A 115100-nucleotide genomic window follows, 5' to 3' on the forward strand; every position below is an offset into this window, starting at 1 on the left:
TTCCCGTTGCAGCGCCAGCGAATCGATGCGCGTCTGCGCCAGCGCGCGGCGCGCATCCAGCTTGCCGCCGCGTTCCAGCACGCCGGCCAGAGTCAGGCTTATTTCGGCTTGCCTGAAACCGCTGGCGTCGCCGGTGCCGAGCGCATTTTCGATCTGCAGGCCGGCGACCCAGGCTGGTTTCAACGCGGCGCGCTCGGCTTCGGCCGACAGCACGCCACGCTGGCCTTCCAGCAAGCGCAAATCGGGGTGGGATTGGGCGACGCGCGCGAACGCATCGTCCAGAGTCAATGTTTCAGGCGGCTGCGCCCATGCCGGCAAGCACGACGCGGCCGCGAAGACGGCGAGCGCCGTCGAACGCAACCACATGGGAATTCTCCAGAAGGATCTGATGACGAAGGACCGGCCCGATTGCCGGAAAACGTCAGATCGCTATCGGAGGCCGGAAATGATCGGTACGCGGAGGCGAATGCGGCGTTGCGAATGCCGGTACCGGCGCCTCATCGGAAAACAGCGGCGCCTGCGCTACGAAAGGAGTCGACAGGATCGCGGTGAGATGGCCGCAGCAATGCGCCGCGTGCATCAGGGCGTGCAGCAGGTCCGTGCCTTCTTGTTGCGTGCCCGCCTCGTCGGCATGGTCGTGCGAGTCGGACGCTTGCGCATGGTCGGTACCGCCGCGACTGAATTCATGCAGATCGCCTACCGCGGCGAATACGGGGTTCACCAGCACCGCAAGCACAAGCAATGCCAACGCGGGAAGGCGCAGCAACCTGGCAATACGGTGGCGGAGGATGCGGATCATCGAGTCCGCATGCTACGGGACGCCCAGCCTGTTAAGCAATTACAGCCAAGGCACGAGCGGGCCAAGAGGCAGCCGATGAGGGTGGGAGCGGCGTCCCGCCGCGAGCTTTTATGCTTGCGGATAAAAGGAAGTGGATCGAGAGCTCGCGGCGGGACGCCGCTCCCACCGATCCTGCACGCATGAAAAACAGGATGGCCGCGAAGCCATCCCGCTCATCCAAACCAAGCTACGTGCGCCCCGCCCCCATCCGCCCTTCGGGCACCTTCCCCCGTAAACGGAGGAAGGGATCTTGCCATGCTTCTTTCTTCGCTTACTTCAAGCCGCGATTCTCCAGCAGCGGTTCCACGCTGGGATCCTTGCCGCGGAAATCGCGGTACAGGGTGGCCAGGTCGACCGTGTTGCCGCGCGAGAGGATCTTGTCGCGGAAGATCTGGCCGTTCTCGGCGGTCATGCCGCCGTGCTCCTTGAACCATTCGAACGCATCGTCGTCCAGCACTTCCGACCAGAAATAGGCGTAGTAGCCGGCCGAGTAGCCGCCGCCCCAGATGTGGTCGAAATAGCTGGTGCGGTAACGCGGCGGCACTTCGGCCAGATCCACCTTGAACTTCTTCAGCGCGTCGGCTTCGAACTTGTCCACGTCCTGCAACGGCGCGTCGGCCGGCAGCGTGTGCCAGGCCAGATCGAGCAGCGCGGCCGACAGGTACTCGGTGGTGGCGTAGCCGCTGTTGAACTTGCCGGCTTTCTTGATCTTGTCGACCAGCGCCTGCGGCATCGGCTCGCCGGTCTTGTAGTGCTTGGCGTAGTTGGCGAACACCTTCGGATCCGAGGCCCAGTGCTCGTTGAACTGCGACGGGAACTCGACGAAATCGCGCGAGGTGCTGGTGCCGGCGATGGAGGGGTACTTCACCTTCGAGAACATGCCGTGCAACGCATGGCCGAACTCGTGGAACATGGTGGTGACGTCGTCGAAGCTGAGCAGCGCCGGCTGGCCGGCGGCGGGCTTGGTGAAGTTGCACACGTTGTAGACCACCGGCTTGGCGCCGGTCAGGCCGTCCTGCTCGACGAACACGTCCATCCACGCACCGCCGGACTTGCTGTCGCGCTTGAAGTAGTCGGTGTAGAACAGCGCCAGCGAGCTGCCGTCCTTGTCGAAGACTTCGTACACCTTCATGTCGGGGTTGTAGACGGGGATGTCCTTGCGTTCCTTGAAGGTGATGCCGTACATCTGCGTGGCGGCGTAGAACACGCCGTTGTGCAGCACGTTGTCCATTTCGAAGTACGGCTTGATCTGCGATTCGTCCAGATCGAATTCGGCCTTGCGCACCTGTTCGGCGTAGAAGTCCCAATCCGAAGCGGCCAGCTTGAAGCCGCCCTGCTGCTGGTCGATTACCGCCTGCATCTTGGCGATCTCGCTACGCGCTTTGGCGGTGGCGGCGGGCACGGTATCGGTCAGCAGCTTGAGCGCCTTGTCCGGCGTGATGGCCATCTGGTCGGCCAGGCTGTAAGCGGCATAGGTGTCGAAGCCGAGCAGCTTGGCTTTCTGCGCGCGCAGCTGGGCCAGACGCTGGATGATCTTGCGGGTGTCGTTGGCGTCGCCATGCTCGGTGCGCGTTTCCGACGCCTCCAGCACCTTGGCGCGCAATTCGCGATCCTTCAGCGAAGCCAGCACGGGCTGCTGGGTGGTGTTCTGCAGGGCCAGCAGCCACTTGCCGTTGAGCTTGCGCGCGGCCGCATCCTGCGCGGCCGAGGCGATGTCGCCTTCGGACAGGCCGTCCAGCTTGGCCTTGTCGTCGACCTGCACCGCACCGGCGGCCGCGGCGGCGACCAGCTTGTTGTGGAACTCGGTGGACAGGGTGGTCTCTTCCACGTTGAGCTTGCGCATGGTGGCCTTGTCGGCGTCGGACAGCTGTGCGCCTGCGCGGACCATTTCCTGGTAGTCGCGTTCGACCAGGCGAAGTTGTTCCGGGTCCAGCTTGAGCGTGGCGCGCGCGTCGTAGACCGCCTTCACGCGGGCGAAGAGTTTGGGATCCAGCGCGATCTCGTCCTGGTGCGCGGCCAGCTTGGGCGCGACTTCTTCCTGGATCTTCTGCCGCGCTTCGTTGGTATCGGCCTGGACCAGGCCGAAGAAAATGCGGCTGACGCGGTTCAAGGTCTCGCCAGTGCGTTCCATCGCCTCGATGGTGTTTTCGAAAGTGGCCGGCTCGGCGTTGTCGGCGATCTTGCGCATCTCGGCCAGGTGCTGCTTCATGCCCTCCTCGAAGGCGGGCAGGTAGTCGGCGTCCTCGATCTTGTCGAACATCGGCGCGCCGAACGGCAGCGTGCTGGCGGTCAGCAGCGGGTTTTCGGTAGCGGCGGGGGTAGCGGCGGGGGTGGTTTCGGTCACGGTTTCGGGCGATTTTCCGGTGCAGGCCGCAAGGGCCAGGCTGATGGCGGCGGCGAGGACTACGGTACGCGACATGGAGCGCTTCCAGGGTCAGGGAACAAGCCGGCTACCCTAGCGCGCCGGCGGCGCCGGCGCATGTGTCGAAGGTGCGGCGCAAAGCCCCGGTTCAGTGGAAACGGCGACGTGAAACAACGGCGTGGGAGCGGCGTCCCGCCGCGAGCTTTTGCTTTTCCAGGCTGTGAAGCGAAGAGCTCGCGGCGGGACGCCGCTCCCACGGCCATATAACGTCAGACGGTGCCGCGATTCTTGCCCTGCCAGGGTCGGTAGTACTCGCGGATACGCGCCATGTCCTGCTGCAGGTTGTCGGTGGGCTGGAAGACCCGGTCGATGCCGATGATCTTCTCCGGGTAGTGGAAGTACGCCATGACGATGGGAACATCCGCCGCGCGCGCGATTTTCCAGAAGCCCGTCTTCCATTTCTCCACGCGCTTGCGCGTGCCTTCCGGGGTCAGGGTGAACCAGATGCGGTCGAAGTCGCGGATGATCGCGATCGCCTGCTCGATGGTTCCCTGCGGCGAGCTGCGGTTCACCGGTATGGCCCCCAGCCGCCGCAGCAGCGGGCCCAGCGGCCACCAGAACAGTTGCGTCTTGCCCAGCACGCGCACCTCCAGGCCCAGCGCTATTTTCGCCGCCATTCCCCAGTACCCGTCCCAATTTGACGAGTGCGGGGCCACGATCAGCACCGCCTTGGCCAGATCGGGAATCGGGCCGACGATGCGCCAGCCCCCCAGCCTCAAGGCGGTACGGCCCAGCCAGCGGGTGAACCGGTTGGGCTTCACCTGCGGCATCAGCGGCGGAATGGGGGGAATCAGATCCGTCGCATCGCTCAATCGATCACTCCCTTGTTCGAACGCCCGCGCTTGATTTCGCCGCGGCCGCGTTTGGCATCCAGGCGCCGCGCCTTGGCGGCGCGCGAGGGCTTGGTGGCGATGCGCTTCTTCGGCGCGGTCAGGCCGGTGGCGATGAACGCCGCCAGGCGCTCGCGCGCATCCTGGCGGTTGCGGTCCTGGGTGCGGAAGCGCTGCGCATCGATCACCAGCACGCCCTCATCGGTGATGCGGCGGTCGCGCTTGGCCAGCAGGCGCTCGCGCACCGGTTCGGGCAGCGACGGCGAGCCGGCCAGGTCGAAGCGCAGTTCCACCGCAGTGGAAACCTTGTTGACGTTCTGCCCGCCCGCGCCGCTGGCGCGCACGAAGCGTTCGACCAGTTCGGTCTCGGGTATCGCCAAGGCAGGCGTGATTTCGAGTGCGTCGCTCCCCATGCGCCAATTGTAGGCGTGATGCGGCGCCGCTGGAATCCGACGGATACGGTTTAACCGGCCGTTTACTTTGCGCTGGGCACTATGCGTCTCCCTTCATCCGCTCCAGGAACCTTCGGCATGCCGATTCCACGCCTGTTTCCGCGCCTGCTGGCTGCCGCCTGTCTTGCCTTGTGCGCCGCCACGGCGCTGGCCGCTCCGCCGACCGATGCCGATATCGAGCGCCTGCTCAAGGCTTCGCGCGCCGAAAGCATGCTCAATGCGATCCTGCCGCAGATGGAGGAGATGCAGCGCCAGCAGTTCGAGCAGATCACCAGCGGCAAGGACCTGAGCGCCGAACAGAAGGCGGAAGTCGAACGCATCCAGGCGCGCACCAACCAGATCGTGCGCAAGGCCCTGGCCTGGGACGAGATGCGCCCCCTGTACATCGACGTTTACAAGCAGACCTTCAGCAGCGAGGACGTCCGGGCCATGGCCAAGTTCTACGAAAGTCCGGCCGGCAAGAATCTGCTGGACAAGACTCCGGCGCTGATGCAGAACCTGATGGGCGCGATCCAGAAGAAGATCATCCCGATGATGGAAGAGCTGCAGACCGAGCTGAAGGAATCGACCAAGGAAACGCCGGCGCCCGAAGTCACTCCGCCGGCGAAGAAGAAAAAGAAAAGATAACCGAGGCGACTGTAGGAGCGGGCCCTGCCCGCGACGCTTTGGGATATCGCCCGAAGGCCGCAAAAAGCGTCGCGGGCAGGGCCCGCTCCTACAGTTTCAGCTCCGACTTGGGCGGCAGCCGCCAATCGATCGGCGTTTTGCCTTTTTGCGCCAGGAACTGGTTGGTCGAGGAGAAGTGCTTGCAGCCCAGGAAGCCGCGATGCGCCGACAGCGGCGAGGGGTGCGGCGCGCGCAGCACGCGGTGGCGGCGCGCGTCGATCACCTTGCCCTTGGCCTGCGCATAGCTTCCCCACAGCAGGAACACGATGTCCTCGCGTTCGCGGGCCAAGGTTTCGATGGCGTGGTCGGTGAATCCCTCCCAACCCTTTCCCTGGTGCGCGCCGGCGCGGCCTTCTTCGACGGTCAGCACCGCGTTCAACAGCAGCACGCCCTGCCGCGCCCAGGGCAACAGGCAGCCGTGATCCGGCCGCGGGATGCCCAGGTCGTTGTTCAGTTCTTTGAAGATGTTGTCCAGCGACGGCGGCACCGGAACGCCCGGCAGCACCGAAAAGCACAAACCATGCGCCTGCCCGGCGCCGTGGTACGGGTCCTGGCCCAGGATCACCACTTTCACTTCCTCGAAAGGCGTGGCGTCGAAGGCGGCGAAGATCTGCGGACCCGGCGGAAAGATGCGCGCGCCGGCCTGCTTGCGCTGGCGCAGGAACGCCGACAGCTCGCGCATCTCGGGGCGTTGCAGCCAGTCGCCGACTTTCGCCTTCCAGGAGGGTTCCAGTTTGATGTTGTCGTTGTCGGGCATGAGGGGAGAATGAAATTCGGGCGCGATGATTGATTGGAATCGTCATCCCAGCGAAAGCTGGGATGACGTCAAGAAAATTGACGCCGCCAGAGAGCATCACGCATGTTCACACCAGCGCGCGAGCCTCGCCCATACTCGACACCCGCAGCTGGAACAGCACCTTGGTGATCAGCAGGCGTTCCTCGATGGGCTTGAGCACCAGATCGTTGGCGCCGGCCTGCAGCAGTTCGGACTGGTTGTTGCGGTTGTCGTCGCCGGTCATCACCAGGATCGGCAGGCGGCGCTTGCCGTAGGCGAAATCGATGCGGACGCGCTGCACCACGTCGCGGCCGCTGAGTTCGCCCTTGAGGGTCACGTCGGTCAGCACCAGGTCGAAACGGTGGGTGGAATGGCCCAGCGATTCGGCGGTGAGCAGGGCGAAGGCGTCTTCGGCCTTGAGCACATGGACAACCTTGAGGTCGTGGCGTTCCAGCATGCGCTTGGTGGTTTCGGCCACCACGCGGCTGTCTTCCACGTACAGCACGGTGGCGCCGGCGACCGGTTCGGGCTGCACGTAGCCACGGATGAAGGCCGCCAGCGCCTCGTGGCCCAGCGACTTGTCGAAATAGTCGGTGACGTATTCGGTGAAACGGCGTTCGACCAGATGTTGCTGCGCGTCGCCCGATACCACGATCACCGGCACATAGGCCTGCCCGGCGGATTCGCGCACCGCACGCGCGATCTCGAGTCCGTCGCCGTCCTTCAGCGCCAGCGAGGTGGTGACCAGGTGTACCGCACCGTCCTCCAGCGCCTTGCGCGCGTCGGCGACGCTGGCGCAGCCGATGACCTCGACGCCCGGCAGTTCGCGGGTAAGCACGTCGGCGATCATCTTGCGCACCATCTTCGAACCGTCGACCACCATCACCCGCGGGGTGTCGCTGATCAGATGTCGAAGTTCCTGCGAATGCATATAGGACTTGTCCTAGGTTTCCGTCGGTCTGGTTTGACGCAGGAAATGCCCGGTGACCAGCCACGCGCCCAGCCAACCGATCGCCGTGGCGGCCAGCAGGAAACCTGCGGCACGCAAGGGGTCCAGTCCGCTGAGCGCGAAACCGCTACCGTAGCTTTGCGCCAATGCATGCAGCGGCGCGCGCAGAGCATACGCTGCCGCGGCCAGCAGACCCAAGGCCAGCGCGCCGGCGGCCAGGCCGTACCAGGCACCGAGATAGATGAAGGGGCGGCGGATGAAGCCGTCGGTGGCGCCCAGCAGCTGCAGCACGCCGATTTCCTCCCGCCGCGACTGGATGTCCAAGCGCACGGTATTGCCTACGACCAGCAGCGCCCCCAGGCCGAACAGCGCCGCCAGCACCCAGGCCAGGCGTTCGCCGAAACCCAGCCAGCCCTGCAGGCGCTGGCGCCAGGCCGCGTCGTGCTGCAGCAGGCCGGTTTCCGGCAGGCGCTCCAGCGCCGCCACCAGGCTGGCGTCGTCTTCACCGGGTGTCACTATCAGCAGACTGGGCAGCGGGTTTTCTTCCAGCGCGCCGATCGCATCGCCCAGGCCGCTGCGCGCGCGGAACTCGGCCAGTCCCTGCTCCGGCGTGCGCACTTCCACCCTGGCCACGTCGCCACGCCCACGAAGTTCCGTCGCCAGCGCCTGCGCGCGCGCGACCTCGATCTCGGGCTTGAGGAACACGTCGATTTCGCGCGACTGCTCCACGCTGCCGGCGAAATGCTGCAGGTTCTCCAGCGCCAGCCCCAGGCCCAGCGGCAAGGCCAACGCCACTCCCATCACGCCGATGGTCAGCAGCGTGGCCCATGGCCGGCGCAGCACGCGGCCCAGGCTGGCGACGAAACTGTAGAGGTGCTGGTCGAGCCAGATGCCCACGCCCGAACGCGGGCCGGCGGCGACTTTGGCGTTCTCGCTGGCTCCGCTCATTCGGCCAGATCCGCCGGAGAGATATCGTCCATCAGCTTGCCGTGGTCCAGGATCAACACGCGTTTCTTCATGCGCTTGATCAGGGTCAGGTCGTGGCTGACCACCAGCACGCTGGTGCCGCGTTCGGGCATGGAAGCGAACAGCGACATGATTTCGGCCGCCAGCGTGGGGTCGAGGTTGCCGGTGGGTTCGTCGGCCACCAGCAGTCGCGGTTCGGCGACGATGGCCCGGGCGATGCCCACGCGTTGCTGCTCGCCCGCCGAAAGCTGCGAAGGCAACGCCTTCTCGCGATGGCCCAGGCCCATGCGCGCCAGTACTTCGCGCACGCGCTTGCCGATGTCGGTGCGGCGGTCGCCGCGCAGGATCAGCGGCAGGGCGACGTTCTCGGCCACGGGGCGCTCGGCCAGCAGCCGATGGTCCTGGTGGACGGCGCCTACTTCGCGGCGATGCAGCGGAATACGGCCGCCGCGGACTTTCAACAGATTGCGTCCGCCGAACACCACCGCGCCGCGGGTGGGCCGCTCGCTCAGATGGATGAGTTTGAGCAGGGTGCTCTTGCCCGCCCCGGAATGTCCGGTGACGAAGAGCATCTCGCCTTGCGCGACTTCGAAGCTGACGTCGGCCAACGCCTCATGGCCGCCGGGGTATTGCTTGCTGACGTTTTCGAATCGCAGAACGCTCATGCCGCGATTATGCCCTGTTCCCTTTCCACTCGTAGGTCGGGGTTACATCCCCGACGCGCGCGATGCCGGGCGCAATGGGTCGGGGGCGTAACCCCGACCTGCTAGCTGCCGGACACCAACGACTTGAGCTTGCGGCCAAGCTTGGTCAGGAACGAAGAATTGTCGGCGGGCGCGACGGGCTTGGGTGCAGTGGCGGTCTGCGTCTGCGCCGGAACCGAGTTCGCCACGGCGCCATCGACCGGCACGCCATGACGACGACGGCGGCGTTTGCGCGGCGGACGCGTCGGGTCGGCGGAAGGCGCGGATGCGCCGCTTGCTGCGGCTGCAACAGGGTTGGCGCCGACTACAGGCCTGGCGGGTGCGGCCTCGGCGCTGCGCGGCGGACGCGGCGCGCGCGGCTTGCCATCGCCGGAAGGGGCGCCGGAACGCGGCCGCGATGGACCACCGCGGCCGGAGCCGCTGCCACTGCGGCCACCGCCACGACGCTGCTCGTCGGCGATGCGCTGTTCGCGCGCTTCCTTGAAGATCGTGCCGATGCTTTCGCCTGCATCCTCGTCCACTTCGTCGCCCGGCTGCGGGGCTGCGCGCGGCGGACGCGGGATGGCGGTCAGCAGTTCGGTGGTCACCGATTCCACCGGCAGCTTCTGGTCGATGTAGGCCTCGATGTCCGGCAGGCTTTGCGCATAGATCTCGCAGGCGAAGCTGATCGCATCGCCCTCGGCGCCCAGGCGCGCGGTGCGGCCGATGCGGTGCACGTAGTCTTCCGCGTCGAACGGCAGGTCGTAGTTGTACACATGCGACACGCCGTCGATATGCAGGCCGCGCGCGGCCACGTCGGTGGCCACCAGTATTTCGAGCTGGCCTTTCTGGAAGCGGTTGAGCAGCGACTCGCGCTTCTTCTGCGGCACGTCGCCCGACAGCACGCCGACGCGGTAGCCGGCCCGTTCCAGCGAACGCGCCACGCGCTCCACCCATACCTTGGTATTGACGAAGATCATGGTGCGCGCGCCTTCGCTGCGCGACAGCAGGCCGATCAGCAGCGGGATCTTTTCTTCGTTGGCCGGGAAGTAGACCTTCTGGCGCACCTTGGCGGCGGTGATGAACTCGGTTTCCACCACCAGCTTCTGCGGCTCGTTCATGTGCTCGTAGGCCAGCTCCAGCACGCGATGGCTGAGCGTGGCGCTGAACAGCAGCGTCTGGCGGGTGGTGCGCTCGGGCATCTTGCGCAGCAGGAAGCGGATGTCCTTGATGAAGCCCAGGTCGAACATGCGGTCGGCTTCGTCCAGCACGCAGATTTCGCAGGCATGCAGCGACACCACCCTGCTCTGCTTCACGTAGTCGATCAGGCGACCCGGCGTGGCGATGATCACGTCCACGCCCTGGGTCAGCAGCTCGCGCTGCTTGTCGTAGTCCACGCCGCCGTAGATCAAGGCGAAACGCAGGCCCAGGTCGGCGCCGAACTTCACCGCATCCTTGTGGATCTGGATGGCCAGTTCGCGGGTCGGCGCGAGGATCAGCGCGCGCGGATCCTCCGGCTTGCGGTCGGCCAGCGCCGGCCGGGTCAGCAAACGGTTCATGACCGCGACCAGGAAGGCCAGGGTCTTGCCGGTGCCGGTCTGCGCCTGGCCGGCGACGTCGCCGCCCGGCAACGCCACGGGCAGCGTCATCGCCTGGATCGGCGTGGTCCGCGAAAACCCGGCCGCCTCCAGCCCGGCGAGCAAGGCCGGATGCAGGTCGAACGAGGAAAAAGTGATATCGGTTAACGGCTTGTCGCTCATGCTTTCTTCTTTGGGGTGTTTCACGCGCATTGCGCGGGTCGATGCGCTTGCATCGTCGTCACCGGCGTCGCACACTGCGTTCCATGCCGGTGTACGCGAATCCAGGGGCAAACCCTTGAACGGAATCGCGGAACGCCCCAGTTTACAGCAATGCGGAGGCCGGCATTTCGGCCCACAACCGGGCCCCGCCCTCCGCGGACCCCGCAGGAGACCCCAAAGTGAGCGATAAGGTGACACACGTCGGCGATGCCGATTTCGAGACCGCCGTGCTGCAGTCCGAAGAACCGGTATTGGTGGATTTCTGGGCCGAATGGTGCGGTCCCTGCAAGATGATCGCCCCGGTCCTGGACGAGCTGGCCCAGACCTACGAGGGCAAGCTGAAGGTGGTCAAGCTCAACGTGGACGAGAACCGCGCCACCGCCATCAAGTACCACGTGCGCAACATCCCGCTGCTGCTGCTGTTCAAGGACGGCCAGGTCCAGGCCACCCAGGTCGGCGCCGTGGGCAAGGGCCAGCTGACCCAGATGATCGAAAAGGGCATCGGCTCGACCGCTTCGGCGGCCTGAACACCCTGGTCTGTAGGAGCGGGCCGTGCCCGCGACGCTCTTCTTCCAACCTGACTCAAGAGCGTCGCGGGCAGGGCCCGCTCCTACAGATAGACGCCTTCCTGAACGGGTTTGCGGCACGGCGCTTGCCGCCGCCGCTTCCCGGTGCTAGTTTCAACACTATCCGGCGCGGGGTCTGCGCCGCACCCATCTGACCGCACTCATTACGAGAGCCCACCCTTTCACCGTCCCGCCCGCATTCCGCTGGCGCTCGCAACCGTAGCGAGGAATCGCAACTTTGTCCGATAACACCCCTGAAGCCGGCGACGCCGGCGCTCCTGCCGAGAAGCGTGCGCGCAAGCCGCGCGTCGCCAAGGCCGCTCCCGCCTCCGAAGCACCCGCCGTCCCGGCGCCTGCTCCCAGCACGCCTCCACCGGCTCCCGCCGCGCCTCCGGCGCCGCGACCGGAATCTTCCGCGCCCTCCGCGCAGCCTGCCGCCGTGCAGGCGCAGCCCGCGCTTTTCCAACCGCAATCCCAGGGCGGCAACCAGGAAAGCAGCGGCCAACCCTCCCAGAATCCGCAAGGCCAGGGGCAAGGGGGCCAGCAGCAGGACGGCGAGCCGCGCGAACAGAACCAGAACCAGAACCGCTTCCAGAACGGCGGTGGCGGCAACAACCGTCGCGACCGTTTCCGCAACCGCCGCGATCGCGACCAGCGTCCGCGCAACGATGGGCTGCCCAGCGACAACGGCGCCAACGAACCCTTCGTGCCGCGCGGCCCGGCCCCGGGCGTTCCCGAGGGCTTTCCGCAATATTCGCTGAGCGATCTCAAGCGCATGCCGGCGCAGAAGCTGCTGGACATCGCCGAACAGCTGAGCATCCACGAAGGCGTGGCCCGCGCGCGCAAGCAGGACGTGATCTTCGCCCTGCTGAAAGTGCTGACCCGCCACGGCGAAGGCGTCGCCGCCGACGGCGTGCTGGAAATCCTGCCGGACGGCTTCGGCTTCCTGCGCGCCGCCGAGGCCAGCTACCTGGCCGGCCCGGACGACACCTACATCTCGCCCAGCCAGATCCGCCGCTTCAATCTGCGCACCGGCGACCATCTGAGCGGCCGCATCCGTTTCCCGAAGGATGGCGAACGCTACTTCGCGCTGTCGGTGGTGGACACCATCAACGGCGAGCCGATCGAAGCCAGCAAGGGCAAGGTGCTGTTCGAGAACCTGACCGCGCTGTTCCCGCGCCGCCGCTTCACGCTGGAACGCGGCAACGGCTCCAGCGAAGACATCTCCGGCCGCATCATGGATCTGATGGCGCCGCAGGGCAAAGGCCAGCGCGCGCTGATCGTATCCCCGCCCAAGGCCGGCAAGACCATCCTGATGCAGCAGATCGCCACCGCGATCACCACCAACCACCCCGACGTGCACATGATCGTGCTGCTGATCGACGAGCGTCCGGAAGAAGTCACCGAAATGCAGCGCACCGTGCGCGGCGAAGTCATCAGCTCCACCTTCGACGAACCGGCCGCGCGCCACGTGCAGGTCGCCGAAATGGTGATCGAGCGCGCCAAGCGTCTGGTCGAGCACAAGAAGGACGTGGTGATCCTGCTCGACTCCATCACCCGCCTGGCCCGCGCCTACAACAACGTGGTGCCCAGCTCGGGCAAGGTGCTCAGCGGCGGCGTCGACGCCAATGCGCTGCACCGCCCGAAGCGCTTCTTCGGCGCGGCGCGCAACGTGGAGGAAGGCGGTTCGCTCACCATCATCGCCACGGCTCTGGTCGAAACCGGCAGCAAGATGGACGAGGTGATCTACGAAGAGTTCAAGGGCACCGGCAACAGCGAAGTGCATCTGAACCGCCGTATCGCCGAGAAGCGCGTGTACCCGGCCATCGACATCAACCGCTCCGGCACCCGCCGCGAGGATCTGCTGATCGAACCGGAGCTGCTGCAGAAGATCTGGATCCTGCGCAAGCTGCTGCACCCAATGGACGAGATCACGGCGATGGAGTTCCTGCTGGACAAGATGAAGAACACCAAGTCCAACGACGAGTTCTTCAGTTCCATGAAGCGCTGAGCCAGCGCGTTATGCAGAAAAGTAAAAAGCCCCGCATTGCGGGGCTTTTTTGTGCGGCGCATCTGTCGTCCTATCAGGTCCCGTCCAAGGGCGTCAGCAGCTTCGGGCCATCATTCTTGCCGAGCATGTAAACGCCGCCATCGGCCAGCCCATCCGGCGAGAATCCCGGACGGTCCTCGTCCGACCACGGAATGGTCTGGCGAACGCCGGGAATGTACAACTCCCATTTGCCGTATGCGGCGTCGAAGCGCTTGTCCATATGGAAGGCGACCGGAACCCGCGCCGACCAGAACTCATCGTCGGCCAGCTCGCCTTTGGTCGGCGTGGCGAAAGTCCATTTGCGCGTCGCCTGCAATGCCGCATTGGACAGGGACTTGCGCCATGCAGCCATTTCGCTCTCAAGTCCGACGGTCTTGAGGTTCACCTGTTCGATGATCGCATCTGCCACATGCCCGTCCTTGCCCACCTTCACCACGACGTAGACGACGCCGGAGGCCCCGCTCATCGCCACGCTTTGCGGATAGGACGGCGGCGTCAGCTTCATGCCGGTCAGGGTTTCGCCTTCCCTGGGCGCAGTACCTTCGAAGTTGGCGTTGCGTATGCCGATCGAATAATTCTTGTCGTCGAGCCGCTTGGCGACCAGGCGGACGCTCATCGGGCTCCGCGTCGGGCGGGCCTTGCCATCGATGACCACCGGTTCGAACTTCCACGTGGCCACCTGCTTCTGGACGAAGTCGACGACGCCTCCGGGCAATTTCTCCGGTTTGTCGATGGTGGTCGAGCTGACGGTGCCGTCTGCGCGGGTCTCGATGGTCCCCGTCACCAGCATGCTGGATTCGACCTGTTTGAGTATTTCCGAACGTTTCGCGGCGCCGGCCACGGCCGGGCACAGGAGCAGGGCCGCTACGATCCATGCGAACTTCATGCGCGCTTCCTTTCCCAAGTGGATACGAGTGCAGTCTATGCCTGCCAGGGACGAAAGCAATCGCCTGCCTCGTCTTTGCACTGTCTGGTTCCTGTCGATGCAGCATCCCACTGGGCGCGCCGTCGGGAGCGCAACCCCGCCTACCCTGCAGGTGGTTCGAGCGATGTCTCCATACGCGGCCCCATACCCAGCACCTGCGGAACGCCTGCCTCGCCGGCGCCGAGCGCCATGCCATCCTCTTGCTGCACCCACGGCACCGCGCGACGCGGGCCGGGCACGTAATACTCCCACTCCGCATAGCCCGGCCATTTGGTGACGTATACCATCGGCACGCGCACTACCAGATAGGGTTGGCCGGCGAGGGGCCCGACTTTCGGAAACCGGAACTTCCATTGCCGCACTGCGGCCGCTGTATGGGCAGCAAAGTCAGCCCGCGCCTTGGCGACCTCCGCAGGCGAACCGACGAAGTTCAGGTTGACCTGTTCGGTCACAAGATCCTCCACTTCGCCATCGCGTCCCACTTTCGCCACCACATACACGGTACCGCTTACCCCGATGTGCCCCAGTGAGCGAGGATATTGAGGCCTTCTCAGGCGACCGTCGGCGACCACGGCTTCCTCCGGACGCTGCTTCTCCATGATCGAAGCGCCGACCAGAGACAACGCGAAATAGCCATCTCCGCGCGGAGTGGCCATGACACGTACGCTGAAACGTTTGTTGCCTGCGCCACCATCTTTTTTCACCACTCGCCAGCGCGGCACGTAACGCGCCACGTGCCGCAACACTTCCGGCGGCACCTTTTCGGAATGGTCGATCGCATAGCCAGTAATCTTGCCATCGGCGCCGATCGCGAGAGTCCCGGTCAATCGCATGCTGCCCACCACCTGGTTGCGCAGATCGCCCGTCTCGACAACGCCAACCGACTCCTGCGCGGATGCAAGACCCGTCACAACGAACATCCCTATTGCCAGCACCAAACCCCACCAGCTTCCTCGCTTCATGCCCGTTCCTTCATCCATGGATTCCCGGCCGGTCCGGCCCTATCCGCCGCATACTATCTATCATCATGAGATGGCGCATGCACAGTAGCGATCTGGCACTGGCATTGGTTTTCTTGCCATCCGCAGATGATCCATCGGCAGTTGCGAGCAGCTATGACTGCTCAGGGCGGAAGCGAGATCACACAGAAAGGTGCCGATGCGTCTCCGCGATTACCGGCACCGTTTCGCGTCAATCCTGGATCATGCCCGTGGACTGGCCGCCCGTCTCCTGTGCCGCATCGGCGACCGTCGAAACCGCCGAAGACCGTCCAACGGGACTGAAGGAGATCATCAGGCCGATGCTGGAATTGGCCTGCTGGTCCGAGGCGTGTTCGCGCCGGAACAACAGCGACAGCCTCCAGCTTGGGGCGATAGTCATATCCAGGCCGGCGCCGTAGGTAAACGCACTGTCGCCATAGCTGCGCAGGCCCAGGGTGTAGTCGGTCGACACCGGCATCACCACGTAGTTGAGCGAGACGTCGCTGTGGTTCTCGAACGCGTCGCGGTATTCGACCATCCAATACGGTCGCAACTGATCGGTGGACTCGGCGAACAGATAACTGCCTTCCACACCGACCGCCACGCTGCTGTTCTGGATGGTCTGCTTGCCGTAGCTCAGGTCGTAAATGCCCAAGCCGAATTCCCGATAGGCATCCAGGCGCGTCCGGCTGGTATCCAGGCGACCGTAACCGGTCAGGCTCATGCCGCCGCTGTTGTGGTCGTAGCCCAGGGTCAACGAACCGAACGCCTGGTTGCCGTCGCGTTGCGCGGTGGCCGTTGCGCCGGCTATCGCGCTCCAACGCGTGATGTCGAAGTCGAGGCGACCCCAACCGACGATGCCGTCGATGAAGAAGTGTTCGCCCTGGCGCCACAGGCCGTAGGCGGCCAACGACCGCTGGCCTGCATCCAATCCCGAGCGCGCTTCGTCGAACTTGGTGTCGTTCCAACCGAAGCCGCCGGCCACGCCGAAAAGGAAGCTGTCGTTGACGCGCCAGTCGGCGCCGACGGTGACGCCATCGCTGCGGAAATCGAAACCTTCGCTGCCCAAGCGACCGTCGCGATCGCCGAACGTCATCACGCCGGCGCTCCAGAGTCCCCAGCCTTTGGGCAAGTGGACCGCACTGTTCGGAGTCACCTCAGCGGCCGCCAGCGACATGCCGGCGCCCGAACCATTGGTCAGGTTGAGGCTTAGGCCATTGCTGGAAACGTTGTCGCGGTTGTAGCGCTGCTGGCGCAGACGGTCGCGGATGTTCGACTGCTGCGCCAAGGCGAAGCGGACGCTGGCGTCGACCTGCGCCTGCAAACCGCCGACCACGCTCGCGTCGGTAGTCGGATCGGGCCGATCGGTGACCGTCAGAGTCGTGCTCACGCTGGCCTGGGTGTAATTGCCTGTCGCTGCCTGCGTGGCCACTAGCGTGGCTACGCCATCGCCGACGATCGTGACCGTGCGGCCGGCCACTGTCGCCACCGCAGCATTGCTGCTGGTGAAAGTGAAGGCGCCGCTGCTGTCGCTGGTGGGTACCGGCAGGTCGAAATCGGGTTCGCCGACACTCTTCTGCAAGTCGTCGATCCAGGTCAACGCCGGCGTAGCGGCGCCTATCGCCACCGACAAAGCGACTTGCGGCGCGGCGCTGTAGTTGGCATCGGCCGCCTGGTCGGCGGTGAGCGCGCACGCGCCCGCCGACAGCATGGTCACCGTGCTGCCGCTGATCGTGCACACCGCAGGCGAGGTGCTGGCGAACACCAACGGACTGGTGGAGGCGCCCGGCGTGGCCGAGACGGTGAAGGTGCCATTGGGTGCGTACACCGGTGCGGCCGGATTGGCGGCGAAGCTGGTGATCGCCTGGCTCGCCATGCCGATGGTTACGTTGAGCGCGGCTTGCGGAGCGGCGCTGTAGTTGGTGTCGCCGGCCTGGTCGGCCGCCAGCACGCACGCGCCCGCGGACAGCATGGTCACCGTGCTGCCGCTTACCGTACACACGGTCGAAGAATTGCTGGAGAACACCACCGGACTAGTGGAAGGTCTGCCAGAGGCCGAAATCACGAACGTTCCGTTCGGCGCGAATACCGGCGCGGAAGGATTGGCGACGAAATTCGTGATCGTCTGGTTAGCGGCGCCAATGGCCACATCGAGCGTCACCTGCGAGGCGGCGCTGTAGCCGCCGTCGCCGGCCTGGTTGGCGGTGAGCGCGCACGTGCCCGCCGTCACTATCGTCACTGTGCTGCCGCTGACCGTGCACACCGCAGGCGACGTGCTGGCGAATACCACCGGACTGGTCGAAGGACCGGGCGTAGCCGACACGGTGAAGGTGCCGCCCGGCGTGAATACCGGCGCGGAAGGTGCCGCAGCAAAATTGGTGATCGCTTGGCTTGCCGCACCAATCACCACATTGAGCGAAACCTGTGGAGCTGCCGTGTAGTTGGCATTGCCCGCCTGGTTGGCGGTAAGCGCGCACGTACCGGATGACAGCATGGTCGCCACGTTGCCGGCGACCGTGCAGACGGCGGGAGAAGTACTGGCGAATACCACCGGATTGCCCGAATCGCCGCCAGTGGCGGACAACGCGAAAGTACCGCCCGGCGCGAACACCGGCATCGCCGGATTGGCGGTGAAGCTGGTGATCGCCTGGGCAATGGCCCCTATCGCCAGGGTATAGGCCCGCGACCCGCTGAAGCCATTGCTTGAAAGCGCAGTGACGGTGAAGTTGAACGAACCGGCCACTGTCGGCGTACCCGACAGCGTGCCTGCGGCCGACAAGGCGAGACCGGCCGGCAATGCGCCGGCGCTGATCGAAAACGTATAGGGCGCGCTGCCACCATTGGCGCTGCTTGCGCTTAAGGTTTGCGAATAGGCCGTACCGAACGCGCCGTCGGGCAGCGTCGCCGGGTTGATGGTCGTCGTTACCGTCGCGCAGCTGAGCGCGGCGCTGGAGACATCGGCACCGATGGCAATACCGTTGGCCGGGCTGACCGTACATATCTGCCCGGGAGGCGAAGCCAGCACGCTGACGTTCCAATTGGCGCCCTGCGGCAAGCGCGTGGGGAAGACATAGCTGCTCGCGCCCTGGGCCACGACGACCTGTTGCGTGCTGACCGGGTTGGTGGCGGCCAGTTGCAGCGTGACCGGCCCGGTCTGACCGTTGGCGCTGCCGCCCACCGCGAACTCCGTCTGCGAAAAACAGATCAGCGCCGCGCCATTGCCGGCCTGCACGCCATTGTTGATGGTGACCGCGGTCAGGCCGCTCGCGCCCGAGCTGCCGCCCGAACCGCCACCACCACCGCCGTTCCAGTTCTGCTGGCATGCGATCGTGCCCACGCCCGCGCCGCCACCGCCTGCGCCGATCGTGGCGCCGCCGCCACCGCCGCCGCCGTAGCCGGCACCGGAGAACGAGCCGGAGAAGTTGAAGGAGTCGCCGCCCGCGCCCGTGGCCGCATTGCCCGCCGTAGCCGGAAAGCTGCCGCAGCCGCCACCGCCCGCACCGCCGGTGCCTACCGCACCGCCGCCGCCGCCGTACGGGCCGGGCCCTCCCGGCACATCGGCGCCCACGCTGCCCGTACCGCCGCCGCCCACCCCGCCTGCACCGCCGGCGATCACGTTGTTCGTACTCCAGCCTGCATTGCCGCCGCCGCCGCCGCCGCCGGCGATGCCGACCCGGTTGCCGATGCCGTTGCCACCCACGCGCAAATCGGTGGCGCCGCCGCCGATGCCGTCGACGCCCTGCCCCACGCCACCGGGATTGACCGCCTGCGAGCCCTGGCCACCCACCCAGATCGACAGCGTCGCGCCAGGCGTGACCGCCATCGTGCCGCGCACTCGTCCACCCAGGCCGCCAGCACCACCTGGCGAATTGGGACTGCCAGCGAGGGTGCCGGCACCGCTACGACCGGCACCGCCCTGGGCGCCACTGAGGTAGACGGTGATCGAATGCACGCCGGCCGGCACAGTGGCCGTCTGTTCGCCACCGGTGAACCCGAAGGCCGCCGGCGTTTCGCCGACACCGCAGCTCTGCGCGAACGCCGGAGCGGTCAGCGCCATGGCCGGCAGCAGCACCAGCCATCCCAGCATCCGCGCACGACGCTTGTCGGAACCCGCATGCGCTTGTGCCGATGCGCCAACGCGCACCGCGGTATCGGTGGATAGATTCATCGGTATTCCCCAAGACGGATCGCATGCGCTGCGTCCGGAAACTCGCCCAGTTCGATCGCGCTACGCCCGCGCCCCCGCACGCAACGCTTTCCCCAACCAAAGCTAACCACGTCAAATAATCCATGGCAACCCCAGTATCAGGTACTCGATCCATCCAAGGTTCCCTCGTTGGATGCCAGAGAAGGGCAGGTCGAGCCGCAGGCACTTCGGTGTCGAGTGACCTGAGGGGGCCGCCATGCTCATGTCATGCATTCCTTGGCACCGGAACCGAATGCTCTGCGACGCAGGAATCCGTGCATCGACTCCGTTCGTCGCTGTCCGGATGGGCGCATTTCTTCGCGTGCGCCAAGGGCAAGCGCCTACCAATAATCACCTGATACGGGTAAGCGCCGCATAATGCAGCCACGGAGGTGCGCGCATGCACGGTAGCGGTCTGGAACTTGCCCTGGTCTTCCTGCTGGCCGCAACGCTGGCGGTGCCGCTGTTCAAGAAATTCGGACTGGGCGCGGTGCTGGCCTACCTGGTGGCCGGTGCGGTGCTGGGGCCGTACGGCCTGAGCCTGGTGAGCGACGCCGACCGCATCCTCAACGCCGCCGAGATCGGCGTGGTGATGATGCTGTTCGTGATCGGCCTGGAGCTTTCGCCGCAGCGTTTGAAGGTGATGCGCAAACCGGTGTTCGGCGCGGGCGGCCTGCAGGTGCTGTTGACCGCGGCGGCGCTGGGCGGCCTGACCCTGACCGTGATGGACATGCATTGGAAGACCGCGCTGGTGGTGGGGTTGGGCCTGGCGCTGTCGTCCACGGCGGTGAGCCTGCAGCTGCTGTCCGAGCGCAAGGAACTCACCACCGACTACGGCCGCCTCGGCTTCGCGATCCTGTTGTTCCAGGATCTGGCGGCGATTCCGCTATTGGCCGCGATTCCGCTGCTGGCCGGCGCCAAGAACGAAACCCTGAGCTGGACCATGGTGTTCCAGGCCGTGGGCGCGATCGCCATCGTGGTGTTCGGCGGACGCCTGCTGCTGCGGCAGGTATTCCGCGTGGTCGCGCGCACGCGCATGCCCGAGGTGTTCACCGCCAGCGCCCTGCTGGTGGTGCTGGGCACGGCCTGGTTCATGCAGCTGGCGGGCTTGAGTGCGGGACTGGGCGCTTTCCTGGCCGGCGTGATCCTGTCGGATTCGGAATTCCGGCACGAACTGGAATCGCAGATAGAACCGTTCAAGGGCCTGCTGCTGGGTCTGTTCTTCATCGCCGTGGGCATGGACATAGACCTTCACCGCGTGGCCGCCGAACCGCAGATCATCGCCGCGGGCGTGGCGGTGCTGTTGGCGGTGAAGTTCTCGATCCTGTACCTGCTCGGCCTGCGTCCCGGCAAGCTGGCGCCGCGCGCCGCGCTGATGCTGGCCGGCGTACTGTGGCTGGGCGGCGAATTCGCCTTCGTGGTGTTCAGCGAGGCGGTGCGCGTGGGCCTGCTGGACGATCCCACCCGCGACCGGCTGGTGGCGATGGTGGGCGTGTCGATGGCGATGACGCCGCTGTTGCTGATCGCCATGTCCAAGCTGCTGGCGCGGGTGAAGAATCCGGTGGTCAAGCCCGAGTTCGACAGGATCGACGAGATCGATTCGCAGCAGCCGCAGGTGCTGATCGCGGGCATGGGGCGTTTCGGCCAGATCGTGGCGCGCCTGCTGACCGCGCAACGCATTCCGTTCGTGGCGCTGGAACACAGCCCGGAACAGGTGGAGGACATGCGCCGTTTCGGCAGCCGCATCTACTACGGCGACCCCACCCGTCCCGAACTGCTGCGCGCTGCCGGCGCGCAGCACGTCAAGGCGTTCGTGATCGCCGTCGACGATACCGAAACCAATATCAAGGCCACGCGCCTGATCCGGCGCATGTACCCCAAGGCGCTGATCTTCGCGCGCGCGCGCAACCGCCGGCACGCGTGGCGGTTGATGGATCTGGGAGCTGAAGCTTTCAGGGAGACCTTCGGCACCAGCCTGGAGATGGGAGAAAAAGTGCTGGTCGCGTTGGGCTTGCCGCCCGAAACGGCGGCCGACCACACCAGGCGTTTCCGCACCCACGACGAGAAACTGCTGCGCGCGCAGCACCTGATCTACGACGACGATGTCGCCGTGGTGCAGACCGCGCGCGATGCGCGCGCGGACCTGGAGAAGCTGTTCGAGGCCGATGTCAGCGACAGCGATACGGTGGAGCAACCCAAGGCCCCCGGGCAGGCTTGATGCGGGGAATGCAGGGCGGGCATTGCCCGCCATTGCCATCCACCCACGCGCGGCGGCGATTATCGAAACCATGACCGCATCGAACCGGTTTCGATACGGGCCGATGCAAATTGATCCTCCGCGATGGCGGGCAATGCCCGCCCTACGGTGGTCCTCGTTTCTTCTATCGCGGTTCGCGCAGGAACCTGGCCATCGATGCGCCGGAAACCGCGGGCGAGAACTCCGCGGCCACATCGACGAAACCGCGCATCACCGCGATCTCGCGCGGCGTGCGGTTGAGCGCATCGCGCAGGTCCGGATCGGCGCCGGTGCGCAACAGGCGTTGGACCACGCGCAGCAATCCATGCAGCGCCGCCAGATGCAGCGGACCGAAACCGCGCGGATCCTGCACGTCCAGCGAAACTTCTTCGTCCAGCAGGCGCTCCAGCGCGGCCAGCACTACTTCCTCATCGCAGGCGGTGCCCGGTTCGGCGCGCGCGCCCAGCAACAGCAGCAGCGGCGTGACCGCACCGGCGGCAATCTGCTCTGGTTCGGCGCCGGCCAGCAGCAAGGTATCGAACAATGCGACCAGGCGCGGCTTGTCGCGGGCGATGAATCCGAACAGCGCGGCGCAGTGCAGCGGCGTCAGTCCCTGCGCGTCGCTGGCATGGACGTTGGCGCCGGCGGTGAGCAGGCGCGCGGCGATATCCGGCAAGCCCAGCGCCGAAGCCAGCATCAATACGGTGACGCCGCCCGGCAGGCGGTGTTCGATCTGGGCGCCGGCGGCGAGCAGATCGTTGACGATATCGGCCTGGCGCATGCTGACCGCTGCCGACAGCGGCGTGGCGCCGGTGTTGGCCGCGTGCTGCGGATCGGCACCGTGACCGATCAGCAGATCGACGGTGACGCGGTGGCCGCCGCCCGCCGCGCGCAGCAACGCGGTGCAGCCCTGCGCGTCGGGCGAGTCGACCGCGAAACCCAGATCCAGCAGGCGGCGTACCGCGTCGGCGTCGCCGGCCATCGCCGCAGCGGGCAAGTCGGCGGCGCGCAGGGCGCGCTTGGGCAGGGGCCAGCCGCGCCAATCCAGCCAATCGGCAAGATCGCGGCGGCCACTGGCCAGCGCCACGCCGAGCGGCGTCTGCCCATCGGCCGCGCGCGCCTCCGGCGAAGCGCCCTTGGCGATCAACTGCTTCAACAATCCTTCGCGGCCCAGCGCGGTGGCCAGGTGCAGGGCGGACATGCCATGCCCATCGCGCGCTTCGCGATTGAGGCCCAGATCCAGCAGGCGATCGAGCAGGCGGCTCCACCCCAGACGGACCGTCAGCGACAGCGGCGGATCGCCGTTGCGCGAAGGAGCGAAGGGATCGGCGCCGCGCTCCAGCAATTCCAGCGCGAACGCTTCGGCGCCGCGCATCGAAGGATTGCCTTGCAGGCAGGCCGACAGGAAGCGGGACAAGCCGCCGGCGCCGGCGGGCGACAGGCCACGCTGCAGCAGCAACCGCAGCAGCGGCAGCGCTTCGGGCCCGCGCGCCAGCAGTGCGAATACCGCCACATCGCCCTGGCTGTCGCGCGCTTCGCCATCGGCGCCTTGCCGCAACAGCCACTCCACGCGCGCGGGCGAAGCGACGATGTCCGGGTCGTGCAGCAGCGTGCCCAGCTCCTGCGCCGAACAGAGCCTGGCCAGGGCTTCAAGGCCTTCGCGCCGGTCGGCCTGCAGGCCGTCGCGGACCAGGCCCAGCGGCGCGCGATCGGGCGGCGCCTGGTCTTCTTCGCTCTCGGCTACCGCCGAGGGCAGGGCATAGGCGGGATCCAGTGCGGACACGATGGCCCAGCGACCGGCCTCGGCCGCCAGATCGACTGCGCGCCTGCCATGGCGATCGGCGTGGTCCGGGTCAACGCCCAGTTCCAGCAGGCGGCGCACCAGCGCCGCGGGCACCGACTCGCCAGCGCAGGCCAGGTTCAGAGCGTTGCGGCCGTCGCTGTCTTCGTCGCTGGGAAGCGAACCCGCTTCGGCCAGCACGTCCAGAACGGAGACATGGCCGCCACGCGCCGCTTCCAGCCAGGGGGTGCGGCCGGCCTGGTCGCGGCCCTGCACGTCGGCGCCGGCATCGAGCAGTGCGGCGGTGATGTCGGCGTGGCCGGCGAAGGCCGCTTCATGCAGCGCAGTGCGGCCACGGCTGTCGCGCGTGTCGACCTTGGCCTTGTGCTTGAGCAGCAACGACACGCCGGCCGAATCGTCCTCTTCGGTAGCCGCGGCGGCCAGCAGCACCGGCTGTCCCCCGGTCGGTTCGGGTTTGGCACCACGCTCGAGCAGAAACTTGGCCAGACGCCAGTTGCCGGCAACGCAAGCCACCGCCAGCGGGGTCATGCCCTCTCCGTTCAACGCGTCGATTTCCGCTGCGGCGTCGCGCAGCAACGCGGCCACGCCGGGATCGGAGCTGCGCGCGGCATGGTGCAGGGGGGTGTTGCCTTCGCTGTCGGCGGCGCGCGGATCGGCCCCGTTGGCCAGCAGGGTAGTCACCGCATCGGGCCTTCCATGCCAGCTGTCGCGGGTGGCGGCCAGCAAAGGCGTCATGCCCGCCTGCGCCTGGTTCAGGTCGATGCCGCGGCCGATCAGGGCGCGCAGCAGGCGCAGATCGGGCAGCACCGCCGCCAGCGTGGCCAGGCTGCGCTGGTCGCGGGTGTCGGTAGACGCGGCGCGCGGGTTGGCTCCGGCCTCCAGCAGCTCCAGCGCGCGCTCCACCCTTCCTGCGCGCGCCGCGGCGAACAGCGCTGTATCCAGATCCTCTTCGGCAGCGGGCAGTGCGGCGACGGAAGCGGAACTTGCATCGGCCGTGGCCGGTGTCATCACCAGCACCGGCAGGGTGCGGGCCGCGGCGGCGCGCTGCAGCGCCCAATGCAGCACCGGCAGCAGCAGCGTGTAGGCCAGCGCAAAAAAAATCCGCAGGTGCGCAGGCACCAATCCGGGCCAGGCCAGCACGCCGCCAAAACCGATGGCCACCGCCACCAGGGCCGCCACGCCCAGTCCATGCCAGGCATGGATGTCGCGCTCGGACAGGCCGCGCCAGTGTTCGGCGAGCGAACCGCCCTCGCGTTCCAGCAGATGCCACAGCGGCCAGGTCCGCCACAATCCGATCAGCAATGCGCCCACCACCGCGCTCAGGCCCAGCGCCGCAGGCAGGCTGCCGCTCTGGCGCAGCGCGCTCAGCGGCCATGCCACCAGCAATGCGGAGGCGAGGAAACCCACCGCCCACAGCGACAGCAACGCCAGCGCTTCGCCGCGCCAGGCCATGCCGGAGGGGCGCGCACAGGTCCGGCGCTGCCACGAAACCGCCAGCGCCAGCGCCGGTTGCGCCAGCAGCGCGCCCGCTGCGGCGGCGACGCCGCCGATGCCGGTGAGCGCGGCCAGCAGCAGGCCCAGCGCCAGGGCGACCCAGGGCGCGGCACGGGACAGGGACGCTTTCCTAGCCATCCGAGCGGCCGGCATCGCCGTCCTGCAGGTCGAATATCCGCGGCGGAAACTGCAGATGGAAGCCGCGCGCGGCCAGATTCTGGCGAACCGTCTCGGTGTTTTCCCGCGCCAGTTTGCGCTCGGGCGTCAGCGCCACCTCCAGCACGAAGGCCAGCTCGCCCAGCGGCGCGCGCAGGGACTCGGGAATGCGTTCGAAATCGTCGCGTGCGGCGAGGTAGACGAAAGTGTCGGCCTTGCGCTGGCTCTTGTAGACGTAGGCTTGCATCCGCGCGTGACGCGTCCTGCGTTTGGGGGTGGGAGGATTGTGGAGGAAACGCGGGCATAGCGAAACCCGCGGCGGCGCGCGCGAACGTGCGGGAGGGCTCGAAACAGCGGTATTTGCGAGGGGAGAATGAACGCCTGGCGCGGTTTGTCTCACAAGGCTGAATCCGGCGCTTCGCCGCCGCGCGCGCCATTAAGCCGGCGCGAATTTTCCCGCTGTCGCCACTGGCTATACTTCGGGCACGTTAGTTCACGGAATACCGCGTGCAGTCATCGCCGTTGTCACCCATGCCTGCCCTGGCGATCACCGCCTATACCGCCACTACCGCCCTGGGCCGCGGCCGCGGCGCGCTGACCGAAGCGCTGCATGGCCGCCGCAGCGGACTGCGCCGCAACGATTTCGGCGGCGAGGGACGCCTCGACTGCTGGATCGGGCGCGTGGACGGACTGGAAGACGCGCCGCTGCCGTCCGCGCTGTCGGGCTGGGAATGCCGCAACAACCGGCTGGCATGGCTGTCGCTGCAGCAGGACGGGCTGCCCGAAGCGGTGGCCGAAGCGGTCGCACGCCATGGCGCCGACCGTGTGGCGGTGGTGGTGGGAACCTCCACTTCCAGCATCGGCGCCACCGAAGAGGCCTACACGCGGCTATCGGGCGGATCGCCGGGCGAAGGCGGCCATTTCCCGGCCGACCTGGACCGGCCGATGCTGCACACGCCGCATTCGCTCGGCGACTTCGTGCGCCACGCCACCGGCTTGCGCGGTCCGTGCATCACCGTGGCCACCGCCTGCTCCTCCAGCGCCAAGGTATTCGCCCAGGCCGCGCGCCTGATCCAGGCGGGCCTGGCCGATGCGGCCCTGGTCGGCGGTGTGGATACCTTGTGCGGCAGCGTGCTGTTCGGCTTCAACGCCTTGCAGCTGGTTTCGCCGGAACCGTGCAGGCCCTTCGATGCGAACCGGACCGGCCTTTCGCTCGGCGAAGCCGGCGGTTTCGCAGTGCTGGAGCGCCCGGCGAAAGGCGAAACCGAAGGCCTGCGATTGCGCGGCTACGGCGAATCCAGCGATGCCCACCACATGTCCGCACCGCATCCCGAAGGACTGGGCGCGCGCCTGGCCATGCGCGATGCGCTGGCGCGCGCCGGCATCGGCGCAGGCGAAGTGGATTACCTCAACCTGCACGGCACCGCTACGCCCGCGAACGACTCGGTCGAGGCCCGCGCGGTCGCCGGCATGTTCCCCGAGCGCCTGCATGCCAGTTCCACCAAGGGCTGGACCGGACACACGCTGGGCGCGGCGGGCATCGTCGAATCGGCGATCGCGCTGCTGGCGCTGGAAAGCGGACTGCTGCCCGGCACGCTCAACAGCGCCACCCCCGACCCGGCCTGCGGTCCGCAGATCCGCTTCGACAACGCACAGCGCAGTATCGGTTTGGCCATGAACAATTCGTTCGGTTTCGGCGGCAACAACGCGTCCCTGGTCTTCGGACGCGTATGACTTCGCCGGTTCTTTCGGCCGGCATCGCCGGTATCGGTTTCTGGACCCGCGGCCTGCCCTCGTGGGCGGCGGCGTGCGCCTACCTGGCCGACGGCCCGCCCGCCAATGGCATGCCGCCCGACGACGCGCCGGCCAAGCCTTCGCCCCAGCTGCTGGCGCCCAACGAACGCCGGCGCGCGCCGGAAACCGTGGCGGTCGCGCTGGAAGTGGCTTTGGCCGCCTGCACCGCCGCCGGCCGCGATCCGACTACGCTGTCTTCGGTGTTCGCTTCCACCCATGGCGACCTGGCCATCACCGACTACATGTGCCAGACCCTGGCCAGCGACCCGCATAGCCTCTCGCCCACCCGCTTCCACAACTCGGTGCACAACGCGGCGGCCGGCTACTGGACCATCGGCGCCGGCGCCATGGCCCCGGCCACGGCCATCAGCGCCTACGACGCCAGCTTCGCGCAGGGCCTGCTGGAAGCGCTGGCGCAACTGGCCACCGGCACCGACGCCGTATTGCTGGTCGGCTACGACAGCGCCGCGACCGGACCGCTGAGCGAGGTTTCCCGCAGCCAGGGTTTGCTGGGCGGCGCGTTGTTGCTGGTCGCCGATCCGCAGCCGGGCATGCCGCGACTGCGCGCGAGCATTCAGGAAGCGACGGGAGTTACCGCCGAAAATGACGGCGCGCTTTCGCGAATGGCCGCCGGCAACGCCATGCTGCCGATGCTGCCGTTGTTCGAAGCGCTTGCCTTGTCGCGCCCACACGCGGCGATAACGGCCGGATCAGGGAAGATTCTGCAGATGGAGATCGCTTATGACTGAGCCTAAACGGCTCGAACGCAACCAGGTCGCAGTGCTGATCCCGGCATTGAACGAATCGCTGCGTATCCGCGAAGTGGTGGAGGGCGCGCTGACGCAGTGCCCCAACGTGATCGTGGTCGACGACGGCTCCACCGACGGCACCGGCGAACGCATCGCCGACCTGCCGGTGACCGTACTGCGGCACGAGCAGCGCCAGGGCAAGGGACAGTCGCTGCGCGACGGTTTCGGCGAAGCGCTGCGGCGCGGCTTCAAGGGCGTGCTGACCATGGACGGCGACGGCCAGCACTCGGCCAGTGACTTGCCGCGCTTGCTGGACGCGGCCAACCGCCATCCCGGCTGCATCGTGATCGGCGCGCGCCTGCGCAAACGCGCCTCGCAGCCTACCTACCGCCGGCTGGCCAACGAGTTCGGCGACTGGGGCATCGCCTGGGGCACCGGTTATCAGATCGCCGACAGCCAGAGCGGCCAGCGCTTCTATCCGGCCGAAGTGCTGGCGCTGGACGACATCCCTGGCGAGAATTTCGTGTTCGAAGCGCAGATCGTGATTTCCGCGGCCCGCACCCTGGGCACGCGTTGCGTGTCGGTGCCGATCGAATCGCGCTACCGCAGCGCCGGCAGCGAGGAGCAGTTCCGGCCCAGCCACTTCCGGCCCCTCACAGATCTTTACCGCATCACCAGCCACATTGTGAGGCAGGCCCTGCGTTACGGCGGCATTCCCGCGGTATACCGCAGCATCCAGGCCAACCCGCCGATCATCGACGATCCCAGCGGGGAATTCGGTGCTCCACCGGTCACCTCCGAGGTCAGGAAACCCGCATGAACTCCACCGCCACCGACGTCGTGATACTGGGTGGCGGACTGGCGGGATTGAGTTTGGCGATACAACTGAAGCAGCGCGAGCCGGCGATCGGCGTCACCGTGCTGGAGCGACGCGCGCATCCGGTGCGCGAGGCCGCATTCAAAGTCGGCGAATCGACGGTGGAGATCGGGGCGCACTACTTCGCCAATGTGCTCGGTTTCCGCGAGCACCTGGAGAACGAACAGATACGCAAGTTCGGCTTCCGGTTCTTCTTTTCCGAAGGCCGCAACGACATCGACCGCTGCACCGAGTTGGGCGTAAGCGAACTGCTGCCCGCGCCCTCCTGGCAGCTCGACCGCGGGCGTTTCGAAAATTTTCTCGGCGAACAGGCACGCGCGCTGGGCGTGGATTTCCGCGACGAAGCGGTAGTGCGTGGAATCGAGCTGGACGAAAAGAACCAGCCGCATGCGGTGAGCTTCGAGCAGGCGGGCGAAAGCGTCACGCTGGCTGCGCGCTGGGTGGTGGATGCGGCCGGCCGCGCGGGCCTGATCAAGCGCAAGCGCGGGCTGGCCCAGCCCAACGACCACGACGCCAATGCGGTGTGGTGGCGGGTGGACGGTTTCGTCGATCCCGACCAATGGTCCGACGACCCGCAGTGGCTGGCGCGTTGCGTACCGCCGGATCGCTGGCGCTCGACCAACCATATGTGCGGACCCGGTTACTGGTTCTGGCTGATTCCGCTGGCGTCGGGCGCGCATTCCCTGGGCATCGTCTGCGACGCGAAGATGCACCCGCTGGAAACCATGAATACCTTCGACAAGGCGATGGCCTGGCTGCATGAGCACCAGCCGCAGGTGGCGCGTTCTCTGGAAAAGCCCGAACACCGGCTGCAGGACTTCCTGTTCCTGCGCCACTTTTCCTATGGCTGCAAACAGGTGTTCAGCGGCGACCGCTGGGCGTTGACCGGCGAAGCGGGCCTGTTCCTGGATCCGTTCTATTCGCCGGGCAGCGATTTCATCGCCATGAGCAACACTTTCATTTGCGACCTGATCGGCAAGGACCGCGCCGGCCGGTCGTTCGCGCCCTATGCCGAGATCTACCAGCAGATGTACTTCTCGTTCTACGAAAATACGTTGACGTTGTACCAGGATCAGTATCCGCTATTCGGCGATGCGCAGGTGATGCCGGTCAAGGTGATCTGGGACTACACCTACTACTGGGCGTTGCTGGCGCCGTTGTTCTTCGGTCGGCGGCTTACCGAGATCGCCTTGATCGGAAAACTGCGACCGCAATTCCTGCGCGGCCGCCAGCTGAACCTGTCGATGCAGGCGCTGCTGCGCGAATGGGGCCGGCGCAATAGCGCGCCGCTGCGCCCGGACGACCGCTTCCTCAACCAGTACGAGGTCGACTGGTTCCATGAAATGAATCGGGCGCTGCTGGATGAACTGGACGATGCCGCGTTTATGCAACGCATAGGCGACAACGTGGCGCGGATGGAGTGGCTGGCGCGGGAGATACTGGGGCGGGCCAGGGCCGAACATGGACAGATCGATGGGTATGGGTTGGATGAGTTGCTTGCGGGTTCCGAAAGTGCGGAGATTTCACTGGCCTCGTTCTGGTATGCCGACGCCGCCTAGTTAAAATAGTGCCGTCATCCCGGCGCATGCCGGGATGACGGCCGGAAGAAAATGGGCCCGGAATATTTTTTGGCTAACCCATCCCTCCATTGACCCCAATCACCTGCCCATTGATATACCCCGCCTGTTCCCCGCACAAGAATCCCACCAGCGCCGCAACCTCTTCCGGCTTGCCCACCCGCCCCGCCGGCACTATCTGCTTTACCACCTCAGACGGAAAAGCATCGCCAGCCATGCTGCCCTCAATCACCCCCGGCGCCACCACGTTGACGGTGATGTTGCGCGCGGCCATCTCGCGCGCCAGGGATTTCGAGGCGCCGTGCAAGGCGGCCTTGGCGGCGGCGTAGTTGGTCTGGCCGCGGTTGCCCAATACCGCGGCGACCGAAGACACGCTGACGATGCGCCCCCAGCGCGTGCGCGCCATCGGCAGCAGCAACGGCTGGGTGACGTGGAAGAAACCGTGCAGCGAAACATCGATCACCCGCTTCCACTGCGCTTCGGACATGCCGGCCATCGGAGCGTCGTCGTGGATGCCGGCGTTGTTGACCACCACCTGGATGGGACCGTCCTGCAACAGCGCTTCGACAGCCTTTCGCGTCGCATCGCCTTCGGCGACATCGAAAGCGACGGCTTCCGCACTTCCGCCGTCCGCGCGGATGTCGGCGGCCACCGCCTCGGCGCGCGCAAGATTTCCGTTGGCATGGACGATCACATGCAGGCCGTCCGCCGCGAGCCGCTTGCCGATGGCGCCGCCGAGGTCGCCGCTACCGCCGGTGACCAGTGCGCGCTTCATGGATTCCTGTTGCATCTCGGATTCTCCCTTAGTTCGTTGAACAACTGCGCTCGCGCGTTTTTGTAGGAGCTGCGTAAGCTGCGACCGTAAGAACCGGGTCGCGCACGCATGCGATCGGAAAGACCACGGTCGCAGCTTACGCAGCTCCTACAGCCTGAAGCATGACTGCGGCGCGGCCTTCGACAAGAAGATGGTCCCCCTGGTGGATGCGGAACGCATACTGTTGGCTGCCCTCGCCTTCGGCCAGCACCTCGGCTTCGCACTCGAGCGCACCGGGCAACGCGTCGATGTAGGACACATGAAGCTGCACGCCACGCAACGCGACCAGCAGGCCTGGGCCCGCATCGCCGCCACGCGCACGTGCGCGCAATCCGCCATGCACGGCCATGGCCTGCGCGCCGTATTCGCACAGATGCACGGCGCGCAGCCTGTCGCCGGACCGCAGCGGATGCGCAATATCGCGATGGTTGCTGGCGCGCAGGACGATCCGATGCGCGTCCCACTCCACCACCTGGTCCCACAGGCACATGCCGCCCTTGTGCGGAATCATCGCTTCGATCTGCTCACGGGGCAGCATCGGGAGCCTCCTGCACCGGCTGCCGCGACACCAGCAGCGCCAGCACGAAATTGGCGAACACCCCGATGGCCACGGTGCTGCCGATCGCGCGCAGCACGGGGATGGAGGACAACGCGAGCAGACTGAACACCAGCAACGTCATCAGACTGCACACGATCAGTGCGTGCAAAGTGCGCAGCTGATCGGCGCGGTCGTCGCCGGCGTGATCGAAGAACAGCGCATAGTCCAGGCCCAGACCGGCGGCGAGGATCAACGCGACCAGGTGGAACAGGTTCAATTCGACCCCCAGGCCACGCAGCACGGCCAGGATCAGCAGGGTCGTCAGCGCCATCGGCAACAGCACCCGCAGCACGCGCCGCGGCTGGCGCAACGCGATCCACACCGTGGCCGCAAGCAGCAGCGCGGCGACGGCCAGCGCCGCCAGCACGCGGCCACGGTAGGCGGCCACCAGCGATTCGGAGGCTTCCTTCAGATCCAGCAATCGCGCGCCGTTGGCCGCAGCCACCTTCGCGACCGCCACCGGATCCTGCAGGCCGTTCAACGACACCAGCGCGGTGGCGTGGTCGCTGCCGGGCAGCAGCAAACCGGCAACGCTAGCCGCCAGCGGCGTGCCCTGCAGGCCGGTCCGGGAAAGCACGGGCGCGCGCTTGGCGGCCTCGATGTCGGTGATGAAGGGATCGAACGCATCCGCGTTGAAAGGCGAATCCTGCAGCACCGTTGCCAGCATTGCCTGAAGGCGATCGCGCGACGGCAGCGCCTGCTGGCGCGCGCGTTGCACCTGCGCACTGGGCAGGTAGCGCGCAGCCAGGTCGTAGCCGGCCAACGCACGCGTGGCCACCAGCCGATCCAGCGCCGGACGCAAACGTTCCGAAGCCTGCAGCACCTGGTCTTCGGTCTTTCCCTCCAGCGTGAGCACATAGCGCACATCCGGCGCGCCCAGCTCGTCGCGCAGCACCGCATCCTGCGCCAGCGCATCGGCGGGCACCGGCGTGAGTTTGGAAAGGTCGTTCTGCCAGAACGGGCCGGGCGCGAACGCGATGACGCCCAACGCGGCCAGGGCCAGTATTGCCAGCGACCCCTTCGGTCGCGGCAAACGCGCGATGCCCCGCCACATTGTCGCCAGCGCACGCGAATCGGCGAAGTCGCGCGGTGCGGGGTCTATCAGCGCAGGAAGCAGGAAACGCGTACTGATCGCGGCAGCGCCCAGTCCGGCAATGGTGAATGCCGCCAACTGTTTCAACCCGTCCACGCCGGAGAACAGAAAAGTGACGTAGGCGATGCAAGTGGAGGCTACGCCGGTGGCCAGCGTCGGCCACAACGAACGCGCGTTGGTCCACGGCGACATTCCCGGACGCTGATGGCTGAAAAGGTGGATCGGGTAATCCTGCACCACACCGATCAGGGTGAAGCCGAAGGCGACAGTAATGCCGTGCACGCCGTCGAACAGCAACGCCACCGCGCCCAACCCGGCCAATCCGGCGGTGGCCAATGGCAACGCGCCCAGGATCGGCATCTTCCAGCTGCGGTAGGCGATCCCCAGCAGCAGGATCAGGCCGATGGTATCGACCATGCCGATCCATTGCGCCTCGGCGGCGGTGCGCCCGCCGATCTCCACCGAGAACGCACCCGGGCCGGTCAGCGTCAATGCGCTGCCGGTGCCGGCGGCGATCTTTTCGAAATCGGAACGGATGGCGTCGACCGCCGCCTGCTGGCCGGTGGGATCGAAACCCGCCGCCCGCGTCTGCGCCACCAGCAGGACCTTGTCGCCGGCGCGGTCGAACCAGACCTCGTGCAAGCGTTGCGGCGCGTTGGCCGGCTGCCAGCGCTCGGCCAGTTTCAGCGTTTCAAGAGTAGGGTCGGCAGGCAACAGCGGCTCGATCAGCGAGGCCGCCGGCGAGCCGAGGTCCTGCATGCGCGCATCGAGTTCTTCGCGCAGCATCGCTTCATCGAACGGCTGCGTATCGAAAGTGTCGGTCAGCAGGTAGCGGTACGGACGCAGCCGCTCCGGAATGGAATCCAGGCTGGCATCGCCGCCGTTGGCGACCAGCGCGAACTCCGGCCGCGCCGCCAGGGCGCTGCGCAGCGCCTGCGATTGCACGGCGAGGATCTGCGCATCGGCGCCGGAGATCGACATCAGCAACAGGCGCGAACCCGGGCCTTCGCCCAGCTCGTCGATCAGCAGTTTCTGCGCCGGGGTTTCGGCGGCAGGCATGAACTTGCGCAGGTCGCCGCTGAGTTGCAGCCGCTGAGTGATCGCCCACGCGGCCAGCGCCAGCATGGCGAGCCACAGCAGGGCCAGCGCGATTCGGCTGCGCGCCGACAGCATCAGCGCGCGGCGCCCGCGCGGCACAACGCGGCCAGCGCAGCGGCGGAGCTCGCCTTGGCGGCCTCATTGGCGGCGCCCGCGAGCAGCGTGCGCTGCAGGTCGCCTTTGAGGGGCCGGGTTTCGATGCAGCGCAACTCGGCGCCGCGCCCGTACAGGGTGATGTCGCGCACGCTGCTCTTCATCTGCGCATCGAGGGGCGCGAGCAGAAGCGTCCATTGCTGGCGCGTGCCCTGCGGCGTCAGCCGGTAGTGCTTTTCCAGCAAGGCGCGGTCGCCCGAAAGCAACGCGCCGAAACTGGCCTGCAGGCCCGCCAGCTCCGGCACCCGCGACAGCGCGAACTTGCGCGGCGACTTGCCTGCGCGGGCGATGGTCGCCTCGCCGTTGCGCAGGGTGGTGGTTTCCACGTACGGCGAACGCACCGCGCGCACCAGCGTGTCTTTGTCGAGGCGCTGGTATTCGCCCTCGATGCGCAGCGGCGCCTTCAGCATCGCCGATCCGCGCAGCTCCACGAAAGCGGTGCGCACCGGCGCGGGCCGCGCCAGCTTCTGCAGGATCCAGTCCGCATCGACCGCCGCAGCCGCGCCGGCTTCAGGGGTTGCGGCGCACGGCCACGCGACGCTGCACAGCAGCATCAGCATCGGCATGATCGATCGCCACGATGCGCGGCGCATCGGCCGTGGACGGCGTGCTGGCTTCATCTTCGTTGCCCCAGAAATCATAGAAATTGAACCAGTTGTAGGGTGCGGCACGGGCGTGATGCTCCAGCCTGGCGGCGTAACGCTGGATGAGCGAGAGCACCGCCTGGGCGCGCTGCTGGCGCGGCATGGCGATGCTGTCGCTGAAACGCTCGAACGCCAGATGGTAGCGGTGGCCCTCCAGGTACAGGCCGAAAGCCAGCACCACCGGCACCTTGAGCGCCGAGGCGATCAACCAGGGCGCGGTCGGGAAGGGCGCCTCGCGGCCCAGGAACCGAGTATTCAATGCGGGCTCGCCGGGACGCGCGCGATCCACCAACAGCGCGACCAGCGCGCCTTCGTCGGTGGCCTGCTTGATGGCCATGGCTATCGACGGCCCATCCTGTCCGGCATCGATCACGCCGGCGGCGATCTCCGGATTCAGCGCATCCAGCAACTGCGTCATCGCCGGGTTGTGCGCTTTGTCCAATACCACCCGGATCTTGTAGTCGGAGCGTTGCTGGGCCAACACCCGCATCACTTCGAAGCTGCCCAGGTGCGAGCCGAACAACAGCACGCCCTGACGGCGCTCCATCGCTTCGTGCAGTCCCGGCAGACCGGTGACGCGCACGTCGAAACCATCGAAGCGCCCACCCAGCAGGAAAACCCGGTCCAGGATGGTCGCGGCGAAAGTATGGATATGCCTGGCCACCGCCCACAGTCCCGCCTTGCGGCCCAGCACACGCGTCAGGTAGGTGCGCGAGGCGCGCCGTTCCGGACCGCGCACCAGCAGGAAATAAAGCGTGATGGGATACAGGCACATGCGGGCGACACTGCGCCCGCCGTAGCGCGCGATGCCGCGGATCAGCCAGATGGCGAAACGTCCCCCGCCTTCCGGACGCTGTTTCCAGTGGGCGCTCATGCCGCGGCCTGCGCTTCGGCCACGATCTCGCCGCTGGCCAGCACTTCCGTGCCGCGCAACACCCGGAAACGCCAGCGCGGCGCTTGGCCCGACAACTCCACCGAAGCGGATTGGCCGGGCAGCAAGGGCTTGAGGAATTTGACCTGCGGCAAACGCAACGGCGGCAGCGGCCCGCAATCGGATTCGATGGCCTCGATCACCCGGTCCAGAAGAACCACGCCCGGAACGATCGGCCGACCGGGGAAATGCCCCGGCAAGCTCGGGTGATCCGCTGGAATGATGAACTGCATACCGCATTTTCCTGGCTGTCCCCTGCACACAAGGATACCGGAGCGCCTTGCTGAACGCCGCGAACCTTGCGGCGCACCGCTTTTGTTTGGCTTTTTGGCTTTTGGCTCCGGTTCTTGCTCCACCAGCCCCGTGAGACGCGGCAAGCAGGCCGGGACAAACCCTGCAGGGGCGGCGCACATGGATGTGCGCCGTTTCCGTAGACACGGGATGTGTCTTACGGAAATTCCCGGCCTGCTTGCGAACCCCACGGCTTCATCGTGGGGCGCGACGTTAGGGTGTGTTTCTCTGGTTACTTTCTTTGCACAAGCAAAGAAAGTGACTCGCGCAAAGCGCGAAACGCTCTTTCTTCCAAGCAAGAATAAAGATCAAAGCAAGATCAAAAGCACCCCTCCTCAATAATCCTCCCCTGCGCTGCGCGCAAGGGAGGAGGCAGAGGCAGAGGCAGAAGCAGAAACAAATGCAGGAGCAGGAGCAGGAGCAAAATCAAGATCAAAATGGATCCCAGCATTCGCTGGGATGACGGCAAGAATGACGCGCCGCGCGCGAGTGACGCACGGCGCGCTCACCGCATCAATTCATTCCAGAACCGCGGCCCCAACCGCGCCATCTGCTGGACGAACTCGCCCACATTGCGATACGGCCGATGCGGAAACCGGCGCTTGCGCAACCAGTATTCGACGACGAAAAAACCCCCGACGATCCCGTAATTCAGAACATTGGCGAACAACGACCATTGTTCATCCGTCACCGAAACCACAGGCGTATGGCCGAACTGGTGCAGCACGCCGCTGGGCACCGCGCACAGCGCAAGCAACAGGTTCAACACCGCCAACACCCCCAGCACCGCGGCCCAGGCCACCGTCAACTGGCGGGTGTAGAGATACAGGGCGGGGCTCACCGGCATGGACGCCTGCGCATACAACCCTTCCACGATGCGCGTGATCAGCGGAACCCTGCCCGCATACAACGTGCGCCCGAACAGCCACGCCACCAGCGCCACGAACACCACCGGCGGCGCCAGCAGCGGCATCAACGCATAACGCGACTGTGAGACCGCCCACAGTGCCAGCAGGCACAGTCCCAGCAGCGACAGCGCCCACAGCCGGCGCTTGAGCAACGGCTCCAGCAGCAACAGCAGCACGATGTCGGCCAGCGCCAGCGCCGCCCAGCCACCATCGGCACGGGCGCTGGCCAGGTGGGCGAACACCGGATAGGCCAGAGCCAGCAGCAGCCGCAGCCCCATCAGCAGCCCCCCGGAAACCTCCGGAACGGCCGGTGCGGGGTCAGGCGGCCTTGTTGGTTTCGACATGCGCCGACAGTGCGCGCAGCGACGCGAAGATGCGACGGTTCTCGTCGTTGTCCGAACGCAGCTGGAAGCCGTACTTCTTGCTGATCGCCAGCGCCAGCTCCAGCGCGTCGATGGAATCCAGGCCCAGACCGGTGTTGAACAACGGCGCCTCCGGATCGATCGCCCCGGCCTCGATATCCTCCAGGTTCAGGCTTTCGACCAGCAGATCGGCGAGTTCGCGTTCAGCGGCGGTTTGCGTGGACATCCAGTGACTTCCCTAAGTGGCAGGGGCGACACGATCCGGCATCCGCGCCCGCTTGGCAACCGGCGCGGACGATGGCCGCCCGCAACGCCCGAGTTATCATGCGCGCCTGCTTCTTCCGCGAACAACGAATATGGTTCAGCCAGGATGACCCAAGCCGACCCCGCAAGCGCACAGCCCCGTACGGAGGATCCGCCGGCCGCACCGGCTCCGGTCCCGGCGGCGGTCGATGTCCTGGTGATCGGCGGCGGACCGGCCGGCACCACCGCCGCCACCCTGCTGGCGCGCAAAGGCTGGCGGGTGGTATTGCTGGAAAAAGGCGAGCACCCCCGCTTCCATATCGGCGAATCACTGCTGCCGATGAACCTGCCCATCCTGCAGCGCCTGGGCGTGCTGGAGCAGGTGAAGGAAATCGGCGTGTTCAAGCCGGGGGCCGACTTTCCGCTGCAGGACAACGCCAACAGCGTCAATGTGTTCCGATTCGAACGCGCGCTCAACCCCGTTTTCCCGCATGCCTATCAGGTCAAGCGCGAAGAGTTCGACCACCTGCTGTTCCAGAACTCGCTGGACAACGGCGTGGATGCGCGCATGCGCACGACGGTGGAGAAGGTTGAATTCGGCGCCGATGGCCGTCCAGCCATCGTGCAGGCACGCACCGCCGAAGGAGAAATGCTGGCATTCGCGCCGCGCTATCTGGTCGACGCCAGCGGCCGCGATACTTTCATGGGCGGCAAGCTGAAGCTGAAAAAGAAGAATTCGCTGCACCAGTCGGCGGCCATCTTCAGCCACTTCCGCGGCGTGACCCGCCGGGAGGGCGCCGATGCAGGCAACATCACCGTCGAACGCTTCCCGCACGGCTGGATGTGGCTGATTCCGCTGCGCGGCGACGTGATGAGCGTGGGCGCGGTGTGTTTCCCCGAATACCTCAAGCAGCGCCGCGGCGACAACGAAGGCTTTCTGATGCAGACGCTGCAGGCCACGCCGTCGGTGTGGTCGCGCATGCAACAGGCCGAACGGGTGGCGCCGGTGCACGTCACCGGCAACTATTCCTACACCTGCACGCGGATGACCGGGCCGGGCTGGGTGATGGTGGGCGACGCCTATGCCTTCATCGACCCGGTGTTTTCGTCGGGCGTGTACCTGGGCATGAACAGCGGCGAGCACGCCGCCAGCGTGGTCGATGGCGCGTTGCGCGACCCGGCCAGCGAAACGGCGTTGCAACGGGCCATGGAAAAGCGCCTGAAACGCGGTTTGAAGCATTTCTCCTGGTTCATCTACCGCTTCACCACCCCGGTGATGCAGCGCCTGTTCGCCCAGCCGCGCAACGATTTCCAGATCGAACAGGCGGTCATTTCGATGCTGGCCGGCGACGTGTTCGACAACCGGCCGGTGCTGCGGCGCCTGCGCCTGTTCCGCCTGATCTACGCGTTCAACGCGCTGCAGCTGGCGCCGCGCGCGTTCCGGGGCTGGCTGCGCCGCAAGCGGCAGGTGGGCGAGAATTTCGGCGGCGACACTTTGCAGGAAGGCAATCCATGAGCCGGCCGATGACCTCGATGCCCGCCGCGGCCGCCCACGCGCGATTGGAAGTGGACTATGTGGGCGCCGACTCTCCGGCCGCGCTACTGGCCGGCGACGATGTCCTGGCGGTGCTGGGTTTCGGCAACGATGCGCCGCACAGCGACGATCCGCGCTATCTGCGCATACCGCTGCAGCCGCATGGCGCGGCGCCGTTCGAGGTGTGGCGCGCCAACGCGCCGGTCACCTGCGGACGCGACGGCGATATCGCCTGGGCCACCGATGGGCAGCTGCTGTTCGGCGCGATCGAGATCGACGAGCGCGCGATAGGCATCGAAAGCGCGGCCGATGTCGCCTACGCCCAGCTGATCGATTTCGTGCGCCGCAGCGACACCCCGCAACTGCTGCGCATCTGGAACTACCTGGACGCCATCACCCTGGGCGACGGCGATGCGGAACGCTACCGCCAGTTCTGCGTCGGACGCGCGCGCGGCATGGGGAATTTCGACGCCTCGCGCCTGCCCGCCGCCACCGCGATCGGCCGCTGCGACGACGAACGCGTCATCCAGATCTACTGGCTGGCCGCGCGCGAAGCCGGCACGCCGGTGGAGAATCCGCGCCAGGTCAGCGCCTATCGCTACCCGCGCCAGTACGGCCGGCAGTCGCCCAGCTTCGCCCGCGCCATGCTGCCGCCGCCGGGCGGGACGATGCCGCTGCTGTTGTCGGGCACGGCCAGCGTGGTCGGGCATGCCTCGCAGCATGTGGGCGAACTGCTGGCGCAGATCGAGGAAACCCTGGCCAACTTCGATGCGTTGCTGTCCGCGGCGCGGATGCGCGCGCCGTCGTTGCCGGCGCAGTTCGGCGCCGGTACGCGGTTGAAGGTTTACGTGCGCGACCGCGCCGATCTGCCGGTGGTGGCGCAGGCGCTGGACCAGCGTTTCGGCGACCGCGTGCCCAGGCTGCTGCTGCACGCCGCGATCTGCCGGCGCGAACTCAGCATGGAAATCGACGGCGTGCACGGGTAGGTCGGGGCTACGCCCCCGACGCGGAATCCGGTTATCCGTGGGTCGGGGGCGTAGCCCCGACCTACGAGCCAAGCATCCGCAACAACTCCGCGCGCGGCAGCTTGCCGGTTTCGCTGCGCGGCAGCGCCGGCACCCGCTTCAACGGCCTGGGCAGGAACACCGGATCGATGCTCTCGCGCAGCGCCGCCAGGATCGCGGCTTCCTCCAGGTCGGGCGCGACCACCAGTGCGGCGATGCGCGCCACGCCGCGGTGGCCGCAATCGTCCAGCTGCAGCATCACTCCGTCGGCCACGCCGGGAATGGAGAGCAGGCGTTGGGTCAGATCGCCCAGCGAGGCGCGCTTGCCCGCGATTTCCAGCAAATCGGCCTGACGGCCACGCAGATGGAAACGGCCGTCGCTTTCCACTTCCACCAGATCGGCCAGCGCCACCGGCACCGGCAGGTGGGCGGCATGGACCAAGGTGCCGTCCGGCTTTGGGTGCAGGCGCACCCCGGGCAGCGGCGTCCATGCGTCTTCGCGGGCGGTACGGCGGCGGGCGATCACGCAGGTCTCGGTGGAACCGAAGACTTCGCGCACCTCGCAACCGAAGCGCGTCTCGGCGGCGGCCGCCAACTCCTGGGAAAGCGGCGCGGTGGCCGAGACGATTCCGCACAGCGCAGGCAAGCGCACGCCCGACTCGACCAGCGCGCGCAGGTGCACGGGCGTGGTGGCCAGCAATCGCGGCTCCGGCGTTTCCGCCAGCGCCAGCGCCACGTCTTCGGGAAAGAACGGGCGACCGGCATGCAGCCCGGCCGGCCCCAGCAACGGCAGCAGCACCGACAGCTCCATGCCGTACATATGCTGCGGCGGCACCGTGGCCACCACATGCGGCATCGCATGCCCCTGCCACAGGCTTTCCAGCGCGGCCAGATTCTGCGCGGTGCTAGCGCGGAAGGCGAACCAGGTCTTGGGATTGGCTTTGGGCGTGCCGGTGCTGCCCGAAGTGAAGCCGATGGCCACCACCGCGGCGGCGTCGATCATCGGCGTGTCGCCCTGCGATTCCGGCAGCATGTCCGGCAACAGCCAGTGGCCTGGCGGCATTACCGCCAGCGAGGCGTCGCCCAGGCTGTAGCTTTCCGGATATTGCGCCAGCACGTCGGTCACCACTTCCGGCGCCCGCGAGTGCGGCAGCAGGGTGATCTGCCCGCGCAAGGCCACCGCGCAGAACGCCACCAGGAAACGGTAGCGGTCTTCGCACAGGTTCACCGCATGCAGTCCCGCCGGCAGCGCCGCCGCGACTCCGCGCACCTGGGCCAGGAACGTGTCCAGGCCTATGCGCTGCCGGCCATCCAGGGCCACAGTGCGATCCGCATGGCCCACGGCCAGCGGTTGCGGGACTCCCGATCCGAAAGGAGCGTTGACGACTGCCGACATGGTGCTGCGATCTCCCTGGTAACGGTACGGCTTCCCTTATGCGGTTCGCCCTGCTTGCCTGCGCGCCGATCGACGGCAGCAGTCCGATTGTGTCGGAAATCACGGTCTTAAGGAATTGCGCGCCGGGCCAGGCATGACCACTGGCCGGGTCGTCCGCCTTGGGCCGCTGGTAACCTTGCCGATTCGCGTATGCCACGGAAACCCTATGCGTCCCCGCCTGAACGCCCTGTTGCTCGCCCTCCCCCTTGCCTTCGCCGGCGCGCTCTTCGCCGGCGCGGCCTCAGCGCAGGACGCCGGCGCCCTGACCATCGAACAGGTCATGGCCGATCCCGACTGGATCGGCCCGCCCGTGGAAGCGGCCTGGTGGGCATGGGACGGCAAGCACGTGCAATACCAGCTCAAGCGCCAGGACAGCCCCATCCGCGATACCTTCCAGCAATCCATCGCCGGCGCCGCCGCCCAGCGCGTGGACGATGGCGAACGCGACACGCTGGATGCTGCCAATCCCGTCTACGACCAGCCGCGCCGGCGCATGGTCTTCGTGCGCAACGGCGATGTGTTCCTGCGCGATCTGCGCGGCGGCGCGCTGACCCAGCTGACGCGCAGCAACGATGAGGAAACGCAGCCGCAATTCGCCACCGATGGCGGAGTGATCTGGCGCGTGGCCAACCAGTGGTACCGGTGGACCCAGGCCGGCGGCGTGGCCCAGGCGGCGCTGGTGAAAGCCGAAAAGGATCCCAACGCCAAGCCCAAACCCGACGCGCTGCGCGAACAGCAGTTGCGCACGCTGGAAACGCTGGCGCGCGACAAGGCCCAGCGCGATGCGTTGCAGACGCAGAACGAGCGCTGGCGCAAGGCCGACCCGAGCCGCGCGCCAATGCCGGTCTATCTGGGCGATGAAGTGGAGATCATCCAGAGCGCGCTGTCTCCGGACGCGCGCTGGCTGCTGGTGGTGACGCAGAAGAAAGGCGCCGATGCCGGCCAGGCGGGCAAGATGCCGCGCTACGTGACCGAATCGGGCTACGAGGAATTCCAGGAAGTACGCACCCGGGTGGGGCGCAACGCGCCACAGCCGCAAACGCTGTGGCTGGTGGACCTGGCCAGCGCAAGCGCGCGCGAGCTGAAGTTCGATGCCTTGCCCGGCATCGCCGACGACCCTCTGGCGGCCTTGCGCAAGGCCGCGGGCAAGGACGCGCTGAAAGGCAACCGCGACGTGCAGGTGGCCACCAGCGGCGACAACGGCGACGGCGCCACCATGCGCTGGAGCGCCGACGGCCGCAACGTGGCGGTGATGGTGCGCGCCATCGACAACAAGGATCGCTGGATCGCCAGCGTGGACCTGGCCGGCGGCAAGCTGCAGCCGCGCCACCGTCTTACCGATCCGGCATGGATCAACTGGAGCTTCAACGATTTCGGCTGGCTGGCCGACAACCGCACCTTGTGGTTCCTGTCCGAGCAGTCGGGCCATTCGCATCTCTATACGCAGCGCGATTCCGGCAAGCCGGCGCAGCTCACCTCGGGCCAATGGGAAGTTTCATCGCCGGTTCCCGTGCCCGATGGCGGCTTCTTCTTCCTGTGCAACCGCAAGACGCCCGGCGCGCATGAGATCTGCCGCGTCGATGGCGGCAAGGTACGCGAGCTGACCGCGCTGGGTGGAGTCGAGGATTTCACTCTCTCGCCGGACGGATCGAAACTGCTGCTGCACCACTCCGGCAGCTACCTGCCCGCGCAACTTGCCGTCGTCGACAGCAAGGGCGGCGATGCGAAGACGCTGACCGATACGCGCACCCCGGCGTTCAAGTCGCGCGCCTGGATCGAACCGGAGTTCGTGCAGGTGCCTTCGCAGCACGGCGCCGGCAAGGTATGGGCCAAGTATTACGGGCCGGCGACGCTGGAACCGGGGAAGAAGTATCCGGTCGTGATGTTCGTGCATGGCGCCGGCTATCTGCAGAACGTGCACCAGCGCTACCCGGCTTATTTCCGCGAACAGATGTTCCACAACCTGCTGGTGCAGCGCGGCTACCTGGTGCTGGACATGGACTACCGCGGCAGCGAGGGCTATGGCCGCGACTGGCGCACCGCCATCTACCGCAACATGGGCCATCCGGAACTGGAAGATTACCTGGACGGCCTGGACTGGCTGGTCGCCAACAAGCAGGGCGACCGCGACCGCGCCGGCATTTATGGCGGCTCCTACGGCGGCTTCATGACCTTCATGGCGCTGTTCCGCGAACCAGGCAAGTTCAAGGCCGGCGCGGCGCTGCGACCGGTGGTGGACTGGACCCAGTACAACCACGAATACACCAGCAACATCCTCAATACGCCGGAACTCGACCCCGAGGCCTACCGTAAATCCTCGCCCCTCGAATACGCGGCCGGCCTGCAGGACCATCTGCTGATCGCCCACGGCATGATCGACGACAACGTGTTTTTCCGCGACTCGGTAGTGCTCACCCAAAAGCTCATCGAGCTGCACAAGGACAACTGGGAAATCGCACCCTACCCGCTGGAACGCCACAGCTTCACCCGCGCCGATTCCTGGCTGGACGAATACAAGCGCGTGCTGAAGCTGTTCGAGGAGAACCTGAAATGAGCGCCACGCCGAACCTGCCGCCTCCGATCCCGGTCAACCCGCGGCCGGCCAGCAATTTCGTTACCGTACTGGCTTGGATTTCCATCGCGCTGGCGCTGCTCGGTCTTTTGTACGGCCTGATGCAGACAGTCATGGGCCTGGTGCTGCCGGCGGATTTCTACCTGCGCATGCTCAACCCCTACGGCGGCGAACCGCCGCGGTTGCCGCCGCTGATGCACTGGATCTATACCAACACGTTGTTGATGGGCGTGTCGATGCTGGTGCTTTCGGCGATCTTCCTGTGGGTTTCGTGGGCCGTGCTGAAGCGCCGCGAATGGGGCCGCAAGGGTTTCATCGCCATCCTGGTGCTTGGCACGCTGTGGCAGTTCGCTTGCATCTTCGCCCTGCCGCAGTTCATCGAGGGCATGCTGGCCGTCCAGGCCGGCGCGCTTCCGCAGGGACAAACCATGCCGCCGGAACTGGAAGGCTTCATGACCGCCGCCATGCTGATGGGCGGGGTGGTGGCCGTGGTGTTCGCTGCGCTGCACCTCTGGATAGTCTGGAAACTGTGCACGCCGGCGGTGCGGGCGGAGTTCGATCCCCGCAAGGAACCTCAATGACCTCTCACGCACTCATCATCAGACACAAGACTCAACCCGGGAAACGGGATGAAGTCAGGAAGGTATGGGAGCGGCACATGGCACCGGCCGTTTCGGCCAACCCCGGCCACATCGCTTACTTCTATTGCTTCGACAATGCCGATCCGGATGCGATCGTTGCGTTCCAACAGTATGTCAGCGCCGAAGCGGCTGGCCAGTTCCTGAAGACGGACAGCTACGCCGCCTACTTGCAGGAAGTCGAACCACTGCTGTCCGGTCCGCCGCAAGTCACGACACTGACCCCGATGTGGTCGAAAGGAAGCTGAGAAACCTCCAGGCCGCAGAGCCGAGCTTGCTCGGCTGCTCCTGAGTTCGAACAACAGCAGCCGAGCAAGCTCGGCTCTACAAAATTCATCTTGGAAGCCATCGGGCTCGGCAATCGGGGATAATGAATCCCCCTGTTAGCTGATTGCCCTGGAGTTCTTCAATGCCAAACGGAATTGGAAGGCTCGGCCTGCTGGCCGCGCTATTGTTTCTCACCGACGCCGCGGACGCCGTGGCGCTCGCCTGCGGCGTCTACCAGGATCAGAAGAACGAAAACTCCCGGCTGGTGATAGAAAGCGGCGCGCAGGCGCTGGAGCTGTCCGCCGGCAGTGCGCCGCGCCGCTTCGAATACCGCCGCGCCGGTGCCGAATTGCAAATGGCGGACCTGGAGGCAGGTTATGTCTCCAAGTACAAGGTCGACGCTGGCAACCGGATTACCGACGGCCTCGATTTCCACGAATACATGCTATCCGAGCCCGCCGCCTGCAAACCATTGCCGCAAGCCGCAGCCACCGGGACCTGCCGCGCCGACCTGTCGCAGTGTCTGGACAATGCCTACAGCGCCGATGAAGCCACCCTGCAGCGATGGTGCGAGGTGGAAGCACTGCCCTTCGCCTGCGACAAATTGATCGATCTGTACCAGACGCAGGCCAAGCAGTCCGGGCCACCCGAACCGGAGATCGAAAAACCGCCCGTCTGCCAGGAAGGCACCCCGGCTTTCTCGGAGGAAGGGTGCATAGCTGCAGCCAAGCAAATCCTCAGCGAGCAGATCGCCAAGAGCCTGGTGGGAGCGCTCGGCTCGATGTACGCCGATGCCGTGGCTTTGTCCCCCTCGCACCTGGATCAGAGCATCGCCATGTGCGACCGCACCGGCTCGGCCAAGGTCTGCAACAACGCCGCCGGAAAACTATGGACCGCCGGCCGCTACCTGCAGGCGCGCAGCGCATTGCAGACCGCATGCAGCGAAGCCGGCGACCCGGATGCCTGCAAGAAGGCCGAACCCCTGCAAAGCCTGACCGACGCAGATCAGCGCTTCGCCCCGGCCACGCAGCTGCCGTGCGGCGACTACGCGGCCGCCACCGGCCTGATGTCTGAATTGAAGTTCGGCGATCACGGCATGATCGAAGGCGGTTTCGGCAGCCGCATGCGCGCGCGCCTGGAGAACGGCCTGGTGCGCATCCGCCACGACAAGGGCGGCGATTTCGTGTTCCGCGTACTCGATGCGCAGCGCCTGCTGGGTATCGACAGCTGGAACGAGTTCGCCCTGTACGAACGCCAAGGCGGCGCCGATCGCTGCAGCGCGCCGGTGGCCTATGTCGAAAAGCCGCTGGAGCAGGACTGTCCGGCGATCATGGAGGAAGGCGGCGCCAAGGCTTGTTGCGACACAGGCAAGCTGCAGGGCTGCAACGCCCTGGGCAACCAACGCGCGCTGCAGGGCGACTGGACCGGCGCCAAGGTCTATTACCAGCAGGTCTGCGCGCAAGGCGTGCGTACCGGCTGCGAGAATCTGACCCAGGTGTACGCCAATGCCGGCGACGAATCGGTGATCGATTCGCTGGACCGGTTGTGCGAGAAGGATCCGAAGCATGTCGCCTGCGACGTGCGCGAAACCAGCAATTGGGAAATGCTGAAAGCGGTCAACGCCCTGCAGAAGCTGGGCGATTCGCTGGAGGCGGAGTTGCCTGCCGAAGACGATAGCGGCGAGAGCAATCCCAACAAGAATTGACGCAAAGGCATACCCAATTCGAAGAGCACCGGCGCACACCCCCTTTGCAAAAGGGGGTCGCCCGGCTTTGCCGGGCGGGGGATTTGCTCTTGATCTTGTTTGGAAGCAGCCGAGCAAAGTCAAAAGCAAATCCCCCTCAATCCCCCTTTTTCAAAGGGGGAGGTCATTCGAGTTCCCTTTTTTTGTTTTTACCCGATTGATTGCGATCAAAGCAGCCGTATCTGCTCACAGCTAGAATGCGCGCATGAACGATATCGACGATGTCCGCGACTACCTGACCGGCCTGCAGGACCGCATCTGCGCCGCCATCGAAACCGCCGACGGCAGCGCGCGCTTCGCCGAAGACAACTGGACCCGTGCCGAAGGCGGTGGCGGCCGCACCCGCATCCTCCGCGAGGGCTCGGTATTCGAGCAGGCCGGCGTGGGTTTTTCGGACGTTTCGGGAACCAGGCTGCCACCCTCCGCCAGCGCCGCGCGTCCTGAACTCGCCGGCGCGTCCTGGCGCGCGGTCGGCGTATCGCTGGTGTTCCATCCGCACAACCCCTACCTGCCCACCACCCACGCCAACGTGCGCCACTTCCGCGCCGAACGCGGCGGCGAAACGGTAGCCTGGTGGTTCGGCGGCGGTTTCGACCTGACTCCGTTCTATCCCTTCGACGAAGACGTGCTGCACTGGCACCGCACCGCGCGCGGGTTGTGCGAACCCTTTGGCGGGGATGAGCGCTACCAGGCGCACAAACGCTGGTGCGACGATTACTTCTTCCTCAAGCACCGCAACGAAACGCGTGGCGTAGGCGGTCTGTTCTTCGACGACCTGGGCAACGATTTCGAACGCGACTTCGCTTACCAGCGCGCGGTCGGCGACGGCTTCCTGGACGCCTACCTGCCCCTGGTCGAGCGCCGCACGGACACGCCCTATGGCGAACGCGAGCGCGAATTCCAGCTGTACCGCCGCGGACGCTACGTGGAATTCAATCTGGTCTACGACCGCGGCACCCTGTTCGGCCTGCAAAGCGGCGGACGCAGCGAAAGCATCCTGATGAGCCTGCCGCCCCGCGTACGCTGGGAATACGGCTTCGTGCCGGAAGCGGGAAGCCCGGAATCGCGCTTGGCCGATTATCTGCGTCCTCGAGACTGGCTGGCCGAGCTGACCTGACCTTGTAGGAGCGGGCCCTGCCCGCGACCGCTTTTGAGAGGCGTTCCGCAAGGCGCTACAGACGATGGCGATCATCGTGCCAAAAAGCTGTCGCGGGCAGGGCCCGCTCCTACAAGGTCGGCGGCTATGCGGCAGGATCCTGCTTGACGATGGTGATGTGGCCGTTGGTTTCCAGCACGGCCAAACCGATGTCCTCCACCTCCACGCAACCGGCTTCGCGCATCGCCTTGTCGAAATCGGCGCGGCTGATCAGCTCTCTGCGCAGCACATCCTTGTAGACCTTGCCGTTGCGCGCCAGCAGCACGGGCGAGCCTTCGATCATCGCCTCTACCCTGGGACTGCGCGCGGACACCAGGCCCACGGTCCAGTTGAGCGCGATCAGGGTCACCGCCAGCAGCAGGCCGCCACCGACGGAGGTGTCCTGGCCCAGCAGCGCGTTCTGCACCGCATTGCCCAGCAGCACCACCAGCAGCATGTCGAAAGGAGTGAACTGCCCCATGGTGCGTTTGCCGGAAGCGCGGATCATCACCAGCAACACGAAGTACACGATGCACGCACGCAACACGAAGACCCACCACGGCATGGCCAGGTCGAACATCTCTTCAAACACTTGCGGCATGGTCCGGTTCCGGTACGGGGATGCGCGCACAGTAACGCAGAGCATTGGCCGCTCCGCAAAAAACCTTCCGCAAATAAAAAGCCCCACCGACCAGGGGGGGGTCAGCGGGGCCAGGGAACTAGGCCTGGGGAGGGGCCTTCGTTCCGGAGATCACTCCAGGGGATGGGAGAGATCCAGCGACAGACCTTGCATCTGTCACGGGCTATATGACCAGACCGCGCATGGATAGTTCGTGAAGATTCCGGTTAAAAAACCGTAAGGTTTAAGGCATATTCAGTTTATTGAACTAGCCAGTATTGAATTAAAGACGCAAGCGCCGCTACAGATATCGGCCGTAACTATCCGCTTTGTCACGGATTTGGGCCGGAATACCCGCGTCAATGCGCCTCATCCCAGTTATCGCCCACTCCGCTGTCGACCACCAGGGGAACGGAGAGTGTCGCGGCACCCGACATTCTGCCGGTGACTTCCCGGAGCAGCGTCTCGACGAAATCCTGTTCAGCTTCGAACACCAGTTCGTCGTGCACCTGCAGGATCATCAACGCGCGCGCCGCGTGGTCGGCCAGCCAGGCATCCACCGCGATCATCGCGCGCTTGATGATGTCGGCGGCGGTGCCCTGCATGGGCGCATTGATCGCGGCGCGCTCGGCGCCGGCGCGCTGGCCCTGCGTGCCCTTGTTGATGTAGTCCAGGTAGAGGCGGCGGCCGAACACGGTTTCCACGTAGCCCTGCTCGCGCGCCTGCTGGCGCGTGCGCTCCATGTAGTCGCGCACGCCCGGATAGCGGCTGAAGTACAAGGCGATGTAGTCCTGCGCTTCGCCGCGGCCGATACCCAGCTGCCGCGCCAGCCCGAACGCGCTCATGCCGTACATCAGACCGAAGTTGATGGCCTTGGCGGCGCGGCGCTCGTTGCCGGTGACGTCTTCGAGCTTGCGGCCGAACACTTCCGCCGCCGTGGCCTTGTGCACGTCGACGCCGGATTCGAACGCACGCACCAGGCCGGGATCCTCGGACAAATGCGCCATGATCCGCAGTTCGATCTGCGAGTAGTCGCAGGCGACCAGCTTGCGTCCGGGCGGGGCGACGAAGGCGCGGCGGATGCGGCGGCCATCGTCGGTACGGATCGGGATGTTCTGCAGATTGGGATCGGACGAAGACAGGCGGCCGGTGGCGGCACCTGCCTGGTGGTAGCTGGTGTGCACGCGGCCGGTTTGCGGGTTGACCATTTCCGGCAGCTTGTCGGTGTAGGTGCTGCGCAACTTCGCAAGCCCGCGGTATTCCAGGATCACGCGCGGCAGTTCGTGCTGGTCGGCGATGGCTTCCAGCGCTTCTTCGTTGGTGGAAGGCTGCCCGGTCGGTGTCTTCAGCATCGCCGGCAGTTTCAGTTCTTCGAACAGCAAGGCCTGCAATTGTTTGGGCGAATCGAGATTGAAGCTGCGCCCGGCCAGTTCCGTCGCTTTCTGCTGCGCGGCGAGCATGCGCTTTGACAGGTCGGCGGACTGGCGGCGCAGTTCGTCGGCGTCGATCATCACTCCGTTGGCTTCGATGCGCTCCAGCACCGGCACCAAGGGCATTTCTATTTCGCGATACACGCTTTCCAGGCCGGGCTCGGCGGCCAGCCTGGGCGACAGGGTGCGATGCAGGCGCAGCGTGATGTCGGCGTCCTCGGCCGCGTAGCGCGTGGCGTCGTCCAGCGCGACCTGCGAGAACAGGATCTGCTTGGCGCCTTTGCCGGCCACCTGTTCGTACTTGATGGTGTCGTAGCCCAGATAGCGCTTGGCCAGGCTGTCCATGTCGTGGCGGCTGCTGCCCGAGTTCAACACGAAGCTTTCCAGCATGGTGTCGTCGGCATAGCCGGCCACCGCGACGCCATGGCGGCGCAGGACGTGCAGGTCGTATTTTCCGTGCTGTCCGAGCTTCTTCTTGCCGGCGTCGGCGAACAGGGGCGAAAGCGCAGCCAGCGTCGCGGCGCGGTCGAGCTGCACGGGCGCGCCGGGATATTCGTGCGCCAGCGGAAGGTAGACGGCCTTGCCGGGTTCGACCGCAAAGCTCAATCCCACCAGGTTGGCCTGCATGGGATCCAGGCTGTCGGTTTCGCTGTCGAAGGCGAACTCGTCGGCTTTGCGCAGCGCGCCTATCAGCGCATCGAGTTGTCCGGCGCTGAGCACGGTTTCGTATTGGCCCTGCGCCGACAGCGCAGGATCGATGGCCGAGGTCTCCATCGCAGCGGCGGCCACGAAACCGGTACCGCGCGCGCGGCCCGGCTCCTTTTCCGCGACCGGACCGGCGGTTTCGCCGCCCAGTTCCTTCAGCGCCTGGTTGAATCCGTAACGCTGGTAAAGCTGCCGCAGCGAATCGACATCGCGTTCGCGCATGCCCAGGCTTTGCGCGTCGCCGTCCAGCGCGACGTCGGTCTTGATGGTGACCAGTTGGCGGTTCAGCGGCAGGCGTTCCAGCGCGGCGCGCAGGTTGTCGCCGATCTTGCCCTTGATGTCGGCGGCGTGCGCCATCACCCCGTCCAGCGTGCCGTACTCGGCCAGCCATTTGGCCGCCGTCTTGGGACCGCACTTCTCCACGCCGGGCACGTTGTCCACGGCGTCGCCCATCAGCGCTAGCAGGTCGACGATCTGCCCGGGCTTGACGCCGAATTTCTCGAACACGGTCTCGTCCGAATCCATGCGGCTGCCGCTCATGGTGTTGACCAGCGCCAGCCCGGGCCGCACCAGCTGCGCGAAATCCTTGTCGCCGGTGGAAATGGTCACCTCGATTCCATCGGCATTGGCCTGCAAGGCCAACGTACCGATCACATCGTCGGCTTCCACGCCGTCGACGCGCAGAATGGGCATGCCCAAGGCCTGCACGATCTCGCACATCGGCATGACCTGCGCGCGCAGGTCGTCCTGCATGGCGGCGCGGTTGGCCTTGTACAGCGGATACAGGTCGTCGCGGAAGGTCTTGCCGGGCGCGTCGACCACGAAGGCGACGTACTCGGGATTCTCCTTCAAGGTCGCGCGCAGCATGTTGACCACGCCGAACAGCGCGCCGGTGGGCTCGCCCGCGGCATTGGTCAGCGGAGGAAGCGCATGGAAGGCGCGGTAGAGGTAACTGGAACCGTCGATCAGTACGAGTCTTGGCATGGGCCGATTCTAACCCCCCGCGCGCTCACGCACGCTTAGCGCAGCCGGCGCATAATCCAGACCCGGCATCGCAATACGAGACCCCCATGAAAACCCTATTGATCGCACCCTTGCTGGTGCTTGCCGGTTGCGCTTCCCTGGGATCGTCGCAAAACGACCCCGGCGTGGACCTCGCCAATGCCCAGGTCGCGGTGCGTACCGAACCCAACGGCGATGTCATCGAGGAATACCGGGTGGCCGGCCAGATGCGCATGGTGAAAGTCACCCCTTCGCGCGGCGCGGCCTACTACCTGATGGATGAGAACGGCGACGGCCGCCTGGACCACAGCAAGGGCGCCAGCGAGAAGGACATCTCGCCGGTTTACTGGAAGCTCTATGGCTGGTGAGTGATTCCGGCATGCAGTCGGGGACGTAGCCCCGACCTACGTAGGTCGGGGCTACGTCCCCGACGCTCTTCAATTACCTCGCGCGACCGCTTCTCAGGGATCGCGCGTCACCTCGTACTGCTCGACATCGGCCTGCTGCAACCGCGCCGCCTGCGGCGAAAGCGCGACCAGTGCCGAAGGCGGCGGCGCATTTTCGTTCCAGGTGCAGGGATTGAAGGTCTGTCCGCCGGTCGCGGTGGGCAAGGCGCGCGCCACCGTCGCCGACAGCTGCAGTGAGTAGTCCGCAGCAGTAACGGTCACGCCGGACGGCAGATTCGTCTGGCAGGTCTGCCCCGAGGCCTGGCGACGGCCGAAGGCGGTGGTGCCGCGCAGATTGCGGAACCAGTCGGCGCGGAACGGCGCTTGGGCGCAAGCGCCGGTGGGCAGCATTCCCGCCAGCGACGGCGCCTGTGCGGTGCTGTGGCAACTCATGCAGGCCGAAGCGGGATTGTCGACCGGTCCGTTGAGCCGGCCGTCCACGCCCAGATGCGCCAATGCATAAGCCGGCGCTGCGGTATTGATCCAGGACTCGGTGATCGGCGCACCGTCGGGGTCGTTGCCCCACATCAATCCCACCGGCGCCATCTTCTTCCACGGCGATGCGCCGGGTTGCGAAGCGTCGTAAGCGTAAGTGGCGAAATACCAGCCGGTATCGCTGGCGCGCCTGTCCTTGACCGCGATGTCGATCTGCATCAAGCGTACCGATACCGGAGCCCCTCCCGGATTGGGCAGAATGTCGAGCTTGAGCGATCCGGCGAGCAGATCCTGGGGAAAAGCGCCTGGCGCCGCAGCGCTGTATAGCAACTTGAACACGAAGCTGCCTTCGGTGAACCTCATCCCACTGAGCTTGGGCTGATCGACGCCGGGCGTGGTCGTCTTCCACAAGCGCTGGAAAACGCGCCCGCCGCGCGCGTCGTAATAGGCGACGGCGTAGTTCTGGAAGGCCGTGGTGTTATTGCCCAGTTCTCCGACGCGCACCGTGCGTTCCAGGGTCATGCCATGGGCGGCCTCGCGCGTGCCGGGCGAATTGGTGGGTCCGTAGAACATGCGCGGCGCGGGATACCACTTCTGGTTGCGTTGCGCGGCCGTCACTGTGCCGCCTGCGGCATCGCGATAATCGGAATCGGCGGTCAGCTGCGGCGTCAGGCCACGCACGACCGCACTGCTGAACGCGTAATTGCGCAGCGCCAGTGCGTAAGCCAGCCGTTCGTCGGGATCGCGCGGATCGAAAGCGAGCCACGGGCGCGAACCGCTAGGCACGCCGGTGGAGGCCTGTTCCAGCAGATTCGGCTGGAACCAGGGACCCGCATAGGCGCCTGGCAGCGTCGTCTTCGGCACGATGAAATCGGCGAACTTGCCGCGGCATTGCGCAACAAAGGTTCCGCTGGCCAAGGGCCTTCCCGTGCCGGTGACCGAAAGGCAGCGGGTACCCGGCGCGCAACCGGTGGCCGCAGGCAGAAGCGCCGCGGACATCGAAGTTGCGTCGGTATCGCCGGCCAAAGCGGCCGGCTCCTGCGAACGCACGCGTGCGTCCTGCGTGCAGGTGACCAGCGCGAAAGGCGCCAGCATTGAAAATGAAAGTCGAGCGATGCGGATATCCACGGGCAATCTCCATTCTGTCGCTGCGCTTGCGCGCGCATAGCCGTTGCTTCGGCGTCATCGCGACGCGCCCACCCCACGCCGTTAATTCTTCCCAACGCGGCATCGCAGCAGAGCCGGACACTCGGGATGCGATGGCCCGAACTCGCGTGCAACCGCGTTGGTACTGTTACGCAGCGCATTGCGCAACGTAAAAACTTCACATCGCACGATCTTTCCCCCGGGAGATCCCACGCAATGAAACACTCTGGTTTCTGCGCCAGTCTTGCCCTGTTCCTATGCTGCATGTCGCCGCTCACGGCCCTGGCCCAGGACGCGCCGCGCGAGCAGCGCATCAGCACCAGCGAACTGCGCGAGCAGGTGCGGCGCAGGCCGCAAGGCGTGGTGGTGCCTGTCGAAATCACCAAACAGGGCGGCAAAGTGGTGCTGCAGACGGCCGATTCGGCGGTGGCGGTTTCCAATGTCGATGCGGTGGCGCAGCAGGTACGGCAGGTGCCGGTGCAGGCCGCGGTGGTCGAAGGCCCCGGCGATTCGGTGCAATTGCAGAACGTGCAGCTGCAGGCCACCAAGCGCTGGAACGATCTCGCGCCCACACAGCGCGCCAAGTACCGCAACGTCGATGCCGCGCAACGGCGCATGAGCAGCATCGCCGAAACCGCGCTCGGCGCCGACGCGACCGAAGCCGATCTTGTTCAGCTCAAGCGCAGCGCCGAAAACACCGAGCGGCAACTCGTGCAGGCCTACAAGGCCTTGGACGACAGCCAGCGCGCGGAGCAGCGCGAACTGGTGGAGCAGCACGCCGAAGTCCGCCGCCTCAGCAAGTCGCTGTACGGACTGGACCACGACGACCGCTACCCGCCGCAGACCTACCAGCGCATCTACGCGAACTCGCGCGGCGCTTTCGCGCTCAGGGCGCGACAGGAAGAAAAACCGCGCTGCAGCGCGGTGCTGATCGGCGAAAGGCTGGCGTTGACCAACAACCACTGCATCCTCGAGGAGACCCCGGAGGAATTCGAAGCCGTTTTCGACTACGAGGACGATCTGGCCGGCAACCATCTCGCCAAGCAAGTGTTCCCCGTGAGCGCGATCCGGTTGAGCGACGAGGACGAACGCGGGAACCTGGATTTCGTGCTGCTCGAACTCGGCGTCAACGCCGACGGCGTGCTGCCGGGCGCCGCCTATCCCCCGCAATGCCTGTCGCTGGCGCAGGTGAAACGCGACGACCCGCTGTACGTCATCGGCTATCCGCTGGGAGAACCGCGCACGGTGCACGACAACAGCTTCGTGTACTTCCCGTTCCGGGTCACGCCGGACGAGTACATCGCCATGAAGCTGCTGGTCAGCGCTGAATTCGATTCCATCGAGGCCGAGGACCTGTCCTACCGCGAGGGCAAGCTCAAGGAGTTCGTCGACAGCTACCAGCTGCGCGAAGGCGACGGCGCGCCCTATTACGAGTACATCAGCGTGCGCTTCGACCGGCAGCCGACCATCGGCGCCGACAGCGACACCTACCGCGGCAATTCCGGATCACCGGTTTACCACCGCCGCTCGCACGCGGTGATCGGATTGCTCTTCGACGGGCAGGAGGATCTGTCCGAACCCTGGGCCGCCGGCTGGCGCGCGCACGAAGCGGTGCTGCCCATCACCAAGGTGATCGAACGCCTGGACATCGCCGCGCCGGCCTGGCGCGAGGATTCCCGCGTTTGCGTACTGCCCGCCACTTGAGGACAACGTCATGCGTCCAGCGTTCCTGCTGTTCCTGTTGCTGCCGATCGCAGCGTGCAAGCGCGAGCAACCCGCGGCCCCGACGCCGCCGGCCACGGCTGCGCCAGTAGCGCCGCCCGCCGCCGCGCCCGCTTATACGCAGGGCTACGTGGTGGAACTTGCAGCCGCACAGACTCCCGCCGATCTGCGCACGGCCGCCGAGGACGTGTTCGCCGACGTGGTCGGCATCGAACCTTTGTTTCCCGACGTCCCGGCGAACGACGACCCGGAAGGGCTGTCGCGCATCCATCGCCTGCGCGTGTCCGACCCGCCGCAGGGCAATCCCTGGGACTCGGCCAATGCCTTGCGCGAGCGCGGCGGTTTCCTTCAGGTGGAACCGGACAGCGAGGACACGCTGGTCGAAGCGCAGAAGCGTTCTGCGGTAGCCGCCTGCCTGGGCGACAACGGTATCGCCGCGCCAACGAATCCGGCATGGTCGCTGGATGCCCAGCACATGGCGGTCGAGGCGGCGCGCAAGCTCGCGCCGCCGCCCGGCGGCAAGACGCTGGGCGAAGGCGTGCGCATCTGCCACCCGGACAGCGGCTGGACCGATCACGTCGACCTGGACTCCGGACGCATCGACCGCAGCTTCACCCTCAACCTGATGGAAGGCGGCAACGACGCGCGCGATCCGTTGGGCTATTCCGGCAATCCGGGGCACGGCACCAAGACCGGCAGCGTGCTGATCAGCGACGGCGGCTTCGACGTCAGCGGCAACACCACCGCGCCCGGCCGCATCGACGGCCTGGCGCCCAAGGCGACCCTGGTGCCCATCCGCACCTTCAACAGCGTGATACGCGTGCTGGATTCCAATACCGCGCGGGCCGTGCGCCATGCGACCAAGGCGCAGTGCGACGTGATTTCGATGAGCCTGGGCGGGCGCGCGTTCTTCGGTCTTGAGCGCGCCATCAACGACGCCGTGCGCCGCGACATCATCGTGGTCAACGCCGCCGGCAACTGCATCGGCATGGTGGTGGCCCCGGCCAGCTACGACAACGCCATCGCGGTGGGCGCCACCAATGCCGACAACAAACCGTGGAAGGGTTCCTCGAAGGGACGCGCGGTCGACATCTCGGCGCCCGGCGAGGACGTCTATGTGGCCGACGCCGTGGTCGGCACAACCGGCATAGAGTCCAGCCCGGGCAACGGCACCTCGTTCGCCACCGCAGCGGTGGCCGGCGCGGCCGCCAGCTGGATCGCGTTCCATGGACGCGACCGCATCAAGGCCGCGCAGGGAAGCCTGACCCGGCGCGATCTGTTCGTGCAGGCGATGCAAGCCAGCGCGCGCGTGCCGCAGGGATGGGATGGGCAGCGCTATGGCACCGGCATCCTCAATCTGGACAAGCTGCTGCGCCAACCGCTGGGATCGCCACGCACGCAACTGCGCGCGCCGCCCAAGGACGACACCGTCAGCTTGTTGTCGCGCACGCTGGACCGCGACCCGGCCGAATTGCGCGCGGGCTTGCAGCGCTTGCTGGGCCAGCCCGCGGATCTGGAAGCGGAACTCGCACGCTTCGGTCCGGAACTGCTGGATCTGGCGATGCGCGACCCCGAAGCGTTCCAGCGTGCGCTCGAGGCGCCGCGGCCCGGCCAATTGCAGTCGCCCAATACGGTGAAACCGAAAGCTTCGCGCGCGCTCGCCGCGCGCATGCCGGGTACGCCATGAACGCAACGCGCATTCCGTACGCGGTGTCGCGCGCATTACTGGCGCTGCTGACTTTGGCTTGCGCCTGCACGGCCTGCAGCGCACCTGCGCCACCGGCCGGCGATGCCGACAGCGCACCTTCCGAATCTGCGTCTGCGCCCAGCGCGCCGGATCCCGACACCTACCCGATGGAAGCGACAGTTCCCGATACGCCTATCACGGAAACGGCCGCGCCAACCACGGCATCGCCCGCACCGACCGGCGCGCCAGCACCGCCGCTTCCGTCAAAGCCAAAGCCCACATCCCCCAGCAAGACACCCGCGAGTCCCGTACCACCGCCGACATCGCCCATCACCGACGCGAAGGACACCCAACCCGTGCGCATCACCATCGACGCACTCTCGCGCGGCAAGGGCGTCCCTGCGGAAACCCGCGAAGCATTCAAGCAAATACGCGCGCTGCTGGAACGGCAGCAAGCGACCTCCGCCGTCGCCGCCATGCGCTACCAACGCATCGGCATCGAAGGCGAATCACGGCTTTGCGTGGAATTCCGCAATGCCAGCGACGCACAGGCCGCGCTGACCGAGATCCGCAAGATCGCGGCCGGCGCCGACCTGCTCAACGTCGTCGAAGCACCCTGCCCCTCCAACAAGGAATAGAACCCATGAGCGCACCCACTTCCCCCTTCGCGCGTCCGTTGCTGACCCTGGCCATCGCATTGGCGCTTGCCGGCTGCAAGCAGGATGCCCCCACCGCGACGGTCGACCCCGCCCCGTCGGTGGAACCTGCGCCCGCACCCGCCGACAGCGACATAAAACCGGCCACGGGCGCTGTGGCGGCGACCGACGAGAACATCGCCGCCGCGCAGAAATCCATCGAGGAGGCGGCCGATGCCGCGCGCAGGAAATGGATCGGCAAGACCTTCGAGGAATTCGAAGCGTCGGTCTACAAGGAGCCGGGCGAAAGCGGCAAGTACATCGTCAATGGCGACATCGCCATTCCCGACCGCAAGCTGCTGCAGGAATTCTTCGAGAAAATGCAGAAGGAAACCGATGGCGTGGCCAACGGCAAGCTGACCGTGGCGCTGGCCGCCGCCAAGGGGGCCGCTGGCGGCGTCGATATCTGGACCAGCGCCAAGAAGAAGCAACTCACCTATTGCGTCAGCAACGCGTTCGGCACGCACAAGGCCGCGGTGATCGCCGACATGGAAGCGGCCGCACTCGCCTGGGAAGAAGCGGCGAAGGTGGATTTCATCCATCTACCGGCCCAGGACGGCGGCTGCAACGCAAGCAACCCGAACGTGCTGTTCGATGTGCGGCCGGTGGACGTGGGCGGCGAATACCTGGCGCGCGCGTTCTTCCCAAGCGACCAGCGCAGCGACCGCAACGTGCTGATCGACAATTCCTCCTTCGATCTACCCTCCAACGAGCCGCTGCAACTGGTCGGCATCCTGCGCCATGAGCTGGGCCATACGCTGGGCCTGCGCCACGAGCACACGCGTCCGGAGGCCGGCATCTGCTTCGAGGACGATCAGTTCGAGCCATTGACCGCCTACGACAAGTTCTCGGTCATGCATTATCCGCAATGCAACGGCGGCGGCGACTGGTCGCTGGTGCTCACGGGCCTGGACAAGGCGGGTTCGGCCTGCCTGTATGGAAAAGGCAGCAACAACCCGGAAAACCTGGCGCAGTGCGTCTATCACGCCCCCGAAGCGCCGGCGACCGGCGCTACCGAGACGAAGGTGTTCGACAACCAATCCGTGGCCAAGAACGCCAAGAAGCAGTACGGACCGTTCGCGGTCAAACCCGGCTCGATCGCCCAGGTGAAGATGCAGGGAGCCGGCGGCAATGCGGGCGATCCCGACCTGTACGTGCGCTATGTCGGGCCACCGGACACCTCAAGCTGGATTTGCCGCCCTTATCTCAGCCACGCCAACGAAACCTGCGAACTGGAAGTGCCGGCCAACCGCAACAAGATCTACGTGATGGTGCGGGGTTACGCGGCGGGCAACTACAAACTGGAAATCACTTACACCAAGCCGGACTGAGGGTGCTTCACGGTTCCGTCCCGTTGCCGCAGTGGCCATGCGGCAACGGGCGATTGCGTTTTCAAAGCCTGCGCCAGACCAGGCCTTCTCCGCGGCGGTAATAGACGGCGACCGCACGGCCATACAGCTCGCTTGCCGGCACCAGCCCGAAGAAACGCCCATCGATGCTGTTGCCGCGCGCATCGCCCAACATCAGTACCTGCCCATCGGGCACGGTCAGGCCGTGGATGTCCGGTCCGCCGCCATGCGACAGGTTGAGCGCGGCGCGGTGGTTGCGGAAGACCTCGGTATCCGTTGCGTCAATCGCTCCCAGCGTGACGCCGCCGATGCTCAGCCTGCCATCGACCAGTTCCACCTCGTCTCCCGCCACCGCGGCCACGCGCTTGATCAGGCGAGAGCCGTCCTGCGGCGAATCGAACACCGCGATGTCTCCGCGCTCTGGTTTGCCGGTAGCCATGAGCTGCACATCGGTGAACGGCAGGCGCACGCCATAGGCCCGCATGTCTACCGCCACGCGGTCGCCTATCTCCAGCGTGTGTTCCATCGACCCCGACGGCACGTAGTAATGATTGGCGAACGAATCGCGCGCCGCCGCCAGCAACGCCAGCATCAGTACGATCTGCGGCAGTTCGCTGCGGATCCAGCGCCTGGCTTTTCCTGGGCGGCTGGAGGGTACTGCTTGCGTTCGCATGGGCGTCTCCGGGTCTTTTCCGGAGAAAGTAACTCACGCACCGGCGCGATCCGCATATGCCATGGGTCATGCGGCCCATTCGGCAGCCGTAGCGCACGCGCCGCAGCAACCCGCATCTGCTACGCGGCGACTTCGGCATTCCGGAACGGCATGGGAGGCGACGCCGCTTTGCGCTTGAAGCCCTAGCTTCCCAACTTTCCACGCAACGAGTACAGCGGCTCCAACACCCACTCGTACAGCTTGCGGCGCTCGCCCAGTATGTCCGCATCCAGCCGCATGCCCGGCCGCAATGGCTCCTGCTTGCCGTAGGCAGTGATGGATTGCTCATCCAGGGCGACCAGTACGCGGTAATAAGGTTCGGCGTCTTGTGCGCCATCGCCCGCGGGGGTAATGGCGCTGCGCGAAACACGGATCACTTTGCCGCCATGGTGGCCGAACTTCTGGTAGGGATATGCCTGGTAGCGCAGCAGTACCCGGTCGCCCGGCTCGATAAAACCTACCGCCGCGCTCGGCACCAGCAACTGGGCCTGCAGCCGGGAACCTTTCGGCAGAACGCTCATCACAGGCTGTCCGGCCTGCACGGCTTGGCCCGGCTCGATCAGGCGGTTGGCGATTAGCCCGGCCAATGGCGCCCGCACCAGCAACTCGCCGTTGGCCTCCTGCTGCACGCGCTCCTGCTCCAGCATCGCCAGATCGCGGCTGGTCGTGGCCTGCAGGCCTCTGCGCTGGGCGGGAAGTTCGCGCAGCGTCTGATCCAGTTGCGCGATGCTGCGGCGGATAGAAGTGGCTTGCCGTTCCAGGCTTTGCTGGGCGTTGACCAGTTCGAGCAGGGATTGCTGTTGCTGGTTCACCTGCACCTGACTGACGTACTTCCGGTCCGCTACCAGCTGGTAGCGCTCCGTGGTTTCCTTGCCTATGCGCACCTGTTCGCGGCGAGTCGATATTTCGTTCTCGATCTGCGCCAGCTCGCGCTGCGCGGCGGCGCGCTGGCGGCCGATGCCCTGGATCTGCGCGTCGATCTGCGCGGCTTGCGACTGCCCCAGTTCGGTCAGGCTGTCGCGCCGGGTTTCCAGACCGTCCCTGATCACCGTCAATGCGTCGCTGCCGGCGGCGGTCACTCGCGGCACGTCGATCAGGGTCAGCGCATCGCCGGCTTTCACCTCGTCGCCTTCTTCGGGGAAGAGCCGGCCTACGACCCCATTGGTCGGCGATACCACTGTCGATAGCCCCAGATCCGGCACCAGTTCTCCCGCCACCCGCGAGCGTCGCGTGTAGTCGCCCATGATCAGGAAGCAGATCACGGCCGAGGCAGCGAGCATCGCGAAGCCGGCCAGCGTCCAAAGCCGCAGCGGCTGAGCGAGCGAGATGCCCCCCAGCCAACTACTGCGTTTGGCTTCCAGCACTTCATGACGAAACAAGGAATCAGTCATACGACGCGCATCCAACAACGTTCGTAATTCCAGCGAGAGCTGGAAGCTGATTTTCAACAGTCGAATGGTTGGTCATCCATTTTGACTTTGCTGTTGCTTGGCTTTTGGATACCAAGAGCAAATCAAGATCAAGATGGATTCCAGCTTTCGCTGGAATGACGGTTGAGGGGTTCATAGCGCCACCGCCGTCAGCGTCGCAGCCGCAACTCCCGCCGGACGATGCTCTTCCATGATCCTTCCGCCATGCATCACCAGAACCCGGTCGGCGCTGGCAATGGTCTCCGGTCGGTGCGCGATGATCACCTTGGTCAGTTTGAGCGCACGCACCGCCTCATTGACCAGACGCTCGCGCTCCACATCCAGGTGGCTGGTGGCTTCGTCCAGGAACAGAATGCGCGGCATGCGGTAAAGAGCGCGCGCCAGGATCACTCGCTGCTTCTGCCCGCCCGACAGCGTGGTGCCCATGTCGCCGATCAGGCTGTGGTAGCCCATCGGCATGGCGGCGATCTCGTCGTGCACGGCCGCCAGGCGGGCGGCGGCTTCGATACGTCCGGAATCGAAGCCTTCTTCGCCGAAGGCGATGTTCTCGGCCACGCTGCCGGCGAACAGCTGGTCGTCCTGCATCACCGCGCCTACCATCTGCCGGTAGTTGTGCGGCCCCAGCTTGGCGATATCGTGGCCGCCTGCGGCAATCGTGCCTTGCGTTGGTTTCAACAGACCCAGCAGCAGCTTTACCAGAGTGGTCTTGCCGCAGCCCGAGGGACCGACGATGGCGACCGATTCGCCTTCCTCCACGGTGAAACTGCAGTCCCGCAGCACCCATGGTTCGCCTTCGGCGTAGCGGAAGTTCAGCCCATCGACTTCCAGGCGTGTACTGGCGGGCGGGGCCTGTTCGAAGCGATTCCCGTCCAGGACTTCCGGTTCGGCCAGTGCGATATCCGCCAGGCGTTCGCCATGCAGACGCAGCATGCGGAACTCGACCCATTTGTCGATCAGGCTGCTCACCCGCCCTGCGAACTGGTCCTTGTAGGCCAGGTAGGCGATCAGCATGCCTACCGAGAACACGTTCTGCATGGCCAACAGCGCGCCCATCCAGATCACCGCGATGCGCTCGGCGCCGAAGATCAGCTGGCTGGCGGTGTTGAAGCCCAAGCCCAGTTTGGCCAGCCAGACATCGCGGTTGACGGTGTCGTTCATCAAGTTGAGGTAGGTGGATCGACGACTGGTTTCGCGGCCGGCGATCTTGACCGATTGCACGCCGCGGATCGACTCAAGCAGATGGCTTTGCTGTTTGGCGCTGGCGACCAATTGCTGTTCGGTGCCTTCACGCACCGGGCGGAAAGCCAATGCGCGAAGACCGAGATACAGCGCTACGGCCAACAAGGTGACCGAAGCCAGTTTCCAGCTGTAGAGCAGCATCATGCCCAAAGTCACCACGGCCATCAGCCCGTCGATCAGGGCTTCGACGAAGCTGGTGGTCAGGGTGCGCTGGATGGTCTGCACGCTGCCCATGCGCGAGGTGATGTCGCCCAGGTGGCGCTTCTCGAAGAAATCCAGCGGCAGCTTGAGCAGATGACTGAAGACGTTGCCCATCCACTGCAGGCCCAACCGCGTGGACAGGTAAACCACCGACCAGCCGCGCAGCAACCCGATGCTTACTTGAAGCAGCAGGACGAGACTGAACCCCAGGCCGAGCACGGTCAGCAGGTTGCGGTCGGCGGAGATCAGTACCTGGTCCACCACCCATTGCATGAAGAAGGGGGCCAGGATGACGAAGACCTGCAGAGCGACCGACAGCGCCAGGATCAAGGCCAGCGAACGCCACAGGCCGGTAACGCGACCAGTCAGCTGGCGGAAGGAAATTGTGGGCGCGGCCTTCTGCGGCTTGAACTCGGCGGTAGGGGTCAGCTCCAGCGCCACGCCGGTGAAGTGGTCGGAGACTTCGGCGTAGCTGAGTTCGCGCTTGCCGAAGGCAGGATCGAGAACGGTTATTTTCTTCTTGCCGACTTTGGCCAGGACGATGAAGTGGTTTAAGTTCCAATGCAGGATGCAGGGCAGCTTGAGCTGGCCCAAGTGCTCCATATCCAATCGCAATGGTCGGGATTGGAAGCCCAGTTGCCCGGCAACCGTCATCAGACGCGTGAGGCTGGCACCTTTCAATGACAATGGAAAGCGGCGACGCATTTCCGCCAGGCCAAGCTTCATGCCGTTCGCGTCAGCGACCATCGCCAGCGAAGCGAGGCCGCACTCGGCGGCTTCGGATTGGACGTCACAACACCTGCAGGTTCGCATAAGCCAGCACCAGCCATTTGCTGCCTTCGCTGTCGAAGTTCACCTGCACGCGCGCGTGGGCGCCTGCGCCTTCGTAGTCGGTGACCACGCCTTGCCCGAACTTGGGATGCGAGACATTGGCGCCCAGCTTGAGCGGCGGCGCTTCGATGGGCACGTGGCCGAAGCTGCGGGACGCGCCGGCCGAATAGGTGCGCGACACCTGCACCTTGGGCCGCACTTCGTGCAGCAGGTGCGTCGGAATTTCGCGCAGGAAGCGCGACGGGATGCCGTACATGTCCTGGCCGTGGATGCGCCGGGTTTCCGCATAGCTCAACATCAGCTTCTGCCGCGCGCGGGTAATGCCGACGTAAGCCAGGCGGCGCTCTTCTTCCAGCCGCCCGCTTTCGTCCAGCGACTTGCCGCTGGGGAAAAGCCCTTCTTCCATGCCGCCCAGGAACACCACCGGGAATTCCAGGCCCTTGGCCGAATGCAGCGTCATCAGCTGCACGCCATCCTCGCCCGCCTGCGCCTGGCCTTCGCCGGCTTCCAGCGAGGCGTAGGCCAGGAACGCGGTCAGCTCGCTCATGCCCTCGCGGCTTTCATCGAGGATGTCTTCGTCGTCGCGTCGAACGAAACGGGAGGCGACCGAAACCAGTTCGTCCAGGTTCTCGGTGCGCGAATCCAGCTGGCCCTTGCTTTCGTTGAGATAGAAATCGCGCAAGCCCGAGCGCATCAGCACGTGGTCGATCTTGTCCTTGAGCTCGAGTTCGGCGACCTCCACCGACAATGCCTCGATCAAGGTGATGAACCCCGCCAGCGCGTTGCGCGCGCGGCCCGCCAGCTCGTTGCCCACCGAAAGCGCGCGCGCCGCCTCGAACAGCGGCTGCGACAGCGTGCGTGCGCGCTTGCGCACTTCGTCCAGGGTGCGGTCGCCGATGCCGCGCGTGGGGGTGTTGACCGCGCGCTCGAACGCCGCGTCGTCGGCACGATTGGCGATCATGCGCAGATAGGCCAGCGTGTCCTTGATCTCGGCGCGCTCGAAGAAGCGCATGCCGCCATAGACCCGGTACGGCACCTGCTCGGCCAGCAACGCTTCTTCGAAGGCACGCGACTGCGCGTTGCTGCGATAGAGCACCGCCGCCTCGCCGTAGCTGCCGCCGTCGCGGACCCATTGCAGGATGCGGTCTACCACATAGCGCGCTTCGTCGACTTCGTTGTAGGCGGCATACAGATCGATTGGCTCGCCGTCGCCGGTATCGGTCCACAGCTGCTTGCCGATGCGGTCCGGATTGTGTGCGATCACCGCATTGGCCGCACCCAGGATATTGGCGCTGGAACGGTAGTTCTGCTCCAGGCGGATGGTCTGGGCGCTGCTGAAATCCTTGAGGAAACGCTGCACGTTCTCGACCTTGGCGCCGCGCCAGCCATAGATGGCCTGGTCGTCGTCGCCGACCACGAATACGTGCCCGGTGTCGCCGGCAAGCAGGCGCACGAATCCGTACTGGATGGCGTTGGTGTCCTGGAATTCGTCCACCAGGATCTCGCGGAAGCGCGCGCGGTAATGCGCCAGCAACGCGGGCTGGTCGCGCAACACCTCGTGCGCGCGCAGCAGCAGTTCGGCGAAATCCACCAGCCCGGCGCGGTCACAACGCTCCTGGTACAGCACATAGGCGCGACGCAAGGTATCGGTCCATTGGTCGTCGCCGGGCTGGATATGCTCGGCGCGGCGGCCTTCGTCCTTCTGCGCGTTGATCCACCAGGCGATCTGGCGCGGCGGGAAGCGCGCCTCGTCCAGCTCCATCTGCTGGACCACGCGCTTGACCAGACGCAGCTGGTCGTCCGAATCCAGTACCTGGAAGGTCTCCGGCAGCTTCGCCTCTTGCCAGTGCAGGCGCAGCATGCGATGGGCCAGGCCGTGGAAGGTACCGATCCACATGCCGCGGCTGCCGTTGCGCAATTGCGCGTCGGCGCGGTGGCGCATCTCGCCGGCGGCCTTGTTGGTGAAGGTGACGGCAAAAATGCCGTGCACCGGCACGCCGTGCACTTCGTTCAACCAGGCGATGCGGTGGGTGAGCACACGCGTCTTGCCCGAACCGGCGCCTGCGAGCACGAGATAGTGGCCCGGCGGCGCGGAAACCGCTTCGCGCTGCGCCGGGTTCAGATCATCGAGTAAATGGGAGACATCCACGCGGCTATTTTACGCCGTACCGCGCGCAAGCACTGAGATCGATCAAGGGCAAATCAGTGCTCGGTTTTGGGTTTGTTGGTCACGTGGCTCATCAAACGGTCAGTGTAGGCAATGCCGATGGCCGACAGGATGAACACGCAGTGGATGATGGTCTGCCACATCACGCCCGATTCGGTGAACTTGCTGTCCGGCATGCCCAGGTCGCCGACTTCGATGAAAGTCTTCAGCAGGTGGATGGAAGAGATGCCGATGATCGCCATGGCCAGCTTCACCTTCAGCATGCTGGCGTTGACGTGGCTCAGCCATTCGGGCTGGTCCGGGTGCCCTTCCAGGCGCAGGCGCGAGACGAAGGTTTCGTAGCCGCCCACGATCACCATCATCAACAGGTTGGAGATCATCACCACGTCGATCAGTCCCAGCACGATCAGCATGATCGCCACTTCGGCCGTGGGGCCGCCTTCGGCCAGCTTGGCGGCCTGCTCGGCTTCGCCGCCGTGCAGGAACACCTCGTTCACCAGATGCACCAGCTCCACGCCGAACTGCCAGACATAAACCGCCTGGGCGACGATCAACCCCAGATACAGCGGCAACTGCAGCCAGCGCGAAGCGAAGATCAGCGAGGGAAGCGGGCCGAGGCGATTGGGTTGCTGATGCGACATGGGACCGGAATGCTGCGTTGCGGGGATGCGGCAGGTTACCGGCCCATGGTGACGCTGCCAAGCGCGACGACGGGGCTAAACTCCACTTCCCTTGCCCCACAACGAGTTTCGCCATGATCGATCTGTACTACTGGCCCACCCCCAACGGCCACAAGATCACGCTTTTCCTGGAAGAGCTGGTCGATGCGGGCCATGCGCTGGAATACAGCATCAAACCGGTGGATATCGGCGCCGGCGACCAGTTCAAACCGGAATACCTGGCTATTTCGCCCAACAACAAGATGCCGGCCATCGTCGACCACGCGCCCGCCGACGGCGGCGCACCGATCAGCGTGTTCGAATCCGGCGCGATCCTGCAGTACCTGGCGGAAAAAACCGGCCTGTTCCTGCCCGAAGATCTGCGCGGCCGCACCGCCGCCATGGAATGGCTGTTCTGGCAGATGGGCGGGCTGGGGCCGATGACCGGGCAGATGGGCCATTTCAATGTGTATGCGCCCGAACCCATCGCCTATGCCATCGACCGCTACGGCCGCGAAGTGACGCGCCTGCACGGGGTCATGGACAAGCGCTTGGCCGGGAACGAGTTCCTGGCCGGCGACGCCTACACCATCGCCGATATTTCGACCTATCCGTGGATCGGCGCCTACGACAAGCTGCCGGCGGATTTCGAGGCATTCCCGAACATCAAGCGCTGGCACGAGGCCATCGCCGCCAGGCCGGCGACCGAACGGGCTTATGCTTGGAAGAGCAAGGTGAACCCGGACGCGGGGAAACCATTGAGTGAGGAAGAGCGGAAACATCTCTTCGGCCAAAGCAGTCCAACCAAGTAAGGATCGTCATCCCGGCTTTCTCCGGGATGACGACTGAAAACACCCCGAGACCCCCCATGCGCCTCATGTTGATCAGCTTGATGATGCTTTCCGCCACAGCACACGCCGCTCAGCCACTCCCGAGCAAACTCACGCTCGAAGCCATCACCGGCAGCGCGCCGTTGTCCGGCCCCACGCTGACCAAGCCGCAGATCGCGCCCGACGGCTCGCGGGTGACCTTCCTGCGCGGCAAGGACAACGACCGCAACCAGCTGGATCTGTGGGAATACGACGTGGCCAGCGGGCAGACGCGCTTGCTGGTGGATTCCAAGGTGGTGTTGCCCGGCGCCGAAACCCTGAGCGATGAAGAGAAGGCGCGCCGCGAGCGCCAGCGCATCGCGGCGCTGTCGGGAATCGTCGACTACCAATGGTCGCCGGACGGCAAGACCTTGCTTTTCCCCTTGGGCGGCGAGCTTTACCTGTACGACCTGGCCAAATCCGGAACAGCGGCGGTGCGCAAATTGACCGACGGCAGCGGCTTCGCCACGGATCCGAAGATTTCGCCCAAGGGCGGCTTCGTCAGTTTCATCCGCGACCGCAATCTGTGGGTCATCGATCTGGCCAGCGGACAGAAGGTACGCCTGACCGGGGACGGTTCCGATACCATCGGCAACGGCGTCGCCGAATTCGTCGCCGACGAGGAAATGGGTCGCCACACCGGTTACTGGTGGGCCCCGGACGATTCGGCGCTCGCCTTCGCCCGCATCGACGAATCGCCGGTGCCCGTGCAGAAGCGCTACGAGGTGTATCCCGACCGCACAGACGTGGTGGAGCAGCGCTATCCCGCCGCTGGCGATGCCAATGTCAGGGTGAAGTTGGGTGTGATCGCGCCGAAAGCCGACGCGAAGCCCGAATGGATCGACCTCGGCAAGGACGAAGACATCTATCTGGCCCGTGTCGACTGGCGCGACCCGCAGCGCCTCGCTTTCCAGCGCCAATCGCGGGATCAGAAGAAGCTGGAGCTGATCGAGACCACACTGGCCAGCGGCCGGCAGCGCACGCTGGCCACTGAAACTTCGAAGACCTGGGTGCCGTTGCACGACAACCTGCGCTTTCTGGACGACGGCCGTTTCGTATGGTCTTCGGAGCGAAGCGGGTTCGAGCATCTCTACCTCGCGTCAGAAGACGGGACGCAACTTGCGCCATTGACCGGCGGGCCATGGCCGGTGGATGCATTGCTTGCGGTGGACCAGGAAAAGGGGCTGGTTTATTTCAGCGCCGGCAAGGATTCGCCTACCGAGAGCCAGGTGTATTCCGTTTCGCTGAAAAGCGGCCCGATCGCCGCCCTGTCTAGAACGGCCGGCAAACACGACGCGGTATTCGCCAAGAACGCCAGCATTTATGTCGACAGCTGGTCCAACGAGGAAACTCCGCCGCAGATCGAATTGTTCAAGGCCGACGGCAGCAAGCTGGCCACGCTGCTCGCCAATGAGCTGGCCGACCCGCAACATCCGTACGCGAAATACCGCGATGCGCAGCGCCCGCTCGAATTCGGAACGCTGACCGCCGCCGACGGCAAGACCTCTCTGCACTACAGTCTGATCAAGCCGGAGGGCTTCGATCCGTCCAAGAAATATCCGGTGGTCGTGTACGTCTATGGCGGTCCCGCCGCGCAGACCGTGACCCGCGCCTGGCCCGGACGCAGCGATGCGTTCTTCAACCAGTACCTGGCGCAGAACGGATATCTGGTGTTCTCGCTGGACAACCGCGGTACGCCGCGGCGCGGCGCGGCCTTCGGTGGCGCGCTGTACGAAAAGCAGGGCACGGTGGAAGTGGACGACCAGCTGCGCGGCGTGGAGTGGCTGAAATCGCAATCCTTCGTCGACGGCAAGCGCATCGGCGTCTACGGCTGGTCAAACGGCGGCTACATGACACTGATGCTGCTCGGCAAGCACAGCGAGGCCTATGCCTGCGGCGTGGCGGGCGCGCCGGTCACCGACTGGGCCCTGTACGACACCCACTACACCGAGCGCTACATGAACCTGCCCAAGGCCAATGAAGCCGGCTATCGCGATGCCAGCGTATTCACCCATCTGGACGGCATGAAATCGAAACTGCTGCTGGTGCACGGCATGGCCGACGACAACGTGCTGTTCACCAATTCGACCAAGCTGATGAGCGAGCTGCAGAAGCGCGGCAAACCATTCGAACTGATGACCTACCCGGGCGCCAAGCACGGACTGAAGGGCAGCGATCTGCTGCATCGCTATCGCCTGACCGAGGATTTCCTGGCGCGCTGCCTCAAACCCTGACCGGCGTTGTACCCTTCATCCAACCCATCGGGATGACCGCCATGAATGCCATGCCGCCGCCGCTTCCCACCAGCCACTCCCGCGGATGGTGGAGCCGGCACTGGAAATGGGCTGTTCCGCTGCTCAGCGCCTTGCTCCTGGCTTTGTTCGCAGGAGTCATCCTGCTTTTCATGTCGACATTGTTAGGCATGATGAAGTCCTCCGACGCTTACCAGCAGGCTCTGCGGGAAGCCAAGGCCAATCCGGCCGTCGTCCAGGCGCTGGGCGAACCGATCGAGGAAGGCTGGTTCATGATGGGCAACATCAGTGTCAATGGCCCCTCCGGCAAGGCCAACCTGCAGATCCCCATCTCCGGGCCCAAAGGCGAAGGTGACATCTATCTGGAAGCGACCAAATCCGCAGGTCAATGGAACTATTCAACGCTGCTGGTGCGCGTGGACGGCAGCGACCGGCCCATCGATCTGCTGCCTGCGCAAACGCAGTGAATTATCCGCGTCGGAAGGCATGACCTAAGACGCATTGCCGCGGCGGGGGCTAGCCGGTAGGGTCATCGCACCTATTCGCCGGATCCGACAATGAAACCTCTCGTCTTCGCCATCGCCCTTGCGCTGTCCGCACCCCTGCCTGTTCTGGCCCAATCCGCAGCGCACGCCGCGCAAAGCAAGTCGGCCGCTTCTCCGGCCTGGGTGGAAACCAGCAACCGCTATGCGCAGATCCTGCTGCAGGCGCAAGCGCCGTTCCAGCCGGAATACGCCAGCTTCTTCGGCATTCCCGGCTACGACGACCAGGTGACCGATCTGGGCCCTGACAATCCCAAGCGCTACCGGGAGGCCACCGCGAAAGCCAAGGCCGAACTGCGGACCAAGCTCCAGTTGGAGCGCGACGCCAACGTGCGCCAGGATCTGGAGATCATGATCGCCGCGGCCGACGAGAACATCGAAGGCAGCGAGCTCAACGAAAAATACCTGCTTCCGTGGAGCGATGCGCCGCAGATGGTGTTCAACGGCATCAATGGCCTGCTTTCCGATCAGACACCCGCCGAGCGACGCGCCAAGGCGCTGGATCGCCTGAAACGCTATGTGGGACTCGCACCGGGCAGCACCGCCATCGCCACCCTGGCGCAGCAGCGCTACGAAGAGAAACTGGCCAACGGCGAACTGCTGCAGCCGACCAAACTAGAAGTCGAACGTGCGGTCGGCAACGTGGATACGTATGTGAGCGGCGTGCGCGATCTGTTCGCCAAATACAAGATCGCCGGCGCCGAGGAGGCGCTGGATGCGATGGAGAAGCAACTCAAGGCCTACAACGAATGGACCCGCACCCAGGTCCTGCCGAAAGCGCGCACCGACACCCGTCTGCCGCCGGAGCTGTACGCCTACCAGCTCAAGCAGTACGGCATCGACATCGACCCGGCCCTGCTGATGCGGCGCGCGCAGTTGGAGTTCATGGAAACCCGCGCGGCGATGCAGCAACTGGCGCCTCTGGTGGCCAAGGCCAAGGGCATCGAGGCGACCGACTACCGCGAGGTGATCAAGGCGCTGAAGAAGGACAGCATTCCCAACGACAAGCTGGAAACCTACTACCGCGGCATCATCGACCGGATCGATCCGATCATCGTGCGCGAGAAGATCGTCGACGTGCCCAACCGGCCCATGCAGATGCGCCTGGGTTCGCCCGCCGAAAGCGCGGCCCAGCCGGCGCCGCACTTCCTGCCCGCACCGCTGGTGGGCAACACCGGGCAGCAGGGCACCTTCGTGCTGCCGCTGGGCAATCCGGACAAGGACGGCAAGGGCAAGAACTACGACGACTTCAATTTCGACGCGGTGGCGTGGACGCTGTCGGCGCACGAGGGGCGTCCCGGCCATGAACTGCAGTTCACCGCCATGGTCGAACGCGGGGTCTCGCTGGCGCGCAGCATGTTCGCCTTCAATTCGGTCAACGTCGAAGGCTGGGCGCTGTACGCCGAAGCCGAGATGGTGCCTTACGAACCGTTGGACGGGCAGCTGATCGCATTACAGTTCCGCCTGCTGCGCGCCGCACGCGCGATGCTGGACCCCAGCCTCAACCTGGGCCTCACCGATCGCGAACGCGCGCGTCTGGTGCTGGAGGAAGACGTGGGCCTGTCCGAACCGATGGCGCGCCAGGAACTGGACCGCTACACCTTCAACGCGCCGGGCCAGGCCGGCAGCTATTTCTACGGCTACACCCGCATCCTGGAATTGCGCATGCAGACCGAGCTGGCGCTGGGCAAACGCTTCGACCGCAAGGCCTTCAACAATTTCCTGTTGGATCAGGGGCTGTTGCCGCCCGATCAGCTGGCCAAGGCGGTGAATGAAGTCTTCATTCCTGCGCAGCAGGCGAAGAAATAAGTTCTTCGAGTAGGGCGGGCACTGCCCGCCGCTCTTGATTTTCCTGTGGCGGGCAATGCCCGCCCTACGGTCGTCATGCAATAACGACTCCACCGACGTCAGTGCGTGGAGTGCTCCGCGTGCGACAGGCCATGGACAAAAGCATCCATTTCCATGTCGCCAAGATCGGCATGATCGATCTCCAGCAGGCCATCGAGCGGCGTGAACGCCTGCTCCACCGGAATCTGCGTCAATCCCTGCAGACGGATGGAATCCCCGCCGCTGCATCTGCTGCTGTCCGGCTTGCCGGTGCAATAGCGGGCCGGCAAACCGGAAGCCGGCAACCAGTCCAGTTCGACATGCTTTCCCTGTGCGTCGGCGCCGCGATAACGGGCGAGCGGCTGGGCGAACGCGCTGGCATTGCCGGCGGTATCCAATCGCGCCCGCAACGCCGGATCGACCAGGCCCGACAGCTGCGCCCAGTCCGGCACCTTGTCCAGGGTGCGCAGATCGCCTGGCGCGTACACCACCATGCGCCGGTCGGCCGGATACAGTTCGCGCAGTTCCACCCCATCGGACGTTTGCCGCCAGACTCTGATCGGTTCACCGGCGATGCGGTATTCGATGCGTGTGCCGTTGCGCACCAGCTTCAGCTCCCTCTCGCCGCGCGCATCGCGGATGCGGTAGTCGCCCATCCATGCCGATTCATCGCCAGCGGCCGTGGTGTTGGAGCCCGGCTCATCGCTGCCGCCATCGCCGGCCCATCCCTGGCCGGCGATCAACGCGAGGAGCAAGAGCCATCCGCGTGCCATCACTGCTTGGTCATGCCGGCGCGCAGGTCGGCTTCGAGCAGCGGAGGCGCGAGCGACGACTTCTTGTCGTTCTTGCCGCAACCGCCGAACAGCGAGCAGAAGAAGAACGAGGTGTCCCTCTGCGATTGCGCCATCACGTGGAAGACGACGTTCTGTTCGACCACACCCTGGAAGGCGTGCGCACCCGGACCCGTGGCGTAGATGCCCACGTCTTCGGCAGCGTGCGTTTCCGAACCCAACGGCACCGCCGCCTCCTGCAGGAAGTTGACGTTGGCGGTGTCGACATTGGTCAGGTCCGGGCGCGCGGCCGGTCCACGATAGCCGGGACCGTTGATGTAGCCGAGCGTGGTGTAGGGCTTGCCGTCGGAGTCCAGCGCCAGCGCGCCATCGGTGACCACCTTGCCCAGGATGTTGTTGCCGCGGTCGGGATAGCCGGCGATGGTGAAGGTGTGGCTATGGTCGGCGGTGACGATGATCAGGGTGTCTTCGTCCGAACTCTTGCGCTGCGCCGTACGCACCGCATCGGAGAGGGCGATGGCGTCCACCAGCGCGCGGCTGGCGTTGCCGGCGTGGTGGGCGTGGTCGACGCGCCCGCCTTCCACCATCAGGAAATAGCCCTTGTTGCCGTTGCGGTTCTGCAGGATGTCGATCGACTTGGCGGTCATCTCGGCCAGGCTCGGTTCCTTGCCCGCATCGAGCGGACGGTCGGCCTCGTATTCCATGTGCGAGCGCTCGAACAGGCCCAGCAGGTGCTTGGTCGTGGCCGGATTGATGGCGTCGAACTGCGCCTTGTTCCAGACGTAGGCCGAAGCTGGCTTGCTGCCCCATTCGTTGGCCAGGTTGCGGCCGTCCAGACGGCGGCCTTTGCTGCTGGTGTCTTCGGGATCGTTGAGCGTGTTGGGCAGGAAATAGCTGCGGCCGCCTCCCAGCGCGACTTCAAGGCCGTTGCCGTACGGGAATTCGATCAATTGCCGGGCGATATCCTTGCAGCCCGAAGCCTTGGCCTCGGCGCTCAGTTCCGCATCGCTTTCCCAGTCGCGGTTGGGCGTATGCGCGTAGGTGGCGGCCGGTGTGGCATGGGTGATGCGCGCGGTGCTGACGATGCCGGTGGACATGCCCAGCGCTTCGGCCACTTCCAGCAGGCTGGCCACGCCCTTGCCCTTGGCCGAGGCGCAATTGTTGTAGCGCGCGTCCTGGGTGACGCCCAGCACGCCCTGATTGGTCTTGATGCCGCTCATCATGGCGGTCATGGTCGGCGCCGAGTCCGCCGTCTGGCCGTCGACCGAGTAGGTTTTCGACAGGCTGAGGTACGGGAACCGCTCGAAGCTCAGCGCGTTCTCTTCGCCGCTGCGGCCCTTGAGCTGGCCTTCCAGGATGCGCGCGGCCGCCACCGTCGACAGGCCCATGCCGTCGCCGACGAACAGAATCACGTTCTTGGCTTTTTTATGGCTGGGGCGCAGCTCGGCGCCCGCACGCGCGGCGCGCGCGCCGTCGCTGTACCACTGCTGGGCGCTTTCGCCGCGCGCCGGAGCTGGCGCGGAAGCGGCACGCTTGGCCGAGGCTTTGCCGCGGATGTGTTCGGGTTCGGCGGTCAGGCCGGGACCTGCGACCAGCATGGTCAGGGCGGCGCAGCCCAGGATCGTGGACAGGTGGCGCATGGGCGTTCTCCATTGCTCGGGGGAGAACGCACTGTCGGTGCGGGTCGTTGCACTTGGATGACCGCAATGCAACCGTTCGGCTACGCCGGCAACATGTGGGAGCGGCTTCCAGCCGCGAGCTTTTGAGCTGTGGTATGGCTGATGGAAGAGCTCGCGGCTGGAAGCCGCTCCCACGGAGTCGCTATTGGCTCAATCGATCAAGGTTGCGCAGGCTCCGCCCCCGGCGGTACGTAGATCGCCACGCCGGCGGCCTTCTTCTGCGTGGTCGGAATGCCGATGCCAATGCCGCCCGCGCTGTGGCGGCCATAGCTGCCGGCGCCCACCGACATGCCCACCGGCGAACCGCTGGAGCCCACGCCCATCAGGATCACGCCGTTGGCGCCCAGTGCGGCGGCTTCGCGCTTGAGCCGGGCGACGGCCGCATCGGTCTGGCTCTGTGTGCCGAAACCGACCGCACTGGAGGATTCGAGCTGGGCGATCTCGATGGAGCCCGGCGGCGGCGTGGTGTAGATCCGGACCTGGGCCGGATCGACCGGCGGACGCGCCTGGCCAAGCATGACCTTGGAGGTACCGGCGCAGGCGCTGAGCGCAAGGGCCAGCAGGAGAAGAGTGACGGAACGCAGGCTCATGGCGGTTTCCCCTGGAAGGATGGCTGGATGATCGGCCTATGGGACTGAATGCTCGCATACCTTGGCGCCACCGGCGCGGGCACCGCAACGGTGGCCGACTCTAGGCATCGTTGGCCCGGATCGAAGGCGTCTGCGCGTTATAGTTGGCACATTAACCAGGAGTGCTGTCATGGGTCTTATCAGTGTGTTGTGGGGCGTGGTGGCCATGATCTGGATGGTGCTGGCGCTGATTCCGCTGCTGGGCTGGGGCAACTGGTTCCTGATCCCCTTCGCCGCGGTCGGCGCGATCATCGCTGCCATCGGCATCCTGTTCACTTCCGACGCCAAAACCGGCCGCGCCAAAACCGGATTGCTGCTGAACGGCATCGTGATCGTGGTGGGCATCGTCCGCCTGGCGATCGGCGGCGGTATCTTCTAAATCCAAACCTGTGTAGGAGCGACGTAAGTCGCGAAACTGCGGAAATCAGGTCCGCCAAGACGGATTCGGCTGTACGCGCTTCGCGACTTACGTCGCTCCTACACCTACAGGATGGCGGCGAAGGCGGGACGCGCGGCGACCAGTGCCTGGGTGTGGGAATGCTGCGGTTGGGACAGCACCATCGCGGTCTCGCCGCATTCCACGATGCGGCCCTGTTCCAGTACGGCGATGCGTTCGGCCACGGCCGAGGCGGCCGCCAGGTCGTGGGTGACGAACAGCAGCGCCAGGCCGCGCTCGCGTTTCAGCTTGGCCAGCAAGGCCAGGATCGCAGCGCGATGATGCGCATCCAGAGCGGAGACCGCTTCGTCGCAGACCAGCAGATCCGGCGACGTCGCCAGCGCGCGCGCGATGGCGATGCGTTGCCGTTGCCCGCCGGAAAACTGGTGCGGATAGCGATCCAGCGCGGAGTCGTCCATGCCCACGGCCTGTAGCAGTTCCGATGCTTTCGCGCGCTGGCTCGCGCTATCGCCGATGCCGTGGATGCGCAGCGGCTCGGCGACGATGCGCGCGATATCCAGGCGCGGATCCAGCGATGCGTAAGGATCCTGGAACACCACTCCGATGCGCCGGCGGAGCTTGCGCAACCCGCTCGCGCTCAACGAATCCAAGGCGACACCCTCCAGCACGATACGGCCCTGCGCGCCGCGCAGGAGCTTGAGCAACGCGCGGCCCAGCGTGCTCTTGCCACTGCCCGATTCGCCGACCAGGGCCAGGCCTTCGCCACGCCGCAGTTCGATCTCCACCCCATCCAGCGCATCGCGCGCGGCGCCGCGATAGCGCATGCGCAGGTTTTCGGCGCGCAACAGGACCGGCGCATCGGCAACGGGCGCAGGCAGTTCCTGCAGCTGGTCGGCCGCCAGCAGCTCGCGCGTGTAGGCGTGGCCGGGGGCGGCGAATACCGCATGGGTGTCGCCTCGCTCCAGCACTTCGCCGCCGCGCAGCACCAGCAATCGCTGCGCGTAGGCGCCCACTAGCGGCAAGTCGTGGCTGATCAGCAGCAGGGCCAGGTTCTGTTCGCGACGCAGATCGTCCAGCAGGCCCAGGATGTCGCGGGCGATGCGCGCGTCCAGCGCGGAAGTCGGCTCGTCGGCGATCAGCACGCGCGGACGCGTCGCCAGCGCCAGCGCGATGGCGATGCGTTGGCGCTGCCCGCCGGAAAAAAGATGCGGGTACTTGGATAGCGCCTGGCGCGGATCGGGCATCTGCACGCGGCGCAGCAACTCTTCGGCCTCCCTGCCGGCCGCTTCGCGCGACAGGCCGCGCGCCGCGCGCAGGGTTTCGACCAGTTGCGCGCCGATCCTGCGCAGAGGGTGCAGCGCCGCGAGCGGATCCTGCGGCACCAGGCCGAACACGCGCCCGCGCATAGCGGCATGCGCCGGCGAACCGAACACGACCTGCTGCTCATCCACGCGCAGACTGGCGCTGGCTTCCAATCCCGGCGGCAACAGATTCAGCAAAGCCAGCGAAGTCAGGCTCTTGCCGCTTCCCGATTCGCCGACCAGGCCCACGCATTGGCCGCCATCGAGTTCCAGCGACAGGCCATGCAGCAGTTCGCGCCGGTCCCGTCCGGACGCGGCGATGCGCAGATCGGCAAGCTCCACTCGCACACGGGGGCTCAATGCGGCCAAGCTCATGCGGCAGCCGACTCGGCACGTTCGCCGCGCACGCTTTCGCCACGAAGATCCATCCAGTCGCGCAGGCCATCGCCCAGGAACTGGAAAGCGGCCAGCGTGACCACCAGCAACAAGGCCGGAAACAGCAGCGTCCACGGCGCCGAATCCAGTTCCTGCACGCCTTCGGCCAGCAGCGTGCCCCAACTGGCCGAAGGCTCGTCCACGCTCAGGCCCAGGAAACCCAGGAAGCTTTCCACCAGGATCGCCTGCGGCAGGATCAGGCCCAGGTACACGAACGCCAGTGGCATCAGGTTGGGCAGCACGTGCCAGCGCAGGCGTTGCGCAAAGGTGGCCCCGGCCGCATGCGCAGCCAGCACGAACGGCGCCTCGCGCAGGCGCGCGCTTTCCGCACGCATCACCCGCGCCAGGTCGATCCATACGTAACCGCCGATGGCGGCGAGCAGCAGGCCCAGCGAGCGTTCGAACAAAGTCAGCAGCAGGATCACCACCAGCAGGAACGGCAGCGCGGAAAATACATCCAGCACGCGCAGCATCGCGCGCTCCACCCGGCCGCCGGCCAGGCCGGCGACGGCGCCGTAAGTCAGACCGATCACCAGCGCAACCACGCTGGCCAGCAGGCCGATGGTCAGCGAAAGGCGTCCGCCCGCCAGGGTGCGCGCAAAAACGTCGCGGCCGATGGCGTCGGTACCGAACCAGTGCCCGTTCACGCCGGGGGCGACGGACAGCGAATTCCAGTCGGGGGAATGCGGGGTGTATGCGCTGAACAGGGGACCGAGCCAGCAGCTCAATGCCAGCGCTGCGAGCAGGGCCAGGCAGGTGCGTGCGAGGGGTGGCAGGGTACGCAGTGTTTGCATGGTGCGCATCGTAGCCTGCTCTTTCCTTCTCCCCCTGGGAGAAGGTGCCCGAAGGGCGGATGAGGGTGCGGTGAAATAGTTAATGTCTGAACCATCCCAGCTTCGCCGTACCCTCACCCCAACCCCTCTCCCGATGGAGAGGGGCTCAATGCCACAGGCGTATCATTTACGCATCGCTTGAGGAGCACCCATGGCCTACCCCTACACCCGCCCCCGCCGCATGCGCCGCGACGATTTCTCCCGGCGGCTGATGCGCGAGCACGTGCTGACCGCCAACGATCTGATCTATCCGGTGTTCGTGCACGAACTGCCGGGCCGCGAGGCGGTGCCTTCCATGCCGGGCGTGGAGCGTCTGTCGATCGACGAGTTGCTGAAGGTCGCCGAGCAGGCTTCGGAACTGCGCGTGCCCGCCCTGGCCTTGTTCCCGGTCACCGCGCCGGAGGCCAAATCCCTGCAGGCCGAAGCCGCCTGGGACGACGACGGCCTGGCCCAGCGGGCGGTGCGCGCGCTCAAGCAGCGTTTTCCGGGATTGGGCGTGATCACCGACGTGGCCCTGGATCCGTTCACCACCCACGGCCAGGACGGCATCATCGACGACAGCGGCTACGTGATGAACGACATCACCGTCGAGGCGCTGGTCAAGCAGGCGCTGTCGCATGCGCGCGCCGGCGTGGACATCGTGGCGCCCAGCGACATGATGGACGGCCGCATCGGCGCCATCCGCGAGGCCCTGGAAAGCGAGGGCCACGTGCATACCCGGATCATGGCCTATTCGGCCAAGTACGCGTCGGCGTTCTACGGCCCGTTCCGCGATGCGGTGGGCAGCGCCGGCAATCTGGGCAAGGGCAACAAGTACAACTACCAGATGGACCCGGCCAATTCGAACGAAGCGCTGCACGAAGTCGCGCTGGACATCGACGAGGGCGCGGACATGGTGATGGTCAAGCCCGGCATGCCTTACCTGGACGTGGTGCGGCGGGTGAAGGACGAATTCGGCGTGCCCACTTTCGCCTATCAGGTCAGCGGCGAGTACGCGATGCTCAAGGCCGCCTTCGACAACGGCTGGCTGGACGAACGGGCTTGCGTGCTGGAGGCGCTGACCGCGTTCAAGCGTGCCGGCGCCGACGGCGTGCTTACGTATTTCGCGCTGGATGCGGCGCGGTGGTTGAGGGAAGAAAGCGCATAGTATTTCCGCAGGAACGGGCTCTGCCCGCGACCGGCATTGCCGATAAGGCTCGTCGCGGGCAGGGCCCGCTCCTACAATGGAATTCAATCAAGGAGCCCTGCATGAGTCACTACGCTGTCTTCGGTCACCCGGTTTCGCATTCGCTGTCGCCGCGCATCCACGCCGCATTCGGGCGCCAGACCGGCATTGCGCTGGACTACACCGCCGTCGATGCGGCGCCGGAAGCCTTCATGCAGGCGCTGGACGCTTTCGCGGCCGGCGGCGGCAGGGGCGCCAACGTCACCCTGCCCTTGAAGGAAGCCGCCTTCGCCCTGTGCAGCGTCACCAGTGAACGCGCGCGGCGCGCCGGCGCGGTCAACACGCTGACCCGCAACGACGGCCAATGGCATGGCGACAACACCGACGGCATCGGCCTGGTGCGCGACCTGACCGGTCGGCTGGGCCTGGACCTGCGCGGGCGCCGTACCTTGCTGCTGGGCGCCGGCGGTTCGGCGCGCGGAGTAGCCCCCGCGCTGCTCGACGCCGGCGTTTCCGAACTGATAGTCGCCAATCGCACCGCCGAGCGCGCCGATGCGCTGGCCGATGCGCTGGGCGAACCGCAGCGCGCGCATTCGCGCTACTGGGACGATCTGGTGAACGAAGGCGACTTCGCTCTGATCGTCAACGCCACTTCCGCATCGCGTAACGGCGCGGACGAATTCACGCTGCCGTTCCAGTTGTCCACGCCGCGCACGCTGGCGGTGGACCTGAATTACGGCGAGGCCGCCATTCCGTTCCTGGCCTGGGCACGCGCCGCCGGTTGCCGCGACATGGTCGACGGCCTGGGCATGCTGGTGGAACAGGCCGCCGCGGCTTTCGAACTCTGGCACGGCGTGCGCCCCGACACCGCGCCGGTCTACGCCGCGCTGCGCGGCAAGGATGCTTCACTGGTCACGGCGGACTGAGGAGTAACGAAATGGATTCTTTACTGGTAACGGCGTTGACCACGCTCGGCTACTCGTTCCCGGAACTGCTGGCCTGCGCCATCGCCCTGGCGATGTTGTGGAGCGCGGCGCGCCCGGGCAAGGCGCGACAGCTGGGCCTGATCGGCATCGGCCTGATGCTGGGCTGCGCGGTGCTGCAGCTTGGGCTGGGGCTTTACCAGAACTGGGTGATCAGCACCGCCGCCGATTCCGCCACCCAGATCAGCACGATCTTCGCGCGCCTGAGCGCCGTGCACATGTTGATCAACTGCGTTTCGCTGGCGGGGTTGGTGATGATTGCTTGGGGGTTGTGCAAGGCGACGCGGCAAGCCGAAGCGACCACGCGTGCCCCAGGGCAGTAATCGGCGGTGAAGGCTGTGCGTGCGATCCTCCGCACCGCATCGTCGCCTTACCGCCGCACGGGATAGTTCGCGACCGCATACCTCGTTGCCGATGCGGAATAAGCAGCGAAGGGAAATCTGAAGTCCTGAGCCAGCGATGCCGATACGACCGCCATGTTTGCGCTACGATCGGGCCATGAGGAAATCGATCGTCCTGCTCGCGCTGATCTGCGCATTGTCCGCATTGCCTGCGCAAGCGCAGCAGCAGTTCAAGGTGCTGGTCGCGGCCATTCCCAACAAATACCACAACGACTACATCACCGTGGCCAGGCCGTCGTTCGAGCAGATGGCACGGCGCCACAATTTCGAAATGGTCTGGGCATGGGACACACGCCCTTTCGACGGCGACCTTTCGCAGTACGCCGCCATCGTGTTCCTCAACACTCCCGGCGCGGAGCTGAGCGAGCCGCAGCGCAAGCGCTTCCAGGACTACATCCATGCCGGCGGCGGCTTCGTGGCCGTGCACAAGGCCATCGCCACCGCTCGCGAATGGACCTGGTACGAGCATCTGGTGGGGCGTTCGTTCCGTACCCATCCTTATATCCAGACCGGCGTGATCGACGTGGTGGATCGCAACTTCCCGGCCACGCTGGGATTGCCGGACCGCTGGCTATGGACGGACGAATGGTACGAATACGACGCGCCCTATTCCTCCGACCTGCATGTCGTGATGAACGTGGATGAGTCCAGTTACGATCCCACCCTGATCTGGCCCGGCCAGAAAGCCGAAGGCATGGGCAAATCGCACCCGGTGGCGTGGTACCACTTCTTCGAGGGCGGCCGCAGTTTCGTCACTGCGCTGGGGCACACGCCAGAGCTGTACAACGACCGGCTTTATCTGGATCACCTTTACGGCGGCATCTACTGGGCAGCCACGGGACGCGGCATCGTCGCGGAAAAGTCTATTCCGTAACCAGCATCCGCGCTGGTCGGCCGCTGCCGGTTACGGCGCCTCTTTCTTCTGGTCGCCGCAAAGATTCTCAAGCTCCATCCGTTCCGCCGCCTCTCCGCACAGGAACGCCACCTGCGCCTCGCGCGTATACGCTCCGTCGTACGGCATCGCGGTCCACCACTCCACCGCTTCCATCTCTTCGCCCGGCTTGAGCGTGCGGTAGGGCGCATGCACCTCCATTTCCAACAGTCCCGCGCTCGCATCGGCGGGTTCGTCCAGGTAAAGCTCCACCTGGCCCTGCTCGGGATGGATCTTCGAAAGAGGATGATGCCGGAACCGGATCAGGAAAAGCTGGCCGCTGGCGAATCCGGCCATCCAGCCCGCGGAGGGCTGTATCAGGACCTTGCCGCGCCGGGCGCTCATGCCTTCCTCAAGCGCCGATCTGTCCAGCGAAAACAGGCCGCGCTCCACGCGCGGCAGCAAGGGCCCTATCGTCTGTTCGGTGGAAGCCTGCACGCGCACGTCCTGGTCGCCGGTCACCGGCACATACACGCGTGTGTACGAAGGAGTGCGTGTGTTGAACCACAGATCCCACGCGATGTCGGTATTGCGGATATTGCGTGCGGTGGCGCGGACTTCCACGGTATCCGGCCTGTCGACAGACAACTGGAACGTCTTGCGCAGGCGCACGCCCGAGACCGGACTGTCCACGCCTTCCAGGACCAGGCGCGTCGGCGTTCTCTCCACAATCCGGGTATCGGCGAAAGCCAGGAACGGATCCGGCGGCCAGTTCGCCCGGGCTTCGCGGCGTGAGGGATTGGCATCCTGATGCACCCACCACTGGCTTTGCGGACCCACCCATACATCGTGGCCGAGGTAGCCGATGTCGTCGGCCGTCGCGCTGACTTCTGGTTTGGGCCGAGTGGCCAGCGGCTCGCCGGTCTTCAGCAGGTTGGGACGGCCTTTGAGCGAGAATGCCAGGCCGCGTCCTCCCAGCTCAGGGGTGACCTCCAGTGCGATAAGGCCATTCTCCAGGCGAACGGTTTCGACCGCCGAAGCGGCCATCGGCATGCAGAGTGCGGCTATCGCCAGCCAGGACTTCATTGGATCCGCTCCGATTGTCGGTGTGATGTCGGTGTGATGCCGCGGCGATCCTGTCGCTGCCGGCGTGAAAGCATCGCTCTGGCCGAGCGCGCCTGCAAATGCCGCGCGATTACAGCAATCCGTCGCGCTTGACCGCCAGATACTTCTCCACCAGCGCGGCGGGCAATTCTTCGCTGCCCACATCCAGCACCATCACCCGATGGCTGCGCAATGCTTCGTGCGCGGCGGTGCGCTGCTCCAGGTAGCGGGCCACGGCGGCGGCGCGGATGGCGCCAGGCAGATCGTGCACTTCGTCGTTCATCGCCTGGTCCAGCGCGCGCTCGCGCAGACTGGCGACGCAGACCAGATGCCGCTTCTGCAACAGGCGTACGCCGGCCAGCAGATCTTCGATGTCCTCGTCGCGCACGTTGGTGACCAGCATCACCAGCGAACGCTTGCGCTGGCGCAGCGACAGCTCGGTCGCGGCAGCCAGGTAATCGGTGGCCACCGGCTGCGGCTGCAGGCTGTAGCTGGTGCGCAGCAAGGTGTCGATGCTGGCCATGCCGCGCTTGGGCGCGACCCAGCGCGATTCGCCGCCGCTGGCGAACAACCCGACCGCATCGCCCTGGCGCAGCGCCAGGTAGGACACCACCAGCGTCGCGTTCAAGACATGGTCGAAATGCGCCAGCTCGCCCTCCTGCGCCATCATGCGGCGGCCAGTGTCGACCATCATCACCAGCTGCTGGTTCTTCTCGTCCTGGTACTCGCGCGAAATCAGCTTGCGCGAGCGCGAAGTCGCCTTCCAGTCGATCTGGCGCAGACTGTCGCCGACCCGGTATTCGCGCATCTGGTTGAAATCGGTGCCTTCGCCGCGGCGGCGTTTCAGGTGCGCGCCGACCAGCCGCGAAGCCTGTTCGGCGCTGAACAGCGCGAACTTGGTCAGCGGCGCGAAGTTGGGATAAACACGCACCCGCTGCGGCGTGCCGACGATGCGCGATTGCCGCCAGAGCCGCAACGCCGACGCCAATCGCAATTGCACTCCGGCGAACGTCGCATCGCCGCGCGCGGTGGGACGCAGGCGGTAACTGAAAGTGGACGCGGTGGCCGGCGCCAGCTTCAGGCGCTTCGGCAGGCCTTGCGCAGGCCATCCGCCGGGATGCAGGTCGAACAGGTCGATGCGTTGGCGCGACATCGATTCCACGCGCAGAGCGACATCGCGTTCGATGCCCAGCGGCAGAGCTTCAGGAATTTCGCGCGAGACCTGCGGAGTTGGACGGCGGCGCAGGAGCAGGCCATCCAGTACGGCGAGCAAGGCAAGGCCGGCGCCGGCCAACAGCCAGGCGAGCAAGGGCACGCCCGCGAACAGCACGGCGAAACCAGACAGGCCCCACAGCACCAGCAATCCGATAAGCAGTGGTGCAGGCCTCAAAGCAGCTCCCTCCTTTGAAAAAGGAGGGTTGGGGAGGATTTGCTCTTCGCGGCAGTGCCCGAAAGCAAAGTCAAAAGCAAATCCCCCTCGGTCCCCCTTTTGCAAAGGGGGAAGTGGGAAGCGTGCGCTGCGGACGGCGTCATGACCACCCCCTCCTTTGAAAAAGGAGGGTTGGGGAGGATTTGCTCTTCGCGGCAGCGCCCGAAAGCAAAGTCAAAAGCAAATCCCCCTCGACCCCCCTTTTGCAAAGGGGGAAGTGGGAAGCACGCGCCGCAGACGGCGTCATGACCGCCCCCTCCTTTGAAAAAGGAGGGTTGGGGAGGATTTGCTCTTCGCGGCAGCGCCCGAAAGCAAAGTCAAAAGCAAATCCCCCTCGGTCCCCCTGTTGCAAAGGGGGAAGTGGGAAGCACGCGCCGCAGACGGCGTCATGACCGCCCCCTCCTTTGAAAAAGGAGGGTTGGGGAGGATTTGCTCTTCGCGGTAGCGCCCGAAAGCAAAGTCAAAAGCAAATCCCCCTCGATCCCCCTTTTGCAAAGGGGGAAGACAAGCCAGGCAAAAGCGGCGCCGTACGGCTTCATTTCCGCGGCGCTTCCACCTTGGCCAGCAGCGCGTGCAAGGCGTCGTCGGGCGACTGGCCTTCGATCTGCAGTTCCGGCGACAGGGTTATGCGGTGCCTCAGCGCCGGCTTGGCGATTTCGCGCACGTCGTCGGGGGTTACGAAGTCGCGGCCTTGCAGCACCGCCTGCGCGCGCGCCGCGCGCACCAGCGCGATGCTGCCGCGCGGGCCGGCGCCCAGCGAGATGCCCGGCCACTTGCGGGTGGCGGCCACGATGCGCACCGCGTAATCGATCACCTGCTCATCCACGATGACTGCGGCAGTACCACGCTGCATGGCCACGATGTCGCTGGCGCCGAGCACGCGGCGTACCTGGGAGAGATCGAAATCGCCTGCGCTGCGGCCGGTGGTGATGGCGTCGACCATGCGCTTTTCGTCGGCAAGCTGCGGATAGTCGATCAGGATCTTCAGCAGGAAACGGTCCAGCTGCGCTTCCGGCAGCGGATAGGTGCCTTCCTGCTCCACCGGGTTCTGCGTGGCCAGGGCGAGGAACGGCGGCGACAGTTCGAAGGGCTTGCCTTCGATGGTGACCTGCCCTTCCTGCATCACTTCCAGCAACGCGGACTGGGTCTTGGCCGGGGCGCGGTTGATTTCGTCGGCCAGCAGCAGGTTGGTGAAAACGGGGCCGCGACGGATCTTGAAGCTCTCGGTCTTGGGATCGTAGACCGCATGGCCGCTGACGTCGCTGGGCATCAGGTCGGAAGTGAACTGCACGCGCGCGTAGTTGAGTTCCAGCGCCTGCGCCAATGCGCGCACCAGCAACGTCTTGCCCAGGCCGGGAACGCCTTCGATCAGTACATGGCCCCCGGCCAGCAGCGCGATGAGGATCTGGTCCAGCACCTCCGGCTGGCCGATGAAGGCCTTGGAGACTTCCTCGCGCACGGCGGCAGCGCGTTCGGCCAGCGCTGCGCCGGTAATGGCGGGCGCCGTATTCGCGGAGGCTGCAGGCGCGTTTGCGGTTTCATCGTTCATATGCGGTTTCTCAGCTGGATCAGAGTGGAAATGCGGTCGCGGAAAGCGGGCTTGTCGTGCGAGGACGGCGGCTGCAGCGCGGTTCTTATCTTGTCGGCGGAAATGTCCAGGCGCTCGGCGATCGCACCGATCTGGGCTTCGCCGGACAGCGCTGCGGCCACGGGATCGCGGCGGCGCAGGCGGGCCAGGAAAGAGTTGCGCACCGCCGCGTACAGCAGGGCGCGCTTGTTGTAACGGAACAGGTGTTCGCCGCTGGCGCGCACATGCTCCAGCAACGAGCGCCGCTCGGCCGGCGGCGATGGCCGCAAAGGGCCGAAGCGCTGCATGCGCAGCCACAGCCAGGCCAGCAGCGCCAGCGCCAGCGGCACCCATACCGGCCAGCCCTGGGTAAGCACGGTGCGGAACAGCGAGGGCATCTGCGCGGCGTAGACCAGGTGCACGGTGCCTTGGCCGTAGTTGGGCGCCAGCACCTGCCTTGCCAGCGCGCGATGCGGGCCGTCGCGCAGGCCGCCGGACTGGTCGTCTTTGACCATGCCCAGAAAACCGCTGTCGGTACTGCCTTTGTTGGTCAGGAAGTCGAAATCCGCCAGCACGTCCACATGGCCCTTGCCGTGCGCGAGCCGCGCGTACACGTAGTCGGCCTGCAGATCGCCCCAGGAAAGTTCGGGTTCGACTTCATCGAAATAAAAGCGGCGGCCGCTGCAGAATTCGATGTGGCCGTCCTGACCCTCCACCTGCAACGGTTCGCATTCCGGCGACTGGTCGCTCAGGAATATGCCGATGTCCTCCAGAATCGGAACGCCGGTTTCCTCGTCATGAATTGCCGGGAGTGGCGTGCGTACCAGCAGATGTCCGCCGCCGGCCACCCATTCCAGCAATCGGCGGGATTCCACCGGGGTCATGGTGCGCGGATCGTTGAGGATCAGCAGCGTGTCGTGCGCACCGAGCTGTTGGGCGGCCAGATTGAGGCGCTGACGCGATTCCACCTTGACCCCGTCGGCCTGCAACGCCTTCTTCAGCGCATACAGCGGGTTGTAGCCGGCTTCGCCGCGCGGCGGCAGCGCGATTTCGCGCTCCACTTTCTCGTAGGCATGCAGGAACCAAGCCACGCCGCCGCCAATCACCGCTGCGGCCAGCAACACGATCAACACGATGCGCGCGGCGGGGCCGAACCGGTTCATGCCGCCCACCGGTAGCGTTGCTGCAGGCTGGACAGCAGATCGTCGAATTCTTCCTGCGCGGGCAACTGTTGCGCATAGGCCGCGTATTGCCACACGCGCACCATCCGTGCGAACAGGCTGCGGTCCTCACCGTCGGGCATCCGTCGCGAAGCGCGCAGGCATTCGGACTCGGTGGCGCCGGGCGGCAGCGCGACTTCGGCGCGCCGGGCCATGGTTTCCACGCTGGCGCGGTACAGCAGCGCCAATGCATGGCGCGGCTTGCCCTGCACCCACAACCGCCGCGCTTCGGCGGGCACGTTGTCGGGCAGGATTTCGGGGAGTTGAAGGGCCTCTGTTTCCACGTCCACCGGCAGCGGTTTGTGCCTGCGCAGCGAACCGCGCATCCATGGCAACCAGTGGCGCAGGGTCAGCAACAGGATCGCCACCAGTCCACCCACCAGTATCCACAGGCCCCACTCGGCGATGAAGGCGAATACCTGGCCGAAACCGGACAGCCATGACATATCGCGTTGCGGCGAAGGTGGCTTGGGCTTGGGCTTGTCGCGTTTCTCCCACGTCACCTGCTTGCTCCTGGAATTGAGCAAGGGATCGCGATAGGCCTGGTCCACGGCCTTGCTGAAAGCGCGTTCGTCCACGCGCGCATCGCCGAACACGGCCGGCAGCGTCGGGGCTTCCTGCTTGGCCGGCGTGGCCGGAGCTTGCGCTTCCTGCGCGCGTGCGGGCGCCAAGCCGGCTCCCAGCAAGGCCAGCACCAGTGCGAATGGCGCGGCCGCGGCGGTCAGCCTTGCGCGCAATTTTCGGAAGGCGATCTCCACGTCCCAGGCTTCGATCTGGGTACGGCGGTTGAGGTAGAGGCCGAAGCCGGCGCCGACGAAGAAGGGTTCGATCACCGAGGTGGCGATCCAGACCAGTCCGTTGGCGATGATCTGCGCCCACCACTTGGGCTCTTCCACCAAGACATTCCAGATCAAGCGCAATGCTTCAAGCCAGTTGTCGACGTCCACGAAAAGGAAAATCGCGCCCACGCCACCCAGGACCAACGAAAGCTCGAAGTTGAGGCAGACAAGCGTCAGCAATGCCGCATTGCCGTACACGGCACCACCGAGCACGCGCCTTCTCTCGCGCAGACGTGCGCCCGTCACCCCTTCCAACAGGTCGATGGGTAGATACAGAGTGCGAGCTGGACTGAAGCGGCGCCAAGTGAGGTAGTGAAGCATCGGCTGCCAGCCCCAGCGCAACTGAGCCAACAGCGCTTCGCGCACGCTGGGAGTAGCCCCGAAGGTAGCGCGAGACACTACGAACAAGGGAATGCGGTCGAACACCGGCTTCAACCACCACATCAACAGACCGGCCAGCCAGATGGAATCGATAGCCCAGGCGGCGGCATTCAACGCGACGAACAGCGGTACGGTGACCAACAACCAGGGCTTCCATATCGCAGCCGCATGCCGGCGCACCAGCGCCGTTCCCAATTCCACCGCTTCCCATGCCGAGCGCGAGCGCAGATGCACGGTCATCTGCTCAAGACGCATCGGCGTCTCCCGGCTGATTGCGCCCGCCGCGCCACAGCCATAGCAGCACCAGCGTCCACAGCACGCCCGATACCGAGTACTTGATCGATGCCGGAATGGATTGCGTGGACGACCAGAACGCCTCGATGAACGCCGCCACCAGCAACATGAAAGCGATACCCAGGCACAGCCTGGCGCCCTTGATGCCGCCGGCAACCAACGCATCGATGCGGGTGCGGCGGCCGGGAGCGATCAGATTGAAGCCCAGCCGCAACCCAGCGCCGCCCGCGAGCACGATGGCGGTCAGCTCGAACGGCGCATGGCCGGCTACGAAACGCCACAGGGGATCGGCGGAACCGATCTGCTGCAGGTGGCCGAACGCCGCGCCGATGCCTACGCCGTTGAGTATCAGCACCAGGATCGTGCCCACGCCGGCCAGCAATCCGCTGGCGAAAGTGCGCAGGCCGATGCTGATGTTGTTCATGATGTAGTGGCCGAACATGGCCCAGTCGGTCCCGCTTTCGCGCCCCAGCTTGTTGCTGTCGCTGGCCGGATCGTACATGCGCTCCAGCTGCGCCACTTCCTGCGGGCTCATCAGGCCGTGGATCAGTTCGGGATAGAACTGCAGCAGCACGAACATCGTCACCAGCGGCACCACGAACAGCACCATGGAAGCCCACATGCAGCCGGCTTCGCTGCGCACCAAACGCGGGAAGTCGGCGAGCAGGAATTCGACTGCGCGCTGCCAACGCGGCGGCGGTGTGCGGTACAGCAGGTTGTGGCCGCGCTGCATCAGCGCCTGTAGCCGCGCGGTCACTACCGGGCTGTAGCCGCGCCTGCGCGCCAGCGCCAGCTGCTGGCACAGGCGCCGGTAGCGCGCGGGAATGTCTTCATCGCCGATTTCGCCGGTATTGCGTTCGGACAGCGCATGGTGCGCATTGCCGCGCGTTTCCAGCCAGTGCTCGAACTGTTGCCATTCGCGTTGATGGCGGGCGACGAATTGTTCCTGCCTCATCGCCGCCCCAACAACCAGTTGGCCATGCCGTACAGGCGCAGCACGCCGCCCTGGCAGCCGCTGCCGGTCAGCGGTTCGACGATGTTGGCCAGCTCTTCCTGCCGCGCGGGCGTCAGCAGTGGCGCGCGTTCGCCGAAGGCGACCACGGCCGCCTGTTCCGCCGGCTGCAGCCCCGCGCTGGGCGCAAGCACCGCATTCACCGGCGCCGCTGCCGCATCGCGTTCGCGTTCGTTGTGCACCACCAGCGTGCCGGCGACCATGTCGCCCAGCCGCCGCGCATGCGGATCGGCCAGGCAGGCGATCAGGCCGGCGGCATAGCCGAACGGCAGCATGTCCACGGTGCGCAGTAGATTGCGGGTGATGGCGGGCAACCAGCCCACCGGCGCGCCGTCGCCGTTGACCACGCGCAGCGACATGGCTTTCTTGCCGGGCGTCTGTCCGTCCCACAGCACCTCGAACAGAATGGGGTAGGCCCAGAAAATCAGAAACATCGAGATCAGGTACAAGCCCTCCCCGGCCGTACCCAGCAAGGCCAGCAGGGTGCCGACCAGCATGAGAATGCCCAGGCGGATGGCCAGATCGATGGACCACGCCACCGCACGCGGCACCGGACCGGCGACGGGCAGATGCAGGGCCACGCCTTCGGGCGTGACCACTTCGCGATAGGTGTCCAGCATCAGGCGAGCACTACCATGGTGTCGGCCATGTGGTCGTGCAGGCAACGGCGGTCGTCCGCGAAAATGAAAAGCGCGTCCACCAGGCTGAAGATTCCGCCCACGCAAGGAACGGCGCCGATCAGCGTCGGAAAGAAATAACGCAGCCAGAAGATCCGTCCCAGGCCGCTGCGGCTACCGTCGGTACGCACGATGCGGATGCCGAGCCAGCTTTTCGCCAGCGTCTGCCCCTGCCGATGCAGCAGCCACAGGTTGTAGCCCAGCAGTCCCAGGCCCAGCAGACCGGTCACCGGGGCGATCCATTGCAAGACCGATGCCGTGTCCGCGGGCATTTCCTCCAGCAACAGCAGGTATCCCGGCAGGAATGCGATGGTGAACAGGACATTGTCGATAAGCACCGCTCCCAGGCGGATGGCGCGCCCGGCAGGCTCCTGCCGGAGCTGCTGCGGTCGCGCGGCTACGGGCGATTGCGGTGCCGCGTACGGATTCTGGTTGGTCGTTTCGCTTTCCATGCGCCTTCCCTTGTCGGCACGACTTTAACGGCCAAAACCTGCCTTGCCCAGAGTCATTACACTGGCGATGCCATGGAAAACTCCACTTTCCCTTGCCGCAGCCGTTGCGGCGCCTGCTGCATCGCGCCGTCGATCACTTCGCCCATTCCCGGCATGCCGCAGGGCAAGCCGGCGGGCGTGCCCTGCGTGCAGCTGGACGCGGATCTGCGCTGCAAGCTGTTCGGAAAACCCGAGCGGCCGGCGTTCTGCGCCTCGCTGCGGCCGTCGATGGAGATGTGCGGAAACGACCGCGGCCAAGCGCTGGCATTTCTCGCCGGCCTCGAATCCGCCACACGGCCGTAGAAACGGACGGGGACCTATCGTCGTCGGCTGGCGTCGGTTTAGGCTATCTCCCGGGGCAAGCCGCTGGCTTGAAAACAACCGTGAACTAAAACCTGGGGAGAAGAGCGATGCTGATTTGGGGTTCGGGGGGCGATGTCGTGCAACTGGGCAATGCGGGCGAAGCGCATTGCGCGATCTGCGAAAAAGACCGGCCGTTCAAGAATATTCTCAGCTACCGGTACGCACATTTGTGGTATCTGTTCAGCTGGGTCACGGAGAAGACTTATGCGACGGTCTGCGACGTATGCGGCCGCGGCACCCGTCATGACAGCAAGCAATTCGAGGAAAAGCTGGGGAAATCCCCTATCCCTTTCTATCGGCGTTTCGGCGGTCTGGTTCTATTGGGTCTGATCGCCGTTGCGATCGTGTTCGGGATCGTGGCTTCGAATCAATCCAACGCGCGCGAAACGACGTTGATCGCGCAACCCCAGGTAGGCGATCTCTACGTCGTCGATCTGGAGAAACTGGTGCCTGGCGGTTTCGATGGCCACGCCTACGGAGTCATGCGCGTGGCCTCGATCAACGGCCAGCAGATCAGCCTGCAGGTTCCCAATGTGGGTTACAGCAAACTGACCGGCGCCAGCCGCGACCTGTCTTCCAAGGCAAGGGACGAGAGCTACTACGTGGCCGAGCAGATCCAGTTGCCGATCTCGCAGCTGCAACAACTGCACGGCAGCGGCGAAATTCACGACGTGAGCAGGAATTAAGCCGTCCGGCGTCGTCGGTTCGGCCGACGACGCCTTTCGGACTGAGCGTGGAACTACTTGATCGTGTCCTGTTCGCGCTTGTTGCTGAAGAATCGCTTGATCAGCGCGCCCAAACCCACGACCGCGATCAGACCCAGCTTCCAGAACTTGGCCAGCACCAGGCCCAGCTTGGCGAACAACCCGGCCTTTGCCGCCAGCCCGCCGCCGATCAGCGCGGCCACGCCATAGGCGGCGACCTTGTCGGTGGAGGCGTCGTAATCGGCGTAGCGCGCGCCGGCGTCGAACTCGGTCATCGGCAGCAGTTGCTGCATGCCGGTCTGCACCAGTCCCAGTTCGGACATGCCGGAGACGGCGTTGAGGCTCAGGTAGCCGTTACGGCCGAGCACGCGGATGTCGTAGTTCAGCGTGTTCTCCTTGGACTCGTCGAACTTCAGCTCTTTGGCCCAGTACATCTTCTTGCTGGCGGCGTCGTAGCGCGGCGCCACGGCCCAACCCAGCAGATCGACGGTGCCGTAGCCCGCCTCCTTGCGCGCGGCGTTCTCGTCTTTGGTGCCTTGCTGCATTTCCTCCAGCATTTCCTGGTAGTCGATCTTGGCCGCGTCCTCGTCGGAGACGTAGCCGTCGTCGGAATAAGTCACCACCACCGCCCAGCTCTTGTCCTCGACCAAGGTCGGAGTAGCCGGCACGATCAGGCCCAGCACGCTCTCGTCCGGGGGATTGCCCCACAGCTCTTCCAATACGCGGCGCGCATCGGTCTGTTCCAGGTAGCGGAAAGCGGGCGTCAGGCGGAAGTGCGCCTTGGCTTGCGGTACCGCGATCTCTCCGTCCTTGAAATGCAACGAAGCGACGAACTGCTCCGGTGTAGTTTCCGCCGCCTTCCCTTCCGGTGCCTGCGCGGCTGCGGACAGGGCCATGCCCACGCACAACGTGGCCAGCAGGCCACGAATCATCGCCTTCATCATCTATCGCTCCGTGATTGGGCATCCCCATGCCCGCGGGCCAGTGTCGCGTGAGCTACGTCCGCGCGCAACGGGTCGGGCGCCGAGGTAGGTCGGGGCTACGCCCCCGACGCATGGCATATCCGGGATGGCCACGACCCAGCGAAATGCAGCCTGATAGATCACCGAAGGCGTAGGGTGGGCACTGCCCGCCGGCTCTTTCGCGACGTGCAAGAGCGGCGAGCGACGAGAGCGTCGGGGGCGTAGCCCCGACCTACGCGGCCAGGTACTGGTCCTTCAACCGCACATAGTGCTGGGCCGAATACAGCAGGCTTTCGATTTCCTTGTCGCTGAGCTTTCGCACGAAGCGCCCGGGATTGCCCAGCCAGAGTTCGCCTTCGCCCACCACCTTGCCCGGGCCGATGATGGCGCCGGCGCCGACGAAACCGTGGGTCTGCACCTTCGCGCCGTCCAGGATGCAGGCGCCCATGCCGATCAGGCAGCGGTCGCCGATGCTGCAGGCGTGGATGATGGTGCCGTGGCCGACGGTGACGTCCTCGCCGATCAGGGTCGGATAGCCGGCCTGGTTGTATGGGCTGTGGTGGCTGACATGGATGATGGTGCCGTCCTGGACATTGGTGCGCGCACCGATGCGGATGTGGTTCACATCGCCGCGGATGATGGTGCCCGGCCAGACGGAAACGTCGTCGCCCAATTCGACATCGCCGATCACGGTGGCGGCCGGGTCCACGTAAACACGCTGGCCAAGGGTGGGAAGCCGGCCAAGATAGGGGCGTAGTGCGGTCATCCTTGCATTGTAATGGGCAGCGCCGCGGAAGCCCGACTACACTCTGGCGTATGGACACTCCCATCACCGAACTTTCCATCACCCTGACCCGCCTTCGCACAGGCTGGCAATCAAGACGACCGGATTACGCCCAGCGCCGCGACGACCTGCAGCGCCTGCGCGATGCGCTGAAGCGACGGCTGGAGGAAATGGCCGAGACCGTCGCCAGCGACTTCGGCCACCGTTCGCGGCACGAGACGCTGCTGGCCGATGGCATGACCGTGCTCAATGAGATCGACCACCTGCGCAAGCATCTGCGCCGCTGGATGAAACCTACCCGCGTAGGCGTGGGCTGGCGTTTCTGGCCGGCGCGCGCGGAGATCCGGCCGGAACCGGTGGGCGTGGTCGGCGTGATCGCGCCCTGGAACTACCCGGTCAATCTGGCCCTGATTCCACTGGCCACCGCTATCGCCGCCGGCAACCACGTGTACCTGAAGCCATCCGAGCACACGCCGCGCACGACGGAATTCCTGCGCAGCCTGCTGGCCGAAGCGTTTCCCGCCGATCGCGTCGCCATCGCTGCGGGCGGTGCGGAAGTGGCCGGCGCCTTCGCCGCGCTGCCCTTCGACCACCTGGTGTTCACCGGCTCCACCGCGGTCGGCCGCAAGGTCATGGCCGCAGCCGCGCCCAATCTGACCCCGCTGACGCTGGAGCTTGGCGGCAAGTCGCCGGCCATCGTCTGCGCCGACTTCCCGGTGGAACAAGCCGCCGCGCGACTGGCGACCGGCAAATGGTTCAACGGCGGGCAGACCTGCATCGCGCCGGACTATGTGTTGATCGACGAAGGCCGCGCCCCAGCCCTGGCCGCCGCGCTGCAGGAACAGGTCCGTGCCCGCTATGGATCGCTGGCCGATTCGGGCGACTACACCCGCATCATCAACGACGGCCAGTACGCGCGCCTGGAGAATTATCTGCAAGACGCGCGCACGCGCGGCCTGCAGGTGTTGCCGCTGGGCGAACACGGCATGCCGGGTGAGCGTCTGTTCGCGCCGACCGTGGTGCTGGAACCGGGCGACGATGCGCTGGTGATGCAGGAAGAGATCTTCGGGCCGATCCTGCCCATCAAGTCCTACCGCAGCCTCGACGAGGCCATCGCCTACGTCAACGCGCACGACCGGCCGCTGTCGCTGTATCCCTTCAGCCACGACCGCGGCAGCGTGGAGAAGATCCTGCGCAATACCCTGGCCGGCGGCGTCACCGTCAACGACACCGTGCTGCATTTCGGCATCAACAACCTGCCCTTCGGCGGCATCGGCCCCAGCGGCATGGGCGCCTACCACGGACGCGCGGGTTTCGACGCTTTCAGCAAAGCGCTGCCGATCCTGTGGCAGCCCAGGCGCGCGGGCAGCGACATGCTCAAGCCGCCGTATTCGAAGGTGGCGCGCTTCATCGATTTCATCATCCGCTAAGCTTTTGTAGGAGCGGGCCCTGCCCGCGATGCCTTACCCTGAAACCATCAGAAGCGTCGCGGGCAGGACCCGCTCCTACATAGGGCAGCACATGAAAATCGCCAGCTGGAACGTCAACTCGCTCAACGTGCGCCTGCCGCACTTGCAGACCTGGCTGGGAAGCTTCGCTCCGGACGTGGTCGGCATCCAGGAAACCAAGCTGGAGGACCACAAGTTCCCGGACACCGTACTGGCCGAGGCCGGCTACCGCAGCGTTTTCGCCGGTCAGAAGACCTACAACGGCGTAGCGCTGCTGTCGCGGCTGCCGGCCAGCGATGTGCAAGTGGGCATTCCCAATTTCGAAGACGAGCAGAAGCGCGCGATCTCCGCCACGGTGGGCGAGGTGCGCATCGTCAACCTGTACGTGGTCAACGGCCAGGACGTGGGTACCGAAAAATACGCCTACAAGCTGCGCTGGCTGGAAGCGGTGCACGCCTGGCTCGAGGACGAACTGCGCACCTACCCCAAGCTGGTGGTGCTGGGCGATTTCAACATCGCGCCCGACGACCGCGACGTGCACGACCCGGCGGTGTGGAACGATTCGCATATCCTCACCTCCACCGCCGAACGCGATGCGCTCAAGCGCCTGTACGCGCTGGGCCTGCACGACGCCTACCGCCTGCATAACGAGGCCGGCGGCGTGTTCAGCTGGTGGGATTACCGCATGGCCGGTTTCCGCCGCGACCTGGGATTGCGCATCGATCTGACATTGGTGTCGGAGGCGTTGCGCGATAGCGCGCATGAAGCGGGCATCGACCGCGAACCGCGCACCTGGGAACGCCCCAGCGATCATGCGCCTGCTTGGGTGAGGTTGGACGCTTAACGGACGCCCCCAAGGCACTTGTTGCCCGGCCGAACGCACGGCCATGGATGGCAAACATCCAAAAAAGAATTAGTAGCGGGGGCACCGCCCGCCGTTCGGTTGGCGCGGGAAGCGGCGGGCAGTGCCCGCCCCACACGAACAAAGGCCCGGCAGTGCCGGGCCTTTGCGGTGCCACGAACCATGGGTGCGTCTTAATCGCGCACGCGGTCGCAGCGAAACGTTTAACGCGCCTTGCCGCGCGTAAACAGATTGATGATCAACAGCAGGACAACCGCACCGATGAAGGCGGTGATCAGGAAGCCCAGCGTCCCGCCGCCCAGGCCGAACCCGATCTGCGGCAGCAGCCAGCCGCCGAGGAACCCGCCGATGATGCCGACGATGACGTTGAGGATGATGCCTTGCGAACCATCGCGCTTCATCACGATGCTGGCCAGCCAGCCCGCGATACCGCCAACAATCAGATAGATCAGGAAGTTCATCAAGCGTTCTCCTTGCATTTGTGGAAAGGCGTCCCCGCGTCATTGCGGGAACGGTTGCACCGAAACTTTCAACCGGAACGATTTAAGGCCTCGACATGTGAAGCCGCTGTTAACCCGCGTCCTGGTGGGGCCCTCTCCTTGTCGCCTTCTAGATAGCGCAAACCGGCCGCGCTTGCACGCCGCCGCGCAGCACAGAGAAATGTGAGACGGAACAGCCATCGGCTACATTGGTGCGCATGCCGAACCGGCCTTCCGAAACCCCCGTCCGCCTGTGGTTGCTGCGCCACCCCCGGCGCGAACGCGGCGAGCCCTACGTGCGCCCCCTGCTTTGCGAGGCGCTGGGATGCGACGACGACGACCTGCCCTTGTCGCGCGGCAGCGAAGGCCGTCCCTTGCTGGGCCCTCCCTACCAGCGCTTCGACGCGGGCTGGAGCCACAGCGGCGATGCGTTGCTGCTGGCGCTGGGCGAAGCCATCCAGCTGGGCGTGGACATCGAACAGATCCGGCCGCGCCCACGGGCGCGGCAACTGGCGCAGCGGTTCTTCCATGCCGATGAAGTGCGCTGGCTGGCCGCACAGGACGAAGACGCGATGGAATTTTCATTCGTGCGCCTGTGGTGCGCCAAGGAAGCGGTGCTCAAGGCCCATGGCAAAGGCCTGTCGTTCGGCTTGGAGAAACTGGTGTTCGCCGACAACGGCGGCGAGCTGCAACTGATCCGCTGCGATTTCGCGCTCGGACAACCGCAGGACTGGACATTGCGCGAATGGACGCCCTTGCCCGGCTATCACGCCGCGCTGGCATGGCGCGCAACGGACGACACAGGAACGCCGTAGGAGCGAGGTGAGTCGCGATGTGGCCTCACCGGGAAAACCCTTCGCGACTCACGTCGCTCCTACGGCTCCGGTGGGCCATCTGCGATACTGGCGGCGATGAACATTTCTTCTTTTCCGCAAGCCTTGCAAGACGATCTCAACCGCGGCCTGACCACGCTGGGCCTGGATGGCGATGCGCTTTCGCCGCCCCTGCTCGCCTATCTGGCCCTGCTGGATCGCTGGAACCGCACCTACAACCTCACCGCGATCCGCGACCCGCGCGAAATGGTGACCCGCCACCTGCTCGATTCGCTGGCCATGCATCCGTTCGTCGAGAACGAAGCGCTGGCCGATCTGGGAACCGGCCCCGGCCTGCCCGGCATTCCGCTGGCGATCGCCAAGCCGCAGTTGCGGGTCACTCTGGTGGAGAGCAACGGCAAGAAGGCCCGCTTCCTGCGCGAAGCAGTGCGCACCCTGGGCCTGACCAATGCGCGGGTGGCCGAATCCCGCGCCGAAGCGCTGGATGAGCCGGCGGCCTACGACGCCCTCACCGCCCGCGCCTTGGACGTGCTGGCCGGGATCATTGAAGTCGGCGGGCATCTGCTGAAGCCAGGCGGCAAGCTGCTGGCCATGAAGGGCCTCAGGCCGGACGAAGAGATCGCCGCGCTACCGGCAGGGTGGACAGTCTCGGACATACATACCCTTGCCGTGCCCGGATTGGTCGGCGAACGGCATCTGGTCATCGTCGCCCGCGATGCATGAGCAGGGCCTCCCCCTTTGAAAAAGGGGGATCGAGGGGGATTTGCTTTTGGCGCCAAGAGCAAATCCCCCGTAAGCCCCCTTTCCCAAAGGGGGCAAAAGCAGCGGCACGCGCCCGCGAGGACCGACTCCTCGTCCAAAATCCAAAGACGGGGCACCGATTCCCCAAAGTTCCACGCTTCATCCCGCATAATCCCCGACCCACCAGGGTTCCACGAGGCGTCCCACGCATGGCCCGCATCATCGCCATCGCCAACCAGAAAGGCGGAGTCGGCAAGACCACCACTGCGGTCAATCTGGCCGCCGCGCTGGCGCGCGCGCCCAAACGCGTGCTGCTGGTGGACCTGGACTCGCAGGGCAACGCCACCATGGGCAGCGGCGTGGACAAGCGCGAGCTGGAAGCCTCCAGCTACGACGTGCTGTTGCAGGAAGCCGATGCGCGCAGCGTGATCGTGAAGACGCCGGAAGACTTCGACCTGATGCCCGGCAACATCGACCTGACCGCCGCCGAGATCCAGCTGATGGAGATCGAAGGCCGCGAACAGCGCCTCAAGGTCGCACTGGACCCGCTGCGCGAGGATTACGACTTCATCCTCATCGACTGCCCACCGGCGCTGTCACTGCTCACGCTCAACGCGCTGACCGCCGCCGACTCGGTGCTGGTGCCGATGCAGTGCGAGTACTACGCGCTGGAAGGCCTCAGCGCGCTGATCGACACCATCGAGGCGCTGAAGGCGCGGCTGAATCCGGGCCTTGAGATCGAAGGCGTGCTGCGCACCATGTTCGATGTGCGCAACAATCTGGCCAATGCGGTGTCCGGCGAGCTGACCAGCCACTTCGGCGACAAGGTGTTCCGCACCATCGTGCCGCGCAACGTGCGCGTGGCCGAGGCACCCAGCCATGGCCAGAGCATCGTCGGCTACGACCGCGCCTCGCGCGGCGGCGTCGCCTACCTGGGCCTGGCCGGCGAGATCCTGCGCCGGCAGACCGAACGCAACAAACAGCAAGCGAAATATCTGGAGAACGCGTAAATGTCCGCCCCCAAGAAACGCGGCCTGGGCCGCGGCCTGGAAGCACTGCTGGGCCCGAAAGCCGCCGCCACCGCACCGCCCGAAGCCCAGCCCGGCGAACACCTGCGGCAGATTCCGGTCAAACAGCTGCAGCCAGGCAAGTACCAGCCGCGCATGGCCATGGACCCGGCCAAGCTGAGCGAACTGGCCGAATCGATCAAGGCCCAGGGCGTGATCCAGCCGATCGTGGTGCGCGAGCTGTCGCCTGGAAAGTTCGAGATCGTGGCCGGCGAACGCCGCTGGCGCGCTTCCCAGGAAGCCGGCCTGGCCGCCGTGCCGGTGGTGGTCCGCGACCTGGACGACCGCACCGTGATCGCCATGGCGCTGATCGAGAACATCCAGCGCGAAGACCTGAACCCGCTGGAGGAAGCGCAGTCCCTGCAACGCCTGATCGGCGAATTCTCCCTGACCCATGCCGAGGCCGCCGAAGCGGTGGGCCGTTCCCGCGCCGCGGTCTCCAACCTGCTGCGCCTGCTGGAACTGCCCCCGGCCATCCGCGCCCTGCTGGAAGCCCGTCGCCTGGAGATGGGCCATGCCCGCGCCCTGCTGACCCTTTCCCCCGAGCTGGCCAGCAAGCTGGCCGCCGAAGCGGCCGAGCAGGGCTGGTCGGTCCGCGAGGTGGAGCACCGCGCCCAGCAGTTCGCCGCCGGCAAGGTGCCGGTCAGCAGCAAGAAGGCCAAGCCCGGCAAAGCCACACCCCAGGCCGATATCGCCTCGCTGGAGACCGAGCTGTCCGAGTCCCTGGGCACCAAGGTCAGCATCGCCCATGGCCGCGGCGGCAAGGGCAAGCTGGTCATCCATTACACCGATCTGGACACGCTGGAAGGCGTGTTGGAGAAGCTTCGCATTAAAGTGAGTTGACTCACATTTTTCCCTTCTGATTCAGGCATTTACAATCCCCGGATCAATCGAATCGAGGGGATGGGCAATGATCATTTGGAGAGGTTGGGGAATACTGGCCGCGTTGATACCGGCGGCGTTTTTCATTCTGTTTGCGGTGGTGTTCGGTATCGGCGCCAAGGGTACGTTTCTGGCCAATCCCACCCTGATGATCCCGGTCTCCGGCGTTTGTTCCGCCGCCGTGGTGTGGTGGCTGGGAAGGAAGCTCAACTCGGCGCCCACCCGCGAGCTGGTGGATCCGAAGACCGGCCAGCGGGTACTGCTGCGCAACGACCACAGCCTGTTCTGGATCCCCATGCAGTGGTGGGCCATCCCGATCGTCCTGCTGGCGGGTGTGATCGTGGCCGGTATGGTCCTTGGCCAGCGCTAATGATGTGATTGGTTCGGACCGCCCTCCGGGCTGGCCTGGATCCACGCCAGCCCAGGGCCGTTTGCTGGCCACGCAGGCCGTCATAAGTGTTTGCGCCATAAGGGAAACCTGGGCATAATGCGCGGCTCGCTTCGTCCGGTCGGCCTCGTGCCTATGACCGGGCGGGTACGGAAGCACGATTCCGACCCGCCGCCGGTAGCGCCAAACCATTGCCCGTTTCGTGTGCCGCTATCGCGGCGGGGCCGCCGTTTCCCTGGCTAAGGGCGACACAAAAATCTATCGAGGTGCGTAATGTCCCGCGTATGCCAAGTGTCCGGCAAGCGTGTGATGACGGGTAACAACGTCAGCCACGCCAACAACAAAACCCGTCGCCGCTTCCTGCCCAACCTGCACGAGCGCCGCTTCTGGGTCGCCAGCGAAAACCGCTGGGTCAAGCTGAAGGTTTCCGCGCATTCGCTGCGCACCATCGACAAGAACGGCATCGACTCCGTTCTGGCTGAGCTGCGCGCGCGCGGCGAAAAGGTCTGAGGAGATAAGACATGGCAGGCAAACGCGACAAGATCCGTCTGATTTCCTCGGCCGGCACCGGTCACTTCTACACGACCGACAAGAACAAGAAGAACACCCCGGGCAAGATGGAAATGAGCAAATACGACCCGGTCGTGCGCAAGCACGTGGTCTACAAGGAAGGCAAGATCAAGTGACCTAGCGGCGCGTTCGCGCAGCGAACGCCTTTGCCGCTAGGTCATCCCCGCGAAAGCGGGGATCCAGCTTTCAGACAAACCCGCCGCAAGGCGGGTTTGTTGTTTGTGGCATTTGATTTCTCCATAACCCTCCCACCCTGACGTCATCCCAGCGAAAGCTGGGATCCATTTTGCTTTTGATCTTCGAGTGATCGGAGAAAGAAGCAAGATCAAGATGGATCCCAGCTTTCGCTGGGATGACGAACTCCGGATGGTCTTTCGCCAGCTTCGGGCGTGCTGCTACGGCCACGCACGATGCAAGCGCGCTTTGTCCTTTCCCGCGCCACCCCGCAGAATCGGGCCCATGAACTCCTTCCTCCACCAGTTCGCCGAATGGGCCACACCCTTTTCCGCCGGCGTATGGCTGCTGGCGCTGGACTGGGTGATCCGCCTGGCGGCGCTGTTGTGGATTCCCACCCGCACCACGCCGGCGGCGGCGCGCAGCTGGTTGCTGCTGGTGGGTTTCCTGCCGCTGGTGGGCCTGCCGCTGTATCTGTTGTTCGGCCATCCCTGGCTGTCGCGGGAACGGGTGCGGCGGCAGACCCTGGCCTCGGGCGTGATCCGCGAGGAGCAGGCGCCGCATGGCGCGCTGCGCTGGTTGCCGGACGGCAGCGAAGCGGCCAGCGAGATGGTGCCGCTGGTGGAGCGGCTTGGCGACTTCATGCCCACCCATGGCAACGCGATCGAACTGCTCGACGACTACGCGGCTTCTTTGACGGCGCTGCTGGCCGATATCGACGGCGCCGGCGAACGCGTGCATCTGCTGTACTACCTGCTGTTCGACGACGCCGTCGGCGAAGCCGTCTGCCAGTCGCTGGAACGCGCCGCCGCGCGCGGCGTGCAATGCCGGTTGCTGCTGGACGCCGTGGGCGCCAAGCGCGGCTTGCGCCGTTACGCGCGGCGTTTGCGCAAGGCCGGCGTAGAGGTCCACGTGATGCTGCCGGGAGGGCTGCGCTGGCGGCGCAGCGGGCGCATGGACCTGCGCAATCACCGCAAGGTCGCGGTGATCGACAGCAACGCCGGCTACGTGGGTTCGCAAAACCTCGCCGCGCCGGATTTCGTGCGCGGTTTTCCCAACCGCGAGCTGGTGGCGCGCGTGCAGGGGCCAGTGGTGGCGCATCTGGAAGGCGTGTTCGCGAGCGACTGGTATATCGAGACCGGGCAACGGCTGCAGGTCAAGCCCGTGCCCGCAGTGAGCGAAGCCAATGTGGCCATGCAACTGCTGCCCAGCGGGCCTGCGTATCCGTTCGAGAATGCGCGCGATACGGTCAACGCGCTGATCCATCTGGCCCAGCGCAGGATCGTGCTGACCACGCCGTATTTCGTGCCCGACGATGCGACCTTGAGCGCGCTGCGCATCGCCGCGCTGTCGGGGGTGGAGGTGCAGCTGATCCTGTCGGCCAGCAACAACCAGCGGCTCACCGCATGGGCGCAGGATTCGTACTACGACGAACTGCTGGCCAGCGGCGTGAAGATCGCGCTGTACCGGCCGCATTTCCTGCACGCCAAGCATCTGAGCGTGGACGAGGACATCGCCCTGGTGGGTTCGATCAACCTGGACATACGTTCTTTCGCATTGAACGCGGAAATAGGATTGCTCTGCTACGACCGCGGCGTGGTCGCGCGCATGCGGGAAGTGGAGGCGGCGTATCTGGCGGACGCCGAAAAGATCGACCACGTGGCCTGGAGCAAACGTCCGGCCTGGAAGCGCAGCCGCGAAGGCATCGCGCGTCTCGCCGACTCCTTGATGTAGAACAGGACCAACTTCCCCCTTTGAAAAAGGGGGATCGAGGGGATTTGCTTTTCGCGCCAAGAGCAAATCCCCCGTGGCCCCCTTTATCAAAGGGGGCGAAGCCCGAGCGCCGCAGGCCATCCTCTACAATATCGCCGATGACGACCCAATTCCCTTTCCGCGATTTCGACATCGCCATCATCGGCGGCGGCGCGGGGGGCGTACTGACGGCCATCCATGCGCTGCGCCTGGCCGGTGCCGGCATCCGCATCGCCCTGATCGAACCCACCGCAAGGCTGGCGCAAGGCGTGGCCTATGCCACCACCCATGCCGAACATCTGCTCAACGTGCCGGCGCGGCGGATGAGCGCGTTCGACGGCCAGCCGGACGATTTCGTGGATTTCCTGGTCGCCCGCGAAGGAGAGGCCGCACGCGAAGCCATCGCGGTGTCCTACGCGCAACGCCGGCACTACGGCGACTACCTGCGCGACCGCCTGCAACGCGCACGCGAAACCGCCATGGCGCACTTCGAAATACTGCAGGACCGAGTCACGAGCCTGGACGAGGCCGACGACATGCTGCGGCTGGGCCTCGAATCCGGCGGCTCGATCCGCGTCCGTGGCGTGGCGATGGCGGTCGGCAACAATCCCAAGCCCCTGCCCGCCCGTGGTGCGTCTGGGTTGGCGAAGCAGTCGGTGCTGGAAGCCTGGGATTTCGATGCGATCAAACAGATCCCCGCCGATGCGGAAATCTGCATCGCCGGCTCCGGCCTGAGCATGGTCGACACGGCGCTGAGCCTGGTCGCCAACGGCCATCGCGGCCGCGTGCATGTGTTGTCGCGGCACGCGCTGCTGCCGCTTGCGCATACCAAGCATGCGGTGGCCGGTTACGATGCCGAAACGCTGCTCGGCATGCCGTTGCGTCAGCGCATGCGCGTCCTGCGCGCGGCCGTCCGCGACGCGGACCGTCAAGGGTTGCCGTGGCAAGCGGTGATGGAAAGCGCGCGTCCTCTGGTGCAAAAGCTGTGGCTCACGCTTTCGCATGAGGACCAGCGGCGTTTCCTGCGCCACGTGGTGCGCTACTGGGACGTGCACCGCCATCGCATCGCGCCGCAAGTGCATGCGCAACTCGCGGCGCTGCAGGCCAGCGGCCAGCTGCGGCTGCATCGCGGCCGCCTGCAGACCGTGGCCCGCGAAGGGGAGCGCATACGCGTGACCCTGATGATGCGCGACCGGCGCACGCAGGAACTCGACGTGGATCGCATCGTCAACGCCACCGGCGTGGAGATGCGCGCGCAGCTGATGCGCAATCCGCTGCTTTCCGATCTGCTGGGCAAGGGCAACGCCCGGACTGGCCCACACGGCATCGGCATCGACACCTGCGCCGAGGGCGAGCTGGTCGATGCGCAGGGCCGGAACCTGGCGGGCGTGGCCGTGGTCGGCAGCCTGCGTATCGGCCAGCTGTGGGAAAGCATCGCCGTACCCGAGTTGCGTGGGCAGGCGGAGAACGCCGCGCGACGGCTGTTGGCACGCACGCCGTTGTAGGAGCGACGCAAGTCGCGAAGCGTCTGCCCATCAGCGATGCATAAGCCAAGAGCTTCGCGACTTGCGTCGCTCCTACAACGGCTGGCTCCTACAAGGGCTCGGCCAAGGCTTGCAGGGCACGACGCAGCTGCGCATCGGGCGGCAGGTCGACCGGCAGCACCACGACATCGTCCTCGGCGACCGGCTCCTCCAGCGTGGCGAACTGGCTGTCGAGCAACGATACCGGCATGTAGTGGCCGCTACGCTCGCGCATGCGCTGGCCGATCAGCGCCGCCTCGCCGCGCAGGAACAGGAACCGCAGCGGCAGTCCCGCGGCGCGCAGCACGTCGCGGTGCTGGCGGCGCAGTCCGGAGAAGGCAAGGCTCACGCGCGCACCACCGGCCACGCGGCGTTGCAGATCGGCGGCGATACGCGCTGCCCACGGCTGGCGCATCCCGTCGGTCAGCGGCTTGCCTGCAGCCATCAACGCCCTGGCCTGGTCGCTGTGGAAATCGTCGGCGTCGAGGAAGGTCGCCTCCCATGCGTCGGACAACGCGCGCGCCAGCGTGGTCTTGCCGCTGCCGGATACGCCCATCACCACCGCCACGCGCACCTCGCTCATGCCAGTCCCGCCTCACCCGGCAATTCAACACGGACCTGGTAGCGATGCCCGGCCTCGATGCCGAAAAAGGTATCGCCCTCCAACCACCGGCCATCGACTGCGACGCGGGCGTCTGTGCGGCCGGCGACGCGTTCGATCTCCACTTCGAACTCGGCATCGCGGAACCGCCGCCAGGCGCGCGCGCGCGGCCAGTGCGAGGGCAGCTGCGGTGCGATCCTCAGCACTTGGCCGTCGCCACGCAGACCAAACAGTTCCTCCACCAGGCAGCGGTACATCCACGCCGCAGTGCCGGTGTTGAACAGCTGGCTGGAGCGGCCGGCGGTGCGCGGGTGCAGGCGCCAGGCGCCGCGGTAGTAGTTGGGCACGAACACCGGCAGCTGTCCGCGCTGCAGGCAGTCTTCCAGGTCCGGGCCGGACAGCATCGCGCGCAATACGCTCCAGGCGCGATCCCCTTCGCCGACCTTGTACAGGCTGTGCAGATAGAAGGCGGCGGCGTGGTTGTAGACCGCGCCGTTCTCGGCCGAGCCGGGGAATTTCTGGGTCAGCCGGCCGATATCCTCGCGCATGCCGGTATAGGGCGGGTCGAGCATGGCCACGCCGTACGGCGAGACCAACTGCGCATCGACCGCGGCCAGCATCCGCGCGCGGCGCGGTGCGTCGGCGGCGCCGCTGAGCATCGCCCAGCTCTGCGGGTTCAGGTAGATGCGGCCTTCGCTGTCGGCGCGCACGCCGAACGCCACGCCATCGTCGGTGATGCCGCGGCCGTACCAGTCGCCGTCCCACAGGTGGTCGTTGACCGCGGTGTTGAGCGCCGCGGCGCCGGCTTCGAAACGCGCGGCCTGCGCGGCGCGCCCGCTGCGTACGCAGACAGCGGCCCACAGGCGCAGCGCATGCGCGCTGGCCAGCGACAGCCAGCCGGACACGCCGCGTCCCTTCCAGCCGACCATGTTCATCGGATCGCACCAGTCGCCCTGGGCGATGTAGCTGAGCCCGCGCGCATCGCGCACCTGCAGCAGCCAGTCCATCGCCCGGTCGATGCGTTCGGCGACGCTGGCCGTGTCGCCCTCGCGGTCCGTCACCGTAACCTCCAGCAGGGCATCGTCGCCGGTCTCGTCCAGATAAGCCTGCAGGCACACCGGCAACCATACGCAGTGGTCTGTGTGCGGCACCTGGTTGATGTACTTCAGCTCCGCACCCTCGACCAGCAGGATACCGTCGGGCATCGCCCCGCCGGGTTCCTGCTGCGACAGCGCGTGCAGGAAAGCCGCCCGCGCCGTCTGCGGCCGCAGATAGGCCATGCCCATGTGGTCCTGCAGATAGTTGCGGGTCTGCGGGTCGGTGGTCAGGCGGTTGCAATCGCCGTGGTAATAGACCTGCCGCGGCAGCCAGTGGTTGGCGAAGTCGTCCAGCCATGGATCCGGGGTCTCGATGCGCAAACAGCCGCGGCCCTCGTCCAGATAGGAAGCGTGGGCCGTGGTGGCGTCGGCGAAACCGTCCTCGGACAGATAGCGCGCGCGCAGCATGGCGGTCTCGGCGTCGTCGCGGGCCGGGGCGAAGACGAAGCGGAATGTCTCCTCACCCTCTGCCGTCAGGGCAAGGCGGTACTGCAGCGCTGCCGTTGGCGTCTCGTACAGCGCATCGCCGCCCGCAAGACGCTGACCCGCAGTGACGGCAGTCGGCGCGTGCAATCCGCCCTCGCCCTCGAATCCGGCCTGGTTCGCTTCCCAGGCATCGGGCTGGCGCTCGTGCAACAGCACGGTACGGTCCTTGAATTCGCGTTGGCGGAAATGGTCGTCCACCTTCTGGTACGGAGTGACGCTGTCGCAGACGATTCCGCCCAGATCCGCGCGATAACGGCCGGACTGGTTCATCCACGACATGTAGCCGACCGGGAAATACGGGTACAGGCCGATCCGCCGCGGGCGGCCGGAGCGGTTGCGCACGCGCACGGTCCAGAGTTCGGCCACGTCCTTCAGTGGCAACCGCACCGACATTTCCACCTCGATGCCGTCGCATTGCACCGCCCAGGCGACGTCGCCCTGGCCGACCGAGAAAGCGAATGCGTCCGGCGTGCGGTTCACCGGCGCATGCGGCGCGGAGAACAGCAGACCGCTGTCTTCGTCCTTGACGTAGCAGAAGCGGCCGGGATGGTGCGCGTAGTACGGCTGCTCCGGCTGCATGAAACTCTTGGCTTCCAGCGTTGGCGCATGCGCGTACTTGGCCGGCTCCGGCTGCATGAACTGCGCGGTGGCGTAGCCGCGGCAGTTCAGCTGCAACAGCATCCGCCGGTTCCACAGGAAAGTGGAGGCCTGCGGCATCGCGGTGGGACTGCCGAGGACGAAGCGTCGGCCCTGCTCCTGGAAGCCATACGGCAGGGTCGCGTCGAAAACACCGCTCACGTCCCCACCTCCCGCCGCGCCTGCAGTTCCGCCTCGACCCGCGCCAGCGCGGCGTCATCCAGCGGATAGGCCCGCATCACCCACACCGCCAGCAACGCCACCACACCCGGGATCACGGTCAGCAGCAGCACGATGCCCAGGCGCGAGGCGTCGGACTGGGCCTGGTTGGCGACATAGCCCATCGCCGCCAGCATCCAGGCAATCGCGGCCGAAGCCACCGCACCGCCCAGCTTCTGCGAAAACGCCGCAGCGGCGAAGGTCATCGCAGTGGCGCGGCGCCCCGTCTTCCACTCGGTGTAGTCGGCGCAATCGGCATACATGGAGAACGCCAGCGGCGACTTCGGTCCGAGCAGCAATCCGACCAGGGTGTTGAGCGCGAACGTCACCCAGATCTGTTCCTTGGGCACGAAGTACATCGCGCAGCTGATCACGCCGACCCCGGCCATCAGTCCCATCATCAGCCGCCGCTTGTCCACCAGGCGGGTCAGCAGCGGCGTCAGCGCCGCGCCGATGGCCAGCGCCACCGAATAGCTGCCGAGAAACAGGCCGGTCAGCTCCGGCCGGCTTACGTAGTACTTGAGGTAATACACCAGCGAGCCGCTACGCATCACGATGGTCACCATGATCACCAGCGCCAGCACGAACAGCACCAGCCAGGGCTTGTTGCCCAGCAGGTCGAGCACATCCTGGCGCATCGTGCTGCGCTGCTGCGGCGGCGGCTCGATGCGCTCGCGGGTGTTGGCGAACACCGCCACGAAGGTGGCGATCGCCACGACCCCGTACAGGACCATGGTCAGCTGCCAGCCGAGCTGCTCGTCGCCGCGGCCGAGCCAGCGCACCAGGTCCAGGGTCAGCCAGTTGACCAGGGTGGTGCCGGCGAAGGCGGCGATGAAACGGAAACTGATCAGGGTGGTGCGTTGCTGGCTGTCGGCGGTCATGACCCCGGACAGCGCCGAGTACGGCATGCTCAGCACGGTGTAGACGAACATCATCAGGGTGAAGGTGGCATAGGCCCACAGCAGGCGCCCGCCGCCCTCCAGGTCCGGGACCGTCCAGGTCAGCACGCCGGTGATCGCAAGCGGCACCGCGGCGAACAGCAGATACGGCCGGAAGCGTCCCCAGCGGGTACGGGTGCGGTCAGCGATCGCGCCCATGAACGGGTCGGCCGCCGCATCGACCAGTTTGGTCACCAGCATCATCGTGCCGACCGCGCCGGCGGCCAGGCCCATCACGTCGGTGTAGAAGATCAGCAGGAAGGCCGAGATGTTGGCCCAATAGAGGTTGAAGCCGAAGTCGCCGATACCGTAGCTGATCTTCTCGCGCAGCGGCAGGCGCGCGCTGTCCGCGGCCGCGCGCTGGTTTCCGGCTGACGCCGTGTCCTGGTCCTGCGTCATGCGTTGGTTGCTCCGGAAGACCGGCATGTCGGCGCACCTCGCGCGCATGCACCGGCTGTTGACCGCGTTTCAGCTTGCCGGCATCGCGTAGCGCAGGCAAGCGGGCGGCCCCGGGCGGTGCGGCTCGGCATACACTCGCAGGCCCAAGATACGGAGCGCCGCATTGGTTTCCAGCTGGGTCCTGCTGTTGGTATCGGTCGGTTACGCCGCGCTGCTGTTCGGCGTGGCGTGGTGGGGCGACCGGCGCCCGATGTATCCGGACCGGCCCTGGCTGCGGCCGGTGGTCTACAGCCTGGCGCTGGCGGTCTATTGCTCCTCGTGGACGTTCTACGGCGCGGTGGGCAGCGCGGTGCGCAACGGCATCGGTTATCTGCCGATCTATCTGGGCCCGCTGCTGTTGCTGCTGTTCGGCTGGCGCATCATCGAACGGCTGGCGCTGATCGCGCGCAGCCAGAACACCGTTTCCATCGCCGACTTCATTTCCTCGCGCTACGGCCGCTCGCGCCGGCTGGCGGCGCTGGTCACGGTGATCGCGCTGATCGGCGTGGTGCCGTACCTGGCGCTTCAGTACAAGGCGGTGGCGTTGAGCCTGGGCGTGCTGACCGGCCAGGATGCGCAGAACAGCGGTTTCTTCACCGATCCCGCTTTGTACGTGGCACTGCTGATGGCGTTGTTCGCCGCGCTGTTCGGCACCCGTCAGGTGGACGCCACCGAGCATCACCACGGCATGATGCTGGCCATCGCGCTGGAGTCGGTGGTGAAGCTGGTGGCGATGATCATCGTGGGCGTATTCGCCTATGTCTGGCTGGGCGGGCGCGCGCTGCACGTGGAGGAGTCGGCACGGACCCTGTTCGAGAACGCGCCGCCAGTGGGTTTCTTCACCCAGACCCTGCTTGGTTTCCTGGCCATCGTGTGCCTGCCGCGCCAGTTCCATGTGGCGGTGGTGGAATGCAGCGACGTCGGCGATATCCGCAAGGCGCGCTGGCTGTTCGGCGTCTATCTGGTGCTGATCTCTGTGATGGTGGTGCCCATCGCCGCCGCGGGCGTGGCCATGTTCGGCGGCGCCGGCGGCATCGCCAGCGACACCTTCGTGCTGGCGCTGCCGTTGACCGCTGGCAACAACGCGTTGGCGCTGGTGGCGTATATCGGCGGATTCTCGGCGGCCACGGGCATGGTGATCGTGGCCAGCATCGCCCTGGCCACCATGGTCAGCAACGACCTGGTGATGCCGGTGCTGCTGCGGCGCGGCTGGGCCGAACGCCACGCCGAAGCCGACGTGGCCTCGCGCGTGCTGTGGATACGCCGGCTGGCGATCCTGATGCTGGCCTTGTGCGCCTACGCCTACTACCGCACCAGCAGCAACGACAATTCGCTGGCCTCCTACGGGCTCATCGCGTTCGCGGCGGTCGCCCAGTTCGCGCCCGGCCTGATCGGCGGCCTGTATTGGCGCGGCGCCAGCCGGCGTGGCGTGGAAATCGGCATGCTGGTCGGCTTCGCCACCTGGATCTACACATTGCTGCTGCCGACGCTGTCTGCCTCCGGCTGGCTGGGGCCGGAATGGCTGAAGACCGGACCGTACGACATCCACTGGCTGCGTCCGCAACAGCTGTTCAACCTGACCGGCTGGGATCCGTTGACCCATGGCACGTTCTGGTCGCTGCTGCTCAACACCGGCGTGATGATGCTGGTGTCCGCGCGTTGGCGGCCCAGCGTGGATGAACGCCTGCGCATCGCGCCGTTCCTCGACCCGTACGCGCAACGGCAGGCGCTGGTGGCCAGCGAATGGCCGGGCAACGTGCGCGTGTCGGATCTGCTGGCGCTGGCCGAACGCATCGTCGGCGAGCGCCATGCGCGCCGCGCCTTCGCCGAGCAGGCCACCACGCTGCAACGCGAACTGCAGCCGGCGGCAGCCGCCGACCGTGCCTGGGTGCAGTTCACCGAACGCCTGCTGGCCGCGGCCATCGGCGCGGCCTCGGCGCGGTTGGTGCTGACCAGCGTGCTGCGCGGCTCGGGCATGGAGCTGGGCGAAGTGGTGGCGGTGCTGGACGAAGCCGGGCAGGAACTGCGCTTCAACCGCGAAATCCTGTCCACCACGCTGGAGAACATCAGTTCTGGCGTCAGCGTGGTCGATCCGGACATGCGCCTGGTGGCCTGGAACCGCCGTTACCAGCTGATGTTCGGCTATCCGCAAGGCATGCTTTACGTGGGCCGCCCGGTGGCGGATCTGATCCGCTACAACGCCGAGCGCGGCGAGCTGGGCAGCGGCGAGCTGGAAGAGCAGATCGCCAAGCGCATCAGCTACATGCGCGTCGGTTCGCCGCACATCTTCGAGCGCGTGCGCAGCGACGGCAGCGTGATCGAAATGCGTGGGCAGGCGCTGCCCGGCGGCGGCTACGTCACCAGCTACAACGACATCACCGATTTCAAGCGCGCCGAAAACGCGCTGCTGGAAGCCAACGAGAACCTAGAGCAGCGCGTGGCCGACCGCGGACGCGAAGCCGAAGCCGCGCAGCAGTCGAAGACGCGTTTCCTGGCCGCGATCAGCCACGACGTGCTGCAGCCGCTGAATGCGGCGCGGCTGTTCACTTCGGCGCTGCGCGACAGCGAGGAACCGGGCGAACAGCGCCATCTGGCCGAGCGCGTCGATGCGTCGCTGCGCGCGGCGGAAGAGTTGCTGGACGGCCTGCTGGACGTCTCGCGACTGGATGCCGGCGGCATGCACACCGAGATCGGCGATTTCGACGCCGGCGCGCTGCTGCGCGAGCTGGCCTCCCAATACGCGCCAGTCGCCGCCGGCCGCGGCCTGGACCTGCGCGTGCACGCCTCGGCGCAGCCGGTGCGCAGCGACCGCCGGTTGCTGCGCCGCGTGCTGCAGAACTTCATCGCCAATGCGTTGCGCTACACCCGCAGCGGCCGCATCGTGCTGGGCATGCGTCCGCGCGGAGAGAATCTGGAACTGCAGGTGTGGGATACCGGTCCCGGCATTCCCGAGCACCACATGCGTCAGATCTTCGACGAGTTCCATCGCTATCCCCAGCCCTTCGATTGGGGAGAGCAGGGATTGGGATTGGGCCTGTCCATTTGCCAGCGCATCTCGCGGCTGCTCGGCCACGATCTGGGCGCGCACAGCCGTGTCGATCACGGCAGCATGTTCTCGATCACGGTGCCGCGCGCGGCGTTCGCCGCCGACTCCCTGCGCGAGCACGAGCCCGTACCGCGCGCGACGGACTCGCTGGCCGGGTTGCGCGTGCTGTGCGTGGACAACGATCAGGAAATCCTGGACGGCATGCGCGCGCTGCTCAGCCGCTGGCAGGTGGAAGTGATCACGGCGGCCACCGTGGACGAAGCCTTGCGCAAGATCGAGCAGGCTCCGGCGGTGATGCTGGTCGACTACCACCTGCACGACCGCATGGACGGACTGGAAGCCCTGGACGCCCTGCAGGCCGCCAGTGCGGCGCCGATCACCGGCGCCCTGCTGACCGCCGACGGCCGCGACGAACTCAAGCAGCGCGCGCGCGACCGCGGTTACCGGCTGCTGACCAAACCGGTGAAGCCTGCTTCGTTGCGGGCGTTCCTGGCCGCCCACCACCAGACGCTCACGGTGTGAGCGGCCGGGCGCGCATGTCGCGTCTTCGCGAATGGGCGAGAGGGCTAAAGCGCCAGACTCTGGTCGTCTACTTCGCGGCCCGCGATCCACGCACTCCCTGGCTCGCCCGTCTGCTGGCGCTCGGGATCGCGGCATACGCGCTCAGCCCCATCGACCTGATCCCCGACTTCATTCCCGTACTGGGCTACCTGGACGATCTGGTGATCGTCCCGTTGGGGTTGATGCTCGTCCTGCGTCTTATTCCAGCCGATGTCCTTGCCAGCTCGCAGACCAAGGCCGATGGCGCCGTGGACAAGCCGACCAGTCCTGCGATGGCAGCGGCCATCGTGGCGATCTGGGTCGTCGCGATCGTTGCGCTCGGCCTTTGGGCGCGGCAGGCGTTGCGCGCCTGACGGTTCGTCCGGGCCGGCCCGCATCGCTACCGTCATGGGCGCGCGGGGTTTCCCTACGCGTCGGCCCGGGACAGCGCGGCATAAGGGGGGCGTTGCGGGACTTTCGCCACTTCGATGCAATCGCGGCCTTTGCGTTTGGCTTCGTACAGCGCGGCGTCGGCAACGTTGACCCATTCGGTGGGATCGGCGATGGAGTGATTGATCTCGGACAGGCCGATGCTCACGGTGCATTTGAGGTCCACGGCCGCAAAAGCGTACGCGGCCACCTGCCTGCGCAGGCGCTCGGCGGCGACGATGGCTTCTTCCCAATGGGTTTCGGGCATGACGATGCCGAACTCGTCGCCGCCGTAACGTCCGCCGGTGTCCATGTCGCGCAGGCAGGCCTTCATCAGGCGCGCGAATTCCTCGATCACCGCATCGCCCACGGTATGGCCGTAGCCGTCGTTGATCTGCTTGAAGTAATCGATGTCGATCATGATCAGCACCGCCGGCCGGCCCGCGCGCACGAAGCGGTTGAATTCCACATTGGCCGCGTACTGCCACTGCTGCCGGTTCATCAGGCCGGTGGCGGCATCGAAGCGCGAGCTCTTCTCGAGCATGCGTTTCTGGCGCAAGGTCTGTTGCGCCAACAGGCGGCTGGCCGCGCCGATAGCCAGCGGATACACGATCAGCAGCGGCAGACAGGCCAGCATGGTGCGGTAACTGGTGTACGGCTCGAAGCGGAAACCCATGAGGGCGCTGGTAACCAGGCACGTCAGCGCCATCAGCGCCAGGTTCTTGGCGCCGAAGCGGCGGCCGCCGACGATCACTTTGTCCATGGTCAGCATCACCGCCAGCAACACGCTGGGCAGGGTGTCGAAGGCCATCACCGCGATCCAGAAGCCGCCGAACGCGGCGTCGGTCATCAGGTTGCGGTATTCGGCCTTGATCGGATCGCGGCTGCGAAGGACGTGCGCATAGGCCAGGTGCGGCCAGATCAGCCCATCGAATATCAGCAGCCCCCATAGCCAGGGGGCGGCGCTCTGCTCGTACATGACCGCAGCCACGCACAGCACGCCGATCGCCAGCCCAATGGCGCGCATCGGGTATATGCGCCTGCCGAAATTGGTACGGCGGGATTCGCCGCGCTCGCTATCCATCCGCCTATCCGGAAAGCCGGCACGCACCAAGCGGGCCCCATCGCACCATCGTAGCGCGGCCATGCCGGCGACCCGGGTGCGTTATGTGATGAATGTTGCATTTCCATGCCCGTGGGCGCAAATCGCCCTGAAGGGAGGAAGAGGAACTAGTCCTGCTCTTCCGGCAACACCACCATGGTCTCCGGATCGACCGACAAGCGCCCTGCCATCAATACCGCTTGCGTGCGGTTGGTGACTCCCAGCTTGCGCAGGATGGCGGTGACGTGGGCCTTGATGGTGGCCTCGGACACGCCCAGATCGTAGGCGATCTGTTTGTTCAAACGGCCCGCGCCCAGCATCTGCAGCACGCGGAACTGCTGCGGGGTGAGATCGCGCAGGCGCTGGGCCACTTCGTATTCGTCGCGGCCGATACCGGGCGCGGCCAGCGCTTCCGGCGGCGCCCAGCGTTCGCCGTCCAGTACCAGCCGGATCGCTTCGCCGATCGTTTCGGAGGCGGCCGACTTGGGAATGAAACCCAGGGCGCCGTGGTCCAGCGCGCGCCGCATCACGCTGGGCTCTTCGCGCGCGGACACCACCACCACCGGCAGTTGCGGATGCAGCACGCGCAGGTGCACCAGCGCATTGAAGCCCTGCGCGCCGGGCATGTTGAGATCCATCAACAGCAGATCGGCGTCGGGGTGCGCATCGACCAGGGCATAGAGCGCATCGACGTTGTCGGCCTCGTGCAGCTTCACCCCCGGCATCACCCGCTGCACCGCCCCGCGCAGGGCTTCGCGGAACAGGGGGTGGTCGTCGGCGATGAGCAGGGTGGTCATAGGAAAAAACCGGGAGCCAATCGCGGCGATGCCTTACGGTTCGGCGCGGCAGGCGACGCATGGGCAATCCAGGCGCGAGAAGGCTTACTTGTTGCATGCTCGAATACGACGCTCCTCTCAAAAGACTCGCACGCCGACTTCGCCGCGACATGACCGATGCCGAGCATAGGCTTTGGTTCAATCTGCGCAGAAAGCAGTTGGATGGCGTCTGCTGTTACCGGCAGAAACCGATCGGCCCATACATCGTCGATTTCTACCTGCCTGAGATCAGACTGGTTGTCGAAGTGGACGGGTCGCAGCATGCGACCGAGGCCGGCACCGCCGTCGACTGTGTGCGTACCGCTTACCTGGAAAGTCTGGGATTGAAGGTGATCCGCTTCGACAACCGGCAAGTTCTGCTGGAGACCCATGCGGTGCTGGATGCGATCTGGGATGAGCTGATTCGCCGACGCTAAGAGCAAATCCCCCCTGCCCCCCTTTTTCAAAGGGGGAAAAGCGATGGCGGCCGCGAAGGATGGCGCCTTTGCGGACACGGTCCACGCGGTGTCCGCTCGCATGTGAAAAGATGCGCCGACGGATCCCCCCCTTTGAAAAAGGGGGGCCAGGGGGGATTTGCTCTTGATCTTGCTCTGAAGCTTCATTTCACCTTGCGCTCCGCCACCAGCGACTCCACCACCGATGGATCGGCCAGGGTGGAGGTATCGCCCAGCTGATCCGGCGCGTTCTCGGCGATCTTGCGCAGGATGCGGCGCATGATCTTGCCCGAACGCGTCTTCGGCAGACCCGGCGCCCATTGCAGATGGTCCGGCGAGGCGATGGGGCCGATCTCCTTGCGCACCCAGGCCACCAGTTCCTTCTGCAACTCGTCGGTCTGCACTTCGCCCGCGATCAGAGTGACGTAGGCGTAGATGCCCTGGCCCTTGATGTCGTGCGGGAAACCCACCACCGCCGCTTCGGCCACCTTCGGATGCGACACCAATGCGCTCTCCACTTCGGCGGTGCCGATGCGATGGCCGCTGACGTTGATCACGTCGTCGACGCGGCCGGTGATCCAGTAATAGCCGTCTTCGTCGCGACGGCAACCGTCGCCGGTGAAATAGGTGCCCGGATAGGTGCGGAAATAGGTGTCGATGAAGCGCGGATGGTCGCCGTAGACGCTGCGCATCTGGCCGGGCCAGGAATCGAGCAGCACCAGATTGCCTTCGGCGGCGCCTTCCAGCACTTCGCCGTTGGCATCGACCAGTGCCGGCTTCACGCCGAAGAAAGGCAGCGTGGCCGAACCTGGCTTGAGGTCGATGGCGCCGGCCAGCGGAGTGATCAGGATGCCGCCGGTTTCGGTCTGCCACCAGGTATCGACGATGGGGCAGCGCGAATCGCCCACCACCTCGTAGTACCAGCGCCAGGCTTCGGGATTGATAGGCTCGCCGACGCTGCCCAGCAGGCGCAGCGAGCTGCGCGAAGTCTTCTTCACCGGCGCTTCGCCTTCGCGCATCAGCGCGCGGATGGCGGTCGGCGCGGTGTAGAAGATCGTCACTTGGTG

At 65.9% G+C, this 115100-nt stretch carries 99 protein-coding genes (2 of these 99 cut by a window edge); 45 read left to right on the forward strand and 54 right to left on the reverse strand.

Annotated elements, in window-relative coordinates; translation table 11 throughout:
• From CSC73_RS04695 to arfB, 5 genes are all read right to left on the reverse strand, one after another.
• Positions 1–366, reverse strand: partial view of a TolC family protein gene (locus tag CSC73_RS04695; protein WP_163839242.1) — the 5' end (the start) only. The gene continues 915 nt to the left of window position 1, outside the view; 366 of the gene's 1281 nt are visible here — the first part of the coding sequence; the start codon lies at positions 364–366; its stop codon lies off the left edge, out of view.
• A gap of 55 nt (positions 367–421) precedes the next feature.
• Entirely contained in the window at positions 422–799 is a 378-nt protein-coding gene (locus CSC73_RS04700) for a DUF2946 family protein (RefSeq protein ID WP_163839243.1), read from the reverse strand.
• A gap of 310 nt (positions 800–1109) precedes the next feature.
• Positions 1110–3257 carry a peptidyl-dipeptidase Dcp gene (dcp, locus tag CSC73_RS04705; RefSeq protein ID WP_163839244.1) on the reverse strand — a complete coding sequence of 716 codons (2148 nt, stop codon included), beginning with the start codon at positions 3255–3257 and terminating at the stop codon, positions 1110–1112.
• A gap of 212 nt (positions 3258–3469) precedes the next feature.
• Positions 3470–4072, reverse strand: a complete 603-nt coding sequence (locus CSC73_RS04710; protein ID WP_163839245.1) for a lysophospholipid acyltransferase family protein — start codon at positions 4070–4072, stop codon at positions 3470–3472.
• On the reverse strand, positions 4069–4503 hold the full coding sequence (arfB, locus tag CSC73_RS04715) for an alternative ribosome rescue aminoacyl-tRNA hydrolase ArfB (protein ID WP_163839246.1): 435 nt from the start codon (positions 4501–4503) through the stop codon (positions 4069–4071). Before arfB ends, CSC73_RS04710 begins: the two co-directional genes overlap by 4 nt.
• Before the next feature lie 117 nt (positions 4504–4620).
• Here arfB and CSC73_RS04720 point away from each other — a divergent pair, with 117 nt between their 5' ends.
• Positions 4621–5169, forward strand: a complete 549-nt coding sequence (locus CSC73_RS04720; RefSeq protein ID WP_163839247.1) for a DUF2059 domain-containing protein — start codon at positions 4621–4623, stop codon at positions 5167–5169.
• Between the two features lie 88 nt (positions 5170–5257).
• Here CSC73_RS04720 and ung read toward each other — a convergent pair whose 3' ends face one another.
• The 5 genes from ung to rhlB form a co-directional block, all read right to left on the reverse strand.
• Positions 5258–5965: a uracil-DNA glycosylase gene (ung, locus tag CSC73_RS04725; protein WP_163839248.1), complete on the reverse strand. Its 708-nt coding sequence runs from the start codon at positions 5963–5965 to the stop codon at positions 5258–5260.
• Positions 5966–6071: 106 nt separating this feature from the next.
• Positions 6072–6914, reverse strand: a complete 843-nt coding sequence (locus CSC73_RS04730; protein WP_163839249.1) for a response regulator — start codon at positions 6912–6914, stop codon at positions 6072–6074.
• A 12-nt stretch (positions 6915–6926) separates the two neighbouring features.
• Positions 6927–7880, reverse strand: coding sequence for a permease-like cell division protein FtsX (gene ftsX / locus CSC73_RS04735; protein WP_163839250.1), 954 nt, complete (start codon positions 7878–7880; stop codon positions 6927–6929).
• On the reverse strand, positions 7877–8563 hold the full coding sequence (gene ftsE / locus CSC73_RS04740) for a cell division ATP-binding protein FtsE (RefSeq protein WP_163839251.1): 687 nt from the start codon (positions 8561–8563) through the stop codon (positions 7877–7879). The genes ftsX and ftsE overlap by 4 nt, the downstream gene beginning before the upstream one ends.
• Positions 8564–8664: 101 nt before the next feature.
• A complete protein-coding gene (gene rhlB, locus CSC73_RS04745; protein ID WP_163839252.1) occupies positions 8665–10341 on the reverse strand; it encodes an ATP-dependent RNA helicase RhlB in 1677 nt (558 codons plus the stop codon).
• Between the two features lie 218 nt (positions 10342–10559).
• On the opposite strand from rhlB, the gene trxA reads away from it, so the two are divergent.
• Both trxA and rho read left to right on the forward strand, forming a co-directional pair.
• Positions 10560–10907, forward strand: a complete 348-nt coding sequence (gene trxA, locus CSC73_RS04750; RefSeq protein ID WP_163839253.1) for a thioredoxin TrxA — start codon at positions 10560–10562, stop codon at positions 10905–10907.
• Between the two features lie 277 nt (positions 10908–11184).
• Positions 11185–12957, forward strand: coding sequence for a transcription termination factor Rho (gene rho / locus CSC73_RS04755; protein WP_163839254.1), 1773 nt, complete (start codon positions 11185–11187; stop codon positions 12955–12957).
• A 73-nt stretch (positions 12958–13030) separates the two neighbouring features.
• Here the strand turns inward: rho and CSC73_RS04760 are convergent, their stop codons facing one another.
• The 3 genes from CSC73_RS04760 to CSC73_RS04770 form a co-directional block, all read right to left on the reverse strand.
• On the reverse strand, positions 13031–13882 hold the full coding sequence (locus CSC73_RS04760; protein ID WP_246197346.1) for a protein tonB: 852 nt from the start codon (positions 13880–13882) through the stop codon (positions 13031–13033).
• A gap of 140 nt (positions 13883–14022) precedes the next feature.
• The gene (locus tag CSC73_RS04765) at positions 14023–14883 is read right to left on the reverse strand and encodes a hypothetical protein (RefSeq protein WP_163839255.1); all 861 of its coding nucleotides are present in this window, start codon (positions 14881–14883) and stop codon (positions 14023–14025) included.
• A 229-nt stretch (positions 14884–15112) separates the two neighbouring features.
• Positions 15113–19069 carry an autotransporter domain-containing protein gene (locus CSC73_RS04770; RefSeq protein WP_163839256.1) on the reverse strand — a complete coding sequence of 1319 codons (3957 nt, stop codon included), beginning with the start codon at positions 19067–19069 and terminating at the stop codon, positions 15113–15115.
• 418 nt (positions 19070–19487) lie between these two features.
• On the opposite strand from CSC73_RS04770, the gene CSC73_RS04775 reads away from it, so the two are divergent.
• On the forward strand, positions 19488–21305 hold the full coding sequence (locus CSC73_RS04775) for a monovalent cation:proton antiporter-2 (CPA2) family protein (protein WP_163839257.1): 1818 nt from the start codon (positions 19488–19490) through the stop codon (positions 21303–21305).
• Between the two features lie 163 nt (positions 21306–21468).
• Here CSC73_RS04775 and CSC73_RS04780 read toward each other — a convergent pair whose 3' ends face one another.
• Positions 21469–24756, reverse strand: a complete 3288-nt coding sequence (locus CSC73_RS04780; protein ID WP_163839258.1) for an ankyrin repeat domain-containing protein — start codon at positions 24754–24756, stop codon at positions 21469–21471.
• On the reverse strand, positions 24749–25021 hold the full coding sequence (locus CSC73_RS04785) for a YcgL domain-containing protein (protein ID WP_163839259.1): 273 nt from the start codon (positions 25019–25021) through the stop codon (positions 24749–24751). The genes CSC73_RS04780 and CSC73_RS04785 overlap by 8 nt, the downstream gene beginning before the upstream one ends.
• A gap of 284 nt (positions 25022–25305) precedes the next feature.
• Between CSC73_RS04785 and CSC73_RS04790 the strand changes: the two genes are divergently transcribed.
• From CSC73_RS04790 to CSC73_RS04805, 4 genes are read left to right on the forward strand one after another with little or no spacing between them, the layout of a single operon-like run.
• Complete coding sequence (locus tag CSC73_RS04790; RefSeq protein ID WP_163839359.1) at positions 25306–26508, forward strand: beta-ketoacyl-[acyl-carrier-protein] synthase family protein; 1203 nt, start codon at positions 25306–25308, stop codon at positions 26506–26508.
• Positions 26505–27317 carry a beta-ketoacyl synthase chain length factor gene (locus CSC73_RS04795; RefSeq protein ID WP_163839260.1) on the forward strand — a complete coding sequence of 271 codons (813 nt, stop codon included), beginning with the start codon at positions 26505–26507 and terminating at the stop codon, positions 27315–27317. Before CSC73_RS04790 ends, CSC73_RS04795 begins: the two co-directional genes overlap by 4 nt.
• Positions 27310–28137 (forward strand): glycosyltransferase family 2 protein, encoded by an 828-nt coding sequence (locus CSC73_RS04800; RefSeq protein ID WP_163839261.1) that lies wholly within the window; start codon positions 27310–27312, stop codon positions 28135–28137. The genes CSC73_RS04795 and CSC73_RS04800 overlap by 8 nt, the downstream gene beginning before the upstream one ends.
• Entirely contained in the window at positions 28134–29753 is a 1620-nt protein-coding gene (locus tag CSC73_RS04805; RefSeq protein ID WP_163839262.1) for an NAD(P)/FAD-dependent oxidoreductase, read from the forward strand. The genes CSC73_RS04800 and CSC73_RS04805 overlap by 4 nt, the downstream gene beginning before the upstream one ends.
• 73 nt (positions 29754–29826) lie before the next feature.
• On the opposite strand, the gene fabG is transcribed toward CSC73_RS04805, so the two are convergent.
• The 8 genes from fabG to CSC73_RS04845 all read right to left on the reverse strand — a co-directional run bounded on the left by fabG (position 29827) and on the right by CSC73_RS04845 (position 36889).
• Positions 29827–30561, reverse strand: coding sequence for a 3-oxoacyl-ACP reductase FabG (fabG, locus tag CSC73_RS04810; protein ID WP_163839263.1), 735 nt, complete (start codon positions 30559–30561; stop codon positions 29827–29829).
• Positions 30562–30682: 121 nt separating this feature from the next.
• A complete protein-coding gene (locus tag CSC73_RS04815; RefSeq protein ID WP_163839264.1) occupies positions 30683–31123 on the reverse strand; it encodes a hotdog family protein in 441 nt (146 codons plus the stop codon).
• Positions 31110–33449 carry an MMPL family transporter gene (locus CSC73_RS04820; RefSeq protein ID WP_163839360.1) on the reverse strand — a complete coding sequence of 780 codons (2340 nt, stop codon included), beginning with the start codon at positions 33447–33449 and terminating at the stop codon, positions 31110–31112. Before CSC73_RS04820 ends, CSC73_RS04815 begins: the two co-directional genes overlap by 14 nt.
• Positions 33449–34093: a LolA-related protein gene (locus CSC73_RS04825; RefSeq protein ID WP_343042695.1), complete on the reverse strand. Its 645-nt coding sequence runs from the start codon at positions 34091–34093 to the stop codon at positions 33449–33451. Before CSC73_RS04825 ends, CSC73_RS04820 begins: the two co-directional genes overlap by 1 nt.
• Positions 34038–35045 (reverse strand): lysophospholipid acyltransferase family protein, encoded by a 1008-nt coding sequence (locus tag CSC73_RS04830; protein WP_163839265.1) that lies wholly within the window; start codon positions 35043–35045, stop codon positions 34038–34040. Before CSC73_RS04830 ends, CSC73_RS04825 begins: the two co-directional genes overlap by 56 nt.
• Complete coding sequence (locus CSC73_RS04835; RefSeq protein WP_163839266.1) at positions 35042–35335, reverse strand: beta-hydroxyacyl-ACP dehydratase; 294 nt, start codon at positions 35333–35335, stop codon at positions 35042–35044. The genes CSC73_RS04830 and CSC73_RS04835 overlap by 4 nt, the downstream gene beginning before the upstream one ends.
• 563 nt (positions 35336–35898) lie before the next feature.
• Positions 35899–36582, reverse strand: a complete 684-nt coding sequence (locus tag CSC73_RS04840; protein ID WP_211840817.1) for a COG4648 family protein — start codon at positions 36580–36582, stop codon at positions 35899–35901.
• A 37-nt stretch (positions 36583–36619) separates the two neighbouring features.
• Positions 36620–36889, reverse strand: a complete 270-nt coding sequence (locus tag CSC73_RS04845; RefSeq protein ID WP_163839268.1) for a phosphopantetheine-binding protein — start codon at positions 36887–36889, stop codon at positions 36620–36622.
• 144 nt (positions 36890–37033) lie between these two features.
• On the opposite strand from CSC73_RS04845, the gene CSC73_RS04850 reads away from it, so the two are divergent.
• Positions 37034–38422 (forward strand): NAD(P)/FAD-dependent oxidoreductase, encoded by a 1389-nt coding sequence (locus tag CSC73_RS04850; RefSeq protein WP_163839269.1) that lies wholly within the window; start codon positions 37034–37036, stop codon positions 38420–38422.
• Positions 38419–39426: a chorismate transformation FkbO/Hyg5 family protein gene (locus CSC73_RS04855; protein ID WP_163839270.1), complete on the forward strand. Its 1008-nt coding sequence runs from the start codon at positions 38419–38421 to the stop codon at positions 39424–39426. The genes CSC73_RS04850 and CSC73_RS04855 overlap by 4 nt, the downstream gene beginning before the upstream one ends.
• A gap of 61 nt (positions 39427–39487) precedes the next feature.
• Here CSC73_RS04855 and CSC73_RS04860 read toward each other — a convergent pair whose 3' ends face one another.
• On the reverse strand, positions 39488–40840 hold the full coding sequence (locus tag CSC73_RS04860) for an AMP-binding protein (RefSeq protein ID WP_163839271.1): 1353 nt from the start codon (positions 40838–40840) through the stop codon (positions 39488–39490).
• Positions 40841–41045: 205 nt separating this feature from the next.
• Between CSC73_RS04860 and CSC73_RS04865 the strand changes: the two genes are divergently transcribed.
• The 5 genes from CSC73_RS04865 to hemF all read left to right on the forward strand — a co-directional run bounded on the left by CSC73_RS04865 (position 41046) and on the right by hemF (position 47217).
• Positions 41046–43433, forward strand: coding sequence for a S9 family peptidase (locus CSC73_RS04865; protein ID WP_163839272.1), 2388 nt, complete (start codon positions 41046–41048; stop codon positions 43431–43433).
• Positions 43430–44032 carry a hypothetical protein gene (locus CSC73_RS04870; RefSeq protein WP_163839273.1) on the forward strand — a complete coding sequence of 201 codons (603 nt, stop codon included), beginning with the start codon at positions 43430–43432 and terminating at the stop codon, positions 44030–44032. The genes CSC73_RS04865 and CSC73_RS04870 overlap by 4 nt, the downstream gene beginning before the upstream one ends.
• Positions 44029–44337 (forward strand): putative quinol monooxygenase, encoded by a 309-nt coding sequence (locus tag CSC73_RS04875; protein ID WP_163839274.1) that lies wholly within the window; start codon positions 44029–44031, stop codon positions 44335–44337. Before CSC73_RS04870 ends, CSC73_RS04875 begins: the two co-directional genes overlap by 4 nt.
• Positions 44338–44498: 161 nt before the next feature.
• On the forward strand, positions 44499–46061 hold the full coding sequence (locus tag CSC73_RS04880; protein ID WP_163839275.1) for a hypothetical protein: 1563 nt from the start codon (positions 44499–44501) through the stop codon (positions 46059–46061).
• A 244-nt stretch (positions 46062–46305) separates the two neighbouring features.
• Positions 46306–47217 carry an oxygen-dependent coproporphyrinogen oxidase gene (gene hemF, locus CSC73_RS04885; protein WP_163839276.1) on the forward strand — a complete coding sequence of 304 codons (912 nt, stop codon included), beginning with the start codon at positions 46306–46308 and terminating at the stop codon, positions 47215–47217.
• 124 nt (positions 47218–47341) lie between these two features.
• Here the strand turns inward: hemF and CSC73_RS04890 are convergent, their stop codons facing one another.
• Positions 47342–47836: a DUF421 domain-containing protein gene (locus CSC73_RS04890; RefSeq protein WP_163839277.1), complete on the reverse strand. Its 495-nt coding sequence runs from the start codon at positions 47834–47836 to the stop codon at positions 47342–47344.
• Positions 47837–48213: 377 nt separating this feature from the next.
• On the reverse strand, positions 48214–50973 hold the full coding sequence (gene polA, locus CSC73_RS04895; RefSeq protein ID WP_163839278.1) for a DNA polymerase I: 2760 nt from the start codon (positions 50971–50973) through the stop codon (positions 48214–48216).
• A gap of 86 nt (positions 50974–51059) precedes the next feature.
• Here polA and CSC73_RS04900 point away from each other — a divergent pair, with 86 nt between their 5' ends.
• Positions 51060–51359: a DUF2782 domain-containing protein gene (locus CSC73_RS04900; RefSeq protein ID WP_163839279.1), complete on the forward strand. Its 300-nt coding sequence runs from the start codon at positions 51060–51062 to the stop codon at positions 51357–51359.
• A gap of 93 nt (positions 51360–51452) precedes the next feature.
• Here the strand turns inward: CSC73_RS04900 and CSC73_RS04905 are convergent, their stop codons facing one another.
• Entirely contained in the window at positions 51453–53000 is a 1548-nt protein-coding gene (locus tag CSC73_RS04905) for a cytochrome P460 family protein (protein WP_163839280.1), read from the reverse strand.
• Positions 53001–53234: 234 nt separating this feature from the next.
• Here CSC73_RS04905 and CSC73_RS04910 point away from each other — a divergent pair, with 234 nt between their 5' ends.
• From CSC73_RS04910 to CSC73_RS04925, 4 genes are read left to right on the forward strand one after another with little or no spacing between them, the layout of a single operon-like run.
• Positions 53235–54722, forward strand: coding sequence for a trypsin-like serine peptidase (locus tag CSC73_RS04910; protein WP_163839281.1), 1488 nt, complete (start codon positions 53235–53237; stop codon positions 54720–54722).
• A 10-nt stretch (positions 54723–54732) separates the two neighbouring features.
• A complete protein-coding gene (locus CSC73_RS04915; protein ID WP_163839282.1) occupies positions 54733–56427 on the forward strand; it encodes a S8 family peptidase in 1695 nt (564 codons plus the stop codon).
• Positions 56424–57065: a hypothetical protein gene (locus CSC73_RS04920; protein ID WP_163839283.1), complete on the forward strand. Its 642-nt coding sequence runs from the start codon at positions 56424–56426 to the stop codon at positions 57063–57065. The genes CSC73_RS04915 and CSC73_RS04920 overlap by 4 nt, the downstream gene beginning before the upstream one ends.
• A 5-nt stretch (positions 57066–57070) precedes the next feature.
• A complete protein-coding gene (locus CSC73_RS04925) occupies positions 57071–58453 on the forward strand; it encodes a matrixin family metalloprotease (protein ID WP_163839284.1) in 1383 nt (460 codons plus the stop codon).
• 61 nt (positions 58454–58514) lie between these two features.
• On the opposite strand, the gene lepB is transcribed toward CSC73_RS04925, so the two are convergent.
• From lepB to CSC73_RS04950, 5 genes are all read right to left on the reverse strand, one after another.
• On the reverse strand, positions 58515–59144 hold the full coding sequence (gene lepB / locus CSC73_RS04930) for a signal peptidase I (RefSeq protein WP_163839285.1): 630 nt from the start codon (positions 59142–59144) through the stop codon (positions 58515–58517).
• A gap of 182 nt (positions 59145–59326) precedes the next feature.
• Positions 59327–60574 carry an HlyD family secretion protein gene (locus CSC73_RS04935; protein WP_163839286.1) on the reverse strand — a complete coding sequence of 416 codons (1248 nt, stop codon included), beginning with the start codon at positions 60572–60574 and terminating at the stop codon, positions 59327–59329.
• A 171-nt stretch (positions 60575–60745) separates the two neighbouring features.
• Positions 60746–62866, reverse strand: a complete 2121-nt coding sequence (locus CSC73_RS04940; protein WP_163839287.1) for a peptidase domain-containing ABC transporter — start codon at positions 62864–62866, stop codon at positions 60746–60748.
• Positions 62844–65033 (reverse strand): DNA helicase II, encoded by a 2190-nt coding sequence (gene uvrD / locus CSC73_RS04945; protein WP_163839288.1) that lies wholly within the window; start codon positions 65031–65033, stop codon positions 62844–62846. The genes CSC73_RS04940 and uvrD overlap by 23 nt, the downstream gene beginning before the upstream one ends.
• A gap of 53 nt (positions 65034–65086) precedes the next feature.
• Positions 65087–65692 carry a TIGR00645 family protein gene (locus tag CSC73_RS04950; RefSeq protein WP_163839289.1) on the reverse strand — a complete coding sequence of 202 codons (606 nt, stop codon included), beginning with the start codon at positions 65690–65692 and terminating at the stop codon, positions 65087–65089.
• 113 nt (positions 65693–65805) lie between these two features.
• On the opposite strand from CSC73_RS04950, the gene CSC73_RS04955 reads away from it, so the two are divergent.
• The 4 genes from CSC73_RS04955 (at position 65806) to CSC73_RS04970 (ending at position 71182) form a co-directional block, all read left to right on the forward strand.
• Entirely contained in the window at positions 65806–66522 is a 717-nt protein-coding gene (locus CSC73_RS04955; protein WP_163839290.1) for a glutathione binding-like protein, read from the forward strand.
• 56 nt (positions 66523–66578) lie between these two features.
• Positions 66579–68813, forward strand: coding sequence for a S9 family peptidase (locus tag CSC73_RS04960; RefSeq protein WP_163839291.1), 2235 nt, complete (start codon positions 66579–66581; stop codon positions 68811–68813).
• 41 nt (positions 68814–68854) lie between these two features.
• Positions 68855–69298, forward strand: a complete 444-nt coding sequence (locus CSC73_RS04965; protein WP_163839292.1) for a cytochrome c oxidase assembly factor Coa1 family protein — start codon at positions 68855–68857, stop codon at positions 69296–69298.
• 90 nt (positions 69299–69388) lie between these two features.
• Positions 69389–71182 carry a DUF885 domain-containing protein gene (locus CSC73_RS04970; RefSeq protein ID WP_093288910.1) on the forward strand — a complete coding sequence of 598 codons (1794 nt, stop codon included), beginning with the start codon at positions 69389–69391 and terminating at the stop codon, positions 71180–71182.
• Between the two features lie 98 nt (positions 71183–71280).
• On the opposite strand, the gene CSC73_RS04975 is transcribed toward CSC73_RS04970, so the two are convergent.
• The 3 genes from CSC73_RS04975 to CSC73_RS04985 all read right to left on the reverse strand — a co-directional run bounded on the left by CSC73_RS04975 (position 71281) and on the right by CSC73_RS04985 (position 74260).
• Positions 71281–71955, reverse strand: coding sequence for a hypothetical protein (locus tag CSC73_RS04975; RefSeq protein ID WP_163839293.1), 675 nt, complete (start codon positions 71953–71955; stop codon positions 71281–71283).
• Between the two features lie 17 nt (positions 71956–71972).
• A complete protein-coding gene (locus CSC73_RS04980; RefSeq protein ID WP_211840809.1) occupies positions 71973–73631 on the reverse strand; it encodes an alkaline phosphatase family protein in 1659 nt (552 codons plus the stop codon).
• A gap of 197 nt (positions 73632–73828) precedes the next feature.
• Positions 73829–74260, reverse strand: coding sequence for a hypothetical protein (locus CSC73_RS04985; protein ID WP_163839294.1), 432 nt, complete (start codon positions 74258–74260; stop codon positions 73829–73831).
• A gap of 169 nt (positions 74261–74429) precedes the next feature.
• Between CSC73_RS04985 and CSC73_RS04990 the strand changes: the two genes are divergently transcribed.
• Entirely contained in the window at positions 74430–74678 is a 249-nt protein-coding gene (locus tag CSC73_RS04990) for a hypothetical protein (RefSeq protein WP_093288919.1), read from the forward strand.
• A gap of 104 nt (positions 74679–74782) precedes the next feature.
• On the opposite strand, the gene CSC73_RS04995 is transcribed toward CSC73_RS04990, so the two are convergent.
• Together CSC73_RS04995 and CSC73_RS05000 are read right to left on the reverse strand one after the other, a co-directional pair.
• Positions 74783–76372 (reverse strand): dipeptide ABC transporter ATP-binding protein, encoded by a 1590-nt coding sequence (locus CSC73_RS04995; protein WP_163839295.1) that lies wholly within the window; start codon positions 76370–76372, stop codon positions 74783–74785.
• Entirely contained in the window at positions 76369–77226 is an 858-nt protein-coding gene (locus CSC73_RS05000) for an ABC transporter permease (RefSeq protein WP_163839296.1), read from the reverse strand. The genes CSC73_RS04995 and CSC73_RS05000 overlap by 4 nt, the downstream gene beginning before the upstream one ends.
• Before the next feature lie 190 nt (positions 77227–77416).
• On the opposite strand from CSC73_RS05000, the gene hemB reads away from it, so the two are divergent.
• The 4 genes from hemB to CSC73_RS05020 all read left to right on the forward strand — a co-directional run bounded on the left by hemB (position 77417) and on the right by CSC73_RS05020 (position 80688).
• Positions 77417–78412, forward strand: coding sequence for a porphobilinogen synthase (gene hemB / locus CSC73_RS05005; protein WP_163839297.1), 996 nt, complete (start codon positions 77417–77419; stop codon positions 78410–78412).
• Between the two features lie 101 nt (positions 78413–78513).
• Complete coding sequence (gene aroE / locus CSC73_RS05010) at positions 78514–79356, forward strand: shikimate dehydrogenase (RefSeq protein WP_163839298.1); 843 nt, start codon at positions 78514–78516, stop codon at positions 79354–79356.
• Between the two features lie 11 nt (positions 79357–79367).
• Positions 79368–79736, forward strand: a complete 369-nt coding sequence (locus tag CSC73_RS05015; RefSeq protein WP_163839299.1) for a hypothetical protein — start codon at positions 79368–79370, stop codon at positions 79734–79736.
• A gap of 175 nt (positions 79737–79911) precedes the next feature.
• Positions 79912–80688, forward strand: coding sequence for a ThuA domain-containing protein (locus tag CSC73_RS05020; protein WP_163839300.1), 777 nt, complete (start codon positions 79912–79914; stop codon positions 80686–80688).
• A 30-nt stretch (positions 80689–80718) separates the two neighbouring features.
• Here CSC73_RS05020 and CSC73_RS05025 read toward each other — a convergent pair whose 3' ends face one another.
• From CSC73_RS05025 to CSC73_RS05060, 8 genes are all read right to left on the reverse strand, one after another.
• A complete protein-coding gene (locus CSC73_RS05025; protein WP_246197348.1) occupies positions 80719–81771 on the reverse strand; it encodes a DUF4380 domain-containing protein in 1053 nt (350 codons plus the stop codon).
• A gap of 109 nt (positions 81772–81880) precedes the next feature.
• Positions 81881–83179, reverse strand: coding sequence for a DUF58 domain-containing protein (locus CSC73_RS05030; protein WP_163839301.1), 1299 nt, complete (start codon positions 83177–83179; stop codon positions 81881–81883).
• Between the two features lie 574 nt (positions 83180–83753).
• Positions 83754–84767, reverse strand: a complete 1014-nt coding sequence (locus tag CSC73_RS05035; protein WP_163839302.1) for an AAA family ATPase — start codon at positions 84765–84767, stop codon at positions 83754–83756.
• A complete protein-coding gene (locus tag CSC73_RS05040) occupies positions 84764–85948 on the reverse strand; it encodes a DUF4350 domain-containing protein (RefSeq protein ID WP_163839303.1) in 1185 nt (394 codons plus the stop codon). The genes CSC73_RS05035 and CSC73_RS05040 overlap by 4 nt, the downstream gene beginning before the upstream one ends.
• A complete protein-coding gene (locus CSC73_RS05045; protein ID WP_163839304.1) occupies positions 85945–87480 on the reverse strand; it encodes a DUF4129 domain-containing protein in 1536 nt (511 codons plus the stop codon). The genes CSC73_RS05040 and CSC73_RS05045 overlap by 4 nt, the downstream gene beginning before the upstream one ends.
• Positions 87470–88474, reverse strand: a complete 1005-nt coding sequence (locus CSC73_RS05050) for a stage II sporulation protein M (RefSeq protein ID WP_163839305.1) — start codon at positions 88472–88474, stop codon at positions 87470–87472. The genes CSC73_RS05045 and CSC73_RS05050 overlap by 11 nt, the downstream gene beginning before the upstream one ends.
• Entirely contained in the window at positions 88471–89151 is a 681-nt protein-coding gene (locus CSC73_RS05055) for an RDD family protein (protein ID WP_163839306.1), read from the reverse strand. Before CSC73_RS05055 ends, CSC73_RS05050 begins: the two co-directional genes overlap by 4 nt.
• Positions 89151–89660, reverse strand: coding sequence for an RDD family protein (locus tag CSC73_RS05060; RefSeq protein ID WP_163839307.1), 510 nt, complete (start codon positions 89658–89660; stop codon positions 89151–89153). Before CSC73_RS05060 ends, CSC73_RS05055 begins: the two co-directional genes overlap by 1 nt.
• A gap of 72 nt (positions 89661–89732) precedes the next feature.
• On the opposite strand from CSC73_RS05060, the gene CSC73_RS05065 reads away from it, so the two are divergent.
• A complete protein-coding gene (locus CSC73_RS05065) occupies positions 89733–90002 on the forward strand; it encodes a YkgJ family cysteine cluster protein (protein ID WP_163839308.1) in 270 nt (89 codons plus the stop codon).
• A 107-nt stretch (positions 90003–90109) separates the two neighbouring features.
• On the forward strand, positions 90110–90748 hold the full coding sequence (locus CSC73_RS05070; protein WP_163839309.1) for a hypothetical protein: 639 nt from the start codon (positions 90110–90112) through the stop codon (positions 90746–90748).
• Positions 90749–90801: 53 nt separating this feature from the next.
• Here the strand turns inward: CSC73_RS05070 and CSC73_RS05075 are convergent, their stop codons facing one another.
• Together CSC73_RS05075 and CSC73_RS05080 are read right to left on the reverse strand one after the other, a co-directional pair.
• Positions 90802–91710: a DUF2167 domain-containing protein gene (locus tag CSC73_RS05075; protein WP_163839310.1), complete on the reverse strand. Its 909-nt coding sequence runs from the start codon at positions 91708–91710 to the stop codon at positions 90802–90804.
• A gap of 250 nt (positions 91711–91960) precedes the next feature.
• Positions 91961–92494: a gamma carbonic anhydrase family protein gene (locus tag CSC73_RS05080; RefSeq protein WP_163839311.1), complete on the reverse strand. Its 534-nt coding sequence runs from the start codon at positions 92492–92494 to the stop codon at positions 91961–91963.
• Between the two features lie 50 nt (positions 92495–92544).
• Between CSC73_RS05080 and CSC73_RS05085 the strand changes: the two genes are divergently transcribed.
• The gene (locus CSC73_RS05085) at positions 92545–93942 is read left to right on the forward strand and encodes a coniferyl aldehyde dehydrogenase (protein ID WP_163839312.1); all 1398 of its coding nucleotides are present in this window, start codon (positions 92545–92547) and stop codon (positions 93940–93942) included.
• A gap of 91 nt (positions 93943–94033) precedes the next feature.
• Positions 94034–94804 carry an exodeoxyribonuclease III gene (xth, locus tag CSC73_RS05090; RefSeq protein WP_163839313.1) on the forward strand — a complete coding sequence of 257 codons (771 nt, stop codon included), beginning with the start codon at positions 94034–94036 and terminating at the stop codon, positions 94802–94804.
• A 221-nt stretch (positions 94805–95025) separates the two neighbouring features.
• Here xth and CSC73_RS05095 read toward each other — a convergent pair whose 3' ends face one another.
• On the reverse strand, positions 95026–95283 hold the full coding sequence (locus tag CSC73_RS05095) for a GlsB/YeaQ/YmgE family stress response membrane protein (RefSeq protein ID WP_163839314.1): 258 nt from the start codon (positions 95281–95283) through the stop codon (positions 95026–95028).
• Positions 95284–95519: 236 nt separating this feature from the next.
• Between CSC73_RS05095 and CSC73_RS05100 the strand changes: the two genes are divergently transcribed.
• From CSC73_RS05100 to CSC73_RS05140, 9 genes are all read left to right on the forward strand, one after another.
• Entirely contained in the window at positions 95520–96116 is a 597-nt protein-coding gene (locus tag CSC73_RS05100; protein WP_163839364.1) for a 4'-phosphopantetheinyl transferase family protein, read from the forward strand.
• 96 nt (positions 96117–96212) lie between these two features.
• Positions 96213–96857, forward strand: a complete 645-nt coding sequence (gene rsmG, locus CSC73_RS05105; protein ID WP_163839315.1) for a 16S rRNA (guanine(527)-N(7))-methyltransferase RsmG — start codon at positions 96213–96215, stop codon at positions 96855–96857.
• 227 nt (positions 96858–97084) lie between these two features.
• Positions 97085–97885, forward strand: a complete 801-nt coding sequence (locus tag CSC73_RS05110; protein WP_163839316.1) for a ParA family protein — start codon at positions 97085–97087, stop codon at positions 97883–97885.
• On the forward strand, positions 97886–98785 hold the full coding sequence (locus CSC73_RS05115) for a ParB/RepB/Spo0J family partition protein (RefSeq protein WP_163839317.1): 900 nt from the start codon (positions 97886–97888) through the stop codon (positions 98783–98785).
• Between the two features lie 67 nt (positions 98786–98852).
• Positions 98853–99194: a hypothetical protein gene (locus CSC73_RS05120; protein ID WP_163839318.1), complete on the forward strand. Its 342-nt coding sequence runs from the start codon at positions 98853–98855 to the stop codon at positions 99192–99194.
• Between the two features lie 291 nt (positions 99195–99485).
• Positions 99486–99722 (forward strand): 50S ribosomal protein L28, encoded by a 237-nt coding sequence (gene rpmB / locus CSC73_RS05125; protein ID WP_163839319.1) that lies wholly within the window; start codon positions 99486–99488, stop codon positions 99720–99722.
• Positions 99723–99733: 11 nt separating this feature from the next.
• The gene (gene rpmG, locus CSC73_RS05130; RefSeq protein WP_014159264.1) at positions 99734–99898 is read left to right on the forward strand and encodes a 50S ribosomal protein L33; all 165 of its coding nucleotides are present in this window, start codon (positions 99734–99736) and stop codon (positions 99896–99898) included.
• Between the two features lie 343 nt (positions 99899–100241).
• Positions 100242–101690 (forward strand): cardiolipin synthase, encoded by a 1449-nt coding sequence (gene cls, locus CSC73_RS05135; RefSeq protein ID WP_163839320.1) that lies wholly within the window; start codon positions 100242–100244, stop codon positions 101688–101690.
• A 137-nt stretch (positions 101691–101827) separates the two neighbouring features.
• Positions 101828–103213 carry an FAD/NAD(P)-binding protein gene (locus CSC73_RS05140; protein WP_163839321.1) on the forward strand — a complete coding sequence of 462 codons (1386 nt, stop codon included), beginning with the start codon at positions 101828–101830 and terminating at the stop codon, positions 103211–103213.
• A gap of 88 nt (positions 103214–103301) precedes the next feature.
• Here the strand turns inward: CSC73_RS05140 and CSC73_RS05145 are convergent, their stop codons facing one another.
• From CSC73_RS05145 to CSC73_RS05155, 3 genes are all read right to left on the reverse strand, one after another.
• Entirely contained in the window at positions 103302–103814 is a 513-nt protein-coding gene (locus CSC73_RS05145) for a gluconokinase (RefSeq protein ID WP_163839322.1), read from the reverse strand.
• Positions 103811–106132: a GH36-type glycosyl hydrolase domain-containing protein gene (locus CSC73_RS05150; RefSeq protein ID WP_163839365.1), complete on the reverse strand. Its 2322-nt coding sequence runs from the start codon at positions 106130–106132 to the stop codon at positions 103811–103813. Before CSC73_RS05150 ends, CSC73_RS05145 begins: the two co-directional genes overlap by 4 nt.
• 77 nt (positions 106133–106209) lie before the next feature.
• Positions 106210–107607: an MFS transporter gene (locus tag CSC73_RS05155; RefSeq protein ID WP_163839323.1), complete on the reverse strand. Its 1398-nt coding sequence runs from the start codon at positions 107605–107607 to the stop codon at positions 106210–106212.
• 163 nt (positions 107608–107770) lie between these two features.
• Between CSC73_RS05155 and CSC73_RS05160 the strand changes: the two genes are divergently transcribed.
• Positions 107771–111214 carry a hybrid sensor histidine kinase/response regulator gene (locus tag CSC73_RS05160; protein WP_163839324.1) on the forward strand — a complete coding sequence of 1148 codons (3444 nt, stop codon included), beginning with the start codon at positions 107771–107773 and terminating at the stop codon, positions 111212–111214.
• A 14-nt stretch (positions 111215–111228) separates the two neighbouring features.
• On the forward strand, positions 111229–111606 hold the full coding sequence (locus CSC73_RS05165; RefSeq protein WP_163839325.1) for a YkvA family protein: 378 nt from the start codon (positions 111229–111231) through the stop codon (positions 111604–111606).
• Positions 111607–111659: 53 nt separating this feature from the next.
• Here CSC73_RS05165 and CSC73_RS05170 read toward each other — a convergent pair whose 3' ends face one another.
• Together CSC73_RS05170 and CSC73_RS05175 are read right to left on the reverse strand one after the other, a co-directional pair.
• Complete coding sequence (locus tag CSC73_RS05170) at positions 111660–112745, reverse strand: diguanylate cyclase (RefSeq protein WP_163839326.1); 1086 nt, start codon at positions 112743–112745, stop codon at positions 111660–111662.
• 146 nt (positions 112746–112891) lie between these two features.
• A complete protein-coding gene (locus tag CSC73_RS05175; RefSeq protein ID WP_163839327.1) occupies positions 112892–113560 on the reverse strand; it encodes a response regulator transcription factor in 669 nt (222 codons plus the stop codon).
• 95 nt (positions 113561–113655) lie between these two features.
• Here CSC73_RS05175 and CSC73_RS05180 point away from each other — a divergent pair, with 95 nt between their 5' ends.
• Positions 113656–114015 (forward strand): endonuclease domain-containing protein, encoded by a 360-nt coding sequence (locus tag CSC73_RS05180; RefSeq protein ID WP_163839328.1) that lies wholly within the window; start codon positions 113656–113658, stop codon positions 114013–114015.
• Positions 114016–114197: 182 nt separating this feature from the next.
• Here CSC73_RS05180 and acs read toward each other — a convergent pair whose 3' ends face one another.
• Positions 114198–115100, reverse strand: the 3' end of a protein-coding gene (gene acs / locus CSC73_RS05185) for an acetate--CoA ligase (protein ID WP_163839329.1). Its footprint extends 1041 nt past the window's final position; the window shows 903 of its 1944 coding nt (coding positions 1042–1944); its start codon lies off the right edge, out of view; the stop codon is at positions 114198–114200.

The organism is Pseudoxanthomonas sacheonensis (assembly GCF_010093305.1).
Classification (GTDB): domain Bacteria; phylum Pseudomonadota; class Gammaproteobacteria; order Xanthomonadales; family Xanthomonadaceae; genus Pseudoxanthomonas_A; species Pseudoxanthomonas_A sacheonensis.

Excerpts from the sequence above, each read along its gene's own strand:
- CSC73_RS04995 (WP_163839295.1), bottom strand. The coding sequence starts at position 76,372 with ATGAGCTTGGCCGCATTGAGCCCCCGTGTGCGAGTGGAGCTTGCCGAT.
- CSC73_RS05120 (WP_163839318.1), top strand. The coding sequence starts at position 98,853 with ATGATCATTTGGAGAGGTTGGGGAATACTGGCCGCGTTGATACCGGCG.
- CSC73_RS04875 (WP_163839274.1), top strand. The coding sequence starts at position 44,029 with ATGACCTCTCACGCACTCATCATCAGACACAAGACTCAACCCGGGAAA.
- rsmG (WP_163839315.1), top strand. The coding sequence starts at position 96,213 with ATGAACATTTCTTCTTTTCCGCAAGCCTTGCAAGACGATCTCAACCGC.
- CSC73_RS04955 (WP_163839290.1), top strand. The coding sequence starts at position 65,806 with ATGATCGATCTGTACTACTGGCCCACCCCCAACGGCCACAAGATCACG.
- CSC73_RS04780 (WP_163839258.1), bottom strand. The coding sequence starts at position 24,756 with ATGGCTAGGAAAGCGTCCCTGTCCCGTGCCGCGCCCTGGGTCGCCCTG.
- CSC73_RS04850 (WP_163839269.1), top strand. The coding sequence starts at position 37,034 with ATGACCCAAGCCGACCCCGCAAGCGCACAGCCCCGTACGGAGGATCCG.
- rpmG (WP_014159264.1), top strand. The coding sequence starts at position 99,734 with ATGGCAGGCAAACGCGACAAGATCCGTCTGATTTCCTCGGCCGGCACC.
- CSC73_RS05020 (WP_163839300.1), top strand. The coding sequence starts at position 79,912 with ATGAGGAAATCGATCGTCCTGCTCGCGCTGATCTGCGCATTGTCCGCA.
- CSC73_RS04980 (WP_211840809.1), bottom strand. The coding sequence starts at position 73,631 with ATGCGCCACCTGTCCACGATCCTGGGCTGCGCCGCCCTGACCATGCTG.
- CSC73_RS04925 (WP_163839284.1), top strand. The coding sequence starts at position 57,071 with ATGAGCGCACCCACTTCCCCCTTCGCGCGTCCGTTGCTGACCCTGGCC.
- CSC73_RS05140 (WP_163839321.1), top strand. The coding sequence starts at position 101,828 with ATGACGACCCAATTCCCTTTCCGCGATTTCGACATCGCCATCATCGGC.
- CSC73_RS05075 (WP_163839310.1), bottom strand. The coding sequence starts at position 91,710 with ATGATGAAGGCGATGATTCGTGGCCTGCTGGCCACGTTGTGCGTGGGC.
- polA (WP_163839278.1), bottom strand. The coding sequence starts at position 50,973 with ATGCCAAGACTCGTACTGATCGACGGTTCCAGTTACCTCTACCGCGCC.
- ung (WP_163839248.1), bottom strand. The coding sequence starts at position 5,965 with ATGCCCGACAACGACAACATCAAACTGGAACCCTCCTGGAAGGCGAAA.
- CSC73_RS04920 (WP_163839283.1), top strand. The coding sequence starts at position 56,424 with ATGAACGCAACGCGCATTCCGTACGCGGTGTCGCGCGCATTACTGGCG.
- CSC73_RS05085 (WP_163839312.1), top strand. The coding sequence starts at position 92,545 with ATGGACACTCCCATCACCGAACTTTCCATCACCCTGACCCGCCTTCGC.
- CSC73_RS05095 (WP_163839314.1), bottom strand. The coding sequence starts at position 95,283 with ATGAACTTCCTGATCTATCTGATTGTTGGCGGTATCGCGGGCTGGCTG.
- CSC73_RS04720 (WP_163839247.1), top strand. The coding sequence starts at position 4,621 with ATGCCGATTCCACGCCTGTTTCCGCGCCTGCTGGCTGCCGCCTGTCTT.
- CSC73_RS04765 (WP_163839255.1), bottom strand. The coding sequence starts at position 14,883 with ATGAAGCGAGGAAGCTGGTGGGGTTTGGTGCTGGCAATAGGGATGTTC.
- CSC73_RS04805 (WP_163839262.1), top strand. The coding sequence starts at position 28,134 with ATGAACTCCACCGCCACCGACGTCGTGATACTGGGTGGCGGACTGGCG.
- CSC73_RS05015 (WP_163839299.1), top strand. The coding sequence starts at position 79,368 with ATGGATTCTTTACTGGTAACGGCGTTGACCACGCTCGGCTACTCGTTC.
- ftsX (WP_163839250.1), bottom strand. The coding sequence starts at position 7,880 with ATGAGCGGAGCCAGCGAGAACGCCAAAGTCGCCGCCGGCCCGCGTTCG.
- CSC73_RS04985 (WP_163839294.1), bottom strand. The coding sequence starts at position 74,260 with ATGAGCCTGCGTTCCGTCACTCTTCTCCTGCTGGCCCTTGCGCTCAGC.
- CSC73_RS05065 (WP_163839308.1), top strand. The coding sequence starts at position 89,733 with ATGGAAAACTCCACTTTCCCTTGCCGCAGCCGTTGCGGCGCCTGCTGC.
- CSC73_RS05100 (WP_163839364.1), top strand. The coding sequence starts at position 95,520 with ATGCCGAACCGGCCTTCCGAAACCCCCGTCCGCCTGTGGTTGCTGCGC.
- CSC73_RS04915 (WP_163839282.1), top strand. The coding sequence starts at position 54,733 with ATGCGTCCAGCGTTCCTGCTGTTCCTGTTGCTGCCGATCGCAGCGTGC.
- arfB (WP_163839246.1), bottom strand. The coding sequence starts at position 4,503 with ATGGGGAGCGACGCACTCGAAATCACGCCTGCCTTGGCGATACCCGAG.
- rhlB (WP_163839252.1), bottom strand. The coding sequence starts at position 10,341 with ATGAGCGACAAGCCGTTAACCGATATCACTTTTTCCTCGTTCGACCTG.
- CSC73_RS05150 (WP_163839365.1), bottom strand. The coding sequence starts at position 106,132 with ATGCCGCAGGCCTCCACTTTCCTGTGGAACCGGCGGATGCTGTTGCAG.
- CSC73_RS04970 (WP_093288910.1), top strand. The coding sequence starts at position 69,389 with ATGAAACCTCTCGTCTTCGCCATCGCCCTTGCGCTGTCCGCACCCCTG.
- CSC73_RS05055 (WP_163839306.1), bottom strand. The coding sequence starts at position 89,151 with ATGCTGGACACCTATCGCGAAGTGGTCACGCCCGAAGGCGTGGCCCTG.
- cls (WP_163839320.1), top strand. The coding sequence starts at position 100,242 with ATGAACTCCTTCCTCCACCAGTTCGCCGAATGGGCCACACCCTTTTCC.
- CSC73_RS05180 (WP_163839328.1), top strand. The coding sequence starts at position 113,656 with ATGCTCGAATACGACGCTCCTCTCAAAAGACTCGCACGCCGACTTCGC.
- CSC73_RS04835 (WP_163839266.1), bottom strand. The coding sequence starts at position 35,335 with ATGCAGTTCATCATTCCAGCGGATCACCCGAGCTTGCCGGGGCATTTC.
- CSC73_RS04760 (WP_246197346.1), bottom strand. The coding sequence starts at position 13,882 with ATGAAGTTCGCATGGATCGTAGCGGCCCTGCTCCTGTGCCCGGCCGTG.
- CSC73_RS04960 (WP_163839291.1), top strand. The coding sequence starts at position 66,579 with ATGCGCCTCATGTTGATCAGCTTGATGATGCTTTCCGCCACAGCACAC.
- CSC73_RS04950 (WP_163839289.1), bottom strand. The coding sequence starts at position 65,692 with ATGTCGCATCAGCAACCCAATCGCCTCGGCCCGCTTCCCTCGCTGATC.
- CSC73_RS04775 (WP_163839257.1), top strand. The coding sequence starts at position 19,488 with ATGCACGGTAGCGGTCTGGAACTTGCCCTGGTCTTCCTGCTGGCCGCA.
- CSC73_RS05045 (WP_163839304.1), bottom strand. The coding sequence starts at position 87,480 with ATGCGTCTTGAGCAGATGACCGTGCATCTGCGCTCGCGCTCGGCATGG.
- CSC73_RS05025 (WP_246197348.1), bottom strand. The coding sequence starts at position 81,771 with ATGAAGTCCTGGCTGGCGATAGCCGCACTCTGCATGCCGATGGCCGCT.
- CSC73_RS05060 (WP_163839307.1), bottom strand. The coding sequence starts at position 89,660 with ATGGAAAGCGAAACGACCAACCAGAATCCGTACGCGGCACCGCAATCG.
- CSC73_RS05175 (WP_163839327.1), bottom strand. The coding sequence starts at position 113,560 with ATGACCACCCTGCTCATCGCCGACGACCACCCCCTGTTCCGCGAAGCC.
- CSC73_RS05165 (WP_163839325.1), top strand. The coding sequence starts at position 111,229 with ATGTCGCGTCTTCGCGAATGGGCGAGAGGGCTAAAGCGCCAGACTCTG.
- CSC73_RS04785 (WP_163839259.1), bottom strand. The coding sequence starts at position 25,021 with ATGCAAGCCTACGTCTACAAGAGCCAGCGCAAGGCCGACACTTTCGTC.
- CSC73_RS04965 (WP_163839292.1), top strand. The coding sequence starts at position 68,855 with ATGAATGCCATGCCGCCGCCGCTTCCCACCAGCCACTCCCGCGGATGG.
- CSC73_RS05035 (WP_163839302.1), bottom strand. The coding sequence starts at position 84,767 with ATGAACGATGAAACCGCAAACGCGCCTGCAGCCTCCGCGAATACGGCG.
- rpmB (WP_163839319.1), top strand. The coding sequence starts at position 99,486 with ATGTCCCGCGTATGCCAAGTGTCCGGCAAGCGTGTGATGACGGGTAAC.
- CSC73_RS04890 (WP_163839277.1), bottom strand. The coding sequence starts at position 47,836 with ATGCCGCAAGTGTTTGAAGAGATGTTCGACCTGGCCATGCCGTGGTGG.
- CSC73_RS04870 (WP_163839273.1), top strand. The coding sequence starts at position 43,430 with ATGAGCGCCACGCCGAACCTGCCGCCTCCGATCCCGGTCAACCCGCGG.
- CSC73_RS04855 (WP_163839270.1), top strand. The coding sequence starts at position 38,419 with ATGAGCCGGCCGATGACCTCGATGCCCGCCGCGGCCGCCCACGCGCGA.
- CSC73_RS04865 (WP_163839272.1), top strand. The coding sequence starts at position 41,046 with ATGCGTCCCCGCCTGAACGCCCTGTTGCTCGCCCTCCCCCTTGCCTTC.
- CSC73_RS04880 (WP_163839275.1), top strand. The coding sequence starts at position 44,499 with ATGCCAAACGGAATTGGAAGGCTCGGCCTGCTGGCCGCGCTATTGTTT.
- fabG (WP_163839263.1), bottom strand. The coding sequence starts at position 30,561 with ATGCAACAGGAATCCATGAAGCGCGCACTGGTCACCGGCGGTAGCGGC.
- hemB (WP_163839297.1), top strand. The coding sequence starts at position 77,417 with ATGGCCTACCCCTACACCCGCCCCCGCCGCATGCGCCGCGACGATTTC.
- CSC73_RS05080 (WP_163839311.1), bottom strand. The coding sequence starts at position 92,494 with ATGACCGCACTACGCCCCTATCTTGGCCGGCTTCCCACCCTTGGCCAG.
- CSC73_RS04860 (WP_163839271.1), bottom strand. The coding sequence starts at position 40,840 with ATGTCGGCAGTCGTCAACGCTCCTTTCGGATCGGGAGTCCCGCAACCG.
- CSC73_RS04795 (WP_163839260.1), top strand. The coding sequence starts at position 26,505 with ATGACTTCGCCGGTTCTTTCGGCCGGCATCGCCGGTATCGGTTTCTGG.
- CSC73_RS04935 (WP_163839286.1), bottom strand. The coding sequence starts at position 60,574 with ATGACTGATTCCTTGTTTCGTCATGAAGTGCTGGAAGCCAAACGCAGT.
- lepB (WP_163839285.1), bottom strand. The coding sequence starts at position 59,144 with ATGCGAACGCAAGCAGTACCCTCCAGCCGCCCAGGAAAAGCCAGGCGC.
- CSC73_RS04825 (WP_343042695.1), bottom strand. The coding sequence starts at position 34,093 with ATGCCGATGCTGATGCTGCTGTGCAGCGTCGCGTGGCCGTGCGCCGCA.
- CSC73_RS05155 (WP_163839323.1), bottom strand. The coding sequence starts at position 107,607 with ATGACGCAGGACCAGGACACGGCGTCAGCCGGAAACCAGCGCGCGGCC.
- CSC73_RS04730 (WP_163839249.1), bottom strand. The coding sequence starts at position 6,914 with ATGCATTCGCAGGAACTTCGACATCTGATCAGCGACACCCCGCGGGTG.
- CSC73_RS05070 (WP_163839309.1), top strand. The coding sequence starts at position 90,110 with ATGCTGATTTGGGGTTCGGGGGGCGATGTCGTGCAACTGGGCAATGCG.
- xth (WP_163839313.1), top strand. The coding sequence starts at position 94,034 with ATGAAAATCGCCAGCTGGAACGTCAACTCGCTCAACGTGCGCCTGCCG.
- CSC73_RS04700 (WP_163839243.1), bottom strand. The coding sequence starts at position 799 with ATGATCCGCATCCTCCGCCACCGTATTGCCAGGTTGCTGCGCCTTCCC.
- dcp (WP_163839244.1), bottom strand. The coding sequence starts at position 3,257 with ATGTCGCGTACCGTAGTCCTCGCCGCCGCCATCAGCCTGGCCCTTGCG.
- CSC73_RS04910 (WP_163839281.1), top strand. The coding sequence starts at position 53,235 with ATGAAACACTCTGGTTTCTGCGCCAGTCTTGCCCTGTTCCTATGCTGC.
- CSC73_RS05000 (WP_163839296.1), bottom strand. The coding sequence starts at position 77,226 with ATGCAAACACTGCGTACCCTGCCACCCCTCGCACGCACCTGCCTGGCC.
- CSC73_RS04790 (WP_163839359.1), top strand. The coding sequence starts at position 25,306 with ATGCCTGCCCTGGCGATCACCGCCTATACCGCCACTACCGCCCTGGGC.
- CSC73_RS04900 (WP_163839279.1), top strand. The coding sequence starts at position 51,060 with ATGAAAACCCTATTGATCGCACCCTTGCTGGTGCTTGCCGGTTGCGCT.
- CSC73_RS04820 (WP_163839360.1), bottom strand. The coding sequence starts at position 33,449 with ATGCTGTCGGCGCGCAGCCGAATCGCGCTGGCCCTGCTGTGGCTCGCC.
- aroE (WP_163839298.1), top strand. The coding sequence starts at position 78,514 with ATGAGTCACTACGCTGTCTTCGGTCACCCGGTTTCGCATTCGCTGTCG.
- CSC73_RS04800 (WP_163839261.1), top strand. The coding sequence starts at position 27,310 with ATGACTGAGCCTAAACGGCTCGAACGCAACCAGGTCGCAGTGCTGATC.
- CSC73_RS04770 (WP_163839256.1), bottom strand. The coding sequence starts at position 19,069 with ATGAATCTATCCACCGATACCGCGGTGCGCGTTGGCGCATCGGCACAA.
- CSC73_RS05145 (WP_163839322.1), bottom strand. The coding sequence starts at position 103,814 with ATGAGCGAGGTGCGCGTGGCGGTGGTGATGGGCGTATCCGGCAGCGGC.
- CSC73_RS04830 (WP_163839265.1), bottom strand. The coding sequence starts at position 35,045 with ATGAGCGCCCACTGGAAACAGCGTCCGGAAGGCGGGGGACGTTTCGCC.
- hemF (WP_163839276.1), top strand. The coding sequence starts at position 46,306 with ATGAACGATATCGACGATGTCCGCGACTACCTGACCGGCCTGCAGGAC.
- CSC73_RS04845 (WP_163839268.1), bottom strand. The coding sequence starts at position 36,889 with ATGTCCACGCAAACCGCCGCTGAACGCGAACTCGCCGATCTGCTGGTC.
- ftsE (WP_163839251.1), bottom strand. The coding sequence starts at position 8,563 with ATGAGCGTTCTGCGATTCGAAAACGTCAGCAAGCAATACCCCGGCGGC.
- CSC73_RS05170 (WP_163839326.1), bottom strand. The coding sequence starts at position 112,745 with ATGGATAGCGAGCGCGGCGAATCCCGCCGTACCAATTTCGGCAGGCGC.
- CSC73_RS05050 (WP_163839305.1), bottom strand. The coding sequence starts at position 88,474 with ATGAGGCAGGAACAATTCGTCGCCCGCCATCAACGCGAATGGCAACAG.
- CSC73_RS05040 (WP_163839303.1), bottom strand. The coding sequence starts at position 85,948 with ATGAACCGGTTCGGCCCCGCCGCGCGCATCGTGTTGATCGTGTTGCTG.
- CSC73_RS04815 (WP_163839264.1), bottom strand. The coding sequence starts at position 31,123 with ATGCTGCCCCGTGAGCAGATCGAAGCGATGATTCCGCACAAGGGCGGC.
- CSC73_RS04990 (WP_093288919.1), top strand. The coding sequence starts at position 74,430 with ATGGGTCTTATCAGTGTGTTGTGGGGCGTGGTGGCCATGATCTGGATG.
- CSC73_RS05115 (WP_163839317.1), top strand. The coding sequence starts at position 97,886 with ATGTCCGCCCCCAAGAAACGCGGCCTGGGCCGCGGCCTGGAAGCACTG.
- CSC73_RS05110 (WP_163839316.1), top strand. The coding sequence starts at position 97,085 with ATGGCCCGCATCATCGCCATCGCCAACCAGAAAGGCGGAGTCGGCAAG.
- CSC73_RS04940 (WP_163839287.1), bottom strand. The coding sequence starts at position 62,866 with ATGCGAACCTGCAGGTGTTGTGACGTCCAATCCGAAGCCGCCGAGTGC.